At 60.8% G+C, this 113,025-nt stretch carries 111 protein-coding genes (2 of these 111 only partly in view); 42 read left to right on the top strand and 69 right to left on the bottom strand.

Annotated elements, in window-relative coordinates:
• The 5 genes in view from WDB91_RS10865 to WDB91_RS10845 are tightly spaced (at most 36 nt apart) and all read left to right on the top strand, a layout consistent with a single transcriptional unit that may run on beyond the window.
• On the top strand, positions 1-299 hold the 3' end of the coding sequence (locus WDB91_RS10865) for a sugar ABC transporter permease (RefSeq protein ID WP_339114508.1). It extends 676 nt beyond the left edge of the window; only the last 299 of its 975 coding nucleotides appear in the window; the start codon falls outside the window, past its left edge; the stop codon is at positions 297-299.
• Positions 296-1,198, top strand: a complete 903-nt coding sequence (locus tag WDB91_RS10860; protein ID WP_339112581.1) for a carbohydrate ABC transporter permease — start codon at positions 296-298, stop codon at positions 1,196-1,198. The genes WDB91_RS10865 and WDB91_RS10860 overlap by 4 nt, the downstream gene beginning before the upstream one ends.
• A 30-nt stretch (positions 1,199-1,228) precedes the next feature.
• On the top strand, positions 1,229-2,296 hold the full coding sequence (gene ugpC, locus WDB91_RS10855; protein WP_339112580.1) for a sn-glycerol-3-phosphate ABC transporter ATP-binding protein UgpC: 1,068 nt from the start codon (positions 1,229-1,231) through the stop codon (positions 2,294-2,296).
• Between the two features lie 36 nt (positions 2,297-2,332).
• Entirely contained in the window at positions 2,333-3,094 is a 762-nt protein-coding gene (locus WDB91_RS10850; protein ID WP_339112579.1) for a sugar phosphate isomerase/epimerase, read from the top strand.
• Positions 3,091-4,737 (top strand): GMC family oxidoreductase, encoded by a 1,647-nt coding sequence (locus WDB91_RS10845; protein WP_339112578.1) that lies wholly within the window; start codon positions 3,091-3,093, stop codon positions 4,735-4,737. Before WDB91_RS10850 ends, WDB91_RS10845 begins: the two co-directional genes overlap by 4 nt.
• 47 nt (positions 4,738-4,784) lie before the next feature.
• Here the strand turns inward: WDB91_RS10845 and WDB91_RS10840 are convergent, their stop codons facing one another.
• The 3 genes from WDB91_RS10840 to WDB91_RS10830 form a co-directional block, all read right to left on the bottom strand.
• Positions 4,785-6,044 (bottom strand): amidase, encoded by a 1,260-nt coding sequence (locus tag WDB91_RS10840; RefSeq protein ID WP_339112577.1) that lies wholly within the window; start codon positions 6,042-6,044, stop codon positions 4,785-4,787.
• Between the two features lie 100 nt (positions 6,045-6,144).
• On the bottom strand, positions 6,145-7,248 hold the full coding sequence (locus WDB91_RS10835) for an LLM class flavin-dependent oxidoreductase (protein WP_339112576.1): 1,104 nt from the start codon (positions 7,246-7,248) through the stop codon (positions 6,145-6,147).
• Between the two features lie 52 nt (positions 7,249-7,300).
• The gene (locus WDB91_RS10830) at positions 7,301-8,821 is read right to left on the bottom strand and encodes an MFS transporter (protein WP_339112575.1); all 1,521 of its coding nucleotides are present in this window, start codon (positions 8,819-8,821) and stop codon (positions 7,301-7,303) included.
• Between the two features lie 245 nt (positions 8,822-9,066).
• On the opposite strand from WDB91_RS10830, the gene WDB91_RS10825 reads away from it, so the two are divergent.
• The 3 genes from WDB91_RS10825 to WDB91_RS10815 all read left to right on the top strand — a co-directional run bounded on the left by WDB91_RS10825 (position 9,067) and on the right by WDB91_RS10815 (position 11,905).
• Positions 9,067-9,756, top strand: a complete 690-nt coding sequence (locus WDB91_RS10825; RefSeq protein ID WP_339112574.1) for an isochorismatase family protein — start codon at positions 9,067-9,069, stop codon at positions 9,754-9,756.
• 8 nt (positions 9,757-9,764) lie between these two features.
• Entirely contained in the window at positions 9,765-10,673 is a 909-nt protein-coding gene (locus tag WDB91_RS10820) for a nitrilase-related carbon-nitrogen hydrolase (protein WP_339112573.1), read from the top strand.
• A gap of 308 nt (positions 10,674-10,981) precedes the next feature.
• Complete coding sequence (locus WDB91_RS10815) at positions 10,982-11,905, top strand: LysR substrate-binding domain-containing protein (protein ID WP_339112572.1); 924 nt, start codon at positions 10,982-10,984, stop codon at positions 11,903-11,905.
• A gap of 60 nt (positions 11,906-11,965) precedes the next feature.
• On the opposite strand, the gene WDB91_RS10810 is transcribed toward WDB91_RS10815, so the two are convergent.
• The 4 genes from WDB91_RS10810 to WDB91_RS10795 all read right to left on the bottom strand — a co-directional run bounded on the left by WDB91_RS10810 (position 11,966) and on the right by WDB91_RS10795 (position 16,233).
• Positions 11,966-12,961 carry an ABC transporter ATP-binding protein gene (locus WDB91_RS10810; RefSeq protein ID WP_339114507.1) on the bottom strand — a complete coding sequence of 332 codons (996 nt, stop codon included), beginning with the start codon at positions 12,959-12,961 and terminating at the stop codon, positions 11,966-11,968.
• A 53-nt stretch (positions 12,962-13,014) separates the two neighbouring features.
• Positions 13,015-13,848 (bottom strand): ABC transporter permease, encoded by an 834-nt coding sequence (locus tag WDB91_RS10805; protein ID WP_339112571.1) that lies wholly within the window; start codon positions 13,846-13,848, stop codon positions 13,015-13,017.
• Positions 13,845-14,744 carry an ABC transporter permease gene (locus WDB91_RS10800; protein ID WP_339112570.1) on the bottom strand — a complete coding sequence of 300 codons (900 nt, stop codon included), beginning with the start codon at positions 14,742-14,744 and terminating at the stop codon, positions 13,845-13,847. The genes WDB91_RS10805 and WDB91_RS10800 overlap by 4 nt, the downstream gene beginning before the upstream one ends.
• Before the next feature lie 160 nt (positions 14,745-14,904).
• Positions 14,905-16,233, bottom strand: coding sequence for an extracellular solute-binding protein (locus WDB91_RS10795; RefSeq protein WP_339112569.1), 1,329 nt, complete (start codon positions 16,231-16,233; stop codon positions 14,905-14,907).
• 343 nt (positions 16,234-16,576) lie between these two features.
• Here WDB91_RS10795 and WDB91_RS10790 point away from each other — a divergent pair, with 343 nt between their 5' ends.
• Both WDB91_RS10790 and WDB91_RS10785 read left to right on the top strand, forming a co-directional pair.
• Complete coding sequence (locus WDB91_RS10790) at positions 16,577-17,632, top strand: sugar phosphate isomerase/epimerase (protein ID WP_339112568.1); 1,056 nt, start codon at positions 16,577-16,579, stop codon at positions 17,630-17,632.
• Positions 17,632-18,756 carry a Gfo/Idh/MocA family oxidoreductase gene (locus tag WDB91_RS10785; RefSeq protein WP_339112567.1) on the top strand — a complete coding sequence of 375 codons (1,125 nt, stop codon included), beginning with the start codon at positions 17,632-17,634 and terminating at the stop codon, positions 18,754-18,756. The genes WDB91_RS10790 and WDB91_RS10785 overlap by 1 nt, the downstream gene beginning before the upstream one ends.
• 126 nt (positions 18,757-18,882) lie before the next feature.
• Here the strand turns inward: WDB91_RS10785 and WDB91_RS10780 are convergent, their stop codons facing one another.
• On the bottom strand, positions 18,883-19,824 hold the full coding sequence (locus tag WDB91_RS10780) for a hypothetical protein (RefSeq protein ID WP_339112566.1): 942 nt from the start codon (positions 19,822-19,824) through the stop codon (positions 18,883-18,885).
• Positions 19,821-20,576, bottom strand: a complete 756-nt coding sequence (locus WDB91_RS10775) for a hypothetical protein (protein ID WP_339112565.1) — start codon at positions 20,574-20,576, stop codon at positions 19,821-19,823. Before WDB91_RS10775 ends, WDB91_RS10780 begins: the two co-directional genes overlap by 4 nt.
• A 32-nt stretch (positions 20,577-20,608) precedes the next feature.
• Here WDB91_RS10775 and WDB91_RS10770 point away from each other — a divergent pair, with 32 nt between their 5' ends.
• Positions 20,609-21,010 carry a hypothetical protein gene (locus WDB91_RS10770; RefSeq protein WP_339112564.1) on the top strand — a complete coding sequence of 134 codons (402 nt, stop codon included), beginning with the start codon at positions 20,609-20,611 and terminating at the stop codon, positions 21,008-21,010.
• Between the two features lie 374 nt (positions 21,011-21,384).
• Here WDB91_RS10770 and WDB91_RS10765 read toward each other — a convergent pair whose 3' ends face one another.
• The 3 genes from WDB91_RS10765 to ssb all read right to left on the bottom strand — a co-directional run bounded on the left by WDB91_RS10765 (position 21,385) and on the right by ssb (position 23,841).
• The gene (locus tag WDB91_RS10765; protein ID WP_339112563.1) at positions 21,385-22,065 is read right to left on the bottom strand and encodes an FAD-dependent oxidoreductase; all 681 of its coding nucleotides are present in this window, start codon (positions 22,063-22,065) and stop codon (positions 21,385-21,387) included.
• Between the two features lie 291 nt (positions 22,066-22,356).
• Entirely contained in the window at positions 22,357-23,124 is a 768-nt protein-coding gene (locus WDB91_RS10760; protein ID WP_339112562.1) for a nitrilase-related carbon-nitrogen hydrolase, read from the bottom strand.
• A gap of 195 nt (positions 23,125-23,319) precedes the next feature.
• Entirely contained in the window at positions 23,320-23,841 is a 522-nt protein-coding gene (ssb, locus tag WDB91_RS10755; RefSeq protein WP_339112561.1) for a single-stranded DNA-binding protein, read from the bottom strand.
• Positions 23,842-24,058: 217 nt separating this feature from the next.
• Between ssb and WDB91_RS10750 the strand changes: the two genes are divergently transcribed.
• A complete protein-coding gene (locus WDB91_RS10750; RefSeq protein ID WP_339112560.1) occupies positions 24,059-24,676 on the top strand; it encodes a lytic transglycosylase domain-containing protein in 618 nt (205 codons plus the stop codon).
• 71 nt (positions 24,677-24,747) lie between these two features.
• Here the strand turns inward: WDB91_RS10750 and WDB91_RS10745 are convergent, their stop codons facing one another.
• Together WDB91_RS10745 and hemB are read right to left on the bottom strand one after the other, a co-directional pair.
• On the bottom strand, positions 24,748-25,299 hold the full coding sequence (locus WDB91_RS10745; protein WP_339112559.1) for a YSC84-related protein: 552 nt from the start codon (positions 25,297-25,299) through the stop codon (positions 24,748-24,750).
• 142 nt (positions 25,300-25,441) lie between these two features.
• A complete protein-coding gene (hemB, locus tag WDB91_RS10740; RefSeq protein ID WP_339114506.1) occupies positions 25,442-26,449 on the bottom strand; it encodes a porphobilinogen synthase in 1,008 nt (335 codons plus the stop codon).
• Positions 26,450-26,590: 141 nt separating this feature from the next.
• Between hemB and WDB91_RS10735 the strand changes: the two genes are divergently transcribed.
• Positions 26,591-27,121 (top strand): component of SufBCD complex, encoded by a 531-nt coding sequence (locus WDB91_RS10735; protein ID WP_339112558.1) that lies wholly within the window; start codon positions 26,591-26,593, stop codon positions 27,119-27,121.
• 63 nt (positions 27,122-27,184) lie between these two features.
• A complete protein-coding gene (gene mfd, locus WDB91_RS10730; RefSeq protein ID WP_339112557.1) occupies positions 27,185-30,637 on the top strand; it encodes a transcription-repair coupling factor in 3,453 nt (1,150 codons plus the stop codon).
• 33 nt (positions 30,638-30,670) lie between these two features.
• On the opposite strand, the gene WDB91_RS10725 is transcribed toward mfd, so the two are convergent.
• The 5 genes from WDB91_RS10725 to WDB91_RS10705 all read right to left on the bottom strand — a co-directional run bounded on the left by WDB91_RS10725 (position 30,671) and on the right by WDB91_RS10705 (position 35,196).
• Positions 30,671-31,894, bottom strand: coding sequence for a multidrug effflux MFS transporter (locus tag WDB91_RS10725; protein ID WP_339112556.1), 1,224 nt, complete (start codon positions 31,892-31,894; stop codon positions 30,671-30,673).
• A 122-nt stretch (positions 31,895-32,016) separates the two neighbouring features.
• Positions 32,017-32,664 (bottom strand): DsbA family oxidoreductase, encoded by a 648-nt coding sequence (locus WDB91_RS10720; RefSeq protein WP_339112555.1) that lies wholly within the window; start codon positions 32,662-32,664, stop codon positions 32,017-32,019.
• Between the two features lie 62 nt (positions 32,665-32,726).
• Complete coding sequence (locus tag WDB91_RS10715; RefSeq protein ID WP_339112554.1) at positions 32,727-33,062, bottom strand: hypothetical protein; 336 nt, start codon at positions 33,060-33,062, stop codon at positions 32,727-32,729.
• A 176-nt stretch (positions 33,063-33,238) separates the two neighbouring features.
• Entirely contained in the window at positions 33,239-33,358 is a 120-nt protein-coding gene (locus WDB91_RS10710) for an entericidin (RefSeq protein ID WP_339112553.1), read from the bottom strand.
• Complete coding sequence (locus tag WDB91_RS10705) at positions 33,355-35,196, bottom strand: extracellular solute-binding protein (protein WP_339112552.1); 1,842 nt, start codon at positions 35,194-35,196, stop codon at positions 33,355-33,357. Before WDB91_RS10705 ends, WDB91_RS10710 begins: the two co-directional genes overlap by 4 nt.
• A gap of 466 nt (positions 35,197-35,662) precedes the next feature.
• Between WDB91_RS10705 and WDB91_RS10700 the strand changes: the two genes are divergently transcribed.
• Both WDB91_RS10700 and WDB91_RS10695 read left to right on the top strand, forming a co-directional pair.
• Positions 35,663-36,436, top strand: coding sequence for a 3-hydroxybutyrate dehydrogenase (locus WDB91_RS10700; protein ID WP_339112551.1), 774 nt, complete (start codon positions 35,663-35,665; stop codon positions 36,434-36,436).
• Positions 36,437-36,551: 115 nt separating this feature from the next.
• Positions 36,552-37,601: a patatin-like phospholipase family protein gene (locus tag WDB91_RS10695; protein WP_339112550.1), complete on the top strand. Its 1,050-nt coding sequence runs from the start codon at positions 36,552-36,554 to the stop codon at positions 37,599-37,601.
• 3 nt (positions 37,602-37,604) lie between these two features.
• Here the strand turns inward: WDB91_RS10695 and WDB91_RS10690 are convergent, their stop codons facing one another.
• The 5 genes from WDB91_RS10690 to WDB91_RS10670 form a co-directional block, all read right to left on the bottom strand.
• Positions 37,605-38,276: a DUF502 domain-containing protein gene (locus tag WDB91_RS10690; protein ID WP_339112549.1), complete on the bottom strand. Its 672-nt coding sequence runs from the start codon at positions 38,274-38,276 to the stop codon at positions 37,605-37,607.
• Positions 38,277-38,365: 89 nt separating this feature from the next.
• Positions 38,366-39,280 (bottom strand): pseudouridine-5'-phosphate glycosidase, encoded by a 915-nt coding sequence (locus WDB91_RS10685; protein WP_339112548.1) that lies wholly within the window; start codon positions 39,278-39,280, stop codon positions 38,366-38,368.
• Positions 39,277-40,170: a PfkB family carbohydrate kinase gene (locus tag WDB91_RS10680; protein ID WP_339112547.1), complete on the bottom strand. Its 894-nt coding sequence runs from the start codon at positions 40,168-40,170 to the stop codon at positions 39,277-39,279. Before WDB91_RS10680 ends, WDB91_RS10685 begins: the two co-directional genes overlap by 4 nt.
• Before the next feature lie 45 nt (positions 40,171-40,215).
• Positions 40,216-41,460 carry a surface lipoprotein assembly modifier gene (locus WDB91_RS10675; RefSeq protein ID WP_339112546.1) on the bottom strand — a complete coding sequence of 415 codons (1,245 nt, stop codon included), beginning with the start codon at positions 41,458-41,460 and terminating at the stop codon, positions 40,216-40,218.
• Between the two features lie 66 nt (positions 41,461-41,526).
• Positions 41,527-42,135: a hypothetical protein gene (locus WDB91_RS10670; protein ID WP_339112545.1), complete on the bottom strand. Its 609-nt coding sequence runs from the start codon at positions 42,133-42,135 to the stop codon at positions 41,527-41,529.
• A 325-nt stretch (positions 42,136-42,460) separates the two neighbouring features.
• Between WDB91_RS10670 and WDB91_RS10665 the strand changes: the two genes are divergently transcribed.
• The 3 genes from WDB91_RS10665 (at position 42,461) to tsf (ending at position 44,879) form a co-directional block, all read left to right on the top strand.
• Positions 42,461-42,943: a LuxR C-terminal-related transcriptional regulator gene (locus WDB91_RS10665; RefSeq protein WP_339112544.1), complete on the top strand. Its 483-nt coding sequence runs from the start codon at positions 42,461-42,463 to the stop codon at positions 42,941-42,943.
• Positions 42,944-43,160: 217 nt separating this feature from the next.
• A complete protein-coding gene (gene rpsB, locus WDB91_RS10660) occupies positions 43,161-43,925 on the top strand; it encodes a 30S ribosomal protein S2 (RefSeq protein WP_339112543.1) in 765 nt (254 codons plus the stop codon).
• Between the two features lie 75 nt (positions 43,926-44,000).
• Positions 44,001-44,879 (top strand): translation elongation factor Ts, encoded by an 879-nt coding sequence (tsf, locus tag WDB91_RS10655; protein WP_339112542.1) that lies wholly within the window; start codon positions 44,001-44,003, stop codon positions 44,877-44,879.
• 361 nt (positions 44,880-45,240) lie between these two features.
• Here tsf and WDB91_RS10650 read toward each other — a convergent pair whose 3' ends face one another.
• The 5 genes from WDB91_RS10650 to WDB91_RS10630 all read right to left on the bottom strand — a co-directional run bounded on the left by WDB91_RS10650 (position 45,241) and on the right by WDB91_RS10630 (position 49,136).
• On the bottom strand, positions 45,241-46,035 hold the full coding sequence (locus WDB91_RS10650; RefSeq protein WP_339112541.1) for a LuxR family transcriptional regulator: 795 nt from the start codon (positions 46,033-46,035) through the stop codon (positions 45,241-45,243).
• A 105-nt stretch (positions 46,036-46,140) separates the two neighbouring features.
• Positions 46,141-46,572, bottom strand: a complete 432-nt coding sequence (locus WDB91_RS10645) for a TIGR01244 family sulfur transferase (protein ID WP_339112540.1) — start codon at positions 46,570-46,572, stop codon at positions 46,141-46,143.
• Positions 46,573-46,653: 81 nt separating this feature from the next.
• The gene (gene gph / locus WDB91_RS10640; RefSeq protein ID WP_339112539.1) at positions 46,654-47,343 is read right to left on the bottom strand and encodes a phosphoglycolate phosphatase; all 690 of its coding nucleotides are present in this window, start codon (positions 47,341-47,343) and stop codon (positions 46,654-46,656) included.
• A gap of 4 nt (positions 47,344-47,347) precedes the next feature.
• Positions 47,348-48,043 carry a ribulose-phosphate 3-epimerase gene (gene rpe, locus WDB91_RS10635; protein ID WP_339112538.1) on the bottom strand — a complete coding sequence of 232 codons (696 nt, stop codon included), beginning with the start codon at positions 48,041-48,043 and terminating at the stop codon, positions 47,348-47,350.
• A gap of 208 nt (positions 48,044-48,251) precedes the next feature.
• Positions 48,252-49,136, bottom strand: a complete 885-nt coding sequence (locus WDB91_RS10630) for an NAD(P)-dependent oxidoreductase (protein WP_339112537.1) — start codon at positions 49,134-49,136, stop codon at positions 48,252-48,254.
• A 142-nt stretch (positions 49,137-49,278) separates the two neighbouring features.
• Between WDB91_RS10630 and WDB91_RS10625 the strand changes: the two genes are divergently transcribed.
• Positions 49,279-51,735 carry a penicillin acylase family protein gene (locus WDB91_RS10625; protein ID WP_339112536.1) on the top strand — a complete coding sequence of 819 codons (2,457 nt, stop codon included), beginning with the start codon at positions 49,279-49,281 and terminating at the stop codon, positions 51,733-51,735.
• Between the two features lie 66 nt (positions 51,736-51,801).
• Here WDB91_RS10625 and hflX read toward each other — a convergent pair whose 3' ends face one another.
• From hflX to dusB, 9 genes are all read right to left on the bottom strand, one after another.
• Entirely contained in the window at positions 51,802-53,007 is a 1,206-nt protein-coding gene (gene hflX / locus WDB91_RS10620) for a GTPase HflX (protein ID WP_339114505.1), read from the bottom strand.
• An 85-nt stretch (positions 53,008-53,092) separates the two neighbouring features.
• Complete coding sequence (hfq, locus tag WDB91_RS10615) at positions 53,093-53,326, bottom strand: RNA chaperone Hfq (RefSeq protein ID WP_339107276.1); 234 nt, start codon at positions 53,324-53,326, stop codon at positions 53,093-53,095.
• A gap of 138 nt (positions 53,327-53,464) precedes the next feature.
• Positions 53,465-54,988 (bottom strand): potassium transporter TrkG, encoded by a 1,524-nt coding sequence (locus WDB91_RS10610; RefSeq protein ID WP_339112535.1) that lies wholly within the window; start codon positions 54,986-54,988, stop codon positions 53,465-53,467.
• 10 nt (positions 54,989-54,998) lie between these two features.
• Positions 54,999-56,378, bottom strand: a complete 1,380-nt coding sequence (trkA, locus tag WDB91_RS10605; protein ID WP_339112534.1) for a Trk system potassium transporter TrkA — start codon at positions 56,376-56,378, stop codon at positions 54,999-55,001.
• A gap of 76 nt (positions 56,379-56,454) precedes the next feature.
• Entirely contained in the window at positions 56,455-57,858 is a 1,404-nt protein-coding gene (locus WDB91_RS10600) for a sigma-54 dependent transcriptional regulator (RefSeq protein WP_339112533.1), read from the bottom strand.
• Positions 57,855-60,038: a PAS domain-containing sensor histidine kinase gene (locus WDB91_RS10595; protein WP_339112532.1), complete on the bottom strand. Its 2,184-nt coding sequence runs from the start codon at positions 60,036-60,038 to the stop codon at positions 57,855-57,857. Before WDB91_RS10595 ends, WDB91_RS10600 begins: the two co-directional genes overlap by 4 nt.
• 257 nt (positions 60,039-60,295) lie before the next feature.
• Positions 60,296-61,675, bottom strand: a complete 1,380-nt coding sequence (locus WDB91_RS10590; protein WP_339112531.1) for a sigma-54 dependent transcriptional regulator — start codon at positions 61,673-61,675, stop codon at positions 60,296-60,298.
• 14 nt (positions 61,676-61,689) lie between these two features.
• Positions 61,690-62,748, bottom strand: a complete 1,059-nt coding sequence (locus tag WDB91_RS10585; RefSeq protein WP_339112530.1) for an ATP-binding protein — start codon at positions 62,746-62,748, stop codon at positions 61,690-61,692.
• Entirely contained in the window at positions 62,745-63,719 is a 975-nt protein-coding gene (gene dusB / locus WDB91_RS10580; protein ID WP_339112529.1) for a tRNA dihydrouridine synthase DusB, read from the bottom strand. The genes WDB91_RS10585 and dusB overlap by 4 nt, the downstream gene beginning before the upstream one ends.
• 228 nt (positions 63,720-63,947) lie before the next feature.
• Here dusB and WDB91_RS10575 point away from each other — a divergent pair, with 228 nt between their 5' ends.
• The 4 genes from WDB91_RS10575 to WDB91_RS10560 all read left to right on the top strand — a co-directional run bounded on the left by WDB91_RS10575 (position 63,948) and on the right by WDB91_RS10560 (position 67,482).
• Positions 63,948-65,111 (top strand): bifunctional 2-C-methyl-D-erythritol 4-phosphate cytidylyltransferase/2-C-methyl-D-erythritol 2,4-cyclodiphosphate synthase, encoded by a 1,164-nt coding sequence (locus tag WDB91_RS10575; RefSeq protein ID WP_339112528.1) that lies wholly within the window; start codon positions 63,948-63,950, stop codon positions 65,109-65,111.
• A 36-nt stretch (positions 65,112-65,147) separates the two neighbouring features.
• On the top strand, positions 65,148-65,639 hold the full coding sequence (locus tag WDB91_RS10570; protein WP_339112527.1) for a phosphatidylglycerophosphatase A: 492 nt from the start codon (positions 65,148-65,150) through the stop codon (positions 65,637-65,639).
• Between the two features lie 13 nt (positions 65,640-65,652).
• Positions 65,653-66,126: a CinA family protein gene (locus tag WDB91_RS10565; RefSeq protein WP_339112526.1), complete on the top strand. Its 474-nt coding sequence runs from the start codon at positions 65,653-65,655 to the stop codon at positions 66,124-66,126.
• Positions 66,127-66,303: 177 nt separating this feature from the next.
• On the top strand, positions 66,304-67,482 hold the full coding sequence (locus WDB91_RS10560; protein WP_339112525.1) for an ammonium transporter: 1,179 nt from the start codon (positions 66,304-66,306) through the stop codon (positions 67,480-67,482).
• Between the two features lie 59 nt (positions 67,483-67,541).
• Here the strand turns inward: WDB91_RS10560 and WDB91_RS10555 are convergent, their stop codons facing one another.
• On the bottom strand, positions 67,542-67,997 hold the full coding sequence (locus WDB91_RS10555; RefSeq protein WP_339112524.1) for a type II toxin-antitoxin system RatA family toxin: 456 nt from the start codon (positions 67,995-67,997) through the stop codon (positions 67,542-67,544).
• A 110-nt stretch (positions 67,998-68,107) separates the two neighbouring features.
• Here WDB91_RS10555 and hpt point away from each other — a divergent pair, with 110 nt between their 5' ends.
• Entirely contained in the window at positions 68,108-68,656 is a 549-nt protein-coding gene (gene hpt / locus WDB91_RS10550) for a hypoxanthine phosphoribosyltransferase (protein WP_339112523.1), read from the top strand.
• Positions 68,653-68,832 (top strand): hypothetical protein, encoded by a 180-nt coding sequence (locus WDB91_RS10545; RefSeq protein ID WP_339112522.1) that lies wholly within the window; start codon positions 68,653-68,655, stop codon positions 68,830-68,832. Before hpt ends, WDB91_RS10545 begins: the two co-directional genes overlap by 4 nt.
• 176 nt (positions 68,833-69,008) lie before the next feature.
• On the opposite strand, the gene grxB is transcribed toward WDB91_RS10545, so the two are convergent.
• The 12 genes from grxB to WDB91_RS10485 all read right to left on the bottom strand — a co-directional run bounded on the left by grxB (position 69,009) and on the right by WDB91_RS10485 (position 77,751).
• Positions 69,009-69,647 (bottom strand): glutaredoxin 2, encoded by a 639-nt coding sequence (gene grxB, locus WDB91_RS10540; protein WP_339112521.1) that lies wholly within the window; start codon positions 69,645-69,647, stop codon positions 69,009-69,011.
• Positions 69,648-69,722: 75 nt separating this feature from the next.
• Positions 69,723-70,250, bottom strand: coding sequence for a DsbE family thiol:disulfide interchange protein (locus tag WDB91_RS10535; RefSeq protein WP_339112520.1), 528 nt, complete (start codon positions 70,248-70,250; stop codon positions 69,723-69,725).
• Positions 70,243-70,404 (bottom strand): heme exporter protein CcmD, encoded by a 162-nt coding sequence (gene ccmD / locus WDB91_RS10530; protein WP_339112519.1) that lies wholly within the window; start codon positions 70,402-70,404, stop codon positions 70,243-70,245. The genes WDB91_RS10535 and ccmD overlap by 8 nt, the downstream gene beginning before the upstream one ends.
• The gene (locus WDB91_RS10525) at positions 70,404-71,132 is read right to left on the bottom strand and encodes a heme ABC transporter permease (protein ID WP_339112518.1); all 729 of its coding nucleotides are present in this window, start codon (positions 71,130-71,132) and stop codon (positions 70,404-70,406) included. Before WDB91_RS10525 ends, ccmD begins: the two co-directional genes overlap by 1 nt.
• A gap of 66 nt (positions 71,133-71,198) precedes the next feature.
• On the bottom strand, positions 71,199-71,855 hold the full coding sequence (gene ccmB, locus WDB91_RS10520; RefSeq protein ID WP_339112517.1) for a heme exporter protein CcmB: 657 nt from the start codon (positions 71,853-71,855) through the stop codon (positions 71,199-71,201).
• A complete protein-coding gene (gene ccmA, locus WDB91_RS10515) occupies positions 71,852-72,487 on the bottom strand; it encodes a heme ABC exporter ATP-binding protein CcmA (RefSeq protein WP_339112516.1) in 636 nt (211 codons plus the stop codon). The genes ccmB and ccmA overlap by 4 nt, the downstream gene beginning before the upstream one ends.
• Before the next feature lie 4 nt (positions 72,488-72,491).
• Positions 72,492-72,875, bottom strand: a complete 384-nt coding sequence (locus WDB91_RS10510; RefSeq protein WP_339112515.1) for an Mth938-like domain-containing protein — start codon at positions 72,873-72,875, stop codon at positions 72,492-72,494.
• Between the two features lie 15 nt (positions 72,876-72,890).
• Positions 72,891-73,871, bottom strand: coding sequence for a protein translocase subunit SecF (secF, locus tag WDB91_RS10505; protein ID WP_339112514.1), 981 nt, complete (start codon positions 73,869-73,871; stop codon positions 72,891-72,893).
• A 13-nt stretch (positions 73,872-73,884) separates the two neighbouring features.
• Entirely contained in the window at positions 73,885-75,549 is a 1,665-nt protein-coding gene (secD, locus tag WDB91_RS10500) for a protein translocase subunit SecD (RefSeq protein WP_339112513.1), read from the bottom strand.
• Between the two features lie 17 nt (positions 75,550-75,566).
• Positions 75,567-75,905: a preprotein translocase subunit YajC gene (gene yajC, locus WDB91_RS10495; RefSeq protein WP_339112512.1), complete on the bottom strand. Its 339-nt coding sequence runs from the start codon at positions 75,903-75,905 to the stop codon at positions 75,567-75,569.
• A gap of 378 nt (positions 75,906-76,283) precedes the next feature.
• Positions 76,284-76,805, bottom strand: a complete 522-nt coding sequence (locus WDB91_RS10490) for a hypothetical protein (protein WP_339112511.1) — start codon at positions 76,803-76,805, stop codon at positions 76,284-76,286.
• A 466-nt stretch (positions 76,806-77,271) separates the two neighbouring features.
• Complete coding sequence (locus WDB91_RS10485; RefSeq protein ID WP_339112510.1) at positions 77,272-77,751, bottom strand: hypothetical protein; 480 nt, start codon at positions 77,749-77,751, stop codon at positions 77,272-77,274.
• Between the two features lie 405 nt (positions 77,752-78,156).
• On the opposite strand from WDB91_RS10485, the gene mazG reads away from it, so the two are divergent.
• Positions 78,157-78,933 carry a nucleoside triphosphate pyrophosphohydrolase gene (gene mazG / locus WDB91_RS10480; protein WP_339114504.1) on the top strand — a complete coding sequence of 259 codons (777 nt, stop codon included), beginning with the start codon at positions 78,157-78,159 and terminating at the stop codon, positions 78,931-78,933.
• A 15-nt stretch (positions 78,934-78,948) separates the two neighbouring features.
• Here the strand turns inward: mazG and WDB91_RS10475 are convergent, their stop codons facing one another.
• The gene (locus tag WDB91_RS10475) at positions 78,949-79,764 is read right to left on the bottom strand and encodes a sulfite exporter TauE/SafE family protein (protein ID WP_339112509.1); all 816 of its coding nucleotides are present in this window, start codon (positions 79,762-79,764) and stop codon (positions 78,949-78,951) included.
• A gap of 47 nt (positions 79,765-79,811) precedes the next feature.
• Positions 79,812-80,777, bottom strand: coding sequence for a tRNA dihydrouridine(20/20a) synthase DusA (gene dusA / locus WDB91_RS10470; RefSeq protein ID WP_339112508.1), 966 nt, complete (start codon positions 80,775-80,777; stop codon positions 79,812-79,814).
• 707 nt (positions 80,778-81,484) lie between these two features.
• Between dusA and WDB91_RS10465 the strand changes: the two genes are divergently transcribed.
• Positions 81,485-82,111 (top strand): hypothetical protein, encoded by a 627-nt coding sequence (locus WDB91_RS10465; RefSeq protein WP_339112507.1) that lies wholly within the window; start codon positions 81,485-81,487, stop codon positions 82,109-82,111.
• Between the two features lie 81 nt (positions 82,112-82,192).
• On the opposite strand, the gene WDB91_RS10460 is transcribed toward WDB91_RS10465, so the two are convergent.
• From WDB91_RS10460 to WDB91_RS10445, 4 genes are read right to left on the bottom strand one after another with little or no spacing between them, the layout of a single operon-like run.
• Complete coding sequence (locus tag WDB91_RS10460; protein ID WP_339112506.1) at positions 82,193-82,720, bottom strand: DoxX family membrane protein; 528 nt, start codon at positions 82,718-82,720, stop codon at positions 82,193-82,195.
• 1 nt (position 82,721) lies between these two features.
• Positions 82,722-83,429 (bottom strand): DNA-binding domain-containing protein, encoded by a 708-nt coding sequence (locus WDB91_RS10455; RefSeq protein WP_339112505.1) that lies wholly within the window; start codon positions 83,427-83,429, stop codon positions 82,722-82,724.
• Positions 83,426-84,259: a DUF692 domain-containing protein gene (locus WDB91_RS10450; RefSeq protein WP_339112504.1), complete on the bottom strand. Its 834-nt coding sequence runs from the start codon at positions 84,257-84,259 to the stop codon at positions 83,426-83,428. The genes WDB91_RS10455 and WDB91_RS10450 overlap by 4 nt, the downstream gene beginning before the upstream one ends.
• A gap of 51 nt (positions 84,260-84,310) precedes the next feature.
• Positions 84,311-84,610 carry a DUF2282 domain-containing protein gene (locus WDB91_RS10445; protein WP_339112503.1) on the bottom strand — a complete coding sequence of 100 codons (300 nt, stop codon included), beginning with the start codon at positions 84,608-84,610 and terminating at the stop codon, positions 84,311-84,313.
• Between the two features lie 194 nt (positions 84,611-84,804).
• On the opposite strand from WDB91_RS10445, the gene WDB91_RS10440 reads away from it, so the two are divergent.
• Complete coding sequence (locus tag WDB91_RS10440; protein ID WP_339112502.1) at positions 84,805-85,359, top strand: sigma-70 family RNA polymerase sigma factor; 555 nt, start codon at positions 84,805-84,807, stop codon at positions 85,357-85,359.
• The gene (locus WDB91_RS10435) at positions 85,341-85,943 is read left to right on the top strand and encodes a DUF1109 domain-containing protein (RefSeq protein WP_339112501.1); all 603 of its coding nucleotides are present in this window, start codon (positions 85,341-85,343) and stop codon (positions 85,941-85,943) included. The genes WDB91_RS10440 and WDB91_RS10435 overlap by 19 nt, the downstream gene beginning before the upstream one ends.
• 82 nt (positions 85,944-86,025) lie before the next feature.
• Here the strand turns inward: WDB91_RS10435 and WDB91_RS10430 are convergent, their stop codons facing one another.
• Positions 86,026-86,904 (bottom strand): aldo/keto reductase family oxidoreductase, encoded by an 879-nt coding sequence (locus WDB91_RS10430; protein WP_339112500.1) that lies wholly within the window; start codon positions 86,902-86,904, stop codon positions 86,026-86,028.
• Between the two features lie 105 nt (positions 86,905-87,009).
• Here WDB91_RS10430 and WDB91_RS10425 point away from each other — a divergent pair, with 105 nt between their 5' ends.
• The 3 genes from WDB91_RS10425 to WDB91_RS10415 all read left to right on the top strand — a co-directional run bounded on the left by WDB91_RS10425 (position 87,010) and on the right by WDB91_RS10415 (position 90,207).
• Positions 87,010-87,954 carry a LysR substrate-binding domain-containing protein gene (locus tag WDB91_RS10425; RefSeq protein WP_339112499.1) on the top strand — a complete coding sequence of 315 codons (945 nt, stop codon included), beginning with the start codon at positions 87,010-87,012 and terminating at the stop codon, positions 87,952-87,954.
• A gap of 213 nt (positions 87,955-88,167) precedes the next feature.
• Positions 88,168-88,578: a hypothetical protein gene (locus tag WDB91_RS10420; protein WP_339112498.1), complete on the top strand. Its 411-nt coding sequence runs from the start codon at positions 88,168-88,170 to the stop codon at positions 88,576-88,578.
• A gap of 495 nt (positions 88,579-89,073) precedes the next feature.
• Entirely contained in the window at positions 89,074-90,207 is a 1,134-nt protein-coding gene (locus WDB91_RS10415; RefSeq protein ID WP_339112497.1) for a Hint domain-containing protein, read from the top strand.
• A 110-nt stretch (positions 90,208-90,317) separates the two neighbouring features.
• Here WDB91_RS10415 and WDB91_RS10410 read toward each other — a convergent pair whose 3' ends face one another.
• The 3 genes from WDB91_RS10410 to WDB91_RS10400 form a co-directional block, all read right to left on the bottom strand.
• Positions 90,318-91,556 (bottom strand): aminopeptidase, encoded by a 1,239-nt coding sequence (locus WDB91_RS10410; RefSeq protein WP_339112496.1) that lies wholly within the window; start codon positions 91,554-91,556, stop codon positions 90,318-90,320.
• A gap of 111 nt (positions 91,557-91,667) precedes the next feature.
• A complete protein-coding gene (locus WDB91_RS10405) occupies positions 91,668-93,293 on the bottom strand; it encodes an alpha-D-glucose phosphate-specific phosphoglucomutase (RefSeq protein ID WP_339112495.1) in 1,626 nt (541 codons plus the stop codon).
• Between the two features lie 233 nt (positions 93,294-93,526).
• Positions 93,527-94,582, bottom strand: a complete 1,056-nt coding sequence (locus tag WDB91_RS10400) for an ATP-binding protein (RefSeq protein ID WP_339112494.1) — start codon at positions 94,580-94,582, stop codon at positions 93,527-93,529.
• 170 nt (positions 94,583-94,752) lie between these two features.
• Between WDB91_RS10400 and WDB91_RS10395 the strand changes: the two genes are divergently transcribed.
• A complete protein-coding gene (locus WDB91_RS10395) occupies positions 94,753-95,169 on the top strand; it encodes a hypothetical protein (RefSeq protein ID WP_339112493.1) in 417 nt (138 codons plus the stop codon).
• 21 nt (positions 95,170-95,190) lie between these two features.
• On the opposite strand, the gene WDB91_RS10390 is transcribed toward WDB91_RS10395, so the two are convergent.
• Both WDB91_RS10390 and gmk read right to left on the bottom strand, forming a co-directional pair.
• Complete coding sequence (locus WDB91_RS10390; protein ID WP_339112492.1) at positions 95,191-95,709, bottom strand: gamma carbonic anhydrase family protein; 519 nt, start codon at positions 95,707-95,709, stop codon at positions 95,191-95,193.
• Entirely contained in the window at positions 95,706-96,344 is a 639-nt protein-coding gene (gmk, locus tag WDB91_RS10385) for a guanylate kinase (protein ID WP_339112491.1), read from the bottom strand. Before gmk ends, WDB91_RS10390 begins: the two co-directional genes overlap by 4 nt.
• Positions 96,345-97,266: 922 nt before the next feature.
• Between gmk and WDB91_RS10380 the strand changes: the two genes are divergently transcribed.
• Positions 97,267-98,010 (top strand): PAS domain-containing protein, encoded by a 744-nt coding sequence (locus WDB91_RS10380; protein WP_339112490.1) that lies wholly within the window; start codon positions 97,267-97,269, stop codon positions 98,008-98,010.
• Positions 98,011-98,198: 188 nt separating this feature from the next.
• Here the strand turns inward: WDB91_RS10380 and WDB91_RS10375 are convergent, their stop codons facing one another.
• Positions 98,199-99,572 (bottom strand): 3-deoxy-7-phosphoheptulonate synthase class II, encoded by a 1,374-nt coding sequence (locus WDB91_RS10375; RefSeq protein WP_339112489.1) that lies wholly within the window; start codon positions 99,570-99,572, stop codon positions 98,199-98,201.
• A gap of 338 nt (positions 99,573-99,910) precedes the next feature.
• Between WDB91_RS10375 and WDB91_RS10370 the strand changes: the two genes are divergently transcribed.
• From WDB91_RS10370 to WDB91_RS10340, 7 genes are all read left to right on the top strand, one after another.
• Entirely contained in the window at positions 99,911-100,912 is a 1,002-nt protein-coding gene (locus WDB91_RS10370) for a GlxA family transcriptional regulator (RefSeq protein ID WP_339112488.1), read from the top strand.
• A 203-nt stretch (positions 100,913-101,115) separates the two neighbouring features.
• A complete protein-coding gene (locus WDB91_RS10365; protein WP_339112487.1) occupies positions 101,116-102,300 on the top strand; it encodes an ABC transporter substrate-binding protein in 1,185 nt (394 codons plus the stop codon).
• Between the two features lie 106 nt (positions 102,301-102,406).
• Complete coding sequence (locus tag WDB91_RS10360; RefSeq protein WP_339112486.1) at positions 102,407-103,198, top strand: ABC transporter ATP-binding protein; 792 nt, start codon at positions 102,407-102,409, stop codon at positions 103,196-103,198.
• Entirely contained in the window at positions 103,195-103,899 is a 705-nt protein-coding gene (locus WDB91_RS10355; protein ID WP_339112485.1) for an ABC transporter ATP-binding protein, read from the top strand. The genes WDB91_RS10360 and WDB91_RS10355 overlap by 4 nt, the downstream gene beginning before the upstream one ends.
• 3 nt (positions 103,900-103,902) lie before the next feature.
• Positions 103,903-104,259 carry a hypothetical protein gene (locus WDB91_RS10350; RefSeq protein ID WP_339112484.1) on the top strand — a complete coding sequence of 119 codons (357 nt, stop codon included), beginning with the start codon at positions 103,903-103,905 and terminating at the stop codon, positions 104,257-104,259.
• On the top strand, positions 104,259-105,311 hold the full coding sequence (locus tag WDB91_RS10345) for a branched-chain amino acid ABC transporter permease (protein ID WP_339112483.1): 1,053 nt from the start codon (positions 104,259-104,261) through the stop codon (positions 105,309-105,311). The genes WDB91_RS10350 and WDB91_RS10345 overlap by 1 nt, the downstream gene beginning before the upstream one ends.
• Positions 105,308-106,639 (top strand): branched-chain amino acid ABC transporter permease, encoded by a 1,332-nt coding sequence (locus WDB91_RS10340; RefSeq protein WP_339112482.1) that lies wholly within the window; start codon positions 105,308-105,310, stop codon positions 106,637-106,639. Before WDB91_RS10345 ends, WDB91_RS10340 begins: the two co-directional genes overlap by 4 nt.
• Positions 106,640-106,711: 72 nt before the next feature.
• On the opposite strand, the gene WDB91_RS10335 is transcribed toward WDB91_RS10340, so the two are convergent.
• From WDB91_RS10335 to WDB91_RS10315, 5 genes are all read right to left on the bottom strand, one after another.
• Positions 106,712-106,987, bottom strand: coding sequence for an antibiotic biosynthesis monooxygenase (locus tag WDB91_RS10335; protein ID WP_339112481.1), 276 nt, complete (start codon positions 106,985-106,987; stop codon positions 106,712-106,714).
• Positions 106,960-107,601, bottom strand: a complete 642-nt coding sequence (locus WDB91_RS10330) for a hypothetical protein (protein WP_339112480.1) — start codon at positions 107,599-107,601, stop codon at positions 106,960-106,962. Before WDB91_RS10330 ends, WDB91_RS10335 begins: the two co-directional genes overlap by 28 nt.
• 158 nt (positions 107,602-107,759) lie before the next feature.
• Positions 107,760-108,575, bottom strand: a complete 816-nt coding sequence (gene cysE / locus WDB91_RS10325) for a serine O-acetyltransferase (RefSeq protein WP_339112479.1) — start codon at positions 108,573-108,575, stop codon at positions 107,760-107,762.
• Positions 108,576-108,710: 135 nt separating this feature from the next.
• A complete protein-coding gene (locus WDB91_RS10320; protein ID WP_339112478.1) occupies positions 108,711-112,616 on the bottom strand; it encodes a glycoside hydrolase TIM-barrel-like domain-containing protein in 3,906 nt (1,301 codons plus the stop codon).
• 3 nt (positions 112,617-112,619) lie between these two features.
• A protein-coding gene (locus WDB91_RS10315; RefSeq protein ID WP_339112477.1) for an NlpC/P60 family protein crosses the window boundary here: on the bottom strand, positions 112,620-113,025 show its 3' portion. The gene runs 35 nt beyond the window's last position; the window shows 406 of its 441 coding nt (coding positions 36-441); its start codon lies beyond the right edge, outside the window; its stop codon occupies positions 112,620-112,622.

The raw sequence follows: 113,025 nt of genomic DNA, 5'->3' as shown, positions 1-113,025 counted from the left end.
GGCTCGATGGGGCGGGCGAAGTGCGGATCTTCTTCTCGATCATCCTGCCCAATATCCTGCCCTCGATCCTTGTGGTCTTCACCACCATGATTATCGCGGCGCTGAAGGTCTTCGATATTGTCTATGTCATGACGAACGGCAATTTCGGCACCGATGTCATCGCCAACCGGCTCTATTACGAGTTGTTCTCGGTCAATGACCTCGGCCATGCCAGCGCGATCGCAGTGATCTTGCTGTTCTGCGCGCTGCCCATCGCCTTCATCAATATCTTCCAGTTCAAAGCGGAGGCCGCCCGATGAGCATGGCCACACCCGAGATCGACCACCTCTCCGAAAGCCGTGTGCAGGGACAGGCCGCGCGCCGGACCCGGCAGCTGAAAAGTCTGGCGCTCCACGTGCTGATCATCGGTTTTCTCATATTCTGGTTCATGCCGGTGCTGGCGCTCTTTGTCAGCTCGGTCCGCCCGCAGGCCGATACCGCGACCTCGGGCTGGTGGATGGCCTTCGTGCGGCCTTTGCTGAGCGCGCAGAATTACGCCATGGCCATCGACCAGCTGAATGTGGGCGCAAGCCTCGCAACCTCGGTGGCCATCGCGATCCCGACAACGGTGCTGACGGTGCTTTTATCGGTGATCGGCGCCTATGCTTTGGTACGGATGAATTTCGCGGGCCGCACCACTCTATCGCTGATCCTCGTGGCGCTGCTGGTCACACCGCCGCAGATTACGCTGGTCCCGCTTCTGAAATTCTACAATAGCGTCGGCCTTTCGGGAACCATCCCCGGGATCTGGCTCTATCAGGTGGGCTTCACGCTGCCCTTCGGCATTTTCCTGATGCGCGGCTTCATCGCGTCCATCCCGCGCGATCTTTACGAAAGTGCCAGCCTCGACGGCGCGACCGAACTGCGCACCTTCATCTCCATCGTGCTGCCGCTCTCGCGCCCGATCATGGCCTCGCTAGGGATCATGGCCTTCCTGTGGAGCTGGAACGACCTCCTGATCCCGCTTCTGTTCATGGGCGGCTCGGCGATGTCACCGCCGATCACCGTAAACCTCGCGGGGCTGGTCGGGCAGACGACACAGGGGCAGGGGCCGCTGATGGCCGCCACCTTCCTGTCGGTGCTCGTGCCGCTGATCCTCATCCTGTCCGCCCAGCGATATTTCGTCCGCGGCATTCTTGGCGGCGCTGTGAAGGGCTGAGCGCCCCGCGCCTGCATGAAGGAGACTGATATGTCCACTGTAACCATTCGCGACGTCACAAAGACCTATGGCACCCAGCAGGTGATCCATGGCGTCGATATCGAGATCGAGGACGGCGAGTTTGTCGTGCTGGTCGGCCCCTCGGGCTGTGGCAAATCCACCCTGTTGCGCATGATCGCGGGGCTCGAGGAGATCTCGGGCGGCGAGGTGGCCATCGGGCCTCGCGTCGTCAATGATGTGGTCGCGCGCGACCGTGACATCGCCATGGTGTTCCAGAGCTATGCGCTTTATCCGCATATGACCGTGGCCGAGAATATGGGCTTCGCGCTGAAACTGGCGAAACTGTCGAAATCGGATCGGGCCGCGCGGATTGGCAAGGCGGCCGAGATCCTCGGCCTCGGACCTATGCTTGGCCGCTATCCCCGCCAGCTCTCGGGCGGTCAGCGCCAGCGGGTGGCCATGGGCCGCGCCATCGTGCGCAACCCGCAGGTGTTCCTGTTCGATGAGCCGCTGTCCAATCTCGATGCCAAGCTGCGCGTCGAGATGCGCTCCGAGATCAAGGCGCTCCAGCACCGTCTGAAGACGACGACGATCTATGTCACCCATGATCAGGTCGAGGCGATGACCATGGCCGACAAGATCGTGGTCATGCGTGACGGGCTGGTCGAACAATGCGACACGCCGCTCAACCTCTATGATGCGCCCGCCAATATGTTCGTGGCGGCTTTCATCGGCTCGCCCTCGATGAATTTCGTAAAGGGCCGGGTCGAGCGCCGCGAGGGCACCCCGATCTTTGTGAGCGAAGACGGCATCGTGCTGCCGCTTGCCGCGGGCTGCACCCTCGCCCAAGGCAGGCCGGTCATCTACGGTTTCCGCCCCGAACATATGGTGCTGTCGGATACCGGCATCCCCTGCGGGGTGAAGCTGGTCGAGCCCACCGGCTCGGAAACGATGGTCTTTCTGGCGATGGGCGGCACCGCCATCACCGGCGTCTTCCGCGAGCGGGTGGCGGATGCCGAGGGCGCGACCCTGAAAGTGCTGCCCGACCCCCTGCGCGCCCATCTCTTTGATCCCGAAACCGAACTCCGGATCGGCTGATCCGCGAAAGGACTTCTTATGTTTCCCAATGGTGATATGTCATTCCAACTCTTCTCCTCGCGCGAGGCGGAGAGCTTCGATGAGCAACTGATGCTTCTGAAAGAGCTTGGCTATACCGATGTGCAGCCGTTCTTCTTTGGTCCTCCCGATGATATGGCCGAGGTCGAGCGTGCGGCGCAGGCCATCAAGACGCATGGTTTGACCGCCAAAACCGGCCATTTCACACTCGATATCTTCGACACCGATCCCGATCTGGTGGAGCGGATCGCCAAACTTTACGGCATGTGGCTGGTGGTGGTGCCCTATATTTATCCCGAGGATCGCCCGAGCACCGCCGAAGGCTGGCGCGCGATAGGCGAGCGGCTTGCGGCCTATACCGAGGATATGAAGGCGCGCGGCCTGACATTCGCCTATCATAACCACGAGTTCGAGATGGTGCCTCTGGAAGATGGCAGCTATCCGATCGAGCATCTTCTGGGCGAGAGTGTCCCTTTCGAGCCAGATCTGGCATGGATGGTCGTGGGCGGCGCGGACCCGATGGCGTGGATCAAACGCTATGCGGGGCGCATTCCTGCCGTGCATGTGAAGGATATCGCCCCCAAGGGCGAGGCGCTCGACGAGAAGGGCTTTGCCGATTTCGGCTGTGGTGTGATGGACTGGCAGCCCCTCTGGGATGCCTGTGTCGCGGCCGGATCGCAGCTGATGATTGTCGAGCATGACCAGCCCTCGGACTGGCGGCGCTTTGCCACGCGCTCGACCGAGGGGCTCAGGCGCATTGCCGAAGGGGTGCACGCATGAGCCGCCCCTATGATGCCATCGTCGTGGGCTCGGGCGCCTCGGGAAGTTTTGCCGCCCATGAGCTGACCGCTCAGGGCCTGCGGGTCCTCCTGCTGGAGGCGGGGCGCGAGGTCACCAGATCCGAGTTCGACCCCGCCAAGAAAAAGCCTGTGCCGCCCATCAACATCATGGAGCGCGCCCGCGCCACGCTGGGCGGGCAGGGTGTGCAGGCCAAAGCGGCTTTCTTTCGCGGCATGCTCGCGCCCTTCTATGTGAATGACCGCGACAACCCCTATACCACCCCCAAGGACGCGCCTTTCGTGTGGATCCGCGGCCGTCAGGCAGGTGGGCGCACCCATACATTCGGGCGGGTGCTGATGCGCTGGTCGGATGACGATTTCAAGGCGAAATCGGTCACCGGCAAAGGCTGCGACTGGCCCGTCAGCTATGCCGATATGGCGCCCTATTACGACGAGGTTGAACGCCTTCTGGGGATCTATGGCGATATCGATGGCCTGCCCCAGAACCCCGATGGCATCATGAAGGGCCCCGCGAAGATGAGCCCCGCCGAGATCGATTTCAAGGCGCGTGTGAAGGCCAAATGGCCCGAACGCGAGATCATCAGCTGGCGCTCGGTCGCGCCCACGCCCGAGCGCGTCTTCGCGCCTTTGGCGGCCGCCAAGGCCACGGGCCTGCTGACCATCCGCTGGAACTCGGTCGCCCGCCGTGTGCTGACCGAGAACGGTCTCGCCACGGGGGTCGAGATCACCGACACGCGCACGGGTGAGGTGCTGGTGCTCGAGGCCGCACATATCGTGATCAGCGCCTCGCCGATCGAGAGTATCCGCCTGCTCTGGCATTCGGGGCTCGGCAACCACCATGATCAGCTCGGGCGCTATTTCATGGACCAGCTGCCGATGCTCGCGATGGGCCACTACGCGCCGGTGAAAGGGCAGTGGACGGGCGATGACAGCCTGCCCAAGGACGCCTTCTATGAGCCCCAAGGCGGGATCTTCATCACCCGTTCCTCCGGTGATCCGAAAACCCGTGGCCAGTTCGATTTTCAGGGCGGTATCGGACGCTCGCCCGTGGGGGCCGATGATCCGGCGAAACTGCTATTCTTCGGCTTCGGTCAGATGCAGCCAAATGCCCGGAACCGCGTGACGCTCGATCCCAAGGTCAAAGATCGCTGGGGGCTGGCGGGGGCGCATATCGTCTGCCGCATGTCCGCCGAGGACGAGGCGCTTTTAGAGCGGCAGGAGGCTTTCTTCCTCGAGACGATCAACGGCGCGGGCGGCGAGGTGCAGTTTCTGGGCTCGGCCAAGCGCATTCGCGAATGGGGCAAGGGCGCCTATCCGGAGGCAGGCGCCCTGTCGCGTTTCCTCTTCCGGCGCTATTTCAAGGATGTCATGGTCATGGGGGCGGCCATCCATGAAACCGGCGGGGCGCGGATGGGGACAGATCCTGCAAGCTCGGTGGTGAACCCGATGGGCCAGCTCTGGGAGGCCCCCAACGTGCTGGTGACCGATGCCAGCACCTTCTGCGGCTCGGGCGTGACCGGCACCACGCTGACCATCATGGCCCAGACCGTGCGTGCCTGTCGCCATCTCGCGCAGTCGAGCAACAGCCTTCGGGCCGAGCCGGAACTGGCGGAGGCCAACTGACAGCAGACAGGCCGCGCCTTTACCGGGCGCGGCCCCAGGCCCGTCTTTCACAGATAGGGAAGCAGTTTCGGCGCAGCCTCCAGAAGACGCCGGTCATCGGCGCGCCTTGCGATCAGCGACACACCAAGCGGCAAGGTCTGACCCGATACGGGCAGGTTCAGGACCGGAAGCTGCAGCGCGGTCCAGAGCGCGTTGAACCGCGGATTGCCCGCACCGCGCCCGAGCGGGGCGAAGCCCGGCGCAGAGGGCGCGATGATGAAATCGACCTCCTCGAGCATCGTCTCGACCGTCATCCGGTGACGGGCCAGCGCATCATAGGCCTCGAAATTCTGGCGCTGGGTAAACCCCTCGCGCAAGTCGGCCCGGGCGTGGAAATCGTCATGCAGAAGCGTGCCACGCGCGCGGGCCAGATTGAGAAAGGCCGATGCGCCCTCGCAATGCTGCACAGAGCGGTGCAACGCATCCAGCTCCGCTATGTCTGCCGGAAGGTCGAAGGGAGTGATATCGGCAACCGGTGCCAGATCTTTGGCCAGACCATCAAGCACCGCGCGCATCTCGGGGGCCAGTTGATCGGCATAGGGGGTGGGGCATAGGCCGAGCCTCAACCGGCCTTCGCGCAACGGCGCGGCCTCGGGAAGATTGTAGACATCGGCCAGAAGCACCAGATCGGTGATCTCGCGGGCAAACAGACCGACCGTATCGAAGCTCACCGCATAGCGTTTGACTCCTTCGGTCGAGATAAGCCCCCAAGAGGGTTTGAGCGCTGGGATGCCACAAAACGCGGCAGGACGGATCGTGCTACCTCCGGTCTGCGTGCCAAGTCCCAGCGGCACATGGAAATCGGCGACCGCGGCGGCGGTGCCAGCCGAGGAGCCGCCCGGGGTGCGCACGGGATCAAAGGGATTTGCGGTCATCGCATCGCGCCCACAGGCGGCAAATTCGGTGGTGTCGGTCTTGCCCAGAATAATCGCGCCTGCGGCCCGCAACAGCTCGACACAGGGCGCATCGGCAGCAGGGCGGAAGCCGCCATAGAGCGGCGAGTTATGGGTCGTGGGCAGATCGCGCGTCTCGATCATATCCTTCACCGCCACCGGAACCCCCGCCAGAGGGCGCGGGTCATCTGCGGTAATCGCCGCAGCCTGTGCCTCGGCCTCGGGATTGAGGCTGATCCATGCTCTCACCATCGGATCACGCTGCGCGATCCGGCCAAGACAGGCGCGGGTAATTTCAAGCGCTGTGCGTTGACCTGAACGGATCTGGTGACGGATCTCGGTGGCCGAAGGCAAGGAAAACGAGAGATCTTTCATGGAATACTCCTGTAAGGCGCCGCTTAGGATCTTGCGCCGAAAGGCGTAACCGCCGGGCAAAGGCTCCGGCGGTTACGCGGTCTCGTAGCAAGGGCAAAGATCAGGCGGCGAAAGACGCTTTGCGCGCGGCGCCATTGCGGGTCTTCATCAGGGGCTGGATATACTGTCCGAACTGTTCCATCCCGATGATGAAATCGTCGAAGGTCAGCATGATCCCCTTGAGGCCCGGCACGCTGGCGATCTCGTCCAGCATCGCGGCCACCTGCTCGTAGGAGCCGATAAGCTTGAGCATGCCGGTGGGTTGCGGGTTGTCGATGGCGCGCACGAGCGCGGCTGCCGTCGAGCCGTCCTTGGCGACCTTGTCCTGACCGGCCTGCGAGGCCTGCCATTGCAGGGCCTCGATATCGGTGCCCTGTTTGTAAAGCTCCCATTTGTCGAAGGCGAGCTTTTCCGTACGGTCGGCGATCACCATCAGCAGCAAGAAGGCACCAGTGTCGCGGCCATGGCGCTGAGCGGCGGCATTGACGCGGGCCACCGTATCGCGCGAAGCGGTCGTATTGTTGAGATCACCCCCCGAACCCACGAAGTTGTAATCGCCATATTTGGCCACGAAATCCATCCCGGCCTCGGATTGACCTGCGCCCACGATAGGGATGCGCTTGTTTGTCGGCAAAGGCTCGAGGACGCAATCATCCATCTGGAAGAAATCGCCTTTGAAATCTGACCGACCGGTGGCCCACAGCTCCTGCATGACCTGCACATATTCCCCCGCATAATCATAGCGGCGCGAGAAATGCTCGGGGGTCAGCTCCAGTCCCATCTGCGAATATTCCTTGGGCTGCCAGCCGGTGACCATATTCACCCCCACACGGCCCGGAGCGATACTGTCCATCGTCACGGCCATCCGCGCGGTAATCGCGGGCGGCAGGGTCAGCATCGCGCAGGAGGCAAAGAGGTTGATCCTCTGCGTCACCGCCGCGATGCCCGACATCATGGTGAAACTCTCCAGCGCCTCGTTCCAGTAGCGTGACGGCCCGTTATAGCCGCGGAACTTGATCATGGAGAGCGCGAAGTCCAGACCGAAATGCTCGGCCCTTTGCGCGATCGCCTTATTGAAATCGAAGCTGGGGCGCGTGGCGGGCGAGGTGGTGGAAATCAGCCAGCCTTTGCCGCCGATGGGAAGGAAGACACCGATCTGGGTCATGGGGAGGGTCCTTTCGCTCTGTGTCGGATGGGCCGGCACGCGTTGTCCGGCGTCAGGCGGCCGTATCGGAGGCACGCTCGGGGGCGCGCTCACCGGCCTTGGTCGTAGTCTCTATCGATCGCGCAATCGCGCCAATCGACTTGTTCTCCTTCTCGGGGTTAGTTTTTCTCAGCGGCGCTGCGGCGGGCTCCTGCCTGCCCCCCGCGCGTGTCATCAGCAGTGGCAGTGACAGCAGCGGCAGCACGGCCATGATCAGGAAGGCATGGTTGAAATCGCGCATACCCACCTCCGCGGCCTCTCCCTGAAGCGCGCTCAGGAGGGCGGCGGAGAGCGAGATCCCGAGCCCCATGCAGAGCTGCTGGATGACACCTGCTGTCGCGGTGGCCGAAGACAGCCGCTCTGCGGGAAGTCCGGTAAAGGTGATCGATTGCACCGAGTTGAAATAAAGGATGCGCACCGCCCCCGCGAGGAAGGACATGCCCACCAGCGCCATGACCGGCCAGCCGGTGCTGACGGTGGCATAGGCGGCCAGAGAGAGACTGCCCGCGACTGTCAGCGCCACCAGAGTGCGACGGAACCCCAGCCTGCGGATCACATGTTTGAGCACCGGCTTCGAGGCCAGAGAACTGAAGGCCGCGAGCGCCGAGATCAGCCCCGCCTGCAGCGGACGGAAGCCCAGACCGAGCTGCAGGAAAAGCGGCAGCAGGAACGCCATCGCGTTCAGCCCCGCGCGGCCCAGCCCGCCCGCAAGCACACCGATGCGGAAATTCTCGAAGTGGAAGAGGGAAATATCGAGCGCGGGTTTCTCGCGCGTCCGCGCATGGCGGGTATAGACCCAGAACACGAGAGCGGAGACCGGCAATAGCGTCAGACCGATCCCGCCCCACAGCCCGAGCGCCTCGATGGCCAGCTGGAAGGTCACAAGCGCGAGCCCCGCCAGCAGGAAGCCACGCGTGTCGAAGCGGCCTGCGGCAACAGCGGGCAAAGGCGGAACGAGCCGGAGCACGCCGAGAATGGCCGCGATGGCAAGCGGCGTGTTCACCACAAACAGGAGCCGCCAGTCGAACATCTCGACAAGCACCGCCCCCAAAAGCGGCCCGATGAGCGGCCCGACCATCGTCGGGATCGCAAGCCATGTCATCGCATCGATCGTGCGCCCGGGCCCGAAGGCCCGCAGCACGATCAGCCGCCCCACAGGTGTCATGAGCGCCCCGCCGAACCCCTGAAGCATCCGGCACGGGATCATCAGCCCGAGCGTGGGCATGAAGGCGGTCAGGACCGAGCCCGCCATGAAGATCAGCACGGACAGGCAGAACAACCGCCTCGGCCCGAGCCGGTCGGAGAACCAGCTGGCCACCGGCATGAACACCGCAAGCGCCAGCAGATAGGCGCTTACCAGAAGATGCAGCGACAATGGCGAGCGCTGCAGGTCGGCGGCAATTCCGGGAATTGCGACGGTCAGGATCGTCGTGTCGATGCCCTGCATAAGAAAGACAAGCGAGACGGTACAGGCAATGGCGATACGGTGACGTTCCGATCGTGTCGGCACCGCATGGGGATCTGGATGGGTCATAGGATCTAGATCCGCCCAACCGCCCACCGGGTCAAAGGAGTTAAACTTTGGCACGGCGCAAGGTTTTCTCATGCCGGAGCTGGCAGCCCCGCCGATGAGCCCCTCGGAGGCCCGCCCGACAGACCAGCAGGCCACGGGCTGAGTGTTTCTCAGCCCGCGGAACAGAAATCCGCACTATCTGTCCGGGTCGCGCCGCGCCTAGGCTTTGTGCAATGCCCGTTGAGGGGCCCGAAAAGGAGAGCGACATGAACAAGGTCTGGGAAAATTTTCTGACCGAGAATGACAGGAAACTTCTCGCCGCGCGCCATAATCTGCGCCAGCCGCACGGGCCGGGCAAAGTCAATGCGTTGCTGGTGATCGACATGCAGGTGACCGCAATCGGCGAGGACCGTCCGATCCACGAGCAGATCGACCGCTTCCCCGGCGCGTGCGGCCCGCATGCGTGGAAATCCATTCCGGTGCAGCAACGTCTGCTGGCGGCGGCGCGCGCATCCGGCATGCCGGTAATCTACTCCAAACATGTCTTCCACGGCTATACCGGCATGGCACGCGCCGAAAGCGGGACATTTGCCGCAACCGATTTCCGCTCCGAGATTCCGGCCGAGGTAGCGATGGTCGAAGGCGACATTCTCATCGAGAAACAGACGCCGTCCTGCTTTGCCTTCACCAATCTGCACCTGATCGCGCAGGAGAAGGGCATCGACGGTTTCCTGGTTGTCGGCAACTCCACCTCCGGCTGCGTGCGCGCCACCTGCGTGGATGGCGAGGCGATGGGCTACAAGATGCAGGTGATCGAGGAGGGCGTCTTCGACCGGATCGAGATGAGCCATGCCGCAGCCCTGTTCGACATGCAGTTCAAGATCTGCGATGTGATCGACGAGACCTCGGCGATGGAGATCATCGCGGGCCCCGACGCGCTGAGACAATCGGCCTGAGGCCTGCCATGACCACGTTCAAGGCCGCAGCCCTGCAGATGGGTCCCGCAAGTGCCACGCTCGACGAGACGGTCGGGCGTATCCTGTCGCTCATGGGCGCCGCGGCAGAGCAGGGCGCCGAGATTGCGGTCCTGCCCGAGCTGGCCCTCTCGCCCTATTTCGCGGCAAAGGTGCAGGACATCTCCGAATGGGACGATGTCCGATCCGTCACTGCTGCGATGGGCCGGATCGGGCAAAAGGCGCGCGAGACGGAACTGGCCATCGTCGTATCGCATCAGGAGCCCACAAAGAACGGGCTCTATAACTCCATGAGCTTCATCGGACCGGATGGCGCCACCAAGGGCGTGTTCCGCAAGGTGCATATCCCCGGCCAGTTGGACCCCGATCCGGAGAAGGAGATCACCATCCTCGAGAAGCGCTATTTCCAGCCGGGCGATCTGGGCTTTCCGGCCTATCCGCTGGAACTTCGGGGCGGGGCGCGCTGTGCGGCGGGCGGGCTGATCTGCTATGACAGGCGGTTTCCCGAGAGCTGGCGGAGCCTTCTGCTGAACGGGGCCGAACTTTTCTGCTGTTCGTATAATACGCCGGTGATGAATGGCGGCACGCTCGAGGCCGCGCGCTATGCCAGCCAGCTGGCAATCACCGGTGGCGCCTATTCCAACGCGACATGGACCATTGCCTGCGGCAAGGCCGGCGAGGAGAACGGCACCACCTTCATCGGCGCGAGCTTCATCTGCGGCCCTGACGGAGTGATCGTGGCGCAAGCCGCGACCATGGGAGATGAGGTCGTGTTGGCCGAGGTGGATATGGCGCAGCAGACAAAGATCCGCGACCGCTGGGCCTTTATCGAGAACCGGATGCCGGGATCCTACAGGCTGGATCGGGTGGCCGCCACCGAAACCCGCGGCGCCGCATGAGCCGCAGGACCGACATGCAAGAGGGCGCCTCCGGGCGCCCTTTTCCATACCGGCCCCTCCCGCCTGCGAAAGCCTCTGCCCGCGGCCGGAAAGGGCTGTGCGACAGCCCCCTCGGACAGGCCCGAAAACGCGCCTGACCCCGCCCATAAAAGGCCGAAAAATCGTGCGATTTCCGACTATTCTGCCGGATTGCGGGCATAGTCCGGACTACGGGCGCAAAGGCCGCCCACAGGCGCGGCGGCAGGCTTTACCGAGGCCCGAAACGGGCGCCTAATGCAGGAGAGGGAAACGTCATTGAGGTGATCAATATGCGCAAAAGAATTCCACTCAACGCGATCCGGGCCTTCGAGGCGACCGCTCGCAATTCCTCCGTTGTGAAGGCTGCAGACGAGCTGTGCGTGACGCCCACCGCCGTCAGCCACCAGATCCGCCAGCACGAGGAGTTCCTGCAGGTGCGGCTCTTCATCCGCAAGAACAGCCGGATCGAACTCACGACCGAGGCGCGCGCCAATGTGCACCGTATCGGTCGCGGGCTCGATCTGATCAATGACGCCATCCTCGCGCTGGAGGCCTCCGATTATGACGAGCGCCGCCGTTTGACGGTCTCGGCCTCGACCTCGGTGGCCACCTTCTGGCTGATCCCGATCCTGTCGGAATTCACACGGCAATCGGAGGAGGTGGATGTGACGATCAAAACCTTCCTCACCCGCAAGGAGGCCGAGGAGCAGGAAAGCGATCTGCGGATTGTCAACTGGTTGAGCCAGCTTGACTGCCATAGCGAGCCGTTGCTCGAAGAAGAGATCATTCCCGTCTGCTCGCCCGAGCTTGCCGCGCGATTTGGCAATGACAGCCGCACCATATTGCAAAGTGCACCGCTGGCCCATGTCGATCGCGCAACGGGCGGCATGGACGGGACCTATCCGGACTGGGCGCGCTACCTTGCCGATTTCGGCATCAGCCGCAAAGGTGTCGCCCACGGGTCGCGCTTCAATCAGGCCGGCACGGCGATGGAGGCGGCAAGCGCGGGGCTTGGGGTTATTCTGGGCCGCTCGCTGCTGATCGCCGATGCGCTCGAGAAGGGACGGCTCGTGCCCGTGGCCGACCCCTATCACATCCGTTCGCCCTATTATCTCAATGCCTCGTGGAAGCAGATGGAGAGCGAGCCGCTGGTGCAATTCCGGACATGGATCACCGAAAAGGTCCGATCCAAAGAACTGGCCAGGGTCGCCTGAGCGGTCCGGACCACTTCATGCCTGACGAGGGGCACATCGACTGATATGCCCCTCGTCCGTTCAGCCCTGAAGCGGATGTTCGTCTGCCGCATTCCACGAGAGGGTGCAGGCGCTGCCCAGTTCGAGCGCATGGTCGAAATAGACGGCTGTCGGGACCAGCGCGGTCAGATCGTCATGGCCCGCAGCCTCGAGGGTGATGCGCACCGATGTGCCCTGATACTCGATCATCGCGACCGTGCCGTCGAGCGCGCGCATGCCAGCGCGTTTCCCGATGACGCATTGATCCGCCCTTACCGAGGCCCGACCCGTCGCGGTCTCCACCACATTGTGCCCGCCCAGAAACTTGGCGACAAAGGCGTTTTGCGGGGTCTCGAATACCTCTCGGGCGGTGCCAGCCTGCATAATGACCGCATTGTTCATCACCACGACCAGATCGGCCAGTGCCAGCGCCTCGTCCTGACTATGGGTGACATGGATGAAAGAAATGCCCAGTTCCTTCTGGATCCGTTTCAACTCGGCCCGCATCCGGATACGCAGGAACGGGTCGAGCGCGGAGAGTGGCTCGTCGAGGAGCAGAACCTTGGGGCGGGTAATCAGCGAGCGCGCGAGCGCCACCCGCTGCTGCTGGCCGCCCGACATCTGGTTCGGCAGCCGGTCCGCCAGATGATCCATCTGCACGAGTTCCAGATATTCCTTGGCGCGAGTACGGCGCTCGGCCTTGGCCACGCCCTGTACCTTGAGCGAAAACGCCACATTATCGAGCGCGGAGAGATGCGGGAAAAGCGCATAATCCTGAAACATCATGGAGGTTCCGCGTGCCACGGGGGCCGCCTTGGTGATTTCGGCGCCATGGATGAGGATCGCGCCATCACTGACCTCCTCATGGCCCGCCAGCATCCGCAGCGTGGTGGATTTTCCGCAACCCGAGGGACCGAGAAGGCAGCAATAGGAGGCGCGCGGGATCCGCAGCGAGATCGCATCGACCGCCGGTGCGCCATGGCCGTATCGCTTGGTGACGGCCACAAGCTCCGCATCGAAACGATGGCCCTGTGTCACCTGCCGGAGCGCGGGTGCGGGACGGCGGGCGGGGGTGAGATCATGCGCAAGGCTCATAGGGGTTTCCTCATGCTACGGCATTTTGCGATATGCGACATCACAAGCAGCGAGATGATGATCAGGGAGAAGGAGACCAGTGTCGTCATCGTGCCGATCGCGAACAGCACCGGCGTGGAGGCAGCGTTGAGAAGGCCCATGACTTCCATCGGCAGGGTGTTTCCCGTGCCGACATTGAGCGAGGTGCGCATGGTCTCCTCATAGGATGAGGTGAAACCCGCCATGCCGATCCCGATCACACCGGGAAGGATGATCGGCAGGATCACCCATTGGAAGCGCTGGCGCGCGCTCGCGCCCAGATCAGTCGCGGCTTCCTCGTAGCTGGTGTTGAAGCGGCCAAGGATGATGAACATGATCAGCAGGCCGAAGGGCAGGGTCCATGTCAGCTGCGCGCCAATCCCGGAGGTGAACCAGTTGCTCTGCCAGCCCAGCATGTTGAAGGATAACGCGATCCCGAAACCGATGAAGATGCCTGGAAGGACCATTGAGGCAATCGCCGAATAGAAGACGAAATTCGCCCCCGGAAAGCGGCGCCGATAGGCCAGTCCCGCGGTGACCGAAATCACGAGTGTCAGCGCCCCCACACAGACGGCCAGCCGGATCGAGCGCTCGAAGGCGGTGGGGATATCGCCAAGCCCCTGACCCGAGCCGGAGAACAGCATGCGGAACCAGTCAAGCGACCAGCCCACCATCGGGAAGGACATGCCGCCATCGGGCCCCTGGAAGGACAGGATATAGAGGCAGGCCATCGGCGCGTAGACATAGGCGATGAAGAGGACGGTCAGCGCGCCCAGAATATAGAAGGAGAGCGGTCTGCTGCGGCGGGTCATTGGCGCAGCTCCTTGCGGATATCGGCAAAGCGCAGCAGAGCCAGAACGATGGTCAGCACCACGAACAGCAGCAGCACCGATTTGGCCGCAGCGGGCGGATACATGAAGGCGTTGAGATCGGTGATGATCGACATGCCCACCGTGTTCACCTGACTGCCGCCCATATATTTGACCATGAACACATCGCCCATCACGGCGGTCACAATAATCACCGTCCCGATGGCAAGGCCGGGCCGCACCAGCGGGAAGATCACATCGCGCACGATCTGCCATTCGGAGGCACCGGCATCCTCGGCGGCCTGAATGACCGAAGGTTTGATCTTGGCCATGGAGTTGAGCGAGGTCGCGATCATCGGCATGGTGAGCATCTGGACATAGGCCACGATCACGGCAAATTCCGAATACATCAGCCAGCTCACCGGCTGGTCCACAAGGCCCAGCCCCATCAGCGTCTGGTTCACCAGACCCTCACGGCCCAGAAGCGGCACCCAGGACACCATGCGGATCGGCCCCGAGGTCCAGAACGGGATGGCGATGGCCGCCACCAGCAGGGTGCGGACCCAGTTGGTGCGGATGTGATAGGCTAGAAAATAGGCGATCGCGAAGCCCAGCGGCGCACAGATACACCAGACGATGATCAGGAATTTGAAGGTCTTGAGATAGAGCGATAACGTCAGATCGGAGGTCAGCGTATCGATCCATGTCTCGAGATAGAGTTCGGGGAAGACCTGCGCGAAATTGTAATCGAGGAAGCTGACCACAAAGATCAACCCGAGCGGCACCAGCACGAGGGTGATATAGACAAGCGCCATCGGCGTGACCTGCAACACGGAGACAAGCTTCGGCGAGAGCCCGCGCGAGGGGAGGATGCGGGGGAGACGGGGACTGGAAAACATGGCAGGGCTCTGCCTCTTCTGGCTTGGAGACGCATCGTCCCGTGGCGGGGCGATGAGGCGCATTTACAAAAGACATTCCCGAGGCAGGGCCCGAGGAGCGCCCGAGGCAGAACCTAGGGCGCAGGGCGCGCAGGGGGGCCTGCGCGCCGCTGTCGAGGCCTCAGGCGGCGAGGAAGCTCTGCCACTGGCGGGTCAGGTAACGATCCTCGTCCATCACCGTGTTCCAGATGCCTATATTGCCCATCCGGTCCCAGAGCGAGCCGCCATCACGGGTGATACCGGCCTTCTCCATGACCTTGCCGAACGGGTTGAGAATGTCTTCGGTCGCCGGTTTGCCCTCGTACCAGTAGCCATATTCGTTCTCGGACATGAAGGCTTTCACATTCTCGGGCACCGAGTTGTAGAAGCCCTGCCGCGAGATGAACGCCCCCGCCCAGCCGGAATTGACCCAGTTCATATATTCGATCGCGCAATCGCGCTTGAGCCCGTCCAGATGGCTCATGGCGGTCATCATGATATACCAGCCGCGATAGCCTTCCTTCATGCCGTTATATTTACAATCGATGCCGCGGGTGCGCACCTCGGTCACGGCGGGCGACCACATCGATTGCAGCACCACCTCACCCGAGGCCATCAGCTGCACCGACTGGTCGAAATTGGTCCAGAACGAGCGGAACTGGCCGGATTTCTTGTAGTCGATCAGTTTCTTGATCGTGGCATCGATCTCGGCCCTGGTCATATTGCCCTTATCGGCATAGTCGATCTCGCCGAGCGCCTGAAGCGCCATGGCGCTATCGGCAATGCCGGTGGCGGTGCCATCCTGCAGCGCGACCTTTCCGGCAAATTCGGGATTGAGCAACTCCGCCCAGCTATCGACCGGACGCCCGATCAGATCGGGACGGACGCCCAGCGTATCGGCATTGTAATACATCGGCACGCCGACCAGCCATTCGGTGGGGGTCAGCGAATAGTCCTTGGCGTCCTGCGTGGCCCAATACTGGGTCTTGATCGGCGCCATCCCCTCCATCGTGGCGGAGGTGCCATCGGGGTATTTGCCCGTGGTCAGCAGCGGAATGGTCTTGTCGAACCATTTGTAATCCGAGGTCTTCACCGGCATCAGCACGCCACGGCCCTGAAAATATTTCAGGTTGGTATTGGGCATATCGGTCACATCGACCGAATTGGGCTGGGTGAGCAGCCGGTTGATATGGGTCGTCTGATCCGGCGCGGTCTGCATCTCGACCCTGAAGCCCAACTCCTCGTTCGCGCGCGCGCCGATCTCGGGGATGGTGGAGTAGGACTGGCCGATATGGGTGATCGTGATGTCCTTGATATTCTGCGCCCAGATCATGGGCGCGGGGAAGCCCGTGGCCACGGCGGCAGCGGCGCCCGTTTTCAGCAGGGCGCGGCGCGAGATCCCTTTTGTAGCGGAGGCTGCGGGAGACGGTCCGGCGGCACCGTGGCCTTTGGTGCAATCCTTATGGGGCATCTGGTTCTCCTGATGGAACTTGGTCAGTGGTCCGGCGAAGGGAGGGCGGGCCGGAAGGATCGGCCCCGTTTGTCGGGGCATCTTGTAGCGATGCCCTTAGGATCGGCCCCGAGAGCCTCGAACCGCAAATGAGAAAAATTGTGACGGCAGATGAAATAACCTCGCGTTTCAAATGGCGGGTTTTCTGTTTCACTCGCGGGGCTGCGCTTTATGGTCCCATACGGGGACCCGCATCAGGTGCCGGCCGGCATGCTCGAGCAAGGTTCACGGCGCCTGCGATCAGGGGCATCCTGACGGTTCTGGAACGCGGCCAGGGCCTGCCCCCGAACAGGAGACGGAAGTCATGAAAACGATCAAGGGGCCCGGCCTCTTTCTGGCACAATTCGTAGGGTCGCATGCGCCCTTCAACGACTGGCCGGCCATCACCAACTGGGCTGCGCAGACCGGCTATCACGGCGTGCAGGTGCCCAGCGGCGAGGCGGGGCTGATCGATCTCGATCTTGCCGCAACCAGCCGGACCTATTGCGACGACTGGAAAGGACAGGCCGAGGAAAATGGCGTGACAGTCACCGAACTGTCCGCGCATATCCAGGGCCAGCTGGTGGCGGTGCATCCAGCCTATGATCTGGCCTTTGACGGTTTTGCGCCGGTGCCGCTGCGCGGCAATTCCCGCGCGCGTCAGGCATGGGCCGTCGATCAGGTGATGAAAACCCTGACCGCCTCGAGACATCTCGGGCTGACAGCGATGGCCACTTTTTCGGGGGCGCTGGCATGGCCCTATCTCTATCCGTGGCCGCAACGTCCCGCGGGACTGATCGAGCGCGCCTTCGATGAGCTGGCCGCACGCTGGCGTCCCATCCTCGATCATGCCGAGGAGTGTGGCGTGGATGTCTGCTACGAGATCCATCCGGGCGAGGACCTTCATGACGGGGCCAGCTACGAGATGTTTCTCGAGCGTGTGGGCGGGCATAAGCGCGCCTGCCTGCTCTATGATCCCTCGCATTTCGTGCTGCAATGTCTCGATTATCTACAATATCTGGATATCTATCGCGACCGGATCCGCATGGTCCATATCAAGGATGCCGAATTCAACCCGACCGGCCGTCAAGGTATCTATGGCGGCTTCCAGTCCTGGCTCGACCGCGCGGGCCGTTTCCGCAGTCCGGGCGACGGGCAGGTGGATTTCGGGGGCATCTTCTCGCGACTGGCCGCGATGGATTTCGAGGGCTGGGCCGTGGTCGAATGGGAATGCTGCCTGAAACATCCCGAGGATGGGGCGCGCGAGGGAGCGCAATTCGTGAAAGACCATATTATCCGCGTGACCGAACGCGCATTCGACGATTTCGCAGCGGCGGGGCTTGTTGATGGCGCCAATGCCAAGATGCTGGGGCTTGCGTGATGGAGCGGATCAGGCTGGGAATGATTGGCGGCGGGATCGATGCCAATATCGGTCGGGTGCACCGCCATGCGGCATGGCTTGACGGGCAGTTCGATCTGGTGGCCGGTGCACTTTCCTCTACCCCCGAGAAATCGCGCGCCAGCGGTCGGGCGCTAGGGCTCGCAGGCGACCGCTGCTATGGCTCTTTTGCCGAGATGGCCGAGGCAGAGGCCGCGCGCGAGGACGGGATCGAGGCGGTAGCGATCGTCACGCCGAACCATGTACATGGCCCCGCCGCAGCGGCCTTTCTGGAACGTGGCATCCATGTCATCTGCGACAAGCCGCTGACTGCGACGATAGAACAGGCGCAGACGCTCGAGCGGGCCGTGCGTGGCTCGGACGCCCTGTTCATCCTGACCCATAACTACACCGCCTATCCGATGATCCGGCAGGCAAGGGAGATGATCGCGGCCGGAGAATTGGGGGCGCTGCGGGTCGTGCAGGTGCATTACGCGCAGGACTGGCTGGCCCAAGCGGGGCACGGCAAACAGGCCGAGTGGCGCGGAGATCCGGCCCGTGCAGGGCTTGGTGGGGCAGTCGGCGATATCGGCACCCACGCCCATAACCTCGCCTGTTTCGTTTCCGGTCTGCCGGTAGAGCGGCTCGCCGCTGACCTGCAGGCTTTCGTGCCCGGACGGGCGGTGGATGATAACGGCCATGTCCTGCTGCGGTTTGCGGGTGGGGTGCGGGGGATGCTCTGGTGCAGTCAGGTGGCGGTTGGCCACGAGAACGGATTAAGCCTGAAGATCTATGGCGATGCGGGCGGGCTCGACTGGTCGCAGGAAGAGCCTGACCGGCTCTGGTTCACCCCCTACGGCCAGCCCAAGCGTCTGCTGACGCGGGGCGGCGCCGGTGCCACCGCTGCGGCACGGGCGATCAGCCGCGTGCCGGGCGGCCATCCCGAAGGCTATCTCGAGGGATTTGCCAATCTCTATACGGAAGCCGCCACCGCGATCCGCGCCGCGCGCCATGGCAGCCGCGATCTCGGGCTGCTCCCCGGGCTCGAGGAAGGGCTCGCAGGGATGCGCTTCATTACCGCCTGCGTCACCTCTTCCGCGCAGGATGCAACCTGGGTGACGCTCTAGCCACGCGATTGCCCGACCAATCGTCGCGAGCAACCGCAGCCCCCACCACCTTTGCGCCAGCGGGCAGATGGTGGCTTCGGGGATTGCCCGCATCCTTCTATGATCCGTGGAAACGGGTATCGAGGCTCAGGAGACCTCCGAGATCTCGCCGGGCGTCGGCCTGCGTTCGAAATGGGAAAAGACTGCCGGTCCCAGATAGATCGGGGCCTGCATCGCGGCCACAAAAAGCGCCAGATGCGGGTCGAAGGGCAGGGCCGCCAGAACCAGTCCCGTATTGCGGTTGCCAAAGACCAGACCAAGCGCGCGGCCCCCGCCGCTCAGCTGTCCTGCGACCCAGCGCAGCGCCAGATTGCCGCCGATATTCAGGATCAATGCCAGCGCCAGATAGATCGCGGCACGCGCAGGGTCCTGCGCGACCAGATGCGCCATCCCGCCGATCAGCGGGATCAGGAAGGCCAACATAAACAGCGCGGCAATCCCGTTGAGCGCATCTGCTCCCCGCCGGATGCGTTCCATGCCGAGCCATGCCTGAAGGGCGGCGCCAAGCGCGATGCCACCGGCCAGCATTCCCAGAAGACGCAGGGCGACCTCGCTGATGGAGCCGGTAAAGTCGAGCCCCGAAAGCCAGAGGCTGAGCGGCATGGTGAGCGGAGCCAGAAGCGTACCCAGCAGCGTGATCCGCAATGCCTGCGGAAAGTCGTAGCGCAGCATCAGCGCGAGGTTCGGCGCGGAACTGAGCGGCGGGGCAGCGCAGAAGGCCGCAACCGGCAGGGCGATGGCCAACGGCCACGCCACCCACAGCCCCGTGAGCCGGAAGAGCAGCGCCAACCCCAGCTGGCTTGCCGCCAGAAACAGCACGCCGCGCAGCACCGCCATCCACCCGAAGACCCGCGCAATCTCGACGCGGGTAAAGGGCTGGCGCATGATACCGAGCGCCGTAACCGAGATGACCAGAGGCGCCAGCACAGGCCGCAGGGCCTCGGGCGAGACGGGCAGGAACGGGATGACACAGAACCCCGTAAAGAGCAGGGCCCGCGCATGTCGGCCCAACCAAGTAAGAAGGATCATGGCTCGCCCTTTCTAAGAGTGGGTCGCGATGTGCCGTGCTCGGGCAAGAGCGCGAGACTGGCGAGGATCGCGATCATGATGGCACATATCGGATGCCTCGTGCAGGCAATATAGCCCGGACCATACTGCGTCCACCCTTGCAGCAAGAGGATGCCCCCCTCCAATGCCGTAATCTGCGCCAGTGCCTCGGGCGCGCCGGTAAAGCCCATCGCAAGCGTCAGGAAGCCGGCACCCATCGGGATCGGGGCGATGGCGGGGAACCGCAGGGCCGAGGGCCGAGGTTTCGCGCATGGAGACCTCCTGCCGACCGTGCCCAGCATCGCCGCCGACAGAATGGGCGCGCCCGCCACCATTGCAATCTTCAAGATCCCGAGCGGCGCGCGGTCCTGCCCCTGCGAGATGTCGTGGATATTGTGGCTCGAAAGCGGCGCCTGGATCGCATATCCTGCAAAGAACAGCGCCAAGACTACGGTCATCGCAGAGACCCGGATCTCGGAGCTGCGGCGCAGCGGACGGTATGTCCTGATCCCCTTGATGACGCGGACATGCACGGTTCGCCAGAACATATCTGCCAGCGCCATCCGCGAGGCGGCCGCCATGGCATGACCCGCATATTGTGCGGATCGCAAAAACACCGGCCCCAGCCAGAGGCAGACCATCTGCGCAACGATCAGACATAAGATGGCGATCAGAGCGACAGGGACACCGGCAGTGGCGGTCGAATAGAGCAGGTCGAGACCCCGTCGTATCAAGCTGCTCTCCTGCTTCTGCCCCGGGCCGGGGCATGGTCGAGCTCAGGGAAACTCTGGCTCCTCCTTGCCGCGAAAACGCTCCGGTCTGCAAGAGCACGCATCGGGCGGAAGAGAGTAGCGGATCGGCCTCCATAGCCCTTCTTCCGCGACGGACGGCCGATCTCGAGGCCGCCCGACAGCTCTTCGGCCTTGTCGCAGCCGCAGGTCCGGGCCATATCGAGCACCCGCGCAGTGGTCATGTTACGGGCGCGGCATTTCACGTCTTCGGTATGGATCGAGAGGAGACGCCCACCGATCCGTGGCTCGACCGGTTGCACCGCAGGTTTGATCCCGTCGTCTTTGAAGAGCGAGCCCTTGGCATGAATATTGATCGAGGGAACGCCGCCGATGCGGGGGGCACATCCTCGGCAAAGCTGACGCCATTCTGGGTCTGATGAGATATCCCGGGATAGGCCACCGGTCTATCCCGGGTCTCGGCGCGGCCCATGCCAGCCAAGGCGATGCTCGGGCCAAGGGCGGTTGCGAGCGGGGATGTTATGGGATGTCCTTCTCTCTCTTGGTTAGATGATCCGGCCTTTTGCAACCGGGGTCTTTGGCCCTGCGCACGAGCTTGGCAGATGTTCAACCTGACTGGAATGCGGTTTAGCCGTGGCACCCCATGACAAAAACTCATCTGTCATAGCTCACTCCGATGACTGGCGGCGCTTGTTCCGCAACGGGTATGGGCCCATAGAGCGGATAGAATTTCCGCCGGTCCGGGGCTATCGGGCGTCCAGCTGACACCGTCGCCGGCCAGAAACAGCCCGCGTTAGGCTTCGGGCATATGCTCCTGCATGAAATGGCCATAGATGCGGTGGTTATAGCGGTAATGACCGGGCAAAGCGCCCTTGAAAGCGCCGAGGAAGTTCTCGTCCGCCTCCCAGCTGACGCAGATCGGCGCGCCGCGGATATGGGAGGCGATATCGACATCGGGATAGATCTTGGCCAACGCCTTCAGCGCCAGATCCACCCGTTTTTCGGCCGGAAGCGGCAGCACCTTCAGCGCGTCGGTCATCCACGAATAGCTCAGGCAGATTACGGCGGGCTTATCCGGCCCGTTATCGAAGAAATAGGTGCCACGGGTATGACGGTCGGTCAGGGTCATCGACATGACGGGCCTGCCCGTCGCATCTGTATCGTTCCAGAAGGGACGGTCCACCATCACGAAGGTCTTGGCCGCCTGCATATAGCGGGTGCGGTCGAGCGCCATCCATAGCTTCTGGTCAAAGAGGCTCTCCTCGACCTCGATCGCGGTGGTCAGAAGATGGGTCTGGCAGTTGCTGAGCACCGCAGCATAAAGCGTCTCGCCTTCAAGCTCGATCACGGTCGAACCTGCCGCCGGAGTCAGCGGGTTCGGGCAGGGGGCGCTTTCGCACCCCATGAGGTCCAGATAATGGTAGAAAGTGCGCGAGGAGACCGTAAAGCGCATCCCGCCCAGTTCGGCCACCACGCCACAGGCGCCCTCGAAGACCTGTGAGCGAAGCCGCCAGCCGAAGGCTGTGGGAGCGGCGGCAGTCGCAAACTCGACCAGCCCCGCGACCCGCGAAGGCAGATCAATCTGTCAGGCGCCACGGTCGGTCTGAAACCAGAGCGTAGAAACACAGTCACGCCATACTTCGCCCGAAGCGGGATCAATGCCCGGATCTCTCCCCGTGAACCCCACCGAAGATGCCGAGTTCAACCAATGGCTAGATCGCCAAGCCCACATGTTCCGCATCCCCGAAAAGACGTATCCCGGCAATCACCTTGCCTGCCCTCCGCGCAGATCCGCGATCTGGGTGGACAGATATTCTCCTTCAAAGAGGTTATCGCCGATCTCGGCGATCAGCAATGCATCGCCAAGACCGGCTTTCGCAACCGGCTGTCCATCGGGGCTGCAGATGATAGAAAGCCCGCCAAAGCACAGACCATGCTCCTCGCCGCTGTAATTGGCATAGGCCACGACCATACGGTTTTCATAGGCGCGGGCAGGGACCAGAAGATCGGGCACATGCGCATAGCCTATCGGATTGGCCGTCGGCACCAGGAGTATCTCCGTGCCCTGCCGCGCAAGCGCACGCGCATGTTCGGGGAATTCTATATCGTAACAGATGAGAAGACCGAAATTCCGACCCCGATAGCGGAAGACGACCGGTGCCTGTTGCCCATGAGAGAAGTTTGCCTGCTCCATCGCGCCGAAAAGCTGGATCTTGCGGTAATGGGCGAGGCGCGTGCCATCCGGCGCAATCACGGAGGCAGAATTGTAGATCCCGTCCGTGCCGCGCTCGGCCCAGCCGTAAACAATGGCAATCCTGTTGTTTCGGGCCTGTTCTGCGACATAGGTGGCCCAGATCCCGTTCAGGGGCTGGGCCTGCTCTCTGTGGCCATCGGGACGGTTATAGCCGGGAAGGGCAAGCTCGGGGAGAAGAAGGAGATCACATCCCGAAAGGGACGCCTGTCTGGCATCCCGCGCGATCCGCGAGAGCCTGTCTTCCACGCCGCATTGCCATTGCGAAACCGCGATTTTCATAAGCAGTCCTCCAACGCGACCCAAAAAGAGGCAAGGGATCTTGGATACTTGCGCTCCGGAACTCCCGCCGAAGCGGCATTTGATGGGGCGTCTCAGGGCCTGGATTGCGCCTCAACCGGAGGGAATGGGGCGGGTGTCTCCCTGCCGGTTGAACGGTAGGGAGAGTATTCGGGATTCAGCCCCGGAATGGGGATCTCAGAACGGGATCTCGTCGTCGAAATCGGGACGGCTGGAGCCGCCGCCGCCCTGCGAGGGGCCACCATAACCGCCCGAGGACGGGCCATCGTCATAGCCACCCGAGGAGGGGCCACCATAGCCGCCACCGCTCTGGCCGCCGCCATAACCGCCACCCTGACCGCCATCATTGCGGCCATCCAGCAGTGTCAGCTCGCCACGATAGGGGCGCAGCACGACCTCGGTCGAATAGCGGTCCTGACCGGACTGGTCCTGCCATTTGCGGGTTTCCAGCTGGCCCTCGATATAGACCTTGGACCCCTTGCGCAGATATTGCTCGGCGATTTTGGCCAGCGGTTCGCTGAAAATCGCGACCGAATGCCACTCGGTGCGTTCCTTGCGCTCGCCTGTCGCGCGGTCGCGCCAGTTTTCCGAGGTCGCGATCCGCAGGTTGCACACTTTCCCGCCATTCGAGAAGCTGCGCACCTCGGGGTCACGGCCGAGGTTACCCACGATAATGACCTTGTTGACCGATCCTGCCATCAAAAAACCTCCGCTGGCTGACCGACATGCGCTGCATGCCGCGTGATTCAAATTGGTTCGGCTGGGTATAACAGACCGCGCCCGCATGCAAAGCAGGAAACCGACGCGGGCGCGGTGAATTCGGAAAGCGGCCCTCTTTCCCTTGCGGCACACAGAAAGGGTTTTCATCTGCCCCGTGATGGGTATAGTCCTGCCTAAGCAAAAAATCCGGGGACAGATGATGATACGAAAAGGGACCGTCGCAGCGATCCTTGCGCTCACCGCCTGTGCGGCCATAGCGCCCGTTTCCAGCGCCTCTGCCGAAGGGCTTCGGCTGAATGGAGCATCGAGTTCGAACCGCGTCCAGCTGTTCAGGAACCAGACCAGCATTCTCGACAAGCGGGCGGCGGGACAATATGCCCATAGCTCGCGTCTGCGCCCCGATGGCAAGACCGTCGCCGCCGCTCTGATCCCGAGCTATAGCGGAAAATATCGCGGCAAATATATGTCTGCCGCGCAGCAGGCCGCCCAGAAAAATGGCATTCCGACGGATCTGTTCCTACGCCTGATCCAGCAGGAAAGCGGCTGGAATCCCAATGCCGTCTCCCATGCCGGCGCGCGTGGTCTGGCCCAGTTGATGCCTGCAACAGCAGCCAAACTGGGGGTCGATATTGCCGATCCGGAGGAAAACCTTGATGGCGGTGCGCGCTATCTGCGCATGATGTATGATCGCTTCGGCAACTGGCGCCATGCTCTGGCGGCTTATAATGCGGGTCCGGAGGCGGTGGCCAAATATAACGGTATTCCGCCCTATCAGGAGACCATGAACTATGTGAAGGTCATTCTGGGAAGCTGATCAGACAGCTACGACCGGACATTAAAAAAGCACGCGAAAATCGCGTGCTTTTCTTTTGGAATATATGGATTTTACGGGATGATGCGGGTGTATTTTGCACCGGCCAGCGAGGCCCCCGCGATCAGACCTGCCTGACCGAAGACCAGCGCGATCACAGGTGCGCGCGAGGTCGTGGTATCGGTGCCCAGCGAGCCGCCACGATCGGGAAGTGCATATTTCGCATCCGCGCCAATCTGCCAGCCATCGGCGCGACGGAACCCCGAAAGCGCCTCGGGGGTCATGAAGAACAGCGCATGGGCATATTGCTGCGCGCCGATCTGGAAACCCACGGAGGCCGAGGTGATCGCGTAATAATCCACGGTTACGCCGTTGATGCGCAGCGCACCGCGCCCGTAGGCGCCACCTATACCGAAACCGGCTTCGGTCACCAGCGGCATATAGAGCACGCCGACCGCCTTATCCATCAGCTCCTGCGTGCCGGGGTAGCGGCTGATCAGGAAGTTCCGCGTTGCATCGACGCGCGCATCGATCTGGGGCCCTGCATTGGAGCCCACACCATTGCCACAGGCCGCCAGCCCGCAGGCGGCGCCGCCCATTGCCAGAAGGTTACGTCTGGAAATCATCTCACTGCCTCTCGCTCGATTTTGCATCGGGCTTGACCGCCCGTCTTGATGGGACATGCCCTTGGTTCCCTGAAAGAGTAGCCCGAAAATTTGACCCTGTCACTTCCCATCGGATGAAACCAGCCTATATCCAGAGGCTTGTTCAGCCGCCATTGGCCAATGCGCGGGCAGCCGCCGGTGCGAAATAGGTCAGCACCCCGTCACATCCCGCACGTTTGAACCCGATCAGGCTTTCAAGCATCACTTTGTCATGATCGAGCCAGCCATTGCGGATTGCAGCCATCGCCATCGCGTATTCGCCCGAAACCTGATAGGCGAAGGTCGGCACACCGAACTCGTCTTTCACACGGCGGCAGACATCAAGATAGGGCTGCCCCGGCTTGACCATCACCATATCGGCGCCTTCGGCCAGATCGCGGGCGACCAGTCGCAGCGCCTCATCGGAGTTTGCCGGATTCATCTGATAGGTTTTCTTGTCGCCCTTGAGCGCGCCGGAGGCACCAACCGCGTCGCGGAAGGGGCTGTAATAGACGCTGGCGAATTTCGCCGAATAGCTCAGGATCGAGACATCGCGGCCATAGCCCGCATCCTCGATCGCCTTGCGCATCGCGGCGATACGGCCATCCATCATATCCGAAGGCCCGAGGATATCAGCCCCGGCCTCGGCCTGCGCAAGAGCCATTTTCACAAGCGCCTCAACGGTTTCGTCGTTGAGGATGATCCCGTCTTTCACCAGCCCGTCATGGCCGAGCGAATTATAGGGATCGAGCGCGATATCGGTCATGATCGCGATCTCGGGGACGCGCTTCTTGATCTCGCGGATCACGCGGTTGGTGATATTCTCGGGGTTCCACGCCTCTTCGCAGGTCTCGGTCTTCACCGAAGGATCGGTATAGGGAAAGAGACAGAGCGCCGGAATGCCCAGCTGGGCGGCTTCCTCGGCGGCGCGCACAGCCCCCTCGACGGTCTTGCGGAAGACACCGGGCATGGAGGGCACCTCGACATCCGCCCCTTCGACATCGGTAATGAAAATCGGCCAGATGAGGTCTTTGACGCTCAGGCGGTTTTCTTGCACCAGATCGCGCAGCGCAGCCGTGCGGCGCAGTCTGCGCATGCGGTTATGCGGGAAGGAGGGGAAAAGAGGTGTCATCATAAGTCTCCATTACTGTCGCTGACGTGCCATGCAGACGCCAGAAACTCAAGCCTTTTGGGTCCATGGATGCTTCCCTCTATGCGTTGAATCGGCTAGGAAAAGGACACATCCACGCGAGCCAGTAAAAAGAAGACAAAAGTGGACCTTAGCCAGACGCTCTTTTCGCTGATCGATATGCGGTCATTTTCCAGTATTTGGTATTGGGTGATCCTTGCTGTCGCGTGGTCTACCGCCTCGCATTTCATCATGGGCGTGCCCTATGATCTGGTTACGCAATATCGGCGCGACACCAGCCTGGCACCCGATCTCGTGGCGCTTGGCGGCGTGAACGCGCGTCGCCTGCTGCGTTTTGGCCGCGCGCGCACGGCGCTTACGGCGCTCTGGTGGTGTCTGACGAGTTTTCTTGTGTTCAGCGGGTTCTATTACGGGGCCGAGCTCGCGCAGGCCTGCCTGTTTTTGGTGGTGCCATTGAGCGTTGTGATGATCATGGCGATGCGTAATGCCGCCACCCTTGCCGCACTGGCAACGCGCGCGGAGGCAGGGCAGATCGCCGATTTGCTGCATCGCATCCGCTTCCGTGTGCAATTGCTTGGAATGGCCTCTATTTTTCTCACCGCCATCTGGGGAATGCTGATCAATCTTCTCCATCACAGCATTCGACTTTGGTGAGCACGGCCCCTATCTAACCCCCGACCGGCGCGCACGGCGCGCAACAGACAAAGGCTGCACAAGATGACGCATTTCGTTCTTTCCGGCGCCCCCGAGGGCTATGACGCCAGATTGCTTCTGCGCGAGCTGGAACGGGGTCAGAGCGTCGTGCATGTGGCACGCGATGACCGCAGGCTCGAAGCGATGCGGCTCGCGCTCGGCTTCTTTGCCCCCCATGTCACCGTGTTGAGTTTTCCGGCGTGGGACTGTCTGCCCTATGATCGCGTCTCGCCCAATCCCGAGATTTCCGCGGCGCGGATGGCCACGCTCGCGGCCCTGCAAACGGGAGTTCCGGGACCCTTCGTGCTGCTGACGACAATTTCGGCTGCCATGCAGAAAATTCCTGCACGTCAGGTGCTTGCCGAGAACTCCTTTACCGCCAAGGTGGGTGGGCAGCTCAAGGACGAGGCCCTGCGTGGCTTTCTGACGCGGATGGGGTTCTCGCCGGTGCCGACGGTTTCGGAGGCGGGAGAATTCGCCGTTCGTGGCGGTATCATCGACATCTATCCACCCGGTGAAGGCGGTCCGGTACGGTTGGATCTGTGGGGTGATGTGCTCGATGGGGCGCGCCGGTTTGATCCGGCCACCCAGCGCACGACCGAGAAGTTGACCCGGATCGAACTGGCGCCAGTATCGGAAGTGATCCTCGACGAGCCTTCCATCACCCGTTTCCGCCAGAATTACCGGATCGAATTTGGCGCGGGCGGCGCGGAGGATCCGCTTTACGAGGCGGTCTCGGCAGGGCGCAAACATGCCGGAATGGAGCATTGGCTGGGCTTTTTCCACGAGAGGCTCGAGACGATTTTCGACTATCTTCCAGAGGCTTCGGTCATGCTGGACGACCAGACTACGGTGTTGCGCGACACCCGCTGGGAGCAGATCTCGGACCAGTATGACACCCGCCGCGAGGCGATGACGCGGCGCGATCGGGTGGATAGCGTCTATAAACCGGCCGCGCCCAAACTTCTCTATCTGGATGATGCAGCATGGCAAGAGGCGCTGAAAGACCGGCGCGTGATTGCGTTTCAGGTGCTGTCGGCACCGCCTGGCCCCGGCATTCTGGATGCGGAAGCGCGGATCGGGCGCAGCTTCGCGCCAGAGCGTCAACAGGAAGAAGTGAGCCTTTTCGGGACCTTGCGAGACCATATTCAAGCACGACTGAAATTCGGGCCGGTGGTGATTGCCTCGTGGTCCGAAGGCGCGCGCGAACGCCTGCAGGGGCTGATGGAGGATGAGGGTCTCCAGATTGCACGGCTAATCACCGATGCGCGCCAGATCGGTCCCGGGGTCAACCTGACGGTCTGGACGCTGGATCAGGGATTCGAGGCGCCGCCCAAGGGCGATGATCCGGCGCTGACCGTGATCTCCGAACAGGACGTCCTGGGCGACCGGCTGATCCGAAAACCTAAAAAGAAACGTAAAGCCGAGAACTTCCTGACCGAAGCTCAATCGCTGTCTCAAGGGGATCTGGTGGTCCATGTGGATCATGGGGTCGGGCGTTATAAGGGGCTCGAGACGGTTTCTGCCCTGGGCGCGCCTTTGGATTGTGTGCTTTTGGAATATGCCGGTGGCGACAGGCTGTTCCTTCCGGTGGTCAATATCGAGCTGCTCAGCCGGTTCGGGCATGAGGACGGTCTCCTCGACAAGCTCGGTGGCGGCGCATGGCAGGCCAAGAAAGCGCGGCTGAAAGAGCGTATCCGCGAGATTGCCGACAAGCTGATGCGGATCGCGGCGGAGCGCTATCTGCGCAAGGCCTCCATTCTCGAGGTGCCGCATCACGAATGGGAAGCCTTCGCCGCGCGCTTCCCCTATAGCGAGACCGATGACCAGTTAGCGGCCATCGAGGATGTTGTGAACGACCTGAAATCCGGCACACCGATGGACCGGTTGGTGGTGGGCGATGTGGGCTTTGGCAAGACCGAAGTGGCGATGCGCGCCGCCTTTATCGCGGCCAGTGCGGGCGTGCAGGTGGCGATCATCGCACCCACAACGCTGCTGGCCCGCCAGCACTACAAGACCTTTGCCGAACGGTTCCGCGGCACGGCAATCAATGTCCGGCCCCTGTCGCGCTTTGTCTCGGCCAAGGAGGCTGCAGCCACGCGCGCAGGGCTGGCGGATGGATCGGTCGATATCGTCATCGGCACCCATGCGGTGCTGGCCAAGGCGGTGAAGTTCATGAACCTTGGCCTCCTCGTCATTGACGAAGAACAACATTTTGGCGTTCAGCATAAGGAGCGCCTCAAAGAGATGCGCTCGGATATCCATGTGCTTACGCTGACGGCAACCCCGATCCCGCGCACCCTGCAACTTTCGCTGACCGGAGTCAGGGATCTATCGGTCATCGGAACACCGCCGGTGGACCGTCTGGCAATCCGCACCTATGTCTCGGAATTCGATACGGTGACCATCCGCGAGGCACTGCTGCGCGAGCGTTTCCGTGGCGGGCAAAGCTTCTATGTCGTGCCGCGCATCACCGATCTGGCCGCGATAGAAGACTTCCTGCGCAACGAGGTGCCCGAGGTGACCTTCATCACCGCGCATGGGCAACTGGCGGCGGGTGAACTCGACGAGCGGATGAATGCCTTTTATGACGGTAAATATGATGTCTTGCTGGCCACAACGATCGTTGAATCGGGCCTCGATATCCCGACTGCCAATACGATGGTCATCCACCGCGCCGATATGTTCGGCCTGAGCCAGCTCTACCAGATCCGCGGGCGGGTCGGGCGGTCCAAGATGAGGGCCTATTGCTATCTGACGACCAAGCCGCGCATGCCGCTGACACCGCAGGCGACCAGACGGCTGCGGCTACTGGGCTCGCTCGACAGCCTTGGCGCAGGGTTCAATCTTGCAAGTCAGGATCTGGACTTGCGGGGCGCAGGCAACATCTTGGGTGAAGAGCAATCCGGCCATATCAAGGAAGTGGGCTATGAGCTTTACCAGTCCATGCTCGAGGAAACGATCTCGAAGCTGAAATCGGGCGAGCTGGGCGAGGATGTGTCCGATGGCGAATGGTCGCCCAATATCAATATCGGCGTTCCGGTGACGATCCCCGAGAGCTATATCCCCGATCTGGATGTGCGTCTGGGTCTTTACCGCCGGTTGAGCCAAGTGGTGACCAAGGTCGAGATGGAAGGCTTTGCCGCCGAGCTGATCGACCGGTTTGGGCCGCTCCCCAAGGAGGTGAATACGCTCCTGCTGGTGATCCGCATCAAGGGCATGTGCAAACGGGCCCATATCGGCAAGCTGGATGCCGGACCGAAAGGCGTCACGATCCAGTTCCATAACGATAAGTTCCCCAATCCCGCAGGCTTGGTCGATTATCTTACGACGGAACGTGATTTGGCGAAGCTGCGCGACAACAAGCTGATGATCCGCCGCGACTGGACCAATGACGCCGACAAGATCAAAGGCACATTTGCAATTGCCCGCGATCTGGCAGCCAAGGTGCGCGAGGCCGAGAAGGCGAAGAAATAAGAAAGCCGGGGGTTTCCCCGGCTTCTCATTTATTTACACGTCGTTGTTGGTCCGTGTCATGAGAATCGCGGCCAGCCCCGAGCACAGACAGGTCGCAATCACCAGCGGCATCACGGTGCCGTTGAAGGCCAGCCCGACAGGTGCCGCAATCAGCACTGATCCGAGCGTCGAGAGCGCGGTGATGACCGAGGCCGCCATGCCCGCCAGATGGCCCATATTCTGCATAGCCAGCGCGTTGAGATTGCCGAAGGTAATCCCCGCCATCGCGAAAACCGACACGAAATAGAGGAAGAACACCGCAAAGCCCCAACCCGATTGTGGCATGCCGGAAAGCTCGAGCCCCAGCATGACGAGCGAGATCACCACCTGGACCCGGTAAGCCACCGACACGATGCGGCGCATCCCCAGACGCACGACGAGGCGCGAGTTGATGAAGGAGAAGCTGCCTGCCATCAGCGCGCCGAGCGCGAACCAGAGCGGGAAGCGGTCGGTCACGCCATAGGCCTTGTAGAGCTGCTCGGCCGAACTGACCGCCGAGAACATCTGCGCAAAACCGAGCGTCATGATGATGATGAAGAGGCGCACCTGACTGTCGGAGATCACTTCGACAGCCCCGGCCAGAAGCGGCTTGAATTTCAGCGGGCGGCGACGCTCGGGGGGCAGGGTTTCGGGCTGGCGCAGGAAGAGCCAGCTGACCCCGATCAGGCCGAAGACGCAGAAGACATAGAAGATCGCGCGCCATTCGGAGAAAGCGATGATCACCGCACCGATCGAGGGCGCGAGGGCGGGCACGATGATGAAGATCATCATGATGATCGAGGTGACCTGCGCCATCTCTCGACCCGCATACATGTCGCGCACCAATGCCATCGGCACCAGACGCGGGGCGGCGGCACCAAGCCCTTGGATGAAGCGCGCGAACAGAAGCGCTTCCAGCGTTTGCGCGGAGGCCGCGATCAGTGCCCCGATGATGTAGACGACAATCCCGCCCGCGATCGTGATCCGGCGCCCGAACGCATCCGAGATCGGCCCGACGAAGAACGTGCCTGCACCGATCCCGAAGACGAAGGAGGTCAGCACGAGTTGTGCGCGGTTGACATCCTCGGGGGTAAGGGCTGCGGCGATATCGCCGAGGGCAGGGAGCATCGCATCGATCGAAAACGCGACGGTTGCGATCAGGGAAGCCAGCATGACGGTGAACTCGCGCAGCGACAGGGTTCGGGCCGTCTGGGCAACGCTGTGGTCCAGATGAGTCATGAATATCTCGATAAATGGGGTATATTCTAAGGCTGACTATAGTAAGCAGCCTCAGGTCGTCCATCTTTAAGCCCGCGCAAAAAGGCACAGGCCCACACGGAAATGTGCGAGAACTGAAACGCTCAGTTCAGAACGGTGCCATCCGGTGCGCCCGACAGCTCGTCGATCACCTGAAGCCAGAGCTCTTTGGGTTGCGCGCCCGAAATGGCGTGGGTGTTTGAGACAATGAAGGTCGGCACCGCAGTGATCCCGCGTTCGCGCGCATGGGCGTCACGGGTGGCGATGGTATCGCGATCGGCATCGCTCGCCAGAAGCCGCGCCGTCATCTCCGCATCGAGCCCCGCATTCTTGGCGATTTCTATCAGCTCCCGCAGATCGCCGATATCACGCCCCTCATACCAATGGGCGGTCATCAGCCCCGACATCACTGCCGTGCCACGTTCCTCGAGCCCCGCCCAATAGACCAGACGCAGCGCATCAAGTGTATTGGGCTGGCGGATCACTTTCAGGGGGTCGAGCGGCAGATTGTCGGCCGCGGCGATATCCAGTAGCTGCTGGTGCATCCTGACCGCGCCGTCCTGACCGAATTTGGCCTGCAGGTAATCAGCGCGGTTCATGCCCTCGCGCGGCATCGCGGGGTTCAGCTGGAAGGGGTGCCATGCCAGCCGGAACGGATGATCGGGCCGCTCCGCCAACGCACGGTTGAGCCGCTCGTAGCCGATCAGGCAGAAAGGGCAGACCGGGTCGGCAAAGATATCTAGCGCGATCATGAGGCTCTCCTAAAGGGTGTCAGCCCTCTGTCTCAGGCCGCGCGCGGATGGTCAAGAGGGGCTCAGGCCGAGCCATCCTCTTCCTCGTCATCACCGAAACTCTCGTCACGGTCATACTCGTCCTCGCCTTCGCCGACATATTTGGACGAGTTGCGCATGGACTGGTTGTCATGGGTGGGATCCATCACGACATCCGAGGGCAGCTCGCCCGCAAGCCATTCGCGCAGCTGCTCGACCACATCCTCGGGCTCCTCGCCCGTGGCCTCGACAATCGCCGCGATGAAGGCGCGCCGGTCACCGTCGATCTCCTCGAGATCCTCTTCGGTCAGCTCCGGCCAGCGGTCGATGATCGCTTCGTTGAACGCGGTCCAGTTTTCTTCGACATGTGCCCATTTCATGGCAGCCTCCTTCGTCTCGGCGTCACGCGCGGTGGCGCTCCATTTCCTTGAGGAGACAAGCCGGAACGCTCTGGTCCGGTTCCAAAAATTCTCACGCTCAGGCGCGGATTTCCGCCATAGCAAAAGGGCCGGTGCCCGCGGCACGGCCCTTTCCGATCCTGCTGCATCCGAGGCTGTCAGTACATCCAGCCCTGAACCGTGCGCGCACCGCCCGAGACATCCTCTCCCATGCCCGCAACCGTGTTGCACGCGCTCAGGGAGACCATCAGCAAGCCAAGCAAAACGAGTGTTTTCATTTTTTCGCCTCATACCACCAAGTATCGGGCATGAAGCCCGGCCAATCACCGTAAACCGGCAGGGTTTCCGGATAATGAAGGCTGGATTTATGCGCAAGCCTCGAGGTCTTGGAATACCATGCGGGGATCACATAGCGGCCTTCGGTCAGGATCCGGTCCAGCGCACGCACGGCAGCCACATAATCCTCGCGATCGGTGGCCTCCAGCATATGGGTGATCATCGCTTCTGCCGCGGGGCTGTCCATGCCCATCCAGTTCCAGCTACCGGGCTGCTCGACGCCGTTCGAGCCCCAATAGAGCATCTGCTCGTTGCCTGGGCTGAGCGAGAGCGCGCGCCAATACCATGTCATATCGAACTGGTAGTTCCGACTGCGCTGCACATATTGCGCGTCATCGATCGTGGTCACAGTGGCCTCGATACCCACGCGCTTGAGCGCCTGAACATAGATATCGACCACCGATTGCGGATCATAGGGGCCGCTGCCATAGCCGCCGCCCTGACGCAGCAGGATCTCGAAGCGGAAGGGCTGGCCCTGCGGGTTGCGCAGAACCCCGTCCTGACCAACCTCCCAGCCCGCATCCGAAAGGAGTTTCAGTGCCTTACGGGTGTTCTTTCGATTCATTTCGCGGCCATCCGAAACCGGCAGGGGATTGCCCTCCATCGTTCCGGGCGCAAGATCCTTGGCGAAGGGTTCAAGCAGCGCCTTCACCTTGCCGGTCGCGGGCCCTTCCTGCATGCCTAGATCGGAATTGGAAAAGAACGACGTCACACGGGGTTCGGCGCCATTGTTCAGTGTTTTGTTGATGAACTCGAAATTGAACACCTCGGTCAGCGCCTCGCGCACGCGCCAATCCTTGAAGAGCGGATTACGGGTGTTCATCACCAGCCCGTCAATGCCGGAGGGGCGGGCATTGGGGATCTCGTCCTTGACGATCTCGCCCGATTGGGCTGCCGCAAAATTATAGCTGTTCTGCCAGCGGGCATCGCTGGCCTCGCGCCACGCATCTACATCTCCGGCTTTAAAAGCTTCGAAGATCACATTGCCATCCTTAAAATAATCGTGACGGATCTCAGAAAAATTCCAAAGGCCGTGATTGAAATTCACATCCTTGCCCCACCAGTTGGGGTCTTTCTTGAAGCTGATGAATTTGCCGTTCGACACCTGATCAACCACATAGGGGCCCGAGCCCACGGGGATCATATCGGTGGTCGCCTCGAAATCCTTGCCCTCCCATTGCGCCTTTTCCAGAATGGGACGCATCCCCATCAGAAGCGCTAGCTCGCGGTCGGGCGCGTTAAACGTGATACGGACCGAGCGCGGGCCGGTCTGGGTGATCTCTTTCACCTTGGCCCAGGCGTTGCGGTAGCGCGGGTGTCCGCTTTCGCCGAGCGTCTTGTAAGACCAGATCACATCCTCGACTGTCACCGGCTTGCCATCCGAGAAATGCGCCTCGGGGCGCAGCGTGTATTCGACATAGCTGCGCGCCTCGTCAGTCTCGACCGATTGCGCCAGAAGGCCATAGAGGGTGAAGGGTTCATCAATCGAGCGCGCCATCAGCGACTCGGTCACATATTGGGTGATTCCCGTGGCCGGACGGCCCAGCAGAATCCACGGGTTGAGCGAATCGAACGTGCCAACCTCACCCAGTTTCAGCGTTCCGCCCTTGGGTGCATCGGGGTTGGCATAGGGAAGATGGTCGAAATTATCGGGCAGGGCGGGCGCACCAGTCATGGCGATCGCATGCTGCGGTGCTGCAAGCGCCTCATGCCCAAGGATTAAAGGGCTTGCGGCAAGCATAGCGCCCAAAAGCATGCGTCTGAGAGCGGGGTTCTGCATCGCGATAATTCCGTTTCTGCTCGTGTTATTTACAGGAAATCTAACCGAGCAACGGGACTTACGCAATTTTCCCTTTGAAACTGCGCGCAGAACGGCCTATAACAAACTCACTGCTCGATAGGTTTCTTGCCTGTATGAAACCTGCCTCATGACTTAGCGCCCGCCTTGTGCGGGCGTTTTTTTTGGTCAATGCGGCTCCTTGCTCAGTTCTCGCTGCAGTTGCATCCATTAATGCCATGAACGCGCAGGTTTTTTGAACTGGAACAATTCAAGGATGCGCCAAATGGTCTTGGCGTCGCATCGACGAAGCAGTTTCAGATGATGGGCTGCTTTTGCTTGATGCGATTCGCGAACGCAAGCAAAAAAAGCCGCACTCCTGCGTGATATTGTGGATTTTAGCGTGATTGGACCTTGCCAGATTCGGCTCTAGGATGATGATCAGGGATATTATCCAGAGGAGGGCCAGATGAGCCTTAAGGGAAAATCTGCAGTTATTACCGGATCTAATTCGGGAATTGGTCTCGGCGTTGCGCGAGAGCTTGCACGCGCGGGCGCAAATGTTGTTCTGAATTCTTTTACCGACCGGCCCGAGGATCACGATCTCGCGAAAAGCATCGCACAGGAGTTTGGCGTTGAAGCCCGCTATATCAAGGCCGATCTCTCCAAGGGCGCGGAGGCGCGCGGACTGATCGAGCAGGCGGGGCATTGCGACATCCTCGTCAACAATGCCGGCATTCAGCATGTGGCCCCCATCGACGAATTTCCCGTCGAGAAATGGGATACGATCATTGCGATCATGCTCAATTCGGCCTTCCATACCACGGCCGTTGCTCTGCCGATGATGCGCAAGGCGGGTTGGGGACGGGTGGTCAATATCGCCTCGGCCCATGGCCTGACAGCCTCGCCCTATAAATCGGCCTATGTCTCGGCCAAGCACGGCGTTGTGGGCATGACCAAGGTCGTAGCGCTGGAAACCGCGAAAGAGGCGATCACCGCCAATGCGATCTGCCCGGGCTATGTGCATACGCCGCTCGTCGAGGCGCAGATCCCCGACACCGCCAAGAAATACAACATGACCGAGGAAGAGGCGGTCGAGAAGATCATCCTCGACCGGCAGCCCTCGAAACAGTTCGCGACTGTCGAACAGATCGGCGGCACGGCGGTTTTCCTGTGCTCGGAGGCTGCGGCACAGATCACCGGCACCACGATTTCGGTCGATGGGGGCTGGACCGCATTATAAGATCAAAAAGGGGGGGCCCCTTTTTTAGCGAGTTCTGCGGTCTTTCGGGGCCGATTACGGTGTTCAAACCGCTTCGGGCGGGTGCTTACAGGCTTTGCAACATTCGGGGGCTTCGATGGAAAGCAGGCGGATCAATCTCGCGCTACAGGGAGGTGGGGCGCATGGCGCCTTCACTTGGGGTGTCCTTGACAGGTTACTGGACGAGGACTGGCTGGAAATCGCCGCCATTTCCGGCACCTCGGCAGGTGCGCTCAACGGGGCCGCGCTGAAATCGGGGCTGGCGCAGGGTCAGGGCCGGATCGGGCGGGAGGCCGCACGCGAGGCGCTGGCATGGCTCTGGGGGCAGGTGGCCGAGGGTAGTGACCTGCGCACCGACCGCTGGATGTCGGCTTTTCTGCCCTATCCCGATACCGTGACGCGTTGGCTCGATCTCTTCACGCCGTCCTTCTACATCGAAAACTGGCTGCGGCTCTTTTCGCCATACGACTCGGGACCATTCTATATCAATCCGTTGGAGCGCGTCGTGCGCGACCTGGAATTCGAGAGTGTATGCTGCAAGGATGGCCCTGCCTTCTATGTCTCGGCCACCAATGTGCGCACCGGCAAGATCCGCGTATTTTCGGGCGCCGAGGTAACGCCCGATGCGCTTCTGGCCTCGGCCTGCCTGCCCAACTTGTTCCGTGCCATCGAGATCGAGGACAAGGCGACGGGGCGGCACGAGGCCTATTGGGATGGCGGCTATACCGGGAATCCCGCGCTATTTCCGCTCTTCGAGCCGCAATATCCGCGGGACATCCTGATCGTGAGCATCAATCCGATGGCGCGCGACAGCGTTCCCACGACGCCGCAACAGATCGAGGAGCGGATCACCGAGATCTCGTTCAACACCTCGCTCCTGCGCGAATTGCGCGCGATCAATTTCGCCCGCCGTGTGATCGCCGAGAAACATCTGCCCGAGGGCACGATGAAGGATGTGCTGATCCATATGATCGCCGATGACGAGACTATGCTCTCGCTCGGGCAGAGCTCGAAGATCACACCGAGCTTCGGGATGCTCGACCGGCTGAAAACCGCAGGCCAGCATGCCGCCGACCGGTTTCTGGAGGCCCATGCCGATAAGATCGGACGCGAGCCCTCCGTCAACCTGTCGGAGCTTTTCGGTTGAGTTTCAGCGGGTTTGTGGCTGTTCTTTTTCCGACGGATAGACCAGACCCGCCGAGATGATCAGCTTGGCCGCATCCTCGATCGGCATATCCAGATAGGTGATCTGCGACTGTGGCACGAACATCAGGAAGCCCGAGGTCGGGTTGGGGGTCGTGGGCATGAAGACCGCAATCAGCGGGTCTTCGGGGTTATCGGCAAGCCGCGCGATCTCTCCCTTCGTGCGGGCCGAGACAAAAGCCATCGCCTTCACGCCCGGGCGCGGATATTCGATGATGCAGGCACGGTCGAACTTCTCCTCGCCCTGGCTGAAGACGGTCTCCGCGATCTGTTTAATGCCGGAATAGACCGAGCGCACCACCGGCATGCGATTGACGATCGCCTCGCCCAGACGCAACAGCGCACGGCCAAAGAAGCCCTTGGCAAACCAGCCGACGATCAGGGTGAACAGGAGGAAGATCAGAACCCCGATACCGCGCAGATTGACGCCGATATAATGCTCGGGGCGCAGCTCGTGGGGCACAAGCGGCAGCACCCAGCCATCGACCCAGCCCGCAACCGTCCAGATCAGCCACGCGGTCAGACCGATGGGCAGGATCACGACGAGCCCTGTCAGAAACGATGCCCGGATCGCGGCAAAGCGGCGGCGGGGCTTGGGTTTGGGCTCTGTGGGGGTCATGGAACGTCCTGCAAAATCACGAATCCCCCGAATGGTCCGGAGGACATCCACCCTAGATGGGAGAGCCCTCCGGTTTTAGCAATAAGGCCCTAGCGCAAGGCGGCCATTTCTTTCGCGATCTGCGAGGCAAGACGCGCATTGTTCAGCACCAGCTCGATATTGGCCTTGAGCGAGCGGCCCTCGGTCAGCTCGAAAATACGCTGCAGCAGGAAGGGCGTCACCGCCTTGGCGGTGATGCCCTGCGCCTGAGCCTCGGACAGTGCCTGCTCGACCACGGGCAGGATCACCTCGCGCGGGATCTCGGCGGCCTCGGGGATCGGATTGGCGACAAGCTGGCCGCCCTCGAGCCCGAGCGCCGCGCGCATGATCGCCGCCCTGGCGATCTCGGCGGCGCTATCGGCCCGCAGCGGTGCCGTCAGCCCGGAGCTGCGCGACCAGAAGGCCGGAAGCTCGTCCTGCCCATAGGCGAAGACCGGCACGCCATCGGTTTCCAGCACCTCGAAGGTCTTGGGCAGATCGAGGATCGCCTTGGCACCGGCGCAAACCACGGTCACGGCGGTCTGGCCCAGCTCCGCCAGATCGGCGGAAATGTCGAAGCTCTCCTCGGCCCCGCGATGCACGCCACCGATCCCGCCGGTGGCAAAGACCGCAATCCCCGCGCGCGCCGCGCAGATCATCGTGGCGGCCACGGTGGTCGCCCCATAGGCGCCGCGCGCAAGGCAGACCGCCATATCGGCGCGCGAGACCTTCATCACGCCCTCTGCCTTGGCCAGCTCGTCCAGCTCGGCATCGCTGAGCCCGATATGGATACGCCCCTTCATCAGCGCGATCGTCGCGGGCACAGCCCCCTCGGCGCGGATCGTATCCTCGACCTTGCGGGCGGTTTCCACATTCTGCGGGAAGGGCATGCCATGGGTGATGATCGTCGATTCGAGCGCCACCACGGGTTGGCCCGCATCGAGGGCCGCGCGCACTTCGGGGGTGAAAACAAGTAGATCGGTCATGTCGCAATATCTCCGGACACATAACGGGCCGCAGCCAAGAGCGCGCGCGACAAGGCGTCCTCGCGCGTCTGGCCGGCATATTCGGCCACCAGATGGGCGGCCATGAACGTATCACCCGCGCCTGTCACGCGGGTTACGAGAACTTCGGGCGGGCAGGCGGTGAGGATGCCTGCCTCCGACATATCGGCCGCATCCCTGCCACCATCGGTCACAAGTGCCCGCTTGGCGCCGCGTCTGGCCAGACCTTCAGCCGCCTCACGCGCCGAGCCGAACTCGGTCTGGCAGAGGATCCCCGCTTCCTCGAGATTGACATAAAGCGTGGCTTTGGGGTGATTGAGAAGCGGCAGCAGACGCTCGGCCTTGCCCGGGCTGGCGGGCGCCACACGCAGATCGGCCTTGGCAAAGAGCGGCGAACGCGCGATCTGTGCCAGAAGATCTGTCGTCAGGTTGCCGTCAAGCGCCACAGGCCCGCTCCATGGGGCCTCCGCGTTACCCAGACGGCCATCGGCCAGAGGTGCGAGGATCTTATCGCCCGCAGCCTCAAGCGAATGGGCATCCGCCAGCGCCGCGACCAGACCGGTCGCGCATTCGATGGCCATATAGCGGTCGGTCGGCAGATCTGCCGAGCGGTAGACATGGCGTGCGTCAATGCCCAGACGCTCGGCCTGTGCCAGAAGTTCGACCCCCTGCGTGTCGCGGCCTACCGCCGAGAGAAGAACGGGTGTCATGCCAAAACGCGTCAGCGTCATGGCGATATTCATTGCAACCCCGCCCGGCAGGCGCGTAATGCGTCCGGGCTGGTCGGCCCCGAACCGCATCGGGGCAGGCGTTCGGCCAATGATGTCCCAAAGGACGGAGCCGATACAGAGGATCTGAGGCAAGTCGGTCATGCCTCCTATTGCCGCGGGTCTGGCGTCCGCGCAAGCAAAACCTGATCAAAAGGTCAAATCAAGCGATAGCCCGCAATCGAAACTTTCATAGTCATAGAGCGCGATATTGGATGCGCTGGTAGTATAGCCGCAACGGATCCGCGGAGAGCTGTCGCCGATACGGATATCGCGCAATGTGGCAAAGACACTGAGTGCGGCCACCCGATCCTTGCGGGGCTCACCCATTAACGGGAAGTCGGCATCGTAGAAACGCCAGTCATAGCGCAACGACGCGCCGCCCGCGATCGACTGGCCAAGCGGGCGCGAGACCCCGAGCGTGAGGCCCGCAGCGTCATAGCGGTGGTAATCGAGCCGGACATCGGACCGACTGATCCGCGCCCCATAGGACAGGCTGGCCCGACCCGCGCGATGCTGGAATGTGCTGCTCAGTTGATAGAACCGCCCGTCATACCCGTCCTTGTCGAAATAATCGCGGTATTCGGCAAGGGCGGCACCGGTGACCATCGCGCGCTCGAGCGGCACGGCCTCGAGCATCCAGCGTTTATAGGCGCTGATCCCGTAGGCGCGATGGCCCGAGGTGTTCTCGTCGGCCCGCCCGTCATAGGCCCGATAGCGCGCAGAGGCGGTCAGCCCCCAGTCATCCCGTCCGGTCAGGTTTTCATAGGTCAGCGCCAGCGAGGGCTGGAGAAACCGCAGCTGCCGCTGGCTATACCATTCTCCCGAGAGCGACGGGCGCAGATGCAGCCGGTGCCCAAGCGCGGGCTGGAGCACCCAATCACCTTCGAGCGAGGCTTCGGCCCCGATCCCTGATTCCTCCTCACCACCATTTGCAATCAGGAACGTCCCGAAATCGGTGATCAGATAGGTCTGCGAAGACGTGCGCGAGACGTTACTCGAGGGCAGAAGACCGCCCGAGAAGGAGAAGCGGAAAGGATGGGTGGCATCAAGCCGGCGCAGGGCCGCCAGATAGGGCGCACGATGCGTGCGCTCCCCCTGCAGGACATATTTCAGGATCGCCTCGCTGCGACGCGCTGATCCGATCTGCGCGAGAACGCGATCCAGCGCATGGGTTGCTGGCGTGTAATCGGGACGCTGTGCGGCAATATCACCGTAGATCCTCAGGGCCGAGAGGGGTTTTCCCTCGGCATCGAGACGGGTCGCCACGCCCATCCAGTCCGCGACGCTGCGTGTCTGCTCGGCGCGCAAGGGGCCAGCAGCAAGAAGAATGGCAAGAAGACATGCAGCGCCAAGCGCCGCACAGAGATAATGGAAAGAAGCACAAGAACGCATGGGGCCTCGAAATGCGAAAGATGCGCCGGTCTCCGGCGCATCCAGTCAGACAAAATCCAGATCCGCTCAATCCTCGCGCGCGTAGAATCCGCCGCTGCTCTCGAAGGTGCTCTCGTCATCGAAGGTGATGAGACCATCGACATCCCCGATCGCCATCAGCTCGTCATCCTGCTCGAAGACGCCACCCTCCATGACGAAATCGACCGTCCCGGAGCCCTCGCCATCGGACAGAGTGCCGGTCACCGAGGCATCGATCACCGCCGAGGAGATCGTGCCATCGACCGCAAGCATGCCATCTAGGTCGCTGTCCTTGCTGCTATATCCGTCATCGTCATTCGCCTCATAGAGCGCGAAATTCTGCGCGGTCCCCGATACGGTGCCGTTATCGAAATCGACATCCATCGACAGCTCGCCAAGGGCTTCGGTATAGCTGTCCTCGGTCTCGTCTACGCCAAAGCCCATATAGCCCGACATCGAGACCTCGCCCGTTGCATCGGTCGCCAGAGTGGCATCACCGCTCTCCAAGGCATCTTCGATAGCATTATATTGTGAAACAATATTATTAGCTTCGGCCAGAGACAGGCTCCCGCTGCCCCCGCCACTGCTGCCGCTGCTTCCACACGCAGCCAGCGTCGTGCAGGCCAGAAGGGCGATACCGGTCAATTGAATGCGCATTGTCATAATCCTTCAGAACATTCCCATGGCCATGCCATGCATTGAGTAACGCAATCTTGAGCCTTCGTGAGCAAGCTGTTCAACCTAGGAAAACTTATAGGTTGCCTTAAGGGTAGGCAGAATAATAACCTTCTTCAGCCAAGTGTTTTTATCGCCGTTCACGCGTTCTCCCGATCACACGCCAGTGTGTTCTGTTTTGATAAAAGAAAGCGGAGGCTTCTGGATGGATCTACCCAACCATCCCTCGTCTATTGTGCTGCAGCCACCATCCGGCGGACGCGAGTGCATTAGGCCGACCTCTCTGCGCCGCTTTCGGGGCGCTTATGTGAAGATCGACGCCGATGGCCAGATCCGCGCCTGTAGCGAGCCGGCCGCAGCATTGATCACCGCCGCATCGAGCCTTGGGGCCGATAAGGGCATCCTGACCTTCGCAGGCCCCATGCGGGAGACAATGCGCGCGGCATTACGCACGGAGAGCCCTGTTCCGGTCCGCATCGAGATCAGCGACCGAGCCCTCGGCACCATCGCCTGCCTCGTCTTCGCCCCGAAAGATGAGGCCCAAACACGGCTGATCCATTTCTGGGCGGCAAATCTCGCGCCCGAACCCAGTTACCGCCAGATCCTCAGCAAGCGCGAATTGCAGATCTTCCATCTGATCGCGGAAGGCCAACGCCGCGACCAGATCGCGCATCAGCTCGATATCTCGCTTGCGACCGTCGATCTGCATTCGAACGGGTTGCGCAAGAAACTCGGGGCGCGCACCTTGCCCGAGGCCGTTGCGCGCGGCTACGAGCTGGGCCTGCGCTAGCTCTCTGGACCGCCTGCCGGGAGCGTCGGCACCAAAAGCCCGAAGACTGCGCATATTTCACTTGTCATGGCAGCAGCCCCGATGTAAGAGGCCCGCACTTCACAGGCGAAGGCGGGCTTTTCGGGGGAGACATCCCTGAGGGTCCACCGGTTGGAGCCACCTAGCACGGTGGTTTTCAAAACCTTCGCCCAGGCGCAAACCGGAAAAGGAAAAGACCATGGCGCTTCCCGATTTCACCATGCGTCAGCTGCTCGAAGCTGGCGTTCACTTCGGTCACCAGACGCAACGCTGGAACCCGCAGATGCAACAATACATCTACGGCGACCGTAACGGCATCCACATCCTCGACCTGACCCAGACCGTCCCGATGCTGGACAAGGCTCTGCAAGTCGTGCGTGACACCGTTGCAAAAGGCGGCCGCGTTCTGTTCGTCGGCACCAAGCGTCAGGCTGCAAAGCCCGTTGCAGAAGCCGCTGAAAAATCGGCCCAATACTACATGAACCACCGCTGGCTCGGTGGCACGCTGACCAACTGGAAAACCGTTTCCCAGTCGATCTCGCGTATGAAAACCATCACCGAGAAGCTCGAAGCAGGCGCAGAAGGCCTGACCAAGAAAGAGCGCCTCGGCATGGAGCGTGACCACGAGAAGCTGACCGCTTCGCTCGGTGGTATCGCCGAAATGGGCGGCCTCCCGGACCTTCTGTTCGTCATCGACGTCAAGAAAGAAGATCTGGCCATCGCAGAAGCTAATAAACTGGGTATCCCGGTTGTGGCTGTTGTCGATACCAACTGCTCGCCCAAAGGCGTGGACTATGTGATCCCGGGCAACGACGACGCCGCACGCGCCATCTCGCTCTATTGCGATCTGGTCTCGCGCGCAGCGCTCGACGGCATGACCGCCCAGATGGGCGCAGCCGGCGTTGACCTCGGCGCTCTGGAAGACGCACCGGTTGAAGAAGCCGTCGAGGCTGAAGAAGCATAATCGCTTCACCGTCATCCCAATGACACGGGAGGGGACTAAGACCCCTCCCAATTACATTTGACAGGAGATCCGAGCATGGCGATCACCGCAGCAATGGTGAAAGAACTGCGCGAAAGCACCGGCGCAGGCATGATGGACGCGAAAAAAGCGCTGACCGAAACCGATGGCGATATGGAAGCAGCCGTAGACTGGCTGCGCACCAAAGGCCTCGCGAAAGCAGCGAAGAAATCCGGCCGTGTTGCAGCTGAAGGCCTCGTGGCCGTGGCTGTCGAAGGCGGCAAAGGTGTTGCTGTCGAAGTGAACTCGGAAACCGACTTCGTTGGTAAGAACGCCGAATTCCAAGGTATGGTCTCGAAGATCGCGACCGCTGCTCTGGGCGTGAACACCACCGAAGAGCTGAACAACGCACCCGTCGACGGCAAGCCGGTTTCGGAAGTCCTCACCGACGCGATCGCGAAAATCGGCGAGAACATGACCCTGCGCCGTATGGTTGCCGTGGAAGGCGAGACCGTTGTCTCCTATGTCCATAATGCCGCTGCAGAAGGCATGGGCAAGATCGGTGTTCTGGTTGCGCTGAAAGGTTCCAACGAGACTATCGGCAAGCAAATCGCGATGCATATCGCTGCGACCAACCCGGCCTCGCTGTCGGAAGCTGATCTCGATCCGGCAATCGTCGAGAAAGAGAAGCAGGTCCAGATCGATATCGCACGCGAGTCGGGCAAGCCCGAAGCCGTGATCGAGAAAATGATCGTTGGCCGGATGCAGAAGTTCCTGCAGGAAGTCACCCTTGTGAACCAAGCCTTCGTTATCAACCCCGATCTGACCGTTGGCCAGGCGGCCAAGGACGCAGGGGTCGAGATCGTTGCATTCGCCCGCGTTGAAGTCGGCGAAGGTATCGAGAAAGAAAAAGAAGATTTCGCTGCAGAAGTCGCCAAGACCGCTGCTGGCAACTGATCTTTCCGATCGGTATGTCTTTGAAGCGAGCGTCCGCAAGGGCGCTCGTTTTGCTTTGGAACGGGGGCAGGGCGGGCCGGAGCTACATGGACTGCGGTTGGGACGCCGGCGGCGCTCTGAAGCTCCAACAAGTCGCGCAAATTAAAAAGGCCTGACATACGAAAATGCGTATGCCAGACCTAACCGGTAAACCGGACAGAACCTTGGATATAGCGGATAAATAATCGCCGACCCCCGATTCCATGTTCCTGGCCAAAGCCACCACTCACGGAACACGGATATTAAAACGTAAATTTACATAGTTTGAGAAGTAAGGAAATCCATACCTTGTGTGGCTTTCACAAATGTCGGAAGGTTGTGGTCAGGCTCTCGGACTGGAGTGATGCAGCGGGTTTTCCAGAACAGGCTCCGGCGTAGGCTGGAAGATCTGGTTCATGACTGCAGCTTTGAGCACGGCTTGTGCAGTCGTCTCGACATTGAGAGCCTCGCGCGCCAGACGCAGGTGTTTCTCGATCGTGGTGCTGGTCAGCCCCATCAGCATCGCGACATCCATGACGGTCTTGCCATCAGCAATCCATTCCAGTGTTTCGCGTTGGCGCGGAGACAGGTGACGCTTCGGTGGAATATAGGGCAGGCCGGATAGCCGCATATGCATGAGCTGACAGGCCACCAGAAGGGTGCGCTGATGCTCGGCCCAGATTGCATCGACCTCGCACTGGGAAAGATCCCTGCGCGCGCATAGGCCGATACCGCCTCTGGCCCGCGAGGTCGATTGCTGGAAGCCGATCGAGATCCCTGCGGTGATACCGTAGCTGCGGTTCAGCTCGAGCACCTTGAGAGAGGCCGCATCGAGCATCCCCGATGCGAGCTTCTGACCGACAAGGCCCCAGGATTCCCAGCCCTCATTGGACCAGGCCCATTGCACCATCGGCGCGTTGATATAGAGTTTCCCGCCGATCAGAGCCTTGATATAGTCTTTATCATGGTTGGACAGGATCACCGTTTCATCGAGATCCAAAAGATTGGGGCGCGACTGGAACCGCGTATAGCCATAGAGCAGCCGATCGAAACCATACCCCTCCATGAACTGGCAATGATGCGCCCAGATCTCTTCAACCGATGTCAGGCTCAACAGTGTTTCGATATATTCAAGCATACGCCATTACCAAGAGTTCCATTAGGAAATACTCGGCAAGGGCGCATAATATCAATACCTCAACAGCCGTTGACCTTTATCATAAATTGCGGAAGCAAAGCAAGCTTATGCTTTTTGTTCTGCATAGGCCGCCAGAAGGCCCGCCATAGGGCGGTGATCGTAACCTGCTTTTTCAGCAGCGGCGATGATCTCGGCCACATCCATCTTGCCAGCCTGCGCCATTGCCCAGAGATGCGAGCTGCGTGTGCCCGAACGGCAATAGGCAAAACAGGGCTTCTCCGCCACATCAAGACAGCCCTCGAACGCGCCAACCAGTTCGGGCGTCATATCGCCGGGATAGAAGGGAAGATAATGCGCCACCATCCCGTTTTCTTCCGCAGCTTTAGCAAAAACCTCATGCGAAAGCTCTGGCGGATTTTCCTCATCGGGACGGTTAATGATGAGGGTCTTGAACCCTTGCTCGGCCAGCAGAGCCACATCTTCAGGCATGATCTGCGGGGCCACGGCAAATTCGGGTGAAAGCGGACGGATATCCATTCTATACTCCTTTTCCGGCAAACCGGTTTTAGTCGGAGATCATAGAGCGCATAGGGCAGGGTGGCCGCAAGAGGCTAATGCTCAAGCCTGCGGCATTTCCTTCACGAAACATCCGACAAGGCTACCGAGAGCACCAAAATCATCAAAGACCCGCCACGGAGCAAGCTCCTCGGCCGCCATCTTCCTGTATCCGCGGGTGTAAAGCAGGAACGGAATGCCCGCTGCATGGGCGGCTTCTGCATCCACCTCCGAGTCGCCCACATAAAGACATGGCGCAGGGCCCATGCGATCGCGCGCCGCCCAGAGCATCTCGGGGTCGGGTTTGCGCGTGGGCAGGCTGTCACCCGCTACAACCACGCTGAAAAACGCATCAATTCCAGTATGTTGCAGAACTGTTCTAGCAGCATCCAACGGCTTGTTCGTGCAAAGCCCCAGTGCAACATTGCTTTCCTGCAGATCCTGCAGAGCCTCGATCACGCCGTCAAAGAGAAGATTTCCATGCTGCTGGCGCGCGTAACGCGCTGAAAAAGCGTTGGAAACCGAGATGAATTGCGCGGAAGACGGATCCATGCCGTTCTGCCTGCCGACACAGTCCATGAGATGCGGGACACCACGGCCGATAAAGCCGCGCACCACATCCAGCGGCAATACGGGCAACCCGTGCAGGCTCAGTGCATGATTCAGCGCCAGCTGGATGGCCGCCGCGCTGTCAACGAGCGTCCCGTCGAGATCGAAGATCACGGAACATACCGATGTCATCGCGGCGGCCATAATCTTACTTCACACGCGCGGCTTCGGCGGCGGCGCGGATGGCAGCGATATTCGCTCCATAGGCCTCGGGCTGCTCGACCGAGCCACCTTTGAACACGGCCGAACCCGCGACCAGAACATCCGCGCCAGCCTCGGCCATCAGCGGTGCGGTCTCGGGTGTGATGCCGCCATCGATCTCGATATGGATCGGACGATCGCCGATCATCGCACGCAGCTTGCGGACCTTGTCGATCTGGCTATGGATGAATTTCTGTCCGCCGAAACCGGGGTTCACAGTCATCACGCAGATCAGATCGACCTGGTCGAGAAGATAGTCGATCTGCTCGATACCGGTGCCGGGATTGAGCGCCAGACCGGCCTTGCAGCCAGCACCACGGATCGCTTGCAGCGTGCGGTGGATGTGCGGACCGGCCTCGAGATGCGCCGTGATGACATCGGCGCCAGCATCGGCATAGGCGTCGATATACTGGTCGACCGGCGAGATCATCAGATGGACATCCATGACCGTCTTGATATGCGGACGGATCGCTTTGCACAGCGGCGGCCCGAAGGTCAGGTTGGGCACGAAATGACCGTCCATGACATCGACATGGACCCAATCGGCGCCCTGGGCCTCGATGGCCCGGATCTCGCGTCCGAAATCGGCGAAATCGGCAGAAAGAATAGAAGGCGCGATCTTAATGCTGCGATCAAAGCTCATTGCTTGGCGTCCTGCATGCTAAGGAGATTTGGCGTCCGTTTAGTCGCTCATCCGCGTCGGGTCCAGTCTACATTGCATAAAATAGGCACTGATAATCGGATGAATGACACAATATTTTACATAATTCGCATTATTGGTATAAAATACGCATAGGAAGAATGCGAATTATGTATCGCATACTCCTATGTTTTTCAGTCACTTACCGCACTTAGTTCGCGTTTTCTGACAGCTTACGCAGCCGCGCGATCAGAGCGGATGTGTCCAAGCGTCCGCCACCCATCGTCTGAACATCCTTGTAGAACTGGTCGACAAGCGCCGTCATCGGCAGCGGCGCCTTGATTTCCTCTGCCGTATTCAGACAGATATCGAGATCCTTGCGCATCCAGTCGACAGCGAAGCCGAACGCGTATTCGCCCTTGGCCATGGTCTCCGAACGGTTCGCCATCTGCCAGCTTCCGGCGGCACCCTGACTGATCACCTCGACCACATCGGTGATCGACAATCCCGCTTTCTCGGCAAAGAGCAGCGCCTCGGACAGCCCTTGGACCACACCCGCAATCGCGATCTGGTTGGCGGATTTACACAGCTGGCCCGCGCCGCTCTCGCCAAGTCTACGACAGATCTTGGCATAGGCATCAAGCACCGGCGCAACCTTATCGAACTGCTCTTGCGGCCCACCACACATGATCGACAGGACGCCGTTCTCCGCACCCGCCTGACCGCCCGAGATTGGCGCATCGACAAAGCCCAGACCTTTATCACTGGCGATCGCCGCAAGCTCGCGCGTGACCATCGCCGAAACGGTCGTGTGATCCACCAGGATCGCCCCCGAGGACATCCCCGAGAACGCGCCATCCTCACCGGCACAGACCATGCGCAGGTCATCGTCATTGCCGACACAGGTCATCACGATCTCGGCGTCTTTCACAGCCTCCGCGGGCGTTGTCCCGAAGGCCCCGCCATGTTCGGCAACCCAGGCCTCGGCCTTCGCGGTCGTGCGGTTATAAACAGTCACCTCATGGCCGGCATCCTTCAGATGCGCCGCCATCGGATAGCCCATCACCCCGAGCCCCAGAAAAGCGATTTTCGTCATCGGTAAACTCCCTCACAGTATTCGCACAGTATTGGCAATCTCGCGCAAACGCGCGTTGATCCTTTGTCATACCTGACTTACTAAGCCGCAACCCCCGCTGGTCAAATCCGGCGCAACTTTTGCAGACCCAACCGGAGCACTCATGTACTCACTTTTCCGCTGGATGGTGCGACTGACCAGTTTTGTCATTGTTTTAGTCGTTTTGGGCGCGGTCGGGATCTGGTATTTTGCCTCGCGCTCCCTGCCCGATTATAATGCAACCTATAAAGTCTCGGGGATCACCGCGCCGGTCGAAATCGTGCGCTCAACGGAAGATGTGCCGCATATCTTCGGCAAGACCGATCCTGATGTGTTCTTCGGTTTGGGCCTCGCCCATGCGCAGGATCGGCTATGGCAAATGGTGATGCTGCGCCGGACGGTTCAGGGGCGGCTTTCGGAGGTTTTCGGGCCGAGCACGGTAAAGACCGACGAGTTGATGCGGCGTCTGGGGCTCTATGATGCAGCTGTCGCCTCGGTCGATGCGCAGGATGCCCAGACCAGGGCCGCACTCGAGGCGTATGCAGCAGGCGTCAATCAATGGATCGCGCAGGTCAACAAGGGTGCCATGGGGCGTGGTGCGCCCGAATTCTTCCTCTTCGACAACTCGATCTCCTACTGGACGCCTGCGGACTCGCTGGCGATCCTAAAGCTGCTGGCCGTTGAGCAGAACAACCAGTTCACGCGTGAGGTGCTGCGCGCCCGTGTCTCGCTGCTCGATCCGTCCTGGGTTCGCGATCTGCTCCCCGATATGCCCGGAACACCAAGCAGCGCCCTGCCCGATTACCACACGCTCTTCCCCGATGTGCCCCGCGCCGTGCAACAGGAGGATGCGCCCGAGCCGCTCTCGCCATTTCCGGCAGCCGGTCTCGAGGCAGGCTCGAACGCCTGGGCCGCAGCGCCCGACCGTTCTGCCGCGGGCGGATCGCTTCTGGCCAATGACCCGCAGATGGGGCTGACGGCCCCCACGCTATGGTATCTGGCCCGGCTCCAGCTTGCCGGTGGCGGCGTGATCGGCGGCACCATTCCGGGCATTCCGCTCATCATCACAGGGCGTAACGAGCATATGGCATGGGGGGTCACTGGCGCCTATGTCGACGACATGGACCTTCATGTCGAGCAGGTAAACCCTGCCGATCGCGAAACCTACCGCACCCCCGATGGCTGGAAAAAATTCACTACCAAGCGCACGATCCTGAAGATCAAGGACAGCCAGCCAATCACCCTGACGCTCCGAGCGACCGATAATGGTCCGGTGCTGCCCGGCACCCATTTCGACCTCGGGACCGTGACGCCGAAGGGATCGGTGATGTCGGTCGACTGGACCGCCCTCGACCCGCATGACACCTCGATGAGTGCGGCGATGAAGCTGATGCGTGCGAGTGATGTCGAGAGCGCGATCAAGGCCGGTGAGGACTATATCACGCCCGCGCAGAACCTTGTGGTCGCCGACCAGAAAGAAGTCGGGCGGGTGCTGATCGGCGCGATCCCCAAGCGCGATCCGCAAAACCAGACCGAAGGCCGCATGCCCTCCGCGGGCTGGCTGCCGGAAAACCGCTGGTCGGGCCGCCTGCCCTATGCCGACAACCCGCGCGAGATCAATCCGGCCGATGGCGTCGTGATGAACACCAATAACAAGGTCACCGACACGAAATTTCCCGCAAATGTCACCTTCGACTGGGGTGATAGCCAGCGTATCCAGCGTCTGACGAAACTGTTGAGCGACCGCGAGGTGCATTCGCGCGAGAGCTTCATGTCGGCCCAGCTCGACACCGTCAGCCCTGCGGCGCGCAACCTGCTGCCGCTGGTCGGGGCCGATCTGTGGTATACCGGCACACCTGCTCCCGATGGCACGCCCGATCGCCTGCGCCAGCGCGCGCTCGAGCTGCTGGCGGCATGGGATGGCGAGATGTCCGAGCATCTTCCCGAGCCACTGATCTATGCCGCGTGGATGCGCGAGCTGCAATCGCGGCTGATCCGCGACGAGCTGGGTCCACTGGCCGACAAGTTCACAGCCCTCGATCCGCTCTTTATCGAGCGCGTCTTCCGCAATAGTCAGGGCGCGGCGCACTGGTGCAATATCATCCAGTCGGGCACGCAGGAAACCTGTGCCCAGATCGCCAAAACCTCGCTTGATGCCGCCCTTCTTGACCTCAAGGAGAAATACGGCCCCAACATCGAAAGCTGGCGCTGGGGGGATGCGCATGAGGCGCATCAGGATCATCCGGTCCTGAAGAACATGCCCCTGATCGGCTGGTTCGCCAATATCCGGCAGTCCTCCTCGGGCGGTGATTTCACGCTGATGCGCGGCAAGACCATCGGCACGGGCCCCGAGCCCTATACCAATGTTCAGGCGGCAGGTTATCGCGGCGTCTATGATCTGGCCGATCCGGACAGCTCTGTCTTCATCACCGCAACCGGTCAGTCGGGCCATCCCTTCTCGCGCCACTATGACGACCTGTCGGAGTTGTGGCGGCGCGGGGAATATATCCCGATGTCGCTTGATCCGGCGCTTGCGCGAGCCGCTGCGGCAGGCATCACCAAATTGGTTCCCGCCAGCTGACATTGGATAAAAAAGGCGCGGCAAAATGCTTGCCGCGCCTTTTTGATGTTCTTGTATAACTGTGCGCTACAGGGCGTTGTAACGGCCCTTCTGCGAGCCTGTCCATTCGACCTGCAGCACCCAGCCTTCCTTGGTCTGGGCCTCTTCGCGGACAACATTTTCCGCATGCAGCCACGCATGACGGCGGCCTTCCGCGAATGGGAGAACGATTTCCTCGCTTATCCGCTCCTCGCCGAGCAGTTTCTCGATTAACAGAAGAAGTGCCTCAAACCCTTCGCCTGTCAGCGCCGAAATCGCGCAGACATCCTCACGGCGCTCGGCCTGCAGCGCCGTTGCGGCATGGGTCTCCTCGCTCAGAAGATCGAGTTTGTTCCAGACCTCGATGAACGGCACATCCTCGTCGACTTTGAGCTTCTCGAGAATGTCTTCCACATCCGCGGCTTGCGCGTCGCTCTGCGGATGCGAGATGTCACGCACATGCAAGATCAGATCTGCTTCGAGCACTTCTTCCAGCGTCGCACGGAAAGCGGCGACCAACTGGTGGGGCAACTCGGAAATAAATCCCACCGTATCCGACAGGATGACCTTGCGCCCCGAGGGCAGCGTCACCCCGCGCATCGTGGGATCGAGCGTGGCAAAGAGCATATCTTTTGCCAGCACATCCGCACCCGTTACCTTGTTGAAAAGGGTCGACTTTCCGGCGTTTGTATAGCCCACGAGCGCGATGATCGGAAATGGCACCTTGCGGCGTGAGGCCCGATGAAGCTCGCGGGTTTTGACAACCTTGGCCAACTGCCGGCGGATACGCACCATCTGCTCGTCAATCGCTCGACGGTCAGCTTCGATCTGTGTCTCGCCGGGACCACCGACGAACCCGAGCCCGCCACGCTGACGCTCGAGGTGGGTCCATGCCCGCACAAGCCGCGTCCGCTGATAGCTGAGCGCTGCGAGTTCAACCTGCAACACACCCTCACGGGTGCGGGCGCGATCGGCAAAAATCTCGAGAATCAAACCGGTTCGGTCAAGAAGTTTAACCTTCCATTCCTTTTCGAGATTGCGCTGCTGGACCGGCGTCACTGGCCCATCTACCAGCACGAGATCGATCTCCAGATCGTGGAGCTTCTGCCCGAGCTCATCCATCTTGCCAGTGCCAAAAAGATGTCCGGCATGCGGCTTGGGCAAGCGGACGATTTCGGAACCGACCACATCGAGATCGGGCAAAGCGGCGGCCAGAGCCACCGCCTCTGCGAGCCCGTGCTCAGGCAAACGCATCCCGTCCCCGGTTTTGAGGTCAGGATGCAGCACATAGGCCCGCGTCAGGACCTTATCTTGGGAAATAGTATCGCTCAAATCGGACTCAGTCGTCGCCTTCATACAAGGAAATCGGCTGCCCCGGCATGATCGTCGAGATCGCATGCTTGTAGACAAGCTGGGATTGGCCGTCGCGGCGCAGAAGGACGCAGAAGTTATCGAACCAAGTGATAACCCCCTGCAGTTTCACACCATTGATCAAGAAGATCGTGACCGGGATTTTGGTCTTCCGGACATGGTTCAGAAACGCGTCCTGCAGGTTTTGTTTATCGGCAGCCATTTTATTTTGCCTTTTCTTTTAGCATTTCGGGGACGTTGGCTCGTCCCACTCTGGCCCGAGTATGCTCAAGTTAACGCGAGTTTCCACCCCAAATCGGCATCGACGCTGCATCGGTTGAAAAACGTGCCCATAAAGCACTCATTTTCGCCACAGCTCTGGATTGAACAGCGCGATAATCGCCAAAGTTTCAAGCCTTCCCAACACCATAGCCCCTGCAAGAATAGCTTTCGCGGCTGTGCTCAAATCCCCCCAAGCCAGCGGAAAATCCCCCGCGACTGCGGTCAGCGGGCCGGTATTGGACAAAGCCGCGATCGTAAAGATCATGGCCGGATCGAAATCGAGGCCGGTATAGGAGATCGCGACCATGACCACGGCAATCGAGATCGCGAAGAGCATGAAGAAGATCCAGGCCACGAACGCGCCCTTGCGGCGCAATCTGCGCGCCGCCTGCCCGCCGCCGCCGACCGAGCTCGGATAAAGCAGTAGATCCAGTTCCCGCTCGCCATGGCGGATCAGGGCATAGACCCGCAGCAGACGCACTCCGCCCGCAGTTGTCGCGATGCCACCGCCAATGATGGCCAGCCCCGACAAAATGAGCCCGGGGGTGCCAAGTCCTGCCCAGGCGCGGGCATCTTCCCAACCGCTCGATTCAAATCCGGTCGTGGTCAGGAAGGAAAGCGTGGTAAACAGCCCCCCCCAAATCGTCCGGAGCACGACCAGAAGTCCCGGATGGTTATCCGTATCCAGCGCGGCCATCCAGTGGCGGAAAAACAGCACCACGACGGTCAGAAAAACGATCATCGCCGCAAGTCGAAGTTCGGGATCGTCGCGCAACTGTTTGGTTGCACGCATTTCTCCATCCCCGGGCCAGAACCGGCGCGACAATGCGGGAAGGAAGAAGACGAAGATGATCACCTCGGTCAGCACCGAATTCTGCCCGGATGCCAAAGAACTGGTCGGGAGGATACCGGAGGTCGCCAACGTAGACATGGCGGCACAGAGCGCAATCAGATTATCTTCACCCGAGATACGAAGAAGAACCCATAACGCACCGGTAAGTCCGGCATAAACAGGAAGCAGCTGCAGTGCGAAATCCACTAGCCTATCGCGCGAGACAACGCCGCGCTGGCTGCCGCGAAGGTTTACATCCTTCACCTCGCCACCAGGACCGCCAGCAAAGAAGATCTCGAAGCCGCCCACACGCAAGGGAGCGAGCACGGCGATGGTCATCACCAGCATGAAATAACCACCCGACCAGCCGACCATCGCGCGCCACAGATGTAGCGACGGAGGGAGCCTCGCCGGACTGTAGAGCGTGCCGCCCGTCGTCGTAAAGGCCGAGACCATCTCCCACCACGCGTTGAAGAGCGATGTATCCCGCATCACCTCATGAAAGGGGATCGCGAGAATAAGCGGCATTACGGTAAACGCGCCAACCATGGTCAGAAGCGATGACCGCTCGCGAGGACCCCGTCGGTTTGCCACTGTTGCCAGAGACAACAGCATGAAAACAAAAAGAAGGAGCGTTCCGGTATAGAAGAACGGCCGCGCGACTTCGTGCTGGTGGAGCGTCAGCGCGTGCATTGCCGGCACATACATCATCAGGCCGGACACAGCGACCAGAATGACGAAAAGCGGCAGATTACGCAGATTGGACCGCATTGGCGGGTCCTCAGAAGTAATCGATGGAGACCTGCAACAGGCGCTCCACTTCGGCCACATCATCGGCCAACGCGAAGAGTACGATCACATCGCCTTCCTCAATCCGCGTATCGGCACGCGGGCGAACCACGACCTTTTCGCCCTTCTTCAGCCCCCCCATCAGCACGCCTTCGGGAAAATCGATATCTCTCAGCAGCTTCCCCGACAAAGGTGACGTGCCCAAAACCTGTGCTTCGATCACTTCCGCCTCGGCATCCCCGATCGAATAGATCTGGCGGACGCGGCCATGACGGATGTGGCGCAGGATGGACGATACGGTAGTGGCGCGCGGGTTGATCTGCGCATCAATCCCCAGCGGCTCCATCATCGGGATCAGTGTCGGGTCATTGACCAGCGTGATCGCCATCTTGCACCCGGCCTGCTTGGCACGCACCGCGACCAGAAGATTGGTTTTATCATCATCGGTTACGGCAAGAACTGCATCTGTCGAGGCAACATTGGCCTCCTCGAGCAGCTCCTGTGACATGCCATCACCATGCAGAACAATAGTGCGCTCGAGCGAATCCGCGGCTTTCTCGGCACGCTCGCGCGACATCTCGATAATCTTGGCGCGTGTCCGGTCGCTTCGCGCCTCCAGCTTCTTGGCCACTGCCAGACCGACATTCCCACCGCCAATGATCAGGATACGCTCCTGTTTATGGACGTTCTTGCCGAATATCTCGAGCGTGCGCGAAACATCGTCGCGATGCGAACAGATATAGATCTGATCGCCGGAAAACAGCTGGTCATTCGGTTCCGGCGCAAAAAGCCGACCTTCGCGGCGCACCCCCACAACGATGGCGCGCAACGTCGAGAAAAGATCGGTAAGCTGACGCAGCGGCGTCGAAAGAACAGGGCAATCGTCATGCAGTACGATCCCCATCAGCCGCAGCTCGTCTTCCATGAAACTTTCGGTATCAAAGGTCGCCGGTGCCAGAAGCCTGCGCAATGCCGCCTCGGCAACCTCGCGCTCGGGGCTGATGATCACATCGATCGGCAACTGGTCACGGCGGTAGATATCGCGATATTCAGGGTTGAGATAGCTCTGCGACCGCAGGCGGGCAATCTTGCGCGTGATCCCGAAGACCGATTGCGCCACCTGACAGGTCACCATATTGACCTCATCCGAATGGGTTGCGGCAATAATCAGGTCGCAATCGCGCGCACCAGCCGCCTCGAGAACGTCAGGATGCGAGGCAAACCCTACGGTGCCCTGCACATCCAGCATATCGGAGGCCCGCCGCACCAGTTCGGGATTGCTATCCACCACCGTCACGTCATTGCGCTCGCCCGACAGATGCCGCGCGATCTGCCAACCGACCTGACCGGCCCCACAAATAATCACCCTCATGCGACCCTCCGCAACTCGTTGGTCTCGGTTTTATGCGGCAGCGCGGCAAGGGTCAATCACCCCGACCTATCGCGCCCTATTCCGCATCTTCCTCGATCCGCGCCATCCGGCCACCGGACTTGACGCCGGTCACGACGCCGAGCGATTTCAGTTTACGGTGCAACGCTGAACGCTCCATGCCTACAAAATTCGCCGTGCGGGAAATATTGCCGCCAAACCGGTTGATCTGGGTCAGAAGATACTCGCGCTCGAACAGTTCGCGCGCCTCGCGCAACGGCAATGTCGCCAGCTGGCCCGACAGCACGATGCGGCTCGATTCCGTCTCCACAGGCTGGTCACCCTGCAGCTCGCGCGCCTCGATCTCGCCCGTGCCATCGCCGAGGATCAGCAGTCGTTCGATCACATTGCGCAGCTGGCGGATATTACCCGGCCATTCCATCGTCTGCATCATCGCCAGCGCATCGCCCGACAATTTGCGCAGCGGCAGCCCCTGCGTCTCGTTGAACTGCACGAGGAAATACTCGGCCAGAAGCGCCAGATCCTCACGCCGGTCAGCGAGGCCGGGAACCGCGATCGGCACGACATTCAGCCGGTCATAGAGCTCCTGACGGAAGCGGCCCGAGGCGATCTCTACGGTGAGATCGCGTGTGGTGGAGCTGATCACGCGCAGATCTACCCGCACCTTATCGGCCCCGCCAACGCGCAGGAACTGCTGCTCGGTGAGGACACGCAGGATTTTCGACTGCGTGCCAAGCGGCATTTCCGCGACTTCGTCGAAATAGACAACGCCGCCATGCGCCTGTTCAAGCAGGCCTTTCTCGATCCCGCGCTCGGGCGTCTCGCGGCCAAACAAAACCTCTTCCATACGGTCAGGCTCGATGGAGGCCGAGTTGACGGTGATAAAAGGAGCGGTCGCACGGGTGGAGAGTTGATGGATATAGCGCGCAGCCGTCTCCTTGCCAGACCCCGGCTCCCCGGTCAGCATCACGCGACCATTGGATTTTGTAACCTTATCAAGCTGATCTCGGAGCTTCTTGAAAGCGGCACTCTCGCCCAGCATCTCGCCCGTCTGCATGTCGCGGCGCTTGAGCGTGGAATTCTCGCGGCGCAGCCTCGATGTTTCCATCGCGCGTGAAACAACTACCAACAACTGGTCGATATTGAAAGGTTTTTCGATGAAATCATAAGCACCCTGCTTGATCGCGGCCACAGCGATCTCGACATTGCCATGCCCCGAAATGATAATGATCGGAATATCGGGATTGTCCCGCTTCGTCGTCTTCAGAATATCGATCCCGTCCATCCGGCTATCCTTCAGCCAGATATCGAGGATCATGAGGGCCGGAGGCTCGGCATTGACGGCCTCCATACATTCATCGGAATTCGACGCCATCCGGGTCGAAAAGCCTTCGTCCTGAAGAATTTCGGAAATTAGTTCCCGAATATCCTTTTCGTCGTCGACAATCAGAATATCGCTCATGTCAGCTCACTATCCTTGATGGCGCGCACTGCCGCGTGGGCACGAGGCAGGCGGATTTCGGCAAGGGCGCCCGAATGGGCACCTGGGTGAAATGGCGGCGCATCCCGAAGCATCAAAGTGCCGCCATGCTCTTCGATGATTTTCTTTACAATAGAGAGCCCTAGCCCCGTTCCTTTGGAGCGGGTGGTTACATAGGGCTCGAACAGACGGGAGCGGTCTTCGGGCAAGCCCACCCCGTTATCCATGATCTGCAAGGTTATGAATTCCGGCTGAACACTCATGAGCACGCGAACCTCTGGTGCATAGCCCTCTTCCACGCCTTTTTCATAAAGCGTTTCAACCGCTTCTCCTGCATTCTTGATCAGGTTTGTCACCGCTTGCCCGATCATCGTCTGATCCAGCTCGACCAGAAGCGGACCATCGGGCAGCTCGGCACTCAGCTCTGCGCCGTGCAGCGCGCCTTCCTGAATGGTGATCGCATCCCGCAGAAGCGCCACCAAATCGACCTCACGGCGATCAGGCTCGGGCATCCGCGCGAATTTGGAAAACTCGTCAACAATACGACGCAAGTCATTGGTCTGACGGATGATCACACCAGTCAGCTGCTCCAGCGCGGGCTCGTCCTCACCCACATGCCTGCGGAACTTGCGCTTGATCCGTTCGGCCGATAGCTGGATCGGCGTCAGCGGATTCTTGATCTCGTGGGCGATCCGGCGGGCCACATCTCCCCATGCGGCCATGCGCTGGGCCGAAACAAGCTCGGTGACATCCTCGAAGGCGATCACATAGCCCTCGCGCAGACCGTCCTCGCGTAGACGAAGTGCAACGCGGACCAGAAGACTCTCGAGTTTCCCGAAGCGAGATACCCGAACCTCCTCCTGCACCACATCCTGAACGGCACTATGCAAGCGTCTGAAAAGATCAGAGAATTCCGGAACAGCTTCGTCAATCATCCGCTGATGGTCGGCAAGGTTGTCCAGATCCAGAAGTTTCGCCGCAGAGCGGTTGATAAAATCGATCCGGCCCGCAGCATCAAGCCCGATCACCCCGGAGGTTACCGAGCCAAGAACGGAATCGAACAGGCGCCGCTGTTCCTCGGTCACCGAGTGACTGGCCATCAGCGCCACCCGCTGGTCTTTAAGCTGGCCCGTCATCTTGTTGAAACTACGCCCCAAAAGCGCGATCTCGTCATCGCCCTCGGCCTCGATTACCCGCGCATCAAGATCCCCGGCGCCGACCTTCTCGGCCGCGACCGCCATCCGACCGATGGGCAGCGAAAGCCGCTCGGCAAACCAGAGACCCAACCAGATCGCGGCCAGAATGAGGATGAGCGCAAATCCCATATAGACAAGCCCGAATTCGAACAGCACTCTGCCGCGCGTCGCCTCCAGCTGCTGATAGAGTGTCACTGTGGTGCGTGTGTCATCCAGAAGCGACAGGATCGATCCGTCCACCTTACGAGAGACATAAAGATATCTGTCAGCAAAGGCGTCCAACTGTTTGAGCGCGCGAAATTCATTATTGTCCCAGTCCTCGATCAGGACCGTCTGACCGGATTGCGCCTGCACGATCTTCTCCGGTGCGGGCTTTTCGAAATCAAAGAGATAACTACGGTCACCGCGCGCGATAATCTCGCCTGTCCCGTCGATCACATAGGCCTCTTTCAGACCTCTCTGGATACCGCTTTGACCCGCCACCAGCAGCTCGCGCAGCTCGCCATCCGACATGAAGGTCGCCGCTTGCCGCCGGATATTGAGGAACCCCGCCAGTGCGTCAGCATCGTCGGTGAGATCCCGTCGATGTTCGTTCTGATAGGCTTCGGCGGCCTGAAGCGAAGTGCCGACAACCTCCCGAACGCGGTCGGAGAACCATCCCTCCATCCCGATATTCACTGTCAAACCGGCAAACAGCGCCACAAGAACCGTAGGCACCAATGCGACAAAGGCGAAGATACCGGTCAGGCGCAAGGTCAGGCGTGATCCAACCGACCGCTTGCGCCTTGCGGCCACCATCTGTGCAAGTCGCGTAAGAATAAGGCCCGCCAAGCCCATGAAATAGATGAAATCAGCAAGAAGGATCAGCCGCAACGAGCCGCTATCGCCCCCTTGCGCCAGAGGTCCCAGCACCACGAAGGTCGCAATCGCCAGAATGGGGCCGAGGATAACCAGCCCAAGCGTCATGGCATTTTGCACACGCCTCTGCCTGCGCAACCGGACAAACCGGTCCCACAATGCCCCGCGATGTCGATTGACCGTCTTCACTGCCGCCCCCGAGACTTCGGAAAAACCGGGCGGCCTACAATGGGCCTGCCTCTTGCTTTATGTTGCCATAATACATCAGCGCGGCAGGAGTGTCACGCTCATAAAGCCTCGGACATACTAATTAAATCAATTCTTGGGCAAAAAGCCGCCCGAAACAGGTTCGGGCGGTGTCACTTTCAGGTCAGCTTACGGCGGCGCGTAACTTGGATGTCGAGATCGGTGATTTTCTTGCGCAGGGTATTGCGGTTGATCCCCAGCAGATCGGCGCAGCGGGCCTGATTGCCCCCTGTCGCATCGAGCGCAATCTCGATCAGCGGCGCTTCCATCTCCTTCAGGATCCGGTCATAGAGACCGGGCGCCGGAAGGTTGCCACCATGCAGATCAAAATAACGGCGCAGATGGCGCGCTATGGAGGCCGACAGCTTCTCGCCCTCTCCACCCGGGCGCAGCGGTTCGACTGCGGGTTGGTTGCCCAGAACGGCTTCGACCTCGTTGCGCGAAATCTCGTCCTCGGACGAGGTCACCACGAGACGGCGGATCGTATTCTCGAGCTGGCGCACGTTACCCGGCCATGCATAGGCCCGCACGAGCGCCATGGCCTCGGTCGAGAAGAGGCGATGGCCGAGGCCTTCCGTCTCGGAACGCCCCAGAAAATGCTCGGCCAGAAGCGGAATATCCTCGACACGCTCTCGCAGCGGCGGCACCGCCAGCGTCACACCGCCCAAGCGGTAATACAGATCCTGCCGGAACTTGTCGGCTTCCATCAGCGCGGCCAGATCGACCTGCGTCGTGGCCATGATACGCGGCGCCGGATCGGGAAGGCTATCGAGAAGACGCACGATCTTCGCTTGGGTCTCATCGTCATAATCGCCCACCTCGTCAAAGACGAGGCTACCGCCTTTGGCGCGGCTGATCAGCGAGGACGCCCCTTCGGCCCCTTGCAGATCGGAGGCCTGAGCGACCACGAATGGCAGGGTGCGGCGATCGGAGAAATCATGAATAGCCCGCGCGATCAGCGATTTTCCGGTTCCGGATTCCCCAAGTATCAGCACCGGCAGATCGGCATTCATCACCCGTGCAACAAGCCGGTAAAGCGCCTGCATCGCCTGCGTGCGACCCACCAGCGGCAGATCGGATTGCGGTTCGCGGACCTCGATTTCGACCGGTTTGGGCGGCGAGACCTGCTGTTTGCGCTTCTGCTCCAAAGCCTTTTGGGCCCGCTTCATCAGATCGGGCAGATCGAAAGGCTTGGGCAGGTAGTCATAAGCATCCGCTTCGGCCGCCTGCACCGCCGTCATGATGGTGTTCTGCGCCGAGATCACGATCACTGGCATGCCCGGACGGTGCTCCGCGATCTTGGGGAGCTGTTGGAGACCATTGCCATCGGGCATCATCACATCGGAGATCACCAGATCGCCTTTGCCCTCTTCGACCCAGCGCATCAGCGTGGTCAGCGACGCGGTTGCGTGAACACGGCACCCCGCCCGCGTCAGGGCTTGGGTCAAAACAGTACGGATCGTGCGATCGTCATCAGCTACAAGGACTGTACCATCCATCGGGGCTACTCCTTTTATCGGGCGACTGGCAGAGAAATACGGAAAACGGTCCGACCGGGGACGGAATCGAGATTGATCCAGCCGTCATGGTCGGAAATAATTTTGGACACGAGCGCGAGGCCAAGCCCCGTGCCGTTCTCGCGCCCTGAAACGAAAGGCTCGAAAACATTAGCAGCGATATCGGCCGGAATGCCCGGACCGTCATCGATGATCTCGACCTGCAGGGGCAAAGCCTTCCCGCGGCCATCTGCCGTCCGGATGCGCAGCTTGTGCTCGTAAAAGGTCCGGATCGTGATTGTGCCTTCGGTTTTCGCGGCCTGGCTGGCATTTTTCAGAAGGTTCAGGAACACCTGCACCAACTGGTCGGCATCGCCCAGCGTCAACGGCAGCGACGGATCGTAATCGTCGCGGATCTCCATATGCCCGCCGAACCCGACCTCCGCCGATTTGCGTGCGCGGTCCAGCACATCATGGATGTTCACCGGCTTTTTCTCGGGCGGCCGGACATTGCCGAACTGCTCGACCTGCTCCAGAAGCTTTACCACACGCCGCGTCTCGTCGACGATGAGGTCGGTCAGTTCCAGATCCTCGCCGGTCAGTCCCATCGACAGCAGCTGGGCCGCCCCCGCGATACCGGCCAGCGGATTCTTGATCTCGTGGGCCAGCATCTCGGCCATACCGATCGCCGAGCGCGCGGCAGATTTGGCCATATTGGCACGGCCAAGACGGTCAGACAGCTCGCGCGGAGTAATCAGGAACAGGATCTGGTCGGGATCGGAGCCCAGCGTCGAGGTCTGCAGATTGCATTGCACCGGCGCTTTCTCTCCTGTCGTCACCTCGACATCATTGACGAAAACGGTGGTCTGACCAGCGCGGGTGCGGGCGAAGATCTCCTCGAGAGGCGCATTGATCGCCAGCCGCTCGGAGACCGATTTGCCCTGCATCGCGCGCGCCGAGAGGTTGAGAAACTGCTCGGCCGAAGGGTTCACCTCGCTCACACAATCGTCTCGGTCGATCAGAAGTGCCGGAATAGGCAGGGAATTCCAGATTACGCCGGGGGCAGGCAGTGTCACGCAGCCATCCTCTCACCAAAAGCGGCCAGAATCAGAGCGCGCGTGGCCTCCGGCGTCTGGGCCCGCACCATTTCGTCACGCAGCGGCGCACCGGCAGCCTCGGCATACCAGCCCAGATGCTTGCGGGCGAGCCGCAGGCCCAGCTCCGCGCCGTAAAACCTTAAAATCTCTTCGTAATGGCCAAGGATCATCTGGGCCAGATCCATCCCCTCCGGGATCGCAGGCGCAGGCGTGCCGTGGATCTCATGGGCAATCTGCGCTAAAAGCCATGGCCGCCCCTGAATACCACGTCCGATCATCACCCCCGCAGCCCCGCTCTGTTCAAGCGCGGCGCGGGCGCTGGCCGCACTGGTGATATCGCCATTGGCAATCACCGGAATATCGACGGCCTCCACGACCTCGCGGATCGCGGCCCAATCGGCACTGCCCTTGTAGAACTGCATGCGTGTGCGGCCATGCACGACGATCATCTGGACGCCTGCAGCCTCGGCACGGCGCGCGATCTCGGCCGCATTGCGGCTGTCATCGCACCAGCCAAGGCGCATCTTCAGCGTGACCGGCACATCGACGGCGGCAACCACCGCCTCGATCAGCGTCAGCGCATGATCGGGGTTGCGCATCAGCGCCGAGCCCGACGCCCCGCCCGTCACCTTCTTCGCCGGACAGCCCATATTGATATCGATCACCCGCGCGCCCATTCCGGCGACCAGCTTGGCCGCCTCGCCCATAGGCTGCGCCTCGCGCCCCGCCAGCTGGACCGAGGAGGGCATATCGAGCGACATATCCGTGCGCGCCTTGGCCCGTACCGAGGGCTTGGCCGTCAGCATCTCGCCCGAGGCCACCATCTCGGACACAACGAGCCCCGCCCCAAAGCCCCCAACAAGGCTGCGGAACGGCTTATCCGTTATTCCGGCCATAGGTGCCAGTAGCACCGGCGGATCGATAGAGACATCTTGAAGCTGAATAGACACGGACCATCCCGAAATAACTCTGGTTTTCTGCTACCGCCTCATCGGCTGAATCACAAATCCTCTGAGGCGAATCTCCCGTTAAAAAGGCAGGAAAAATATGCACCTGCCTAATTATTATGCAAATATACGCGGAAATCGACCGCATTTCAATAAAAGCCTGTTCTGATTGCACAGAACTTCCGCATCGCCTAAGGCTTTGGCAAAGATTTCGACGTGCAAGAGGTTTCGATGTCGATCGCGATGATAATCGTCGCAGCTGGGCGTGGCACACGCGCCGGTGGCGAGGAGCCCAAACAGTGGCAGATGCTTGCCGGCCAACCCGTGCTGCGTCATACGATTGCAAGCTGCTATAAGGCGTTAGCCTCCGCCAATGCCGAATGTGCACGCGTCGTCGTGGTGCTGCATCCCGATGATATGGCGCGGGGGCTGGCACTAACCGGCGGAGCAGTTACGCTGGTTGCGGGCGGCAACACCCGTGATGCGTCTGTCCGAAACGCTTTGGAGGCCCTTGCCGACCAGAATATAAGCAAAGTGTTGATCCATGACGGAGCGCGCCCCTTGCTGCCCGCCGAGGTGCTGACAGGCGTTCTGCACGCACTCGACGACCATCCTGCAGCAGCACCGGCCCTGCCCGTCTCGGATGCGCTCTGGACCGGCGCGCAGGATCTGGTCAGCGGCACACGCGACCGCACGGGCCTCTACCGTGCGCAGACCCCGCAGGGGTTCCGCTTCGACGCCATCCTCGCCGCGCACCGCGCCCATGAGGGCCCTGCCGCCGATGATGTGGAGATTGCGCGCATGGCGGGGATGGACGTCGCGATCACGCTTGGGCATGAAGATAATCTCAAGATCACCTATCCCGCAGATTTCGCCCGCGCCGAGGCGATCCTGCGAGCAAGAAAGGATGCCGCAATGGATGTAAGACTGGGCAATGGCTATGATGTGCATGCTTTCACCGAGGGCGACCATGTGGTGCTGTGCGGCGTGAAGATTCCGCATTCCAAAGCGCTTTTAGGCCATTCGGATGCCGATGTGGGCATGCATGCGCTGACCGATGCGATCTATGGCGCTTTGGCGCAGGGCGATATCGGACGGCATTTCCCGCCCAGTGATCCGCAATGGAAGGGCGCGGCCAGCTGGATCTTCCTCGACCATGCCGCAAAACTCGCGCGCAAGATGGGCTACCGGATCGGTAATGCCGATGTCACCCTGATCTGCGAGCGCCCCAAGGTCGGGGCCCATGCGCCCGAGATGATGGCCGAGCTGGCGCGCATCATGGAGATCGAGCCGGACCGTGTATCGGTCAAGGCCACCACCTCCGAACGTCTCGGCTTTACCGGCCGCGAGGAGGGCATCGCCTCCATCGCCACCGTCACCCTGATTGCCGAGTAAGCTCGCCGTCCTATCTGCGCCCCCAAGGAGACATCCATGCTGAATTTCATCAATACCTTCTTCTGGTCGGGCAAGCTGAAACCGGCCTCGGGCACTTGGGGGTCGCTTGCCGCGTTGATCGTCGGCTGGGCGATAGAGCATTGGCTGGGCTTCTGGCCGCTGGTTATTGCCTTTGTTCTGGCAACGGTGGTGGGGTTCATCACGGTCCCTGCCGAGCTGAAGGACCGCCCCTCCGATGATCCGTCCGAGATCGTGATCGACGAGGTCGCAGGGCTCTGGCTGGCCATGCTGTTCCCTGCCGTGGGCTTCTACATGCGCGATATGTCCATGGTCTGGCCGGGGCCTATCGCGGCCTTCCTGCTGTTCCGGCTCTTCGATATCTGGAAGCCCTCACTCGTGGGTTGGGCGGATCGTCTGCATACACCGCAGGGCGTGATGCTGGACGATCTGATCGCCGGCGTCTTTGCCGGCATCTGCACGATCATCCTCGCAGCCCTCTACCATATCCCCCTGATCCTGATGTCCTGAGCCGGAGGCCGCCATGTCCGATCTTGCCCCCCTCGTAATAGCCGCCGCCAAAGCCAGAGGCCTCATGATTGCCACGGCTGAAAGTTGCACAGGCGGCATGATCGCGGCGGCACTGACCGATATCGCAGGATCCTCTGCCGTGTTCGAGCGTGGCTTTGTCACCTATTCCAACGCGGCCAAGACCGAGATGCTGGGCGTGCCCGCAGAAACCATCGCCCAGTATGGTGCTGTCTCGGAAGAGGTCGCGTCTGCTATGGCCGCAGGCGCCCTCGCCCATAGCCGGGCAGCGATTGCCGTTTCGGTCACGGGCATCGCGGGTCCCGGAGGCTCCGAGCACAAACCCGAAGGCCGCGTCTGTTTCGGACTGGCCCGCACAGGGGCCCCGCCACAGACATGGACCTGCGATTACGGTGCAATCGGACGCGGACTTGTCCGCCACCACACCCGTGAACACGCCCTTTCTTTAATCCTGACGTCTGTTAAATAAGCATATTTATATTTTTATTTCGGCGCAAAATTGATCATGGAGCCGAAATTTATGCACAATATGTAATCTTTCTTCATAACGACTACATATTAACCGCCATTATTGGCGATTTGCCCCTTTACCGGTCTTCCATAGGATATATGCCGCCTCGGCGCGATCTTTCACGGAGGAAATCGGATGAGCGGAGCAGATACGGCATGGGTCATGGTTGCGACAGCCTTGGTCCTGTTCATGACATTACCAGGGCTTGCCCTGTTCTATGGCGGTCTTGTCAGGGCGCGGAACGTGCTCTCGGTATTCATGCAATGTTTTGCCGTTGCCTGTCTGATGAGCCTCCTTTGGCTGCTCTTCGGCTATTCGATGGCCTTCGGCAGCGGCGACGGTTTCTGGGGCGGTTTGGGCAAATTCGCCCTGATCGGCATCACCCCTGACGATCTCCGCGGGACAATTCCCGAAATCTGCTTCTTCGCTTTCCAGATGACCTTCGCGATCATCACTCCGGCACTGATCCTCGGCGCTTTTGTCGAGCGGATCAATTTTGCCTTTGTGCTGAGCTTTTGTGCCCTGTGGCTACTCGCCGTTTACGCGCCCGTTACACACTGGATCTGGGGCGGTGGCATGATGGCCGATGGAGGCATCTTCGGCGCGGTCGGCACCAAGGATTTCGCAGGCGGCATCGTCGTGCACGAAACCGCAGCCCTCGCAGCCCTTCTTCTGGCCGTCATGGTCGGACCGCGCGCGAAGCGTCACACCCCGCCGCATGCGCCGGTGTTGGTGGCCATCGGTGCGGGCATGCTCTGGGTCGGATGGTTCGGTTTCAATGGTGGCTCGCAGCTTGCCGCCGATGGTGGCGCGGCAATGGCGATCACCGTCACCCATATTTCCGCGGCCGCCGCCTCACTCTCCTGGGCGCTCTGGGAGCGGATCAAATTCGGCAAATCCAGCCTGATCGGTCTGGTGACCGGCACGATCGCGGGACTGGCCTCCATCACCCCCGCCTCCGGCTATGTTGGCCCTCTGGAGGCGCTCCTGATAGGCGCCATCGCCGGTATTCTGTGTCAGGAAGCCGTGATCCTGCTCCGCGACCAGCTGAAGATCGACGACTCGCTCGATGTATTTGCCGTGCACGGCGTGGGTGGAATTTTTGGCACCATCATGATCGCGGCTCTGGGCCATGGCGCATGGATCGCCCAACTGGGCGCACTCATCATGGTGGGCGTCTATACGATCGTCCTCAGCTGGATCATCGCCAAGCTCGTCGGTCTCGTCTTCCCGATGCGAGTCTCCTCGGAAGACGAGAATAGCGGGCTCGATCTCGCCGCCCATGGCGAACGCGCCTACGACCATACATCCTGAGACCGGAAAAGCCGCCCCTCGGGGCGGCTTTTTATCTGTCTGGCAACCGGTTGGCGTATTTACTTCACACCGTATAGATCATGTGCGCGGTCCTCGAAGGCCTTCACGATCCGGCGCATTGCCTCATTGAAAACCGTGCCAATAACGCCTTGCAAGATCTTGTTCTTGAACTCGAAATCAACAAAGAAATCAACCTTGCAGCCGCCCTCGGGCAGATCCTCGAAATCCCAGGTGCTTTTGAGATATTTAAACGGCCCGTCAAGATATTCGGTGTCAATATGCTTTGTCTCGGGCCAAAGCGTCACGCGCGAGCCAAAGCGCTCGCGGAAGACCTTGAACGAGATCACCAGATCCGCGAGCATCACCGTTGACCCATCGGGCTGCTCAGTCGTCGAGCGGATACGTGCGGCCGAGTTCCAAGGCAGGAATTTCGGATAGCTCTGCACATCAGCCACCAAATCATACATTTGCTGTGCCGTATACGGCAGCACGCGGCTGTCAGATTGTTTAGGCATAGCCGACCTTCTTCCCGTTACCCTTGTTTCGCCGCCCCTTTACTTGCGATAAACGAAGGGAGATTCAAGAGCCGATCAACCGGACCGGCTCTGCAAAGGAGCGCAATACGATGACTGATCGTCCCTATGAGATCGAAACCTTTATCTCGGCCAAGCAGATCGCGGCACGGGTCGAAACTCTGGCCGCCGAGATTACCGAACATTTCCAAGGCACTGACAAACTGGTGGTGATAGGGCTTCTGCGTGGATCTTTTGTGTTCATAGCCGATCTGATCCGCGAGATCGACCTGCCCTGCGAGGTCGATTTCCTCGAGGCGTCGAGCTATGGAAACGAGACAACCTCCTCACGGGAAGTTCGTGTTCTGAAGGACTTACGCGGAAATATCGGCGGTCGGGATGTGCTTGTGGTCGAGGATATCGTCGATACCGGTCATACGATCTCAAAGATCATGGAGATGCTGCGGGCACGCGGTCCACGAAAGATCGCCTGCTGCGCGATGCTTGACAAGCCCTCGCGGCGCGAGGTCGATGTGAAGGCTGACTGGTGCGGCTTCGAGATCCCCGACGAGTTCGTAATCGGCTATGGTCTGGACTTCGCGCAGAGCCACCGTAACCTGCCCTATATCGGGACGGTTAGATTTCTGGATGACGTGCAATGAACCTCATCTGGTTCTTCCGGATGGCGAAATGGGTTCGCCATCCTCCTTCCAAACGTCAGGTGCGGATCGTCCTGATCGTCGCGGCCTGTGCGCTGCTCATACTGGGGCTCGATTGGCTCGGGCTTTGGCCGGATTGGGCGCAGATGCAACCGGGTGGCCGGCATCGGATTAACTAATCCAAAGCGCTTTGAGAGCTAATCAAAGCGCTTTGGATGGCGATAATGAGAAAAAACCTGAGGACCATGCGCGTGATAATCCCTACAGTCTCAGTGAGGCCCATCGGCATATCGAAAAATTACATAGTAAGAGCATTCAAACCGGTTTGAAAAATCTCCAAACCGGTCTGGAATACTTAACAAGACGCGCGAAGCGCACTGACCAACGGCACACCGCTTCGTTCAGCCATCCGGTGGCGATAGGCATCGACTGCGGCGGGATAGCGGATCCCGTCCATCACAGAAAGCGACCGCAAAACCGGAAAGAGCAGGATATCGTTGATCGAGGCCCCCTCGGCATCCGGCAGTAACGGCACCAGCGCCTCGAGCCCCAGTTCGAGAGATGCAATCAACTCCGGCGTTCTGGCCTTCAAACCATCGAAATCACCAAAGGTGGCGGTTTTCTTGCGCGTGAAATAGGCGATCGCTTCGGGGCTCGCGAATTCCGGATAGACCGGGTCCGGGGTGCGTGGAATTACCAGATCATTGATCACATCGTTCCATTTCTCCAGCCACTCGACCAAAGCAGGATCGGGCGCGCCCCCAAAAACCGGAAGCCCGTCGAGCGCATCAAGATAGTGAACAATATCAAGGCTCTCGGCCATATACTTCCCATCATCTTGCAAGATGGGAAGCATTTTGGCCCCGATCATACGGATCGGTGTCTCTTCATCATCATTCAACTGAAACCCGAGATCGAAGGGAATGTCTTTCAGACCGAAGGGGATACGCGCACGCACGCAGAACGGACAATGATCATAAACGAACAGCTTCATGAGAGCTCCTTTCGAAGGCATATCCCTAGACCCTAGCGATCCCGCCGCGGAAGAAAACCTCTGAAGCTTCGCTGTTTATTCGGATTGCCCCAGAAGCGGCTGAATTTTCTGGGAAATAACATCATCGGTCAGAGGGCCGGCATAGCGCATCAGCACCTTCCCATCCCCATCCACGACAAAGGTTTCCGGCACGCCATAGACGCCCCAGTTAAGCGCCATCTGGCCCTCGGGATCCTGCCCGGCACGGGCGAAAGGATTACCCAAACTATCCAAAAACGCCAGTGCCTTATCTGGGTTATCCTTATAGTTCACACCAAGTATCTGGACCCCCTGTCCGGCAAGCGATTCCAGATTGGGATGTTCCACCCGACAGGGCGCGCACCATGAGGCCCAGAAATTCACCAGCTTTACCTTGCCGTCTTTCAGATCGGCGCTGGAAAATTCGGGAAGCGTCCCCAAGGCGCTCAGCTGCACCTCGGGCGCCGGCTTGCCCGCAAAGGCCGTGGGCAGCTGGCTCGGATCCTGCCGCGACATGCCCCAGATGAACATCCCCGCAAGGGCCGCAAAGACCAGCGGCGGCGCCAGCATAAGAGGCTTAACCATTGCGGATCTCCTCCATGCGCGCTTCTTGCCGCGCCAGAGCGGCCTTCACACGGCGGCTCTGCCAGAGCGTCACGCCGATCACCACGGCCAGCAATACTAGGCAGGCGCCCCAGCTCAGAAGGACCGTATATTCGTATTTTCCAAGATCGAGCATCAGACCATCCGCTCCCTTTGTTCGAGTGCGTGGAGCCTGCGGCGACGGATCTCGGTGCGGGTTCGCACCAGCACAAGGGTCAGGAACAATAGCCCAAAGCCCACCATACACAGCAACAGCGGGAACCAGTAGACATCCGCGATATGCTGCTCGCGATCCATCGACAGGGTCGCGCCCTGGTGCAGCCCCTGATTCCAGAAATTCACCGCATAGCGCGACAGAAGCGCAAAGACCGAGCCCACAAGGCACAGCACACCCGTCAGATCGGCCGCCGTATCGGGGTTATCGATCGCGGCCCAGAGCGCCATATAGCCCAGATAGAAGAGGAAGAGGATCAGGAAGGAGGTCAAGCGCGGATCCCATGCCCACCAAGTGCCCCACATCGGTTCGCCCCAGATCGCACCGGTCACCAGCGCGATCAGCGTCATCACCATCCCCACAGGCGCCGCAGCCTTGGCCGCCAGTGCCGAGACATGGTGGCGGCGGATGATCCAGATCAGCGAGGCCACCAGCATCATGATCCATATATTGATCGCCATCATCGCCGAGGGCACATGGACATAGATGACTTTCACGCTGGAACCGAAATTATCGGCAGCGGGCGTGAAAAAAAAGCCCCAGACCAGCCCCGGGACGAGGGTCAGGATCGTGAGGGCTACCACGAATGGCAGCAGCTTATCGGTCGTTCGCATGAACTTGACCGGATTGGCGTATTCCCAGATCGACATCGGTGGCGGAACCTTTCAACGGACATGGGCTACCTTTCGCCCGCCACGGGCGCAGGTGGCCTTGATTTACCTCAGATTTACGCGGATTGCCGCGGCAGATGCAAACGGGACCAGCGCCGCCGACGCCAATGTGATCCCTGCCAGCACGAAGGCGGGGGCCTCGACACTCATACCCTGCGCTCCGCGCCGCACCAGCTCGGCACCAAAGATGAGCGTCGGCACATAGAGCGGCAGCACCAGAAGCGATAGCAGAAGCCCCCCGCGTTTGATCCCCACGGTGAGGGCGGCCCCGAACGTCCCCAAAACCGAGAGCGCGGGCGTGCCCAGAAGGAGCGCCAGCACCAGCCAGACATAGCCCTGCGGATCGAGATGCAGAAGCAACCCGAACAAGGGCGAGGCGATCACCAGCGGCAGGCCCGTGGTCAGCCAATGCGCCAAGGCCTTCATGGACACAACGGCCTCCATCGGCATCGGCGCGGTGGCCAGAAGGTCGAGCGAGCCATCCTCGTAATCGAGCGCGAAGATCCGGTCGAGCGAGAGAAGACAGGCCAGAAGCGCGCCGACCCAGAGGATGCCGGGCGCGATACGGGCAAGCACCTCGGCCTGCGGACCAACCCCGAAGGGCACCAGCGTGACCACGATCAGGAAAAAGGCCAGACCAAGCCCGAAGCCGCCGCCCGCGCGGAAGGCCAGACGCAAGTCCCGAAGAAGGAGTGCTCTCATAGGAACGCCTCGTCAAAGCCGCCGGTCAGACCGGTAGGCGGTGCCAGCGGATCGGCACGGAAAGGCGCCAGCTCCAGCACGCGCGCCTCGGGCAGACCCAGATCGATATGGGTGGCCATGAGAGCGGCGCCGCCCGAGACAAGATGCGCGCGGATGGCCTCTGCAAAGAGCGCCACCGATGCCTGATCGAGCGAGACGGTCGGCTCGTCGAGCACCCAGATCGGGCGGCCGGTCACCAGAAGCCGCGCAAGGCCGAGGCGGCGCTTCTGCCCCGCCGACAGACTATGGGCGGCGCGATCCGCCAGCGCCTCGAGATTCATCAAAGACAGCGCATGATCGATCCTGCGCGTCGCATAGATATCGGCCCAGAATGTCAGGTTCTCGGTCACACTCAGCGTGGATTTGAGCCCGTCGGAATGCCCCGCATAAGCCATCGCCTCGGCAGCAAGCGACATCTGCCCGCCAAGCGGCGGCTGCAATCCGGCGATGGTGCGCAGAAGGGTCGTCTTGCCGATGCCGTTGGGGCCGCGCAGAACAAGCGCCTCACCGCGATCCATGGTGAAGGAAACGCCCGAGAGGATCGGCACCCCCGCACGGGCGACGCTGAGATCTTCGACACTGAGAAGAGCCATTATCTCAGCCCTGCAATTCGGGCGGAAGATCACCCGGCATGGGCAGAAGCGCTACAGCCACGCGGCGGCCTTCGGTCAGGAGAACATTATAGCTGCGCGCGGCAGAGGGGCTCGACATCGGTTCGGGCATCAGGCCCAGTTCCTCGATGGCGGCGGTAAACGCGGCGGGCGGAAAAGCGATATCGGCGCCCATGCCCACAAAGAGCACATCGATTTTGCCGACCAGCGCGCGAATGGGATCAAGGTCCTCGAACCCGCCCCAATCGGCAACCCCTGCCCCGTAAACCAGTTGCGCGCCGCGACGCACCTCGCCGCCGATCCGGAAGAACCCCGGCCCGTATCCATCGATGGGCAGGGCTCCGGAAAAGCTGGCTTCGGTCATCTGCATCGCGGCACCTATCGCTTACTTGGTCTCGGCTTTGGTGGTCTTGTCGAAGAATTCCTCGGCAGGATCCTTTTTCTCGGTCCGGTTCAGGCCGATCATCAGCACGATATTTTTGGCCACGAAGACCGAGGAATAGGTCCCGATCAGCACGCCAAAGGTCATCGCGAAGACGAAGCCACGGATCACATCACCGCCCAGCACAAGCATGGAGATCAGTGCCAGCAGCGTGGTGCCCGAGGTCATGACCGTGCGCGAGAGCGTCTCGTTGACCGAGATGTTCATTACCTCGCGAAGCGGCATCGTTTTGTATTTGATCAGGTTCTCGCGCAAGCGGTCGAAGACCACCACGGTGTCGTTGATCGAATAGCCCAGAATGGTCAGAAGCGCCGCGATGATCGTCAGGTCGAACTTGATCTGGAAGAGGGAGAAGACGCCCACGGTGATCAGCAAATCGTGCAGCAGCGCCAGCACGGCACCCACGGCAAACTGCCACTCGAAGCGCAACCAGATATAGATCAGGATCGCGGCGGCCGCGGCCAGGACCGACAGGATCGCGGTCTTGATCAGCTCGCCCGAAACCTTGGGGCCCACGGATTCGGTTGCGGTGAATTTCACATCGGGTGCAACGCCCTTGATCGCGGTATCGATAGCGGACACGGTTTGCGGGCTGACCGAGCCCTCGTCATCCTGCGCCTGGATACGGATTTCGGCCACATGCTGGTCGGCATCGAAGGACGGGTCATAGACCTGCGTGATCACCACATCGCCCAGATCGAGCGGCTGCAGCGCGCTGCGCCATGCGCCCACATCGACCTCCTTGCTGCTCTCGGCGCGGATGGTCGTGCCACCGCGGAAATCGATACCGAGATTGAGGCCCATGACGAAGGTGATGACGAGCGCCACCGCCATCAGCACCATGGAGCCCCAGAAGGTGATCAGCTGGTGTTTGAAAAAGTCGAACTTGGTCTCGTCGGGAACGAGCTTGAGACGGAATGCCATTGGTTTCGCTCCTTCAGAGATCTAGCGTTTTGGGACGGCGGCGGCCGAACCATGTGACGACGAACAGGCGCGTCACCCAGATGGCCGTAAAGACCGAGGTCACGATCCCGATGATCAGCGTCACGGCAAAGCCGCGCACCGGACCTGCCCCCAGCACGAAGAGGATGACGGCGGTCAGGAAGGTGGTGACATTGGCGTCGATGATGGCCGACATCGCCTTCTCGTAACCGATCTCGATGGCGCGGGCGGGGCCTTTGACCCGCTTCAGCTCCTCACGGATCCGCTCGTAGATCAGCACGTTGGCATCCACCGCCGTGCCCATAGTCAGCACGATCCCCGCGATACCGGGCAGCGTCAGCGTGCCGCCGATCATCGACATGATGCCGAAGAGCAGCCCGATATTGATCAGGAGCGCCACCGAGGCGAAGGTTCCGAAGAGACCGTAGCTTGCGATCATATAGGCCACGACGAGCGTGAGGCCCACCACGGCCGCAATCGCGCCCGCGCGGATCGAGTCGGCGCCGAGTTCCGGACCGATGGTGCGTTCCTCGAGGAAGTTCAGCTTGGCCGGCAGCGCGCCCGAACGCAGCAGGAGCGCCAGATCGGTTGATTGCTGGATGGTGAAATTACCGGTGATGATGCCCGAACCACCCGCGATATGGGTCTGGATTGTGGGCGCGGAGATCACCTCGTTATCGAGCACGATGGCGAAGGGCTCGCCGATATGGCTGGCGGTGAAATCGCCGAACTGGCGCGCACCGGTGGTGTTGAAGCGGAAGCTCACCGCCGGATAGCCGTTCTGGTCGGTGGCGGCTTTGGCGTCGGTCAGCGCGTCGCCCGAGACAACCGGCACGTCGCCAAGGATATAATAGAGGCCCTCACGCTCGGCATCGGGCACGAGGATATTGCCCTGACCGGCGCTGGCATCGGCATTCTGCGTTGTGCCATTGACCTGCATGAAGTTCAGCTGCGCGGTCGTGCCGATCAGATCCTTCAGCTCCTGTGCCGAGCCGATGCCGGGCACTTCGATGAGGATGCGGTCGGAGCCCTGACGCGCGATGGTAGGTTCGCGGGTGCCCGCGGCATCGATCCGGCGACGCACGATTTCCAGCGATTGCTGCATCGTGCGGTCATCGGTGGCCTGCTTCTCGGCATCCGAGAGCTTGACAGTGATAATATCACCCTGCCCCGAGATATCGAGGTCATCCTGCCCCACACCCGAAAGCGAGGTGATCGGGGACGCAAGGGTTTTTGCGGTAGCGACGGCGGTCTGGATCTGGTCGGCATTGCCGATCTGGATCTTCAGCTCGTCATCGGCGCTCTCGACACGGCGGATCGCGCCGATGGTCGAACGGTCCTTGGCCAAGGCCGTGCGCATCTCGGGCCAGAGCGATTTCATCCGCGCGGCATAGACATCCGAAAGCTGGACTTCGGCCAGAAGATGGGCCCCGCCACGAAGGTCGAGACCCAGATTGACAAGACCGCTGGGCAGCCAGCTGGGCCATGCATCCATGGCCGCCTGCTGGTCATCGCTCAGCGCGTCGGTTTTTTCCAGGGTAGAGACCGCATCATTATGCCCCTCCACCTTGGAATAGAAGATATTTGGCGCGGCCATCGCAAGCCCTATGACACATAGGGCAATGATGAGAATACGCTTCCAAAGCGGGATATGCAGCATGGCCGGCGCCTTCGTTCTTATTTCGCTTCAGCAGCGGGTTCGGTCTTGGACACAACCTGACCGATGGTCGACTTCACAACGCGCACTTTCACGCCAGCCGCGATCTCGACCTCGACGGTGCCGTCTTCACGCACATTGGTAACCTTGCCCATGATCCCGCCTTGGGTCACGACCTCGTCGCCGCGACGCAGGGCTTCGACCATCTGGCGGTGTTGTTTCGCCTTTTTCTGCTGCGGACGGATCAGCAGGAAATACATGATGACGAAGATCAGGATCAGCGGCAAAAACTGACCGAGAGCGGCCATACCACCGGGGGCTGCGCCAGCTGCCTGAGCATATGCGGGAGTCGCGAACATTGACTTTGGGTCCTTTCCTTAGGGCCAGAGGGCGCGAGACGCGCCTTTGTATCCGGCGCGCACCCTATAGGGGCCTTGGAGGGTTGGCAAGTTTCTGCCGCCCTCGTAACGAACAAGGCGCCGGAATACATCATGTATCCGACGCTCACACGCAAATGTCAGGAAAGTTTCGGCTGGCCCGAGGCCCATGCGCCGTTCTGGCGCGCGCGGAGTTCCTGTCCGGGGTGGGTGGGGGTGAAACCCGGGGGAGAGCTGCCAACCCCGGGCGGGGTGATCCCGGACAGGATCCTCGGCGAAAGATGTGTCATCGCCCGCAGTCGCGGAAGATCACGGCGATATGGGGTGGTCACAGGGGTGATCTGACCACCCGAGGCAGGGTCAGAGGGTCTGCTGGTTGATCAGGGTCTGCAGCTTGGCACGTTCTGCGCCGACCATATCCTGCGCGCTCATCTCGGCGATATCGGTGCATTCCTCGATCATGAAGGCAAAGAAATCGCTTTCGAATTCGACGCCATCGACCACAAGGCGGGCGATGAAACGCAGTTTGGCGAGAGCTTCCTTAAGGTTGGAAGGTTCGGTTTCATAGATAACGCTTTCCAGCGTGTTGAGCTGGTAGCGATAGATGCGGACCTCGGTCTCGAGTTCTTCGATCTCTGCGGTCTCGCTGGTATGAACGGGAGGACGCTCCGGAATATCCATGGTGCCACGCAGGGCGGATTTGATGCGCTCTTCGCTGATCATCTGGTGATAGCGCGACATCTTGGCCTGCTGCTCGGTCAGAACGCGATCGCACAGACCCTCGATATAGTCATAGCGGCGGATCAGCTCGATCAGCGACTTGGTGTCCTTGCGCTCCGCCTGAGGAACACCGGTGGTCTGGAAGTTGACTGCGTTCTGCATCGTATTCGTCCTTCTGTTCGCCTGTGGCAGCCAGCCCTGTCTTGCTGCCGATGACCCTATAATTGCGGGTCCGCTTGGCCAAATGAGGGAGGAAGAAAGGCATTGTTTCCCACTTGGTTACCAATTCATTAACGATGACCGGCAGGTGGTTAAATATCGTTAACATGATGGCGCATCCAATTTTCTTATAATTTTCAGTAAATTAGAATTTAAAATCGGATGGCAGAAATAAGGCGGCGATTTTCGGGCGAGATCCGGGGGTAAATCTTTACCCTTTATTTACCAATCAGGCAGGCCTTGCCCCATTTCAACACAGGCACGGCCAGAAATGAGATCGGTTCGGAACTGGAAACAAAGGCGAGATCAACCGTGATTCTGCGAGGAAGAGAATCGGATCAGGTGCCACAGGCGGCTACAGGCGCCGCAAGCATGGAAAAAGGCGCCCCCGAGGGCGCCTGAAGCAGGGTCAATGAGGAAGGGCGCTGACACTATCGACACCGGCAAAGCCGGTCTCGGACAGCAGATCCGAGCATTCCTCCATCACATTGGCAAAGTAATCGGGCGAGAACTCGTATCCGTCCTGCATCTGCCCAGACAAAAAGCGCAGCTTAGAAAGTGCTTCGGCTGCATCGCGCGGAGGGGTCTCGAAGATTACATCCTCGATCAGTGCCATCTGATAGCCGATGATACGGATCTCCTGCTCCAGCTCGTCGATCTCGGCGAGTTTGATATCGGCATTACGCGCCGCCCCCCCCTCGCCCAGAGACGCATCCTCTCCGATGGCAACGATCTCGCGCTGCAGTTCGAGCGAATGGGCTTCCTGTTCGGAGAGCATCTTGTCGGACAGATCGCGCAGGTAGCTATGGCGCGCGACAAGCTCGGTCATCGGCAGTCGTTCCGACGGGCCCCCGAGGCGCCCGTTCTGGGGTTTCACATCTGCAAACATCACCAGTCATCCCTTCTTGGTGCACAATTGTTGCGGCTCTCGCCAGAAGACCCGAAATCACGGACCCCAAACAACCACGTCCCCGCTCCATCCCGTTCGAGGATGATGCGACCTTGTGCCAAGCGAAGAGATGACACTTCGTGTCACACGATATCCGGAGACTTCTGGCCCCCGACCTCGCCTGGCTGGCGCGGTCTTCATGGTTGACACTAGTAGGGTCCGCTTAACGCAAGGTGAATTTGTTCCCGTTTTGATCGCATTCTTCCGCCCGCTCTGGACTCTCCAAATGCAGGACCGGATAAAGACCACGACCCTGTATGAAAGAAAGGCTCCGCCATGGCCCGCCCCGATGATCCAATCATTACCGATGACACACAGCAGGCCGGCCACCAGTTCCAGCGACTCATGGCCATCATGGAGAACCTGCGCGATCCCCAGACCGGTTGCCCTTGGGATATCGAGCAGGATTTCGCCTCCATCGCGCCCTATACGCTCGAGGAGGCGCATGAGGTGGCCGATGCGATCGAGCGCGAGGCATGGGACGAGCTGCCTGCCGAGCTGGGTGATCTGGCGCTGCAGGTGGTCTTCCACGCGCAGATCGCCAAGGATCGCGGGCTCTTCGATGTGACGCAGGTGCTCAGTGCCATCAACAACAAGATGGTGCATCGCCATCCCCATGTCTTCGGCACCGAGAGCCGTGACAAATCCTCGGCCCAGCAGACGCTCGATTGGGAGAAAATCAAGGCCGCCGAGCGCGCGGCCAAAGGGATCGCGGAAAAGCCCACCGGTGTTCTGGATGATGTGGCGCTGGCCCTGCCCGCGCTGACCCGTGCGCTCAAGCTGCAAAAACGCGCCGCACGGGTAGGCTTTGACTGGTCCGATATCGGCGATGTTCTAGCCAAGATCGCGGAAGAGGCCGACGAACTGGCCGAGGCGCGCGACGAGCTGGGCCCTGAGGAGATGGCCGAGGAATATGGCGATCTGCTCTTCGTGATGGTCAATCTCGGGCGGCATCTGAAGCTCGACCCCGAGGCCTGCCTGCGCGCGGCCAATACCAAGTTCACCCGCCGCTTCGGCTATATCGAGGACAGCCTGCGCGCTTCAGGCAAGACGCCCGAGCAGAGTGATCTGGCCGAGATGGACGCGCTCTGGGACAAGGCAAAGGCTGCGGGGATCAAATGATCCCCGCAGGCCCGCTCAGAACAGCACCTTGCGCGCCATGTTCAGCGCGACCAGCGCAAGGAAGACGGCAAAGACACGCTTGAGCATCTTGGGGTCCAACTTATGCGCAAGTGCGGCGCCCAAGGGGGCCGTCAGTGTGGTGGTGGCGATCACGATGAGGAAGGCGGGGATATTGACCGCACCGATCGTATAGGGCGGCGCATCGCTGACCGGGGTCAGCAGGAAACCGATGGCCGAGGGCACGGCGATGATCACCCCGAACCCCGAGGCCGTCGCCACCGCACGGTGGATCGGCACACCATGCAGCGTCATCAGCGGCGTGCCGATCGAGCCGCCGCCAATCCCGAGCAGCACCGAGACCAGACCCGTCAGCGGCGCATAGATCATCCGGCGCCCGAGACCCGGCATCTCCTCGGCCAGCCGCCAGGTCGATTTGCCAAAGAGCATATACATAGCGATCACAAAGACCATCACCGCAAAGATGACCTGCAACGCGGAAGTGCTTAGCTGATGCACGACAAGAACGCCCACCAGCGCACCGATGGCAATCAGCCATGCCCATGCTTTCAGGATCGACCATTCCACCGCGCCGCGTTTGTTATGCGCCAGCACAGAGCGGCAGGACGTCACGATGATGGTGGCAAGCGAGGTTGCCACGCAGACCTGCATCAGGTCGTTCGAGCCATAGCCCAATGCCGAGAACAGGTAGAAAAAGGCAGGCACCAGTACGATACCGCCCCCGACCCCCAGAAGCCCCGCCAGCACACCGGCAAAGGCCCCTGTTGCGATCAGGATAAGAACGAGCGGGATGAGTGTAGCAGGGTCGGTCATAGGCGCGTGTGGCTCCGGAGTGTTACAAAAGGCCCGTGACGGACCGGTCAGTCTTGCTCGGACTGCGCGCGCATGGCCTGCGCCACCGCCCCTACCGCCTGAACGAAAAGCGCACTATCGGCACCCGTGCGGGTCGCTCCTTCGGACAGGATCTGGCGATACCGCCGCGCGCCGGGCTTGCCATGGAACAGGCCGAGCATATGGCGCGTAATCTGATGCAAGCGTCCACCGTGAGCAAGGTGATTATCGATGTAAGGCACCATGGTTTCCGCAATTTCAAAAGGATCGCGCGGCGCGCCCTGCCCCCAGAGTCGCTGATCGGCCGCGCCAAGAATCTCCATCGGCTCGTGATAGGCCGCGCGCCCGACCATCGCGCCGTCGAGCCCGCGCGCCAGTGCCTCCTCAGCCGCAGCCAATGTGGCAAGGCCGCCATTCAGCGAAATATTGAGATGCGGATACTCGGCCTTCATCCGCTCGACGAGCGGATAGTCGAGGGGCGGGATCTCGCGGTTGTCCTTGGGCGACAATCCTTGGAGCCACGCCTTGCGGGCATGGATGGTAAAGCGCGTGACGCCCGCGGCCGACACCGTCTCGAGAAAACGCGGGAGCACCTCGTAAGGGGCCTGATCATCTACCCCGATGCGGCATTTCACGGTGACCTCGGCATGGGCCACGGCCTGCATCTCGGCCACGCATTCGGCCACCAGCTCGGGCGTCTTCATCAGCACGGCGCCGAAGGCCCCCGATTGAACGCGATCCGACGGGCAGCCGCAATTGAGATTGATCTCGTCATAGCCCCAGTCATTGGCGATCCGCGTGGCCTCGCGCAATTCCGCTGGATCAGACCCGCCCAGCTGCAGGGCCACCGGATGTTCGGGCGTATTATAATCGAGAAGCTTGGAGCGGTCGCCATGCACGATCGCAGGGGCGGTGACCATTTCGGTATAAAGCAGAGCGTGATGCGAGATCTGGCGATGGAAGAAACGACAATGCCTGTCAGTCCAATCCATCATGGGTGCCACAGAAAGCCTAAAGCTACTGTTTTTATAAATAAAATCAGATTTATTCAGGTCTTGATCCGTCATGTCATCCCGCAAGATTTTTGTTTGTTCACAGTGAGTCAACTTCCTGTCCCTGGTGCAACCGCTGCAATCTGGCAGAGACAGGAACGGGCCTTGGCAGATCGGGCCGCTGGCCGACAGAAGCCCCGGACCGGGTCGCCGGTCTATAACGCAGATCTCAGGACAATGCGAGACGGCAGTTGATCGGCCTCCAATAGCGCGGCTCGGCCCTCTTACCAACCGTCCGGCCATCCCCGCGCCGCGCCTATCTAGGCACGACAGGCCTTGCATGGCAGTTTGCGCGCATCCCCAAAAATCGAGCCCCTCCCCATACCACTGTCACGCAAGCGCTCGGTGTTTTCTCCGTCTTCGGGATGGTTCCTGACGATTTGTCAGCCCGTCACAACAGGTCTGCGCCGGAACGTGTTGCCGGAACATGTTGCCTGATCGCGCCCCCGCGCTAACGGCTGCCACCGGGTAGCTTTCCAATTGTCAGAAGCTCCCGCTCACGGGCCGGAGTTTACTGATGCACAGCCCCTGCGCGACGGAACCCTGATAAATCCTTTCCGAGCCCTTCACATCCGAGCTGAAGGTAGATAATTCGCCCCCTTCATGACAGAATTGTGTCGCCGAATGGTTGGCGGCCGGGAGGACGAGCCGTGAATGCAATAAGGTGGATCGGAGTGGTGCTGCTGGTTGCGAGTGTACCGCTGGCGCTGTGGTTGCCACTTTGGACGAGCTTCGAGAACGGGCCCGTCGAAACGTCGCAGGCGCTCCTTCTACTGGTCGGCGCGGGCCTCTCTCTCCGCTATGCGCGGGTCCCGACACAGGATGCGCGGGGGGGCTGGTTCTGGCTGGCGGCGGTGCCGTTCTGGATCGGTCTAGCGCTACGCGAGCTGAGCTGGGGGGCGGTGTTCCTTGCTCCGCAATCCATCGGCGAACACGGGCCGCAATTCTCGTCCCATGTGCTGTGGTACAAGCCCTTCGTGGCCCCCGTGATGATGGCGCTTCTGGTGCTGGCGGTTGTGAGTTTCCTTTACGGGCGCGGGATCCGCCGTATCGGCCAGCTGATCGCACATAAGGCCTTCCCCTTTGGCGATTTCGGCCTGTTCATTCTGGCGATGCTGGTCTCCTCTGCCGCAGAGGGCCATGTGGGAAGCAGCCTCTATGGCCTACCCAACGGGCAGGTCACCGAGGAGATTGCCGAATTTGCGGCCTATATGTTCCTCTTCTCCGCCCAGTGCCGGATCTTCGCAGCGCTCGGAAGGCTCTCCCCGCGCCAGTAACTGGAGCGGACATCGGGCGTGCGAACCGGCCACCCCACCGTAGGCGGGGCCCCGGACCACAAGGCATCGTCTCTGCCGCCCCTATCTTGGAGTATGACGGCGTAACCCGTTAAACAGACGGTCCGCCGAAAACCATCCGCCTCCTGAGACTGCAAGCCCCCCCAGAAGCCAGATCCACAGAAGCCGCTGGTCCAGCAGGCTATCCGCGGCGCGGTCAAAGAGCTTTCCCGCAGTCTCCGGTCCGACACCATGGCCCACGAGATCCGTCACCGTCATGACTATGATGAAGCCGATCATCATGACCGAAGCCGCCCGTGTCGCCAGTCCGGCAAGGATCAGCGCGGGCAGAATGATCTCCGCCGCAGTGCCAGCGGCCACGACCAGTTTCGCGAGAGGCGCGAGGCCGTCCGGATCATATCCCAATGCCTCCATCCTGCGCGGAAAGATCTGCACATAGGCCGACGCCGACAAGCCGAAACCATCAAGCTTGGTCAGGGCCGAGGTCCAGAAGAAGCGCAGCAACACCGCCGCAAACACAAGCCGTGTGACACAGCCGAGGGCCAGAATCTCCCGCGTGGGCGCCTGCGGCCCGAAAATGACCCGCCTCATGCTATCGGCCTCCCGTGGTCAATGCGCCTGCCCGAACGAGGCAGGAAAGGATGGCCACCGAATCGGACCGCCCCTCGAGCGCGACTTCCAGATCACGTCCCTGCGACAGGGCCGAAAATGTGGCCTTGGTCCCACGTGGAGCCTCGGCAATCAAAACATCCGCATGGGGACGCGTGATCAACACCTCTCCGGGCGCGGCGGATTTCAGATCCGGCCTGCCGGAATTTCGGGCCCATGCCGAGAGTGCCGCGCTGCGCAGGGACAGACAATGCGCAGCCGGATGCGGCACGATCCCCGCGCCAACGCTTTCGCCGAGCGTCTCCTGCGTCACGACCGCGCAATCACGCGCATGGCAGGCAAGGCGCAATGTCATCTCGATACAGGCGACCTCGGGCAGATAGGGCAGACCGACCACGGGCGCAAAGCCCTCCAGCCAGCCGGCAAAGGGGCCTCCGTAACACGCCATGACCGGATCACGGGGCGGATGGTCGCGGATGAACTCGCGCGCCATAGCCGTAAAAAACTCGTGCCCGACCAGTGCCTCGACTGCGGGAAACCCCGCCCGAAGCGCCGCGGTCAGAGCCACCGCGACATTGTTGCGATAGACCGAAAACCTGCGTGCGGCTTCGGCGGGCGGATGGTCGATGGCGAGATCCGGCATCTTGGCCTGCCCGCGCAGCCCCGCAATGAATTGTGTCTCGTGGCTCATGCCGGCACCTCATCGAGCAGCGCCTGCGCCCGCGCCGCCTCGGCCTCGAGGATGGCAAACTCCGGCACATCCTCGTCCCATTCGATCAGGACCGGCCTCGGCCCGATCCGCCCGATGACCTCGGCACAAAGCGCCCAGACCGGATCGGCGACAGCGGTGGAATGGCTATCGATCAGCAATTTCCGCCCCTCGCCGGGATCCGGCACGTGCCCTGCAAGATGGATCTCTCCCGTGCGTTCGAGCGGATAGGCCGCCAGATAGGCCTCGACACCGATGCCCACATTGACCGAGGACAGGAAGAGATTGTTCAGATCCAGAAGCATGCCGCAGCCGGTCTTCTCGGCAACGCGCGCAAGGAACTCGGGCTCGGGGATGGTGCTATCGGCAAGGCGCAGATAGCTGGTCGGATTTTCCAGAAGCATCTGCAGACCGAGCCGGTCCTGCACCTCGGACACATGATCGGCCACATGCCGAAGCGTGGCCTCGGTATAGGGCAAGGGAAGCAGGTCGCTGTAATAGGCACCCTGATGGGTAGACCATGCAAGATGTTCGGAAAACTGCGCGGGTCTGATGCGGTCAAGCAACTGCTGCAACCGGCGCAGATGCAGTCGATCGAGCGGCCCCTCGCCCCCGATCGACAATCCCACGCCATGCACCGAAATCGGAAACCGCTCCGCCAGATCCATCAGCATCGCAAGGCGGGGGCCGCCCTCGATCATGTAATTCTCGGCATGGATCTCAAGCCAGGACACAGCGCCGGGACGGGCGAGATCCTGCAGATGCTTCGGCTTGAAACCGATTCCGGCGCGGGCGGGCAAGGCTGTGGTCATGGCGCTCTCCTCGGGCTATGCGGCGCGCGGTGGATCCGCGCGCCGGACCTCTCACATTTTCGGAAGATCGCGTTCAAGCGGCGTCAGCGCGCCCATGCGCGCATGCCCGTTCGCCATGGCCGGAAGCTCCATATCGGCACAGGTGCCAGCAGGCACCAGCGTCCACGCATTGCCCTGATAATCCATCTTCGACGTTCCCGCGCAGGTGGTGCCGGGGCCTGCGGCACAGCCGTTCTGGCCTGCAAGCGCAACGCCGTAGCATTTTTCCTGTCCTGCGGCATGGGCGGGCAATGAAAGACCGGTGACGGTTGCGGCGATAATCGTGGCGAGGCCGAGAGTTGTGTTGGACATGTCTAGCTCCTGATGGGTTGACGCAGATCCTTCGTGTCTGCCTCAGGGTCTTCGGCTCCGGCCTTGCAGATGTTACAGCGATCACCGTTCTGTGATGTGAAAAGCCCGCATTAAAATTTCGCGCCAGTGCTGTAACATCCACGCATTGCCGCCCGTAGACATTCATAGAGTGGCACAAACATGGCAGGCCCCGCATGGCTCAGGCCGATTTCGAGATAGAGACATGGATGCGTGCCGGACTGGCCGGAGACCGCAGGGCCTATTCGGCCTGCCTCTCGGCGCTTGCGCCACGCATGAGGGCGATGGCGCGCACGGACCTTCCGGGTTCGCTGGCGCATCTCGTCGAGGATGTGGTGCAGGAGGCGCTTCTGGCGATCCATCTCAAACGTGGCAGTTGGGACCCCACCCGCCCGCTCCTGCCTTGGGTGCGGGTCATCGTGCGCCGCAAGGCGATCGATGTGATGCGGGCCCGCCCGAAAGGCGGGCATGAGCCGATCGAGGACCACCACGATCTGCATGGCGTGGCGGTCGATCCGCTCGAAGGACTTCTGCTGGAGCAGGCTCTGGCGCGACTGCCCGACAGGGATGCCTCGCTGGTGCGCGATCACGCATTGGGCGGGGCCGAGCCCGAGGCTCTGGCTCGCAAATTCGGGCTCAGTCCGGGGGCACTGCGCGTGGCGTTGCACCGTGCCTTGAGCCGACTGGCCGAGGCGGCAAGAAAGGACGAGGAATGGAAACCGAAAACCTGATCGCGGCGCTCAGCGCCGATACAACACCGCCCCGCTATCCGCATCTGCGGCTCCGGCTACTGGCGGGAGGCGCGGTCTCGATCGCTCTCATGGTCCTCCTGTGGGGCCCGCGTCCGGATTGGAGCGAGGCCATACGCACCCTGCCCGTATTGCTCAAACAGACGCTGCCGCTGGCCTTCGCATTGCTACTGGCGCGTCCGCTCGCGCGCCCTGTCGAGGACCGTCCCGCCTCGCTCAGAGCCCCTCTTGCCCTCATGATCCTGTGCGGACTGGTCTGGGGGGGCGCGATGATCGGGGGCGGTAATCTCTGGGGCCGGACATGGTGGATCTGCCTGCTGTCCATTCCGGCCTTGGGCCTGCCTATCGGCGGGTTTCTTTTTGTGGGCCTTCGACGCCGGATCGTCGTGGATGGCGGCAGGACGGGCTGGATTGCCGGCCTTTTTGCCGGTGCGTTGGCGGCAATGATCTATGCCATCCATTGCGATGATGACGGCCCGGCCTTCTATCTGCTTTGGTATGGTGCGGCGATCCTGCTCTGCGGTCTGGCCGGACGGATCGCCGGGCGGCAGCTCTTGCGCCTCTGAGGGTCTCGCTACTGCAGGCAATCAAGAGGGAACGACCGGAACGCCCGGCAGTCTCCTGCCGGGCGTAACCTTGTGCGATGTATCAGGCGGTCTGCCGACCGATTGCATCGAGCCGTTGCAGCGCCTCCCGTGGCAATTCCAGATCGGCTGCCGCGATATTTTCATGCAGATGCGACAATGTCTTGGTGCCCGGAATGACGAGGATATTCGGCGATCTCTGCAACAGCCATGCCAGCGCGACCTGTTGCGGCGAGGCCCCGAGGCCGGCGGCAACCGCGTCCAGCTCCCGCGATTGCAGCGGCGTGAAACCACCCAGCGGGAAGAACGGCACATAGGCAATACCCTCGGCGGCCAGCGTCTCGATCAGCGCATCATCGCTCCGGTTGGCGATGTTGTAGAGGTTCTGCACGCAGACGATCTCGGTGATCTTGCGCCCTTCTGCGACCTGTGCGGCGGTGGCGTTGCTGAGCCCGATATGCCGGATCAGACCCTGCGCCTGTAGCTCGGCCAGCACCGTGAGCGGCTCCTCGATCGAGCCTTCGGCAGGCCCCTCCGCAAACATCAGCCGCAGGTTGACGACCTCCATCGCCTCGAGACCGAGATTGTCGAGATTGTCGCGCACAGCCGCCACAAGATCATCGGGGGAGGCTGCGAGGTTCCACGAGGCATCCGCCCCGCGTCGCGCGCCCACCTTGGTCACGATGCTCAGATCCTGCGGATAGGGGTGGAGCGCCTCGCGGATAAGCTGGTTGGTGACATGCGGACCATAAAAATCCGAGGTATCGATATGGTCGATCCCTGCCTCGATCGCGGCACGCAGAACCGCGAGCGCCCCCTCGTGATCCGCGGGTGGGCCGAAGACATGCGGACCGGCCAGCTGCATGGCGCCATAGCCGAGGCGGTGGACCGTCCGCCCGCCCTTGAAGGTGAAGGTCCCGCCGAGTGTCGATGTCGTGATCATGGTACCGCCCTTTCGTAACCGGATTTCGATGTCCCTGTATATGGACGTTGGCTATTGTAAGGGAATACCCTGCTTTCCGTTCAGGCTGTCCGGATAAAGAGAACAATGCGCGATCAAAGAGATCTACGTTATTTCATAGCTGCGGCACGGCATGGCGGGTTTCGCGGCGCGGCGCGGGCGACATCGACCTCTGCCTCGAGTATCAGCGAGGCGGTCATCCGGCTTGAGGAACGGCTCGGAGTGAGGCTATTCAACCGCACCACACGGAGCGTCGCACTAACGCAGGCCGGTGAGACACTGCTGGCGCGGCTCGTCCCCGCGCTCGAGGAAGTCGATGCGGCACTCGAGGCAACCTCGGCCCTTGGTAAGGGGCCGCGCGGACTTCTACGGCTGAACGTGCCGGGGGCTGTGACCCGCACCATCCTGCCGCCCATTCTCGAGCGCTTTCTGGCGGCACATCCCGACATCACCCTCGAGTTGATCGCCAATGACGGCTTTGTCGACGTGCTGGCAAGCGGCGCGGATGCCGGTATCCGCTACGAGGAAGCCCTCTCGCAGGATATGATCGCTGTGCCCATCGGCCCGCGCAGCCAGCGCTTTGCGGCCGCGGCCGCCCCGAACTATCTCGAGCGGCGGGGGCACCCGCGGCACCCGCACGATCTGCTGTCGCATGACTGTATCCGCACCCGCTTTCCCGGAGGCGCACTCGGGATCTGGGAGTTCGAAAAGGCCGGTGGCGTCGTGAAGATCGATCCCCCGGCAAGGATGACGGTCAGCACACAGGCCGTGGATATGGCGATCTCGGCTACCGTTGCCGGTCTCGGCATCCTTATGACTTTCGACGGATGGCTGGAGCCGTTACTGGAGGATGGCCGCCTCCTGCCGGTCCTGGAAGACTGGTGGCCCACATTCTCGGGGCCGTTCCTCTACTATCCGGGCCGCCGCCACATGCCCCCGCCACTGCGCGCCTTCGTGGATTTCGTAAAGGCGGAACAGGCTGACGAGCGGGCCGAAGGTCGATCCCGGTCCCAAGGGATTGGCCCCCTATGAGCAACATACGTTGACTTCGCTCGTCGTTTATATTAAATAAACTTGTGCGATTGATCAGTAAAACTGGTCTTTATGGGGTACCTGACTGGCGCGCCCCTTTCGTTCTTACTGGCAGACAGGCTGGCGATGCTGCCGCCCGCGAAGTCTTTTCGATGATTTTGATGGTGTACACTCCTGGTCTCCCCGAGCAAGCCTGCCGCGATGGCAATGGCCATGGCGCAAACGTTTCTGGACGAGAATGTAGAGGCACTGCTCTCGAATGATTTCGAGGCTATAAGAAGGATGTGCAGCCTGCCGTTCCGTCTTGAAACGATGGACAAGAAGCGCATCCTGAGGACGACCGAGGGGCTAAAAGCCGCAAGCACCGCCTGTTACGAGAGCCTGCGTTCCCGAAATATCAGCCATATCATCCGCAGGTGCCTTGAAGCTGCGTGGTGTGATCCCGAAACGATCTGTGTTCTCTATGAAACCCGGTATGTGAGCGGTGGCCGGTTTCTTACCTATGAACCCTACCTCTCCCTCGCCACCCTGCGGCTCGAGGAAGGCCGCTGGAAGCTCAGCTCCATGCAATTTGCGAGCGATGAGGCCGAGCCGATCATCCGGCTCGTAAATCACGAGCTGTAAGCAAACCGGGCATCGCACCCGACCGGACATGCCACCTCGATGCGCGACAGGAGTTACGCGGCATCCGGTCTATTTCCGTGCGCCTCAGAGAGCGGATTACCCTTCACAGATTGGCTGAAACGAGCTGATTCGCTCCCCGTTTTGATAGAAAAATAACGCAGCAGAACCGCTATCGAAAAATTAACTAAAATAATTGCCTAATTTTTAATCGTATTCTGGATGATCGTAGTTAAGCCCTCAGAAGCTACCCAAGGTCACCTGTCAGCGGGAGAGGTTTACATTTGATTAATCAACACCCGATGACAATCTTACAGATGTAACCACCTACACTCACTCATCTGAGGATTGCATAGGCTCTTTTCCATTCCGGCTTCCGGAGCGGGAATGTCTGGCCGTGCACCCTAGCGTTTCCTTTGCGAGGCATGCCGCTTCGCGAGCTTGGTCAACTGTATCTATTGCCATTGGTAACAAGTAGTTAACCCTTGGAGTAGGCCCATGCCGACACGCACGCGTGATCTGACAAACATGCAAACCTATGAAGGCTCCCTTCTGGGTTTGAGCGACACTTTACTGGTCAGCAACCTGAAGGACAGTTCGGACGGAACGCTGACGTTCGACGATAATGATGGCGATGGGAACATCGACTGGGATGCGGGCGAAAGCGCGACCTGGGACGATGACGGCACCGCTGATGAGGCGACCTATATCGGTTCGGGCACCGTCACCTCGGCGGTTTCTCTTAACGTTCTGGGACTGAGTCTCGATATCGAACTCGGCAGTTCTGTCAATGTCACCGCATGGGAGGCGGACGGGAATACCTATCTCTATTATCCCGATGGGGATCAGGCAGAGCTGCTCGATGGGCTTGTCACCCAGCTTACAGACGCCATTTCCCCCCTTCTCCTCTCGAGCGTTCTGGACGCGCTCGGGGTCTCCAGCCTTCTTGAATATGTCGAACAGAATGCCGTTCTGACCTTCGACCTCTCGGCGGGGACCTCCGTCCAGTTTCCGGTCTGCTTTGCCGCCGGCACGCAGATCGAGACCGAAGACGGGCCCGTCGATGTCGAAACGCTCACTCCGGGCTGCCGGATCCGCACGATGGATCACGGCTACCAACCTCTCAAATGGATCGGCACACGACATCTTTCCCGCCGGAGCCTCGAGCGGAATCCCAAATTGCGCCCCATCAGGATCGAGAAGAATGCGCTGGGGCGCGGGCTACCGGAGCAGGATCTGGTCGTCTCGCCGCAGCACCGGATTCTTGTCCGGTCGAAAATCTCGCAACGGATGTTTGGACAGCTCGAAGTCCTTGTTCCCGCGAACAAACTCACCTCACTCGAGGGAGTTTCTCCTCTCGAAGATGTCGAGAGCGTCGATTATTACCATCTGCTCTTCGATCAGCATGAAATCGTCTTTTCGAACGGAGCGGCATCAGAGAGCCTCTATACCGGCCCGCAAGCCCTCAAATCCCTGTCGCCCGAGGCGTTCGAGGAGGTGCAGACCCTGTTTCCAGAGCTATGCGCCGAGGATCACAGACCGATGCCCGCACGGTTCCTGCCCGAAAAAGGCAAGGTAATGAAAAAGCTGGTGGCGCGCCATCAAAGCAACCACAAGCCACTCTACGCCTGAACGTCGGGAGAGAGCTCCAACGACATTCCGCACTATGGAAATGGCCGGAGGCGCATATGGCTCCGGCCAGATAGTGTGGCGTGCAAACACACGGTCGGGCGCCTTCGGGATCAGGCCCAGTCCCCGTTGCGGAAGATCGCGACCCGGCTGCCATCGGCGCGGATGCCATCGATATCGGTCTCCGGCCCGCCAATCATCCAGTCGACATGGATCAGCGAACTGTTCCCGCCCTTATCGGCAATCTCCTCCGGTTTCAGATCGGCACCGTTGAGGAAGCATTTCGAGTAGCATTGTCCCAAAGCGATGTGACAGGCCGCATTCTCGTCATAAAGGGTGTTGTAGAAGAGAATACCGGATTCCGAGATCGGCGAATGGAAGGGCACGAGCGCAACCTCGCCCAGAGAACAGGCGCCCTCATCGGTGGCGATCAGTTCCTTCAGGACGGCCTCGCCCTTGGTCGCGCGGGCCTCGACGGCGCGGCCATCCTTGAACACCATCTCGATATTCTCGATCAGGCTGCCTTGATGCGAAAGCGGTTTGGTTGCCCGCACCGTGCCGTTGATGCGCGTCTTATGCGGGGTGGTGAAGACTTCCTCGGTCGGGATGTTCGGATTGCAGATAATACCGTTTTGCGCGGGCGAGGCACCGCCATGCCATTCATGGTCATCGGCAAGACCCACCTCAAGATCGGTGCCCGGGCCGGTGAAATGCAGCGCAGCGAAGCGCTCCTCGTTGAGCCATTTGGATTTCTTGGCCAGAGTTGCGTTATGCTCGGCCCATGCCGTGACCGGGTCGGCACGGTCAACGCGCGAGGCGGCGAAGATCGCCTCGGCCAGCTTGGCCTGTGCCTCGTTGTCCGAGAGATCGGGGAAAATGCGCTTGGCCCATGCTACCGTCGGATAGCTGACGATGGACCAGTTGATCTCGAAATTGGAGATCTTCTCCAGTGCCGGTTTATAGGCTTTGGCATTGGCCTTACCCGCCCGCGAAACCTTAGCCGGATCACATTCGGACAGCAGCATCGGATCTTCGCCCACGATTGCCAGACGCGCCGCGCCACTAGCATAGGCTTTGGCCATCCCCTCATAGAGCCAGCCCGCAGCACTATCGAAGCTTTCATCAGACGCGAAATCGTAGCGCGCCTTCGCAATCTCGCCATCCGACAGGATGGGTGTCACGATCCCCGCACCCGCCTTATAGGCCTCGGCCACGATACGGCGCAGGAGCGGCAGCGCCTCCACAGGGGCCGTCACCACGAGATCCTGCCCTTTGCGCAGGTTCAAACCGGTTTGGACGGCCACTTTCGCCAGACGGTCAAGCGCTTCGAGATCAAAGGGTAAATCAGCCATAAGGCCCTCCTGGTCATTTCTTGGCCCCACGTTCTGCCCATCTGCAAGCAAGGTCAAGGGCATGAGAAAGGGGCGGAAGACCCGCCCCTCTCGAAACATCACTGACTAAAGTCAGGTAATCACATCGGGCTGCTGTTTGCCGGTTGTGGCAGCGATCCCGACAATCTCTTCGGTCGCTTTGATGATCGGGGCCAGCGCCTCTTGCGGATCCTCGCCCAGACCTTCGGGGCCTGCGACATAGCGCTCGAGATAGACACGAAGTGTCGCCCCTTCGGTGCCGGTGCCGGACAGACGCAGCACGACCCGCGAGCCTCCCGCAAACAGGATACGGAAGCCTTGCCCCTCGGAGACGGATTGATCGACCGGATCGGTATAGGCGAATTCATCGGCATTACCGACGACAAGCCCCTGATACTCCTTGCCCGGAAGTTCGGCGAGCCTGGAACGCAGATCCTCGAGCAACGCCTCGGCCTGCTCTTTCGGCAGCGCCTCGTAATCGTGGCGCGAATAATAGTTACGCCCGAAGCGTTTGAAGTGATCTTCCATGATCTCGCCCACCGACTGGCCGCGCGCCGCGATGATATTGAGCCACATCAGGACCGCCCAGAGGCCGTCCTTCTCGCGCACATGGTCGGAGCCGGTGCCGAAGCTTTCCTCGCCGCAGAGCGACACGCGCCCCGCATCCATCAGGTTCCCGAAGAATTTCCAGCCCGTCGGTGTTTCGAAACAGGCAAGCCCCAACGCCTCTGCCACACGGTCGACCGCCGCCGAGGTCGGCATGGAGCGCGCCACGCCCTTCAGCCCCTTGGCATAGCCGGGCACCAGTTTCGCATTGGCCGCGATAACGGCGAGGCTGTCGGAGGGAGAGACATAGGTGCCTGCACCGAGGATCATGTTGCGGTCGCCATCGCCATCGGAGGCCGCGCCGAAATCGGGGGCATTCTCGCCCATCATTTCGGCCATCAACTCATGCGCCCATGTAGGATTGGGGTCGGGATGCATTCCGCCGAAATCCTCGAGCGGCGTTTCGTGGGTGACGGTGCCCTTGGGCGCGCCCAGACGGTTCTCGAAGATCTCGACCGCATAGGGGCCGGTGATCGCGCACATCGAATCCATGCGCATCCGGAAGCCCTTGGCAAAGAGCGCCTTGAGGGCAGCGAAATCGAAAATCCCTTCCATCATATCGGCATAGGCCGCAACCGGATCGAGAACCTCGACTTCCATCTCGCCCAACATTTGCGTGCCAACGTTGCCCAGATCGATATCCTCGGCCTCGAGCTTCAGATAGGAGGTGATGTTCTTGGTGCGCTCGAAGATCGCATCGGTGATTTTCTCGGGCGCAGGACCGCCATTGGCCGCGTTATACTTGACGCCGAAATCCTCGTCGGGACCACCCGGATTATGGCTGGCCGAGAGGATCAGCCCGCCATCGGTTTCAAGCGTGCGGATCAGGTTCGAGGCCGCAGGCGTCGAGAGCCATGCCCCCATGCCTACATAGACCTTGGAGGCCCCATTAGCCGCCGCCATCTTCAGGATCGTCTGTGCAGCTTCCTTGCCGAAATAGCGCCCGTCGCCGCCCAGCACCAGAACCTTGCCGTCCACACCACCAATCGCATCAAAGGTCGACTGGATGAAATTCTCCAGAAAATGGTTCTGCATGAAAACCTTGGTTTTCTTGCGCAACCCCGACGTTCCGGGCTTCTGGCCCTCGAACGGGGTGGTCTGAATCGTGGTCATGATATCTCCTCACGGACGGTCGCTTGGCGTAATGATTTGAACAGTTTGAGGGATCTTGCAAGCCTCTGTTAAGAAATCGAGGCTCGAGTTGCCGGCCCGTCCCGTGCGTCCGTCCCGGCGCGCATCCTTTCGCACTGTTACCCGGTCCAGAAGTAACCCAACCGCGCCAGAGGTCCAGCCCGCGCGACTTTATGCAGCGAGATCATGCCCGTGATGCCGACGCATCCAGAATGTTACACCAAGGGAAGATAGACGATGAAGCGCGAGCCCACGCCTTTCTCGCTCTCGACCCTGAACCGGCCACGATGGCGCGAAACGATATGTTTGACGATGGCCAGTCCCAGTCCCGTGCCTCCCTGTTCGCGCGAGCGGTGGGTATCGACGCGGTAGAACCGCTCGGTCAGGCGGGGCAGATGGATGGCGTCGATCCCCTCTCCTTGATCCTGCACCACGACCTTCAGTGCCGCGCCGCGCAGGGCCGGTTCATGGGCCACCGTGCTCAAAGTGATGCGGACCTGTGCGTCGGGGGCCCCGTATTTGATGGCGTTCTCGATGAGATTTGAGAAAACCTGCGTCAACTGGTCGGGATCGCCCGAGACCCGTTTCGGTCCGGCCTCACCCTCGCGCAGCAAACTCACGTTGCGCGCCTCGGCCACGGGGGCAAGCGCCTGCATCGCGCCGTTGAGAACGGCCGACAGATCGACCGTCTGTGTCGGACGGCGGCGCTCCTCCGATTCTACACGGCTGAGCGAGAGAAGATCCCCCACCAGCCGATTCATCCGCGCGGCCTCGCGCTCCATGATCGATAAAAACCGCGCCCGCGCTACAGGATCATCCTTGGCCGCATGCAGGAGCGTCTCGATAAAGCCCGACAGCGCGGTGAGCGGGGTGCGCAGCTCGTGGCTGACATTGGCCACGAAATCACGCCGCTGGGCCTCGGCCTCCTCGAGCGCAGTGACATCCTCGAACACGATCAGCGCGCCCCCCTGCGGCAGTTCGCTGAGCGGATCGGCAGGCATGGGAGAGACAGTGCACATCACCGACATCTCGCGACCGCCCAGCGAAAGCCTGTCGCGCGCGCGCTCCTCGCGCCCATGCTTGAGCGCCTCGTCCAGCGCGAAATTGATGGCAGGCTTGCGGATAACGGTGACGAATGTCCGCCCCTCCAGACCATCCCCCAGCAGACTGATGGCCGAAGGGTTGGCATAGGCGATCTTCTCGTTCTGCCCGATCAGCAGGATCGGAAAGGGAATGGCGCCGAGCGCCGTTATCGTCGAAGATTTTCTCATCACCACCCCCGTTTTTCTTTTGGTAGAGTTGACCTAAATCAGAATAGCGTAAACAGTTGATGACAGTATTTTTCTCCGTTTACCATTTAGTAACCACAAGAGGTTTTAGGGGTGTGACATTCCACCCCGTGGCGAGTTAACCTGATCTCAACGAAAAGGATTGACGCAATATGATCTCTCGGAACGGATCACATATTTCTCCATCAGAGCTTGGTGCCAAATCCGCCGAACTGGCGGATCGGCGCATCCTTGTGATCGAACCGTCGATGGAACTGCCGCATGCGTTGCGCGGAGTGACCGGTGCGGCCGTTACCATCGCCCGACTGGCCACCATCGACCATGCACTGATCGAAAGGACCGCACCCGATCTCGTGCTCTCGCCACTTCTGTCGGAGGCGTTCGATATTCTGGATCTCGCCCATGTGCTGCTCAAACATGGATATACCGGACCGTTGCGGGCCTATTGCCTGCCGCTGCCCAATGCCGATCTGATCAAACAGGAAGTGCGCCAGATCTGGCCCGAGCGCGATTTCGATATTTTCGAGATACCGGGGCTGGCCCCGTCGCCAAACATGCCCCGCCGCTGAGCGTCGGGGCCAAAGCGGCGTTCAGATACGCTTAAGACCGGTGCGATATCTCTCGGCATTCGCGCGGTAGCGTGCAGCCCCCTTGGCCAGCATGGCGTGATCCGCCTCGTTCAGCTCCCGCATGATTTTTGCGGGCGCGCCAAGCACCAGAGAATTATCGGGGATGACCTTCCCTTCGGTCACAAGAGCGCCTGCGCCGATCAGACATCCCCGCCCAATCTTGGCACCGTTCATCACCATCGCGCCCATACCAATCAATGTGCCTGCGCCAATCTCACAGCCATGCAGCAGCGCCCGATGGCCAATGGTGCAATCGGGGCCAACGACCAGCGGGAAGCCCATATCGGTATGCATCACTACGCTTTCCTGCACATTCGATCCGGCACCGATGAAGATCTCTTCATTATCGCCGCGCAGGGTCGCGCCAAACCAGACCGACGCCCCCTCCTCGAGCACCACGCGTCCGATCAGATTGGCATCCTCGGCCACCCATACGTTGTCCGCGATGCGCGGACGGAATCCATCAAGCTCGTAGATCATCGTGCCTCGAACTCCTCATCAAGTCCGCGGATGAACGCACTGAGCCCGGGTTGGCGGTCGCGGCGTGCGCGCTCGGCCATCAGGATGGTCTTCAGCTCTGCCTCCGCCACATCCAGATCGCGATTCACAAGAACATAGTCATATTCCGCCCAATGGCTGATCTCGGACATGGATTTCTCCATGCGGCCCGCAATCACCTCGTCACTATCTTGCGCGCGCGAACGTAAGCGGCTCTCAAGCTCGGCAATCGAGGGCGGCAGGATGAAGATGGATACGACATCCTTGCCGAGCGCAGAATTGCGGATCTGCTGTCCGCCCTGCCAGTCGATATCGAACAGCGTATCGCGGCCCGCACTCATGGCCGCCTCGACCGGCGCTTTCGGCGTGCCGTAGGAGTTGCCGAAGACTTTCGCATGTTCGAGCATTTCGTCGGCCTCGACCATCCGGTCGAATTCCTCATGGGTCTTGAAGAAATACTCGACTCCTTCGGTCTCGCCGGGACGCGGCGCACGGGTGGTGGCCGAGACGCTGAAACTGAGCGTCGGGTCCCAAGTCATCAACCGCCGCGCAAGCGTCGATTTTCCGGCCCCCGAGGGCGACGAAAGAATAATCAAGATACCACGCCGATCGGCCATAGGCTCCCCACTCCATATATCAGGTCTTGTCTCGTTGCCTCGATAGCGCCCCGAGGGCCGCAATCACAGGCTTTAGCGCCCGCGAGCTGGCCTGCGCCTAACATTTTTATGACCGGAAAGTCGAGAGAACGCGATTCTGGCCGCAGGAGAGCCCTCAGGCGCTGCAAGATCACGCCTGATCGGCGCGCATGCCCAAATGGAAATCAGAAAAACTTCGGGCAAAGTCCTCCGATTCTCCGACCGAATTTATTAAATCTTTCACTTCTACCGCCGGAAGCCGGTCATTTTTCGCTACCTTGAATCGGGACAATGACCAAATGTCTTAACAAAACATTACGACGCCCTCGAAATATAGCTCGTTTTCTCCCGAAGGATTAACCATAACTCCTTGGCCTGTTTACCAAAATTCCACCCTTCCCGAACGGGGCATCCGATGCCTGAAAAGTTAACCTAAAACTGGTCAGGTATTTTGTTCAAATCCTCCTAAAGCTGTAACGATAGATCTCGCGCACATCTATAGAGAGACCATCATAATCTATATATTACAACATGTTAGAATAGTATTCTCCCTAGGGGTGAACGGACCGGCACGCGCCTGTGAGACAGGAAATCGGGCGCATCTTCCCAGCAATCCTGTCGAAATCGCTGCCGTTTCATGGAGAAATCGGGTGCCTGCATTAAGCACTTAACCAGCCCTGAAACCTGGTGTAGCTTTCCCTTGGTAAGGCGCGGTTCTGACAGGTGGCATTTTAACCATTTTATCAGTTCATGCTCCATTTTCCGGTGAAATCGCGTATTAAGAGTTCAGTAAGCAATTCGATCCCGTGGCCTGCGAAACGGCCCATTCCGCAAAATGCGAGGGGATAAACTCAAACTGGCAGGCAGGCGCCGCGCGCCGCCGCAGATCGCAGGAACGATGACGATGGAAAACGATACGAAGGTAGTGCACATGGATCTCTCGGCTGGCAAAGGGCGTCAGGTCGCCTCCGAGCTTCGCGCCTATTGGGAAGCGCTGCGTATGGGGCGCACCGTTCCGGCGCGTTCCGATATCGATCCGCGCGGCATCGAACGTGCGCTCGAATATGCCTTCATCATCGAACGGGTCGCACCGGGCATGGGCCGCTTCCGTCTGGCCGGTATGCATCTTAATGATCTGATGGGAATGGAAGTGCGCGGCATGCCAATGACCGCCATGTTCGAACCTGCTGGCCGCAAGAAGATCGCCGAAGCCACCGAAGCCTGCTTTACCGGCCCCGCGATTGCCGAACTTGATCTCATTGCGGATGACGGCATCGGCCGCCCTGCCCTGAAGGCCAAGCTTCTGCTGCTACCGCTGAAATCCGATCTTGGGGATATCAACCGCGCGCTTGGCTGCCTTGTGGCAGAAGGCGACAGCATCGGCCGCACCCCGCGCCGCTTCACTGTGGTCGATGCGCGCATTACCCAGATCGAACAGGGCAAACCGACCCCCGCCGAGCTGCCGCAACCCGCGCGCCCCGAGCTGGCAGGCTTCGCCGAACATGCGCCCCGCTTCGGTCACGCGCCGCGCAAGCCCGGCGTGCCGAACTCGGTGATCCCGCAGGCCCCGCGCGCCGATGCTCCGGCAGCGCCGACCACCCCCGAGGCGCGTCGCGCCATGTTCCGTGTGGTTACGAATAACGACTGATACCCGGGGTGGCGCCCCTTGCGGTCTCGCTAAAGCGCCTGGTCACTCAGATATCTTCAGAATGAAGCGAAGCCCTGACGCAGAATGCGGAGGGGCTTCGACCATTTGGGGCCAGCGGTTTTGCACGGCGCATGGAAAAGGGGGCCAGAGCCCCCCTTCCCGGTCTCGATATACGGCGCAAACAACAATCAGAGATTGCTGACGGCGCGTTGCTGGCTGCGGCGGTTCTGCAGCTCTTCCGCCACAAGGAAGGCCAGCTCCAGCGCTTGGTTCGCGTTGAGACGCGGATCGCAGGCGGTATGGTAGCGGCTCGACAGATCCTCGTCCGACACCGCGCGCAAACCGCCGGTGCATTCGGTCACATCCTTGCCGGTCATCTCGAAATGCACACCGCCCGGGATCGTGCCCTCCGCATTATGAACGGCAAAGAACTCGCGCACCTCCTGCAGCACCGATTCAAACGGACGTGTCTTGTAGCCACTCGCCGATTTGATGGTATTGCCGTGCATCGGGTCACAGGACCAGAGCACATTGGCGCCCTCTTCTTGCACCGCACGCACGAGACGCGGCAGATGCTCGCCCACCTTGCCCGCGCCAAAACGCGCGATCAGCGTGAGACGACCGGCCTCGTTATGCGGGTTAAGTTTGGCCATCAGCACCTTGAGATCTTCGACCGTGGTCGAGGGACCGCATTTCAGCCCGATCGGGTTCTGGACCCCCTGACAGAAGGCAACATGTGCGCCATCCGGCTGACGGGTGCGGTCGCCGATCCAGATCATATGACCCGAGCCCGCCACCGGCAGGCCGGTCGTGGTATCGGTCCGGCACAAGGCTTCTTCATATTCCAGCAGCAGCGCCTCGTGCGAGGTGTAGAAATCGACCGCTTTCAGCTCGGGCGCGGTTTCGGAGGTCACGCCAGCGGCGGCCATGAAATCCATCGCCTCGGTGATCCGGTCAGCCAGAACGCGGTATTTCGCGGCTTTTTCCTCATCGGTGAAGCTGGTGATCCAGCCATGCACACGATGGATATCGGCATAACCACCGGTCGAGAAAGCCCGCAAAAGGTTAAGCGAGGCGGCCGCTTGCGTATAGGCCTGAAGCATCCGGTTCGGATCGGGCACGCGTGCGGCCTCGGTGAAATCGAACCCGTTGATGATATCGCCGCGATAGCTCGGCAGTTCGACCCCGTCGAGCGTCTCGGTTGGGGCAGAACGCGGCTTGGCAAACTGGCCAGCCATACGCCCGACCTTGACCACCGGAACCTTCGCCCCCCAAGTCAGGACGATGGCCATCTGCAACATGACCTTGAATGTGTCACGGATATTGTCTGCGCCGAATTCGGCAAAACTTTCCGCGCAATCCCCGCCCTGCAGCAGGAAGGCCTCGCCACGCGAGGCCCGTGCCAACTCGTCACGCAGACGACGTGCCTCGCCCGCAAAAACCAGAGGAGGCATCCGCGACAGTGACTGTTCGACAGCGTTTAACGCCGCGGCGTCGGGATAGTCGGGCATCTGCACCCGCGGTTTCGCGCGCCAGTCCGACTTTTTCCAACTCTGAGCCATCAGTTCCTCCATTCAGGCGTCGTAATTCAGGGCCGCTTTATAGGCCGGACAGCGCTAACAACAAACAGATTTTATCCTGCTGCACAAAGTTTAGGCTGTGATAACAAAAACGGCACCTTGCTGCCGATTTGCTACGCGCTAACACCGAGCTTTCTCTTGCGGCCTCCGGCTATCGGTGATTGGGTCGGAGGCCATCAAAGATTGATGTGTGTGAGATGCGCAAAACCACCCCGAAAAGACTTACGGCCCGGCCCGCCCCCTCCTATGGCTCCCAGCGCCTTCCTGTGCAAATCCGCGCGAAGCGGGTGGTTTTTCTGTTGCTTGACCGTTTTACGCTCATGGCATTCACCAGCGCGCTCGAGCCGCTGCGTCTGGCAAACCAGATCTCCGGCCAGCCGCTCTATGAATGGGTGCTTGCCTCCGAGAGCGGCACGACGGTGCAAAGCTCGAGCCGCGTCGAGATCAATGTCCATATGGGACTGACCGAATTGCAGCGCGAGGATACCATCATCGTCTGTGGCGGGATCGATGTGATCGAGGCCACCACGAAACCGGTGATCAGCTGGCTCCGGCGCGAGGCACGCAAGGGCGGCGTCGTCGGCGGGCTCTGCACCGGCGCGTGGGCGCTGGCCGAAGCGGGCCTCCTTGATGAACGCCGCGCCACCATCCACTGGGAAAACCACGACGCCTTCATCGAGGAATTCGACGAGGTAGACCTGGCCAAGTCCGTTTATGTGATCGATGGCAACCGGATGAGTTCGGCCGGCGGGACTGCGGCGCTCGATCTCATGCTGCGGATCGTGGCGCGCGATCATGGCGAGGCACTTGCCAACACGGTTGCAGATCAGCTGATATATACTTCTATCCGAACGGAAAAAGACAGTCAGCGGCTCTCCATTCCAACGCGCATCGGGGTCCGTCATCCCAAGCTTGCGCAGGTGATCGGGCGGATGGAAGCGAATATCGAGGAGCCGATCTCGCCTGCCAAACTGGCCACTGAAGTCGGCATGTCCACGCGGCAGCTGGAACGCCTGTTCCGCCGGTATCTCGACCGGAGCCCGAAGCGTTACTATATGGAGTTGCGGCTACAGAAGGCCCGTGCGCTCCTGATGCAGACCGAAATGTCTGTGATCAATGTGGCGCTGGCCTGCGGGTTCGCCTCGCCCTCGCATTTCTCGAAATGCTACCGTGCCCATTACCAGACTACGCCGTACCGCGAACGCGGTGCCTCCGGTGGCGCCCCGCTGGAGGCGATGCCCGACGAAGAAATGGCAATGGTCGAGGAACTGCCCATCGATATGGACTGGGAATTCGATGCCGAACCGGAAGATGAGAAATAAGATAAATATCGACCTTTAGAGCACTAATATTTAAAGTTTTTTTCTGTTTAATAAAAGCCAGCCCGATGTCATTTGCCCGTTTTTAATGCAACCATTTAAAGATGTGAATATTCACCCATAAAGGCCAAAACTCGCGCTTCCCTTCGGCAGACTTCCCTTTTAACCTGATGATCAAATTAGAACACGTTCAGGGGAGAACTCTAATGCGCAACCTTCTTCTGGTATCGACGGCAATCGCCATGACCGGCACCGCCGCGCTTGCCGATGACGTCAAAATCGGCGTCCTTCTCGGCTTCACCGGCCCGCTTGAATCGCTCGCGCCCGGCATGGCCTCGGGGGCCGAGCTGGCGATGAAGGAAGTCAGCGATAGCGGAAAATTCATGGATGGCTCGACCGTTACACCGGTGCGCGGCGATTCGACCTGTATCGATGCCGGCGCGGCCACCTCTGCCGCCGAACGCCTGATCACCGCCGAGGGCGTGAAGGGGATCTTCGGGGCGATGTGCTCGGGCGCAACCACCGCCGTGCTGCAAAACGTCGCGATGGCCAACGGAATCGTCATGATCTCGCCCTCGGCCACCTCGCCTGCGCTCTCCACCATGGATGATGACGGGCTGTTCTTCCGCACCGCGCCGTCCGATGCACGGCAGGGCGATGTCATGGCCGACATCATTCTCGAGCATGACATCAAATCCGTCGCGCTGACCTATACCAACAATGACTATGGCAAAGGTCTGGCCGATAGCTTCCAGAAGGCCTTCGAGGAGAAAGGCGGCACCGTCACCATTTCGGCAGCACATGAGGATGGCAAAGGCGATTATTCTGCCGAAGTCGGCGCGCTTGCCTCGGCTGGTGGCGATGCACTTGTCGTGGCCGGCTATGTCGATCAGGGCGGATCGGGTATCCTTCGCGGCGCACTGGATGCAGGTGCCTTCGACACATTCGTGCTCCCCGATGGGATGGTGGCCTCCGCACTCGAACAGAATTTCGGCGACGAGCTTGATGACTCCTTCGGCCAGATCCCGTCCTCGGAAGGCGAGGGCAAGGACAAGTTCCTCGAGATGGCCACGGCTGCGGGCTTTGACGGCAATCAGGTCTATTCCGGCGAATCCTACGATGCGGCAGCTCTAATCATGCTGGCTATGGCCGAAGCGAAATCGACCGATCCGAGCATCTATAAAGAAAAGATCATGGGCATCGCCAATGGTCCGGGCGAGAAGATCCTTCCCGGCCAGCTGGGTCACGCGCTTGATCTGATCGCCGAAGGCAAGGCCATCGATTATGATGGTGCCTCCTCGGTGAACTTCATCAACGGCGGCGAATCTGCGGGCACTTTCCGCGAGGTCGAAATCAAGGACGGCAAAATCGAGACGGTCAAATACCGCTAAGCCTGCCGACATCCAACGAACAGCCCGGAGCAGGATTCCGGGCTGTTTTCCGTCGCACCCGGATCAGGGGAAATAGGTCCGGTGCGAGCAACAAACGGGATAAAAAATGATAAGGGTTGAAAACCTGAAGAAAAGCTTCGGCGGTTTCCATGCTGTCGATGGCGTGTCGCTCGAGATTGCGAAAGGGTCGATCACCGGCCTGATCGGGCCTAATGGTGCCGGAAAATCCACACTGTTCAATGTGATCGCCGGTGTTCATAAGCCAACATCCGGGCAGGTCTTCCTGGACGGGCAAGAGATTACTGGTCTCTCGCCCGATGCATTGTTCCACAAGGGCTTGCTGCGGACATTTCAGATTGCACATGAATTCCCGTCGCTCACCGTGCGCGAGAACCTCATGATGGTGCCCGCGGACCAGAGCGGCGAGACCCTTTTCTCGGCACTCTTCCAGCGCAAGCGTATCCGAGAAGAAGAAGCCGAGCTGCGCCGCCGTGCTGATGAAGTGCTCGACTTCCTGACGATCAGCCACGTGGCAGATGAGAAGGCCGGCAACCTCTCGGGCGGGCAGAAGAAATTGCTCGAACTTGGTCGCACGATGATGGTCGATGCCAAGATCGTCTTCCTCGACGAGGTGGGCGCCGGTGTAAACCGCACCCTTCTCAACACGATCGGAGATGCCATTGTGCGCCTCAATAAAGAACGCGGCTACACCTTCTGCGTCATCGAGCATGATATGGATTTCATCGGTCGGCTCTGTGATCCGGTGATCGTAATGGCTGAGGGCAAAATGCTGGCCACCGGTGCGCCCGATACGATCATGCAAAACGAGGCGGTCATCGAGGCCTATCTGGGCACCGGCCTGAAGAACAAAGCGGCTGCGGCCACGGAGGCACAATGAGCTTTCTCTCTGCATCCGAGATGACCGGCGGCTATGGCAAGGCAGATATTCTGCATGGCTGCACACTGAACGTCGAGAAAGGCCAGATCGCCGTGATCGTGGGCCCCAATGGGGCCGGAAAATCGACCGCGATGAAGGCGGTCTTTGGCATGCTGCCCCTGCGTGGCGGCACTGTCACGCTTGATGGCGACGATATCACCAGCCTCACCCCGCAAGACCGCGTAGGCCGTGGTATGGGATTCGTGCCGCAGGTCAATAACGTCTTCCCGACGATGAGTGTCGAGGAAAATCTCGAGATGGGGGCCTTTACCCGCCGCGATGATTTCCGCCAGACCATCGAACAGATCTATGATCTTTTCCCGATCCTGCGCGAAAAACGCCGCCAGAATGCGGGCGAGTTGTCGGGCGGACAACGCCAGCAGGTGGCCGTGGGCCGCGCGCTGATGACAAAGCCCAAGCTCCTGATGCTCGATGAGCCCACGGCGGGCGTCAGCCCCATCGTGATGGACGAGCTGTTCGACCGCATCATCGATGTGGCCCGCACGGGTATCTCGATCCTGATGGTCGAGCAGAATGCCCGCCAAGCCCTTGAAATCGCCGATATCGGCTATGTCCTGGTGCAAGGTGCCAATGCCTATACCGATACCGGCCCGGCACTTCTGGCAGATCCCGAGGTCCGCCGCACCTTCTTGGGGGGCTGAGCGATGAAACGACTTATTGCTCTCGGTTTGGCCCTGAGCGCCGGCGCAGCACAGGCCGAAGGACGCCACGATACGGTGCTGATCTGCACATTCGACGACCTCCAGATCACTATCCGCCAAGACGGCGGTGAGGGGTTCGAATGGCTCGATACCCAGCGCTTCCCGCAGCCGGTCACGGCCCGCATTTCGCGCAGCGAGGACCGGATCACCGTCGCGCCCATCGGCGTCATGGATCTCGAGGCCACCATCACAATCGAGGCGCGCGACAAGGTCGCCCCCGATACGGCGGCCACCTATCACGTGTCCGGCATGGGCCTGCCCGCCGAGACATTGCACGGAACTTGTGAGGAACCGGTTTAATGGAAGCCCTCAACGCATTTATCGCGCTTGCGAATTACGTCATCATACCTGCGCTGTCCTATGGCTCGCAACTGGCGCTCGGCGCGCTCGGGGTGACGCTTGTCTACTCGATCCTACGCTTCTCGAATTTCGCCCATGGTGACATGATGGCCTTCGGGACCGGTGTCACCATTCTCGTCACATGGTTGTTGCAGGATGGCGGAATCGGTCTCGGGCCGCTGCCGACCGCCCTTCTGGCCCTGCCGATCGGGATCATCGTGACCGCAGCTCTGGCGCTGGCCACGGACCGCGTCGTCTATGCCCATTACCGCAAGATCCGTGCGACGCCGGTCGTGATGGTGATGGTCTCCGTCGGTGTGATGTTCGTCATGAACGCGCTGACGCGGATCATGATCTCGGTCCTGTCGGTGCCCGTGCTCGGGGCCAAGGACGCCGTCTCCGGTGTGGACGAGATCCGCTTTGCCGACGGCGAGAGGTTCCTGATCTCGGCCCGCCAGTTCAAGGATCTCACGGGGCTTGCCGAGCCTCTGGCCGTCCGCGCAAGCTCGGTGATCACCTTCGTGACGGCTCTCATCGTCATGGTGGCACTGTTTTGGTTCCTCAACCGCACCCGCGCCGGTAAATCCATGCGGGCCTTCTCCGATAACGAGGATCTGGCGCTTCTGTCGGGCATTGACCCCAAGCGCGTCGTCATGATCACATGGATCATCACCGCAGCGCTGGCCACGATTGCGGGCACGCTCTACGGGCTTGATAAATCCTTCAAGGCGTTCAACTACTTCCAGCTCCTTCTCCCTATTTTCGCGGCCACCATTCTTGGCGGCATCGGTAATCCGATGGGGGCGATCGTCGGCGGCTATATCATCGCCTTCTCCGAGATCGGCGTGACCTATGCGTGGAAGAAGGTCGCCACATACCTGATCCCCGGCTGGGAACCGAGCGGCCTGCTGCAACTCCTCTCGACGGATTATAAATTCGCCGTCAGTTTCACCATCCTGATCGCGGTGCTGATCTTCCGCCCGACCGGCCTATTCAAGGGGAAATCGATATGAGTTCTCGTCAAGCAGAGAGCGCAGCCGGCGGCGCGCTCCGCACACCCCTCCTGTTTGTGGCGCTTCTCGTCCTGTTCGGCATCGAAGCCGCCACCTCGGGCTGGAACGCGGCACTCGTCATCCTGAATATGGGGGTGATCAGCGCGATCATGGCGCTCGGGCTGAACCTGCAATGGGGCTATGCGGGGCTGTTCAATGCCGGAACCATGGGCTTCATCGCCTTGGGCGGGCTTGCACCTGTGCTGATCTCGATGCCCGCCACCCAAGGCGCGATGGGCGCAGGCGGCTGGCGAGTGCTGCTGGCGCTGGCCATCGCCGTGGCCGTTCTGGCCCTCTCGGTCCAGACCTGGAAGCAGCTTCGCAAAGGCGTGCGGGGGCTTGCGACAATCATCGTTCTAATCGTAGGCTTCTTCGTGTTCCGCGCCATATTCGATCCCGCCGTCCGCGCGGTCGAGGCGATCAACCCTTCGGCACAGGGCTATCTGGGCGGGCTCGGACTGCCGGTGCTTATGGCATGGCCTGTAGGCGCGCTTCTGGCCGCCATCGCCGCCTGGGCCATCGGAAAGGCTGCGCTGGGGCTGCGCTCGGACTATCTGGCCATCGCGACCCTTGGGATCGCCGAGATCATCGTCGCTGTCCTGAAAAACGAAAACTGGCTCGACCGAGGCGTGATGAATGTGAACGGTATCCCGCGTCCCTTCTTCATCCCGCGGGAGATCGACTTGCAGGCCTCGGCTGATTTCGTTGCACGGGCGGCAGATTTCGGGATGGATCCGGTTTTGGCCTCGACGATTTTCGTCAAGCTCCTCTATCTCGCACTCTTCGCAGTGGTGCTGATCATCTTTGTCGCTGGCACACAGCTCGCGCTCCATTCCCCTTGGGGGCGCATGATGCGCGCCATCCGCGAGAACGAGGTCGCCGCCAGCGCGATGGGCAAGAACGTAACCAAACGCCATCTGCAGATTTTCATCATCGGCTCGGCGATCTGCGGCTTTGCCGGTGCGATGATGGTGACGCTCGATGGCCAGCTGACGCCCGCCACCTACAACCCGCTGCGCTTCACCTTCCTCATCATGGTGATGGTGATCCTCGGCGGCTCCGGGAACAACTGGGGCGCCGTGCTGGGGGGGATCCTAGTCTGGTATCTCTGGATCAAGGCGGAAGCCTGGGGGCCGGAGCTGCTTCAACTCCTGACCTCGGGAATGGAGCCTGGCGCATTGAAGGACCATCTTCTCGAGTCAGCGGCGCAGATGCGGTATCTGGCTATGGGGCTTGTCCTGCTTGTGGTCTTACGCTTCGCCCCGAGAGGCCTTCTGCCGGAGCGCTAAACGCACAAAACCCCACCTATCCCAAATGGATAGGTGGGGTTTTCCGTATGTCCGCCCATCGAATACGCCGGATCAGGTCCGGATGACATCATACTCGCGGGCAATATTCCTGGTCTTTTCGCCCCAGATCGAATGGAGCAACCGTGCTTGATGCGCTTCGAGCGCCTTCTGGTCCATGAAACTCTCGCTCACGCGCCAGATCAGAGGGTCATCGGTTTCCTCGACCTCGAAAAGAAGACAACCGGGTTCTGCCTGTGTCAAAGCCCGATGCTGGGGAAGATAAAGTCTGACGAGCTCGGCCTCGTTATTATTCTTGCAAATCAGATGGCCACTGACATGGACCGGCATAGCGTTTCTCCTGGACGGCTGCTTCTCAATACCAGATGCGGGATAAGGTGGGCCTGTTCCAGAAGCTTGTCATCAAAAGCCGGCGCGACCAAGACGCCTTTCTGTGGTCGTGTCAGGCGCGAGGCATCGGCGAGATTACGATGCACATGGAAGAGATCCGCATGCACGGCCTGAATGGCTTTATAAAAGAGAAAGATCACCTTGCCATCAGGGGCCGTGACCTGCATCCGTATCCCCTGAAAATCGGTCATCACGAGGATCGGCGCCGCTTTCACCAGAAGCGGATCCAGAAATTCGGCCGCCTCACTTCCAGGCATATAGCGCGGGAGCCGGTCGATACTCACACGCCCCTGCACATAGCGCCCATAATAGTCCAGACAGCTCCGCAATTCACTCAGGCAATCGATCAAGCTGCGGTCAGCCTCCGCACGGTTATTGCGCGCCAGCCGCGCGCCATGCGTGAGCGCTTGGGTTATTGCGGCCCCGTCATCGCGCAGCATATGCTGCTCGAGGCTGCCATAAGCTTCTTCCAATGCACGAAGCCCCAACAGCATCCCGGACAGATGCATAGGCTTGCGGTTCAGTTCGACGAGTTTACTCAGATCACCATCCATCACATCCTCCTAGGGTTGCAAAGGTCCTAGGAAAACATGAAGGACAAATGGTTAACGGAAGCTAAAGCACAACCGTGAATTTATAAGCATCGTCATATTTATGGAGGCAATTCGCACAGAATGCTGCTTTAACCGGCACAGAATGCCACAGCTGCACATTACGCGCCGGGCTGTTTGTCCAGAAGATGGTCCATCGAGACCGAGGGCTGGCTGCAGCCCGCATCTCCCACGATGCGCGCCGGCACACCTGCCACGGTCTTGCAGGGCGGAACCTCGTCGAGCACCACCGACCCTGCGGCAATGCGAGAATTGTCCCCGACGCGGATATTGCCGAGCACTTTCGCGCCCGCACCGATCAGGACACCATTGCCGATCTTGGGATGGCGGTCTTCCTCTTCCTTACCGGTCCCGCCCAGCGTGACCGAATGCAGCATCGAGACATTGTCGCCCACGACGGCGGTCTCGCCGATCACGATGGAATGCGCGTGGTCGATCATCACGCCCTGCCCGATCCGCGCCGCCGGATGGATATCCACGCCGAACATCTCGGAGGTGCGCATCTGGACATAATAGGCCATATCCGGACGCCCCTGCGACCAGAGCCAATGCGCGATCCGGTAAGATTGCAATGCCTGATAGCCCTTGAAGAACAGCAGGGGTTGCATCAGCCGGTGGCAGGCCGCATCTCGCTCATAGACGGCCACAAGATCGGCGCGCGCCGCCGCAATCAGATACGGAGCCTGAGCATAGGCCTCATCGGCGATCTCGCGCAGGATCTGCTCGCTCATCTCGTTGGAGGCAAGCTTCAGCGAGAACCGGAAAGACAGCGCCCGCTCGAAGGTCGGATGATGCAAAAGCCCGGCATGGATGAGCGATCCGAGCAGGGGCTCGTTCTGCACCGCAGCCCGTGCTTCGGTGCAGATCCGTTCCCAGACAGGGTCGACAGCGGTGATTCTGGCTTGAAGCTCGGCCATGGGATCTCCTTTGCATAGCGAATGCGCCCGCGCCTCCACCCGCGTGCGTCCGGCATATTACCAGATGGAGGCGCCTCACGCATAAACCAAGTGCAAAACAGAAAAAAGTCCATAACGCCTTTTTCAGCCCCGTTATCAGCCCGCGAGCTGCAAGCGTGCGGCAAGCCCCGCTCCGTAAAGATCACTCAGCTGCGCCACCTCCAGCACCAGCTTCGGTGAGACCGCAAGATCCGCCGCACACTGTGCCTCCGTATAGCTCCAAGTCGCTCCAGCTGTCTCCGCCTCGCGCAGAACAGCGTCATTCTCCCCCAAAATCCTCACCCGATAGCGCTCCTGTGTCTCGCCGAGCGGCACCTCCTGTTCAAGCCACGCATCCCCATTGATCCGCGTCCGCCGGATCCAGCTGGCCATCCAGCCGCCCCCCTGCGCCTCGATACGCAAATGGGCGGGCGCATAGGGGCGCAATCCGTTGCCCCTGAAGCTTTCGATCAGATGCAGATAGCTTGGATCGTCGTAGCTGCGCCGTGCGGAGCCCATACGGTAGTGGCGCGCGATATTACGCTGGCTCTGGGCGAGGGTAATCTGGTCCACCTGCCCGTCCAGCGCCACGACCACCGAGCCTTCCGGCCAGAGATCAGGCATGAGCGCGTCGCTGCCAAGCTGTCCACGCAACCGAAGGCTCAGATCATAGGTGTTCTCGGCAACGAGATTGGCGGTGGCGAACTGGAAAATCTCCCAATTACCGCTGCTGCCATCCCCGATCGCCATCACATTGGCGCCGGCCAGCACCTGCGCCTCGCTCACAGATTGCAACTCTCCCGATACGAGCTTGATCCTGAGGCTCGGTCCGCGATCCCACAGCCCTGCGCGCGCCGATGTCAGACCTCCCAACGTCTGGCCAATGCTCGCACGATTGCTGAGCGTGGAATTAAGTTGGTAATCGGAATCGCTTGATGCGTCATAAACGGCCACCGTTCCGGGCCATGGGCTGGCGGTGACAGCCAGATGGGGAGCGTAGGGCACCTCCTCACCGGTCAGTAATGGCAGATCCATGAACTGGGCGGTCACCGGAACGGGCGCATAGAACCGCGTCACAGAAACGGAGGCTTCGGCGGCATCGGACGGCTCATAAAGCCCCGCCTCGATACGAACTGCTTCCATTGTTGCCGCTCCTGCCAGATCCACACGGTCAATACGGTAACGGGCGCCCTCGATTGCCACGACATCTCCCGCTCCGATCCCCGTCAGGGAGGGCGGCAACGTGAAGCGGATTACATCGCGCGCCATCTGCGCCTCTGCCAGCCAGCGCTCCACAATCGCCACCGCTTGCGGTCGGTGGAGGGCGACATCCACCTCACTCGAACTATTGGTGCCATGGTCCTGGGATAGCGCTGATATCGCCTCGACGACGCGCGCGGTATATTCGCCCTCCGCCTCGACATAACCCAGACGCACGCGCCCCGACATTTCCGCCTCGGCCGCACGGGTCTGCGTTACTGAGCTGTCATCGTCACCAAGCGCCCAATTCGCCTCCTCCAGAACCCGGTCCACCTGCCCGCTGCGCATGACAAACCGCAGCAGCCCGTCGCGTTCGATCGCATCGAACCCGTATGCCAGCATCAGGCTTTGTAGCATTGCGCGCGGTGACTCGCCGGATTGTGCGATATATCCACGCACCGCGCCTCGCAGCCCCGAGACATCAATGGCCGCAAGCCCGCCCGCCTGACAAATCTCGGCCACCACACGCGACAGCGGCTGGGCCGTCGCCCGTCCCGACAGCCAATGCCCGCGACCGTAATTGGCCGCATCGGTCCAAAGATCATCGCGGGCCGGAAACTCGGGCCAGGGCCGCGCATCCCAGCACCAGATATGGGCCTTCGTCATATCGATCATCGGTCCGCCATAGACCGCCGAGACGGGATTGTGCAGCGCAGTCTGCCACCAATCCGTCATCGCCCGCAGATATTGCATCTGGATCAACTCGTCGCGCCGCCCGTTTGAATAATAGGGCAGCATGGATTCCGAACTTTTGGGATCGAGGAACTTGTTGGGCTGGTTCGTGCCCTTATCAATCGCCGCACAGCCAAATTCGGTAAACCAGATCGGTTTCATCTGCGGCAGCCACGCGGTCGGTGCGGTCGCCCGCACTCCATTGATCCGCGCGTAATGGCGGTTCTCCCACCAGCCCCGAAAATCTTTCGCCCGCCAGATCCACGGCTCGCCCTCGCCATCGGTAATCGGTGTGCGGATCTGCAAATCGCGGTGCGTATCGGTGGCATAATACCAGTCGTAATACTCGCCGCCTTCGATATTGCTTTGCAGATAGGCCAGATCATGGATCGCGGGCCATGCCGCATCGGCATGCTCCTCTCCCTCGCGCCAGTCAGACAGTGGCAGATAGTTATCGATCCCCACGAAGTCGATCGCCGCATCGCTCCAGAGCGGATCGAGATGGAAATAGCGGTTGCCCTCATGCGAGCTGTAACCGAAATATTCCGACCAGTCCGCCGCATAGCCGATCTTGCAGGTCGCGCCGAGGATCTCGCGCAATTCTCCTGCCAGAACCCGCAATGCTTCCACCGCCGGAAAGCCATCCTCGCCATCACGGATCTGGGTCAGGGCGCACATCTCGGTGCCCACGCAGAACGCATCCACGCCACCGGCCTTGGCACAAAGATGGGCATAATGCAGGATGAACCGCCGCATCGACCATTCCGCAGGCCCGCTATAGCCGATACCGTCATCCGTCGAAGGAAAGTCATCGGACGCGGCCTGCCCGAAAAATACCGCGACCTCATCGGCCGCCGCTGCGGTCCGGTCGGTCGTCCCCACGAGCCCCGGTGCCAGCTCTGTCGTGATCCGGCCCCGCCAAGGCAAGGCCGGTTGCTCTTCGTCGGGCGCCCAAGGGTTGGGTAGCGCGTTCCCCGCGATCTGCTCCATCAGGATGAAGGGATAGAATGTCACGAATTTTCCCGACGCCCGAAGCGACTGAATGGCCTCGATCACCGACTGGTCGGTCGGCGTTCCGCCATAGAGATCGCCGTCTGTAGTAAAAGCCACTTTGCCCGCGGTCTCCCGCCCGATCCCCGACACCGACCAAGGCATGTTCTTGCCCTCACCGGTCAGTTCGTTCACCCGGGGGCGGATCCCGCAATGTCCCGCGCGCAGATCATCGCCAAACCATGACACCACCAGAGACACCGCCTGACAGGCAGGCAGATCGCCGTTCAGCGCCCCGAGCGCCGTCGAGAAATCGGTCTGGCCACCGGAGGCATTGAGGTTCATCACCTTGCTCGAGCCACCATCCTCGCCCGCAAAGTAAACGGGGGTCGTGGCCAGCGAATATTCCCCCGTTCCGGGGATCAGCGCGACCCCTTCCACGCAGCTCTCGTAGCCCTCGGGCTCGTCCTCGAGATCCGGATCGGCAGCGCGGAACACCTCGAAAGTCAACTGCGGCACACGGTTGCCGAATTGCGCAAGCGCCAGATCCTCGAACACCACATAGGCGATGCCCCGATAGGCCGGCGCCAGCCCCTCGCCCTCGACGGCTTCGATTTTCGGATCGGGCTCCTGATCCTCGGACCCGGGATAGACGCGACAATCGATCCCCGCCATATCGAGGATCTGGCCGTCGGCCCAGATACGGCCCACCCGCAGGATCTGCCCCTCGCAAAGCGCCAGCGCAAGACTGACCGAATAGCTGTAACTTGTGGTCTTCACGCTCGATCCGGTGGCCTTGCCGCTTTTCTGCGTGGAGGCGCTCTCGCGGAAGCGCGTGGCCCAGATCACCTGACCTGCCACCCGCATACCGCCCCAGAGCATCGGCACCGGCGTCCCTTCACCGGCGGAGGACAGCCGGAACTGGCTTACCTTGCCTGTCTCGACGCTCTGCGATCCGGTTCCCAGAAGCCGCTGGTCGATGGCCCGCCCCAGAGTGGCACCAACCGCACGGCCGATCACCGCCCCCGAAAGCCCCAGCACCGTGCCGCCAAAACCGCCGCCAATCGCGGCCCCCGCCGCGCCCAAAAGGATCGTCGCCATGATCTACCTCACATCCGGAAAGTCGAAACGCGCCACCAGCCGGGCGCGCCAGGGCGACGAGAGCGTGTTTTCCACGACCCCGTGCCCGCTATAGGCATGGATGAACCGCAACGGCGCCCGCGCCGAAAGCAGCCCCACATGTTTGGCCACCGCCCGTGGCCTCATGCGAAACAACAGAACCTGTCCCGCGCGAAAGGGCTCGTCCGGTCCAAGGGGCACCAGATGACGCAGCGCCGCCTGCCAAAGTGCCTCGTCGTGACCGGTTTCGGCCCAATCGGCACTATAGGAACCGGGCGCTTCGGGCTCGGATCCATAGAGGCTGCGCCAGATCCCGCGGATGAGCCCCAGACAATCGGCGCCCGCCTGCGAACAGGAACCCTGATGGCGGTAAGGTGTGCCGATCCAGCTG

The sequence above is a fragment of the Thioclava sp. GXIMD2076 genome (genome assembly GCF_037949795.1).
Lineage (GTDB): Bacteria > Pseudomonadota > Alphaproteobacteria > Rhodobacterales > Rhodobacteraceae > Thioclava > Thioclava kandeliae.
This window is presented reverse-complemented; position numbering and strand designations above follow the sequence as displayed.

Excerpts from the sequence above, each read along its gene's own strand:
- WDB91_RS10860 (WP_339112581.1), top strand. The coding sequence starts at position 296 with ATGAGCATGGCCACACCCGAGATCGACCACCTCTCCGAAAGCCGTGTG.
- ugpC (WP_339112580.1), top strand. The coding sequence starts at position 1,229 with ATGTCCACTGTAACCATTCGCGACGTCACAAAGACCTATGGCACCCAG.
- WDB91_RS10850 (WP_339112579.1), top strand. The coding sequence starts at position 2,333 with ATGTCATTCCAACTCTTCTCCTCGCGCGAGGCGGAGAGCTTCGATGAG.
- WDB91_RS10845 (WP_339112578.1), top strand. The coding sequence starts at position 3,091 with ATGAGCCGCCCCTATGATGCCATCGTCGTGGGCTCGGGCGCCTCGGGA.
- WDB91_RS10840 (WP_339112577.1), bottom strand. The coding sequence starts at position 6,044 with ATGAAAGATCTCTCGTTTTCCTTGCCTTCGGCCACCGAGATCCGTCAC.
- WDB91_RS10835 (WP_339112576.1), bottom strand. The coding sequence starts at position 7,248 with ATGACCCAGATCGGTGTCTTCCTTCCCATCGGCGGCAAAGGCTGGCTG.
- WDB91_RS10830 (WP_339112575.1), bottom strand. The coding sequence starts at position 8,821 with ATGACCCATCCAGATCCCCATGCGGTGCCGACACGATCGGAACGTCAC.
- WDB91_RS10825 (WP_339112574.1), top strand. The coding sequence starts at position 9,067 with ATGAACAAGGTCTGGGAAAATTTTCTGACCGAGAATGACAGGAAACTT.
- WDB91_RS10820 (WP_339112573.1), top strand. The coding sequence starts at position 9,765 with ATGACCACGTTCAAGGCCGCAGCCCTGCAGATGGGTCCCGCAAGTGCC.
- WDB91_RS10815 (WP_339112572.1), top strand. The coding sequence starts at position 10,982 with ATGCGCAAAAGAATTCCACTCAACGCGATCCGGGCCTTCGAGGCGACC.
- WDB91_RS10805 (WP_339112571.1), bottom strand. The coding sequence starts at position 13,848 with ATGACCCGCCGCAGCAGACCGCTCTCCTTCTATATTCTGGGCGCGCTG.
- WDB91_RS10800 (WP_339112570.1), bottom strand. The coding sequence starts at position 14,744 with ATGTTTTCCAGTCCCCGTCTCCCCCGCATCCTCCCCTCGCGCGGGCTC.
- WDB91_RS10795 (WP_339112569.1), bottom strand. The coding sequence starts at position 16,233 with ATGCCCCATAAGGATTGCACCAAAGGCCACGGTGCCGCCGGACCGTCT.
- WDB91_RS10790 (WP_339112568.1), top strand. The coding sequence starts at position 16,577 with ATGAAAACGATCAAGGGGCCCGGCCTCTTTCTGGCACAATTCGTAGGG.
- WDB91_RS10785 (WP_339112567.1), top strand. The coding sequence starts at position 17,632 with ATGGAGCGGATCAGGCTGGGAATGATTGGCGGCGGGATCGATGCCAAT.
- WDB91_RS10780 (WP_339112566.1), bottom strand. The coding sequence starts at position 19,824 with ATGATCCTTCTTACTTGGTTGGGCCGACATGCGCGGGCCCTGCTCTTT.
- WDB91_RS10770 (WP_339112564.1), top strand. The coding sequence starts at position 20,609 with ATGGTCGAGCTCAGGGAAACTCTGGCTCCTCCTTGCCGCGAAAACGCT.
- WDB91_RS10760 (WP_339112562.1), bottom strand. The coding sequence starts at position 23,124 with ATGAAAATCGCGGTTTCGCAATGGCAATGCGGCGTGGAAGACAGGCTC.
- ssb (WP_339112561.1), bottom strand. The coding sequence starts at position 23,841 with ATGGCAGGATCGGTCAACAAGGTCATTATCGTGGGTAACCTCGGCCGT.
- WDB91_RS10750 (WP_339112560.1), top strand. The coding sequence starts at position 24,059 with ATGATGATACGAAAAGGGACCGTCGCAGCGATCCTTGCGCTCACCGCC.
- WDB91_RS10745 (WP_339112559.1), bottom strand. The coding sequence starts at position 25,299 with ATGATTTCCAGACGTAACCTTCTGGCAATGGGCGGCGCCGCCTGCGGG.
- hemB (WP_339114506.1), bottom strand. The coding sequence starts at position 26,449 with ATGACACCTCTTTTCCCCTCCTTCCCGCATAACCGCATGCGCAGACTG.
- mfd (WP_339112557.1), top strand. The coding sequence starts at position 27,185 with ATGACGCATTTCGTTCTTTCCGGCGCCCCCGAGGGCTATGACGCCAGA.
- WDB91_RS10725 (WP_339112556.1), bottom strand. The coding sequence starts at position 31,894 with ATGACTCATCTGGACCACAGCGTTGCCCAGACGGCCCGAACCCTGTCG.
- WDB91_RS10720 (WP_339112555.1), bottom strand. The coding sequence starts at position 32,664 with ATGATCGCGCTAGATATCTTTGCCGACCCGGTCTGCCCTTTCTGCCTG.
- WDB91_RS10715 (WP_339112554.1), bottom strand. The coding sequence starts at position 33,062 with ATGAAATGGGCACATGTCGAAGAAAACTGGACCGCGTTCAACGAAGCG.
- WDB91_RS10710 (WP_339112553.1), bottom strand. The coding sequence starts at position 33,358 with ATGAAAACACTCGTTTTGCTTGGCTTGCTGATGGTCTCCCTGAGCGCG.
- WDB91_RS10705 (WP_339112552.1), bottom strand. The coding sequence starts at position 35,196 with ATGCAGAACCCCGCTCTCAGACGCATGCTTTTGGGCGCTATGCTTGCC.
- WDB91_RS10700 (WP_339112551.1), top strand. The coding sequence starts at position 35,663 with ATGAGCCTTAAGGGAAAATCTGCAGTTATTACCGGATCTAATTCGGGA.
- WDB91_RS10695 (WP_339112550.1), top strand. The coding sequence starts at position 36,552 with ATGGAAAGCAGGCGGATCAATCTCGCGCTACAGGGAGGTGGGGCGCAT.
- WDB91_RS10690 (WP_339112549.1), bottom strand. The coding sequence starts at position 38,276 with ATGACCCCCACAGAGCCCAAACCCAAGCCCCGCCGCCGCTTTGCCGCG.
- WDB91_RS10685 (WP_339112548.1), bottom strand. The coding sequence starts at position 39,280 with ATGACCGATCTACTTGTTTTCACCCCCGAAGTGCGCGCGGCCCTCGAT.
- WDB91_RS10680 (WP_339112547.1), bottom strand. The coding sequence starts at position 40,170 with ATGACCGACTTGCCTCAGATCCTCTGTATCGGCTCCGTCCTTTGGGAC.
- WDB91_RS10675 (WP_339112546.1), bottom strand. The coding sequence starts at position 41,460 with ATGCGTTCTTGTGCTTCTTTCCATTATCTCTGTGCGGCGCTTGGCGCT.
- WDB91_RS10670 (WP_339112545.1), bottom strand. The coding sequence starts at position 42,135 with ATGCGCATTCAATTGACCGGTATCGCCCTTCTGGCCTGCACGACGCTG.
- rpsB (WP_339112543.1), top strand. The coding sequence starts at position 43,161 with ATGGCGCTTCCCGATTTCACCATGCGTCAGCTGCTCGAAGCTGGCGTT.
- tsf (WP_339112542.1), top strand. The coding sequence starts at position 44,001 with ATGGCGATCACCGCAGCAATGGTGAAAGAACTGCGCGAAAGCACCGGC.
- WDB91_RS10650 (WP_339112541.1), bottom strand. The coding sequence starts at position 46,035 with ATGCTTGAATATATCGAAACACTGTTGAGCCTGACATCGGTTGAAGAG.
- WDB91_RS10645 (WP_339112540.1), bottom strand. The coding sequence starts at position 46,572 with ATGGATATCCGTCCGCTTTCACCCGAATTTGCCGTGGCCCCGCAGATC.
- gph (WP_339112539.1), bottom strand. The coding sequence starts at position 47,343 with ATGGCCGCCGCGATGACATCGGTATGTTCCGTGATCTTCGATCTCGAC.
- rpe (WP_339112538.1), bottom strand. The coding sequence starts at position 48,043 with ATGAGCTTTGATCGCAGCATTAAGATCGCGCCTTCTATTCTTTCTGCC.
- WDB91_RS10630 (WP_339112537.1), bottom strand. The coding sequence starts at position 49,136 with ATGACGAAAATCGCTTTTCTGGGGCTCGGGGTGATGGGCTATCCGATG.
- WDB91_RS10625 (WP_339112536.1), top strand. The coding sequence starts at position 49,279 with ATGTACTCACTTTTCCGCTGGATGGTGCGACTGACCAGTTTTGTCATT.
- hflX (WP_339114505.1), bottom strand. The coding sequence starts at position 53,007 with ATGCGTTTGCCTGAGCACGGGCTCGCAGAGGCGGTGGCTCTGGCCGCC.
- hfq (WP_339107276.1), bottom strand. The coding sequence starts at position 53,326 with ATGGCTGCCGATAAACAAAACCTGCAGGACGCGTTTCTGAACCATGTC.
- WDB91_RS10610 (WP_339112535.1), bottom strand. The coding sequence starts at position 54,988 with ATGCGGTCCAATCTGCGTAATCTGCCGCTTTTCGTCATTCTGGTCGCT.
- trkA (WP_339112534.1), bottom strand. The coding sequence starts at position 56,378 with ATGAGGGTGATTATTTGTGGGGCCGGTCAGGTCGGTTGGCAGATCGCG.
- WDB91_RS10600 (WP_339112533.1), bottom strand. The coding sequence starts at position 57,858 with ATGAGCGATATTCTGATTGTCGACGACGAAAAGGATATTCGGGAACTA.
- WDB91_RS10595 (WP_339112532.1), bottom strand. The coding sequence starts at position 60,038 with ATGACGCTTGGGCTGGTTATCCTCGGCCCCATTCTGGCGATTGCGACC.
- WDB91_RS10590 (WP_339112531.1), bottom strand. The coding sequence starts at position 61,675 with ATGGATGGTACAGTCCTTGTAGCTGATGACGATCGCACGATCCGTACT.
- WDB91_RS10575 (WP_339112528.1), top strand. The coding sequence starts at position 63,948 with ATGTCGATCGCGATGATAATCGTCGCAGCTGGGCGTGGCACACGCGCC.
- WDB91_RS10570 (WP_339112527.1), top strand. The coding sequence starts at position 65,148 with ATGCTGAATTTCATCAATACCTTCTTCTGGTCGGGCAAGCTGAAACCG.
- WDB91_RS10565 (WP_339112526.1), top strand. The coding sequence starts at position 65,653 with ATGTCCGATCTTGCCCCCCTCGTAATAGCCGCCGCCAAAGCCAGAGGC.
- WDB91_RS10560 (WP_339112525.1), top strand. The coding sequence starts at position 66,304 with ATGAGCGGAGCAGATACGGCATGGGTCATGGTTGCGACAGCCTTGGTC.
- WDB91_RS10555 (WP_339112524.1), bottom strand. The coding sequence starts at position 67,997 with ATGCCTAAACAATCTGACAGCCGCGTGCTGCCGTATACGGCACAGCAA.
- hpt (WP_339112523.1), top strand. The coding sequence starts at position 68,108 with ATGACTGATCGTCCCTATGAGATCGAAACCTTTATCTCGGCCAAGCAG.
- WDB91_RS10545 (WP_339112522.1), top strand. The coding sequence starts at position 68,653 with ATGAACCTCATCTGGTTCTTCCGGATGGCGAAATGGGTTCGCCATCCT.
- grxB (WP_339112521.1), bottom strand. The coding sequence starts at position 69,647 with ATGAAGCTGTTCGTTTATGATCATTGTCCGTTCTGCGTGCGTGCGCGT.
- WDB91_RS10535 (WP_339112520.1), bottom strand. The coding sequence starts at position 70,250 with ATGGTTAAGCCTCTTATGCTGGCGCCGCCGCTGGTCTTTGCGGCCCTT.
- ccmD (WP_339112519.1), bottom strand. The coding sequence starts at position 70,404 with ATGCTCGATCTTGGAAAATACGAATATACGGTCCTTCTGAGCTGGGGC.
- WDB91_RS10525 (WP_339112518.1), bottom strand. The coding sequence starts at position 71,132 with ATGTCGATCTGGGAATACGCCAATCCGGTCAAGTTCATGCGAACGACC.
- ccmB (WP_339112517.1), bottom strand. The coding sequence starts at position 71,855 with ATGAGAGCACTCCTTCTTCGGGACTTGCGTCTGGCCTTCCGCGCGGGC.
- ccmA (WP_339112516.1), bottom strand. The coding sequence starts at position 72,487 with ATGGCTCTTCTCAGTGTCGAAGATCTCAGCGTCGCCCGTGCGGGGGTG.
- WDB91_RS10510 (WP_339112515.1), bottom strand. The coding sequence starts at position 72,875 with ATGCAGATGACCGAAGCCAGCTTTTCCGGAGCCCTGCCCATCGATGGA.
- secF (WP_339112514.1), bottom strand. The coding sequence starts at position 73,871 with ATGGCATTCCGTCTCAAGCTCGTTCCCGACGAGACCAAGTTCGACTTT.
- secD (WP_339112513.1), bottom strand. The coding sequence starts at position 75,549 with ATGCTGCATATCCCGCTTTGGAAGCGTATTCTCATCATTGCCCTATGT.
- yajC (WP_339112512.1), bottom strand. The coding sequence starts at position 75,905 with ATGTTCGCGACTCCCGCATATGCTCAGGCAGCTGGCGCAGCCCCCGGT.
- WDB91_RS10490 (WP_339112511.1), bottom strand. The coding sequence starts at position 76,805 with ATGCAGAACGCAGTCAACTTCCAGACCACCGGTGTTCCTCAGGCGGAG.
- WDB91_RS10485 (WP_339112510.1), bottom strand. The coding sequence starts at position 77,751 with ATGTTTGCAGATGTGAAACCCCAGAACGGGCGCCTCGGGGGCCCGTCG.
- mazG (WP_339114504.1), top strand. The coding sequence starts at position 78,157 with ATGGCCATCATGGAGAACCTGCGCGATCCCCAGACCGGTTGCCCTTGG.
- WDB91_RS10475 (WP_339112509.1), bottom strand. The coding sequence starts at position 79,764 with ATGACCGACCCTGCTACACTCATCCCGCTCGTTCTTATCCTGATCGCA.
- dusA (WP_339112508.1), bottom strand. The coding sequence starts at position 80,777 with ATGATGGATTGGACTGACAGGCATTGTCGTTTCTTCCATCGCCAGATC.
- WDB91_RS10460 (WP_339112506.1), bottom strand. The coding sequence starts at position 82,720 with ATGAGGCGGGTCATTTTCGGGCCGCAGGCGCCCACGCGGGAGATTCTG.
- WDB91_RS10455 (WP_339112505.1), bottom strand. The coding sequence starts at position 83,429 with ATGAGCCACGAGACACAATTCATTGCGGGGCTGCGCGGGCAGGCCAAG.
- WDB91_RS10450 (WP_339112504.1), bottom strand. The coding sequence starts at position 84,259 with ATGACCACAGCCTTGCCCGCCCGCGCCGGAATCGGTTTCAAGCCGAAG.
- WDB91_RS10445 (WP_339112503.1), bottom strand. The coding sequence starts at position 84,610 with ATGTCCAACACAACTCTCGGCCTCGCCACGATTATCGCCGCAACCGTC.
- WDB91_RS10440 (WP_339112502.1), top strand. The coding sequence starts at position 84,805 with ATGGCTCAGGCCGATTTCGAGATAGAGACATGGATGCGTGCCGGACTG.
- WDB91_RS10435 (WP_339112501.1), top strand. The coding sequence starts at position 85,341 with ATGGAAACCGAAAACCTGATCGCGGCGCTCAGCGCCGATACAACACCG.
- WDB91_RS10430 (WP_339112500.1), bottom strand. The coding sequence starts at position 86,904 with ATGATCACGACATCGACACTCGGCGGGACCTTCACCTTCAAGGGCGGG.
- WDB91_RS10425 (WP_339112499.1), top strand. The coding sequence starts at position 87,010 with ATGCGCGATCAAAGAGATCTACGTTATTTCATAGCTGCGGCACGGCAT.
- WDB91_RS10420 (WP_339112498.1), top strand. The coding sequence starts at position 88,168 with ATGGCGCAAACGTTTCTGGACGAGAATGTAGAGGCACTGCTCTCGAAT.
- WDB91_RS10415 (WP_339112497.1), top strand. The coding sequence starts at position 89,074 with ATGCCGACACGCACGCGTGATCTGACAAACATGCAAACCTATGAAGGC.
- WDB91_RS10410 (WP_339112496.1), bottom strand. The coding sequence starts at position 91,556 with ATGGCTGATTTACCCTTTGATCTCGAAGCGCTTGACCGTCTGGCGAAA.
- WDB91_RS10405 (WP_339112495.1), bottom strand. The coding sequence starts at position 93,293 with ATGACCACGATTCAGACCACCCCGTTCGAGGGCCAGAAGCCCGGAACG.
- WDB91_RS10400 (WP_339112494.1), bottom strand. The coding sequence starts at position 94,582 with ATGAGAAAATCTTCGACGATAACGGCGCTCGGCGCCATTCCCTTTCCG.
- WDB91_RS10395 (WP_339112493.1), top strand. The coding sequence starts at position 94,753 with ATGATCTCTCGGAACGGATCACATATTTCTCCATCAGAGCTTGGTGCC.
- WDB91_RS10390 (WP_339112492.1), bottom strand. The coding sequence starts at position 95,709 with ATGATCTACGAGCTTGATGGATTCCGTCCGCGCATCGCGGACAACGTA.
- gmk (WP_339112491.1), bottom strand. The coding sequence starts at position 96,344 with ATGGCCGATCGGCGTGGTATCTTGATTATTCTTTCGTCGCCCTCGGGG.
- WDB91_RS10380 (WP_339112490.1), top strand. The coding sequence starts at position 97,267 with ATGGAAAACGATACGAAGGTAGTGCACATGGATCTCTCGGCTGGCAAA.
- WDB91_RS10375 (WP_339112489.1), bottom strand. The coding sequence starts at position 99,572 with ATGGCTCAGAGTTGGAAAAAGTCGGACTGGCGCGCGAAACCGCGGGTG.
- WDB91_RS10370 (WP_339112488.1), top strand. The coding sequence starts at position 99,911 with ATGGCATTCACCAGCGCGCTCGAGCCGCTGCGTCTGGCAAACCAGATC.
- WDB91_RS10365 (WP_339112487.1), top strand. The coding sequence starts at position 101,116 with ATGCGCAACCTTCTTCTGGTATCGACGGCAATCGCCATGACCGGCACC.
- WDB91_RS10360 (WP_339112486.1), top strand. The coding sequence starts at position 102,407 with ATGATAAGGGTTGAAAACCTGAAGAAAAGCTTCGGCGGTTTCCATGCT.
- WDB91_RS10355 (WP_339112485.1), top strand. The coding sequence starts at position 103,195 with ATGAGCTTTCTCTCTGCATCCGAGATGACCGGCGGCTATGGCAAGGCA.
- WDB91_RS10350 (WP_339112484.1), top strand. The coding sequence starts at position 103,903 with ATGAAACGACTTATTGCTCTCGGTTTGGCCCTGAGCGCCGGCGCAGCA.
- WDB91_RS10345 (WP_339112483.1), top strand. The coding sequence starts at position 104,259 with ATGGAAGCCCTCAACGCATTTATCGCGCTTGCGAATTACGTCATCATA.
- WDB91_RS10340 (WP_339112482.1), top strand. The coding sequence starts at position 105,308 with ATGAGTTCTCGTCAAGCAGAGAGCGCAGCCGGCGGCGCGCTCCGCACA.
- WDB91_RS10335 (WP_339112481.1), bottom strand. The coding sequence starts at position 106,987 with ATGCCGGTCCATGTCAGTGGCCATCTGATTTGCAAGAATAATAACGAG.
- WDB91_RS10330 (WP_339112480.1), bottom strand. The coding sequence starts at position 107,601 with ATGGATGGTGATCTGAGTAAACTCGTCGAACTGAACCGCAAGCCTATG.
- cysE (WP_339112479.1), bottom strand. The coding sequence starts at position 108,575 with ATGGCCGAGCTTCAAGCCAGAATCACCGCTGTCGACCCTGTCTGGGAA.
- WDB91_RS10320 (WP_339112478.1), bottom strand. The coding sequence starts at position 112,616 with ATGGCGACGATCCTTTTGGGCGCGGCGGGGGCCGCGATTGGCGGCGGT.